The organism is Roseateles oligotrophus (assembly GCF_014204525.1).
GTDB classification, from domain to species: Bacteria; Pseudomonadota; Gammaproteobacteria; order Burkholderiales; family Burkholderiaceae_C; genus Paucibacter_A; species Paucibacter_A oligotrophus_A.
In genome coordinates, this window is the sequence record NZ_JACHLP010000001.1 from 1 (window position 1) to 112378 (window position 112378).

Genomic DNA, 112378 nt, shown 5'->3' on the forward strand with positions numbered 1-112378 from the left:
CCCATGGCGGTGATCAAGGGTGCCAGGCGCGGGGCATTGCGCAGCGGCCGGTAGGCGATCTTCTCGACCACGAAGTTCAACGTCACGCAGACCACGACGGCGCAGACCAGGGCGATCAGCATCAGCGCCCAGCCCGGCAGGCCCGAGTCGGCCAGGGCCGAGACCACGGTCCAACTCACCAAGGCCCCCACCATCAGGATCTCGCCATGCGCGAAATTGATCAGATTGATGATGCCGTACACCATCGTGTAGCCCAGCGCCACCAGGGCGTACATGCTGCCGAGCACCAGACCATTGATGATCTGTTGCAAAAAAGTTTCCATGGCCTGTCTTCCTAAAAAATATTTGCGGATGACTACGACGCCTCCAGCGAGCCGGAAGACGCGGGTCTGTGCCTGAACAGTCGCAAGCCACATGCCAAAAATCACGCTTTGCGGGTATTCACCGAGAGCTCCCCATGGGAGCGAAGGCGATGCGGCCCGGCGTGCGGGCCTGCGCGTGTGGAAATCGGCACCAGGCCGCCGCGGCGCGTGTGAAGTTCGGCACGAAGCGGCCCTGCCCCGGACAGGCTGGCTGCGCCAGGCCGGGCGGCGCAGCGGCGAAGCCTGGCGCGGCTCAGCCTGCTTGAGGCCACAGCGCGCGCAGCTTTGGGCACACTAGCGGCCTGTATGCATGCCAGCAACGCCAGCCCGCCCTCCTCCGCATCCTCCGATATGGCCGAATCATCACGTCTGCGTGAGCTGGGCTGGCGCGAGCGGGCGGTGCGTTACTGGAGCCAGCCCAGCATCCTGGCCAGCCTGACCCTGGTGCTGATGGCCCTGGGCCTGGCCCTGGGTCACCGCCTGAGCGAGCGCGCCGGCATGGAGCAATTGGCCGCCGTGGCGGCCGAGCGCCTGGAGCTTTACGCCGCCAGCCTGGAGGCGCAGTTGGCCCGCTACGACTACCTGCCCAGCCTGATCGCCATCGACCAGGACATGATGGCCGTGCTGAACGCCCCGCAGGACGCCGCCCTGCGCCAGCGCAGCAGCCGCAAGCTGGCCCGCATCAATGTGCGCGCCGGCCTGGGCCTGATCTTCATCATCGACGCCCAGAACCGGGTGGTGGCCTCCAGCGCGGACTATCCCGCCAAGAGCGGCGCCCCGGCGGACGCCTTGATGCAGCGCCTGGGGACGCATATCAGCTCGGGTGCCGGCCAGTTCTTTGCCGCCGACGCGAGCAATGGCAGCATCGACTACTTCCTGATCCAAAGCCTGCAGCGCGAGGGCCGCGATCTGGGCCGGGTGGTGGCCAAGCTGAATCTGGCGCCGCTGGAGGCCATCTGGGTGGACCAGGGCCTGCGCTCCCAGGGCGAACGCCTGCTGGTGGTAGACAGCCATGATGTGGTCATCATGTCCTCGGTGCCGGAATGGAAGTACCACCTGCTGGGTCACAGCAGGCCCGAGCTGCGCCAGGAGTTGCTGGCCAGCGGCCGCTACGCCGGCCCCATGCTGGCCGGACTGGGCATCGCCATCGAAGGCCTGGTGCGCAGCGAGACCAGCCTGGTGCAGGTGCAGGACCCGGTGGCCGAGGGCTCGGCCAAGCCGGGCGCGCGCCATCTGCTGCTGGCCCAGGAGCGCGCCGTCGTGCCCCTGGCCCTGCGCCTGGTGACGCTGTCGGACCCCAGCGAGGTCTGGCGCCATGCACGCTATGCCGCCTGGGGCGGCGCGGCGGTGGGCACCTCCATCGGCCTGGTGGCGCTCTATCTGGCCTTCAGGCGGCGGGCGGTGCAGCAGCTGTTCCGCGCCAGCGAGGCCTTGCAGCGCGCCCATGCCGAGCTGGAGCGCCAGGTCAGCGAACGCACGCATGAGCTGCGCGGCACCAACGAGGAACTCAAGCACCAGATCAGCCAGCGCCTGAAGGCCGAGGACGAGCTGATCCAGGCCGGCAAGCTGGCCGTGCTGGGCCAGATGTCGGCCGGCCTGGCGCACGAGATCAACCAGCCGCTGACGGCCATGCGCGCCCTCTCCCGCAACAGCCTGCTGCTGCTGGAGAAAGGCCGCGGCGCCACGGTGGCCGAGAATCTGCGCGCCATCGACGCGATGGTGGAGCGCATGGGCAGCATCACCCGCCAGCTCAAAAGCTTTGCCCGCAAGGCCGAGGCCGCGCAGGCACCGGTCTCGCTGCTGGCCGCCATCAAGGGCGCGCGCCTGCTGCTGGAGCACCGCATCCAGGCCGAGCAGATCCAGCTGCACATCGAGGTCGACGAGAGCCTGCGCGTGCTCTGCGATGGCAACCGCCTGGAGCAGGTGCTGGTCAATCTGCTGGGCAATGCCCTGGACGCCATGCAGGCCGGCAGCGCCAAGCAGCTGCGGCTCAGCACCGAGAGGACCGGCACGCGCCTGACCGTGCGCATCAGCGACAGCGGCGCCGGCATCCCAGCCGCCCTGCTGCCGCGCCTGTTCGAGCCCTTCTTCACCACCAAGCCGGCCGGCCAGGGCCTGGGCCTGGGCCTGGTGATTTCGTCGAAAATCGTGCACGAGTTCGGCGGCCATCTGCGCGCCCGCCCCAATCCGCCGCCCGCCACGGGCATGACGTTTGAATTTGATCTGGAAGCAATCCCCCGAGACCCCCATGTTTGAAGGCTATAAAGTCCTGTTTGTCGAAGACGATCCGCCCGTCCGTGCCAGCCTCACCCAGACCCTGGAGCTGGAGGGCCTGGACGTGATGGCCTGCGGCAGCGCCGAAGAGGCCCTGCCCCATATCCAGGCCGGCGCGCAAATCGTCGTCGCCACCGATGTGCGCCTGCCCGGCATGGACGGCCTGGCCCTGCTGGACCATGTGATCAAGACCGATGCCGAAATGCCCGTGGTGCTGGTGACGGCGCATGGCGATGTGGCCATGGCCGTGCAAGCCATGCGCAGCGGGGCCTACGACTTCCTGGAAAAACCCTTCGCGCCCGAGCGCTTTGTCGACACGCTGAAGCGCGCGCTGGACAAGCGGGTGCTGCAGGTGGCGGTGGACGAGTTGCGCGGCCAGCTGCAGCGGCGCAGCGGCATGGAGGCGGTGCTGCTGGGCAATTCGCCCACCATGCAGCAGCTGCGTGCCCAGGTGCTGAACCTGGCCGACACCTCGGCCGACGTGATGATTCTGGGCGAGACCGGCACCGGCAAGGAGCTGGTGGCGCGCTGCCTGCACGACCAGAGCGGCCGACGCGACCGCAACTTCGTCGCCATCAACTGCGGCGGCCTGCCCGAGGCCTTGTTCGAGAGCGAGCTGTTCGGCCACGAACCCGGCGCCTACACCTCGGCCGGCAAACGCCGCATCGGCAAGATCGAACATGCCAACGGCGGCACCCTGCTGCTGGACGAGATCGAGACCATGCCCATGAGCTTGCAGATCAAGCTGCTGCGGGTGCTGCAGGAGCGCAAGGTCGAGCGCCTGGGCTCGAACGACGAGCTGCCCATCAATGTGCGGGTGATCGCCGCCACCAAGGCCGATCTGCGGCAGTTGAGCGAGCAGGGCAAGTTCCGCAGCGACCTCTACTACCGCCTCAATGTGGCGACGCTGCAGCTGCCGCCGCTGAGCGAGCGGCGCGAGGACATCCCCCTGCTGTTCGAGCATTTTGTGGCCCAGGCCTGTGCCCGCTACGAGCGCCAGGCCCCCGAGCTTTCGGCGCAACGCCTGCGCGAATTGCTGGCCCACGACTGGCCCGGCAATGTGCGCGAGGTACGCAATGCGGCCGACCGTTTTGTGCTGGCCATCGACAGCAAGGAAGGCGCTTGCAGCGAGGAGGCCGACAAGCCCGCCGCGCCGGGCAGCAGCCTGGCCCAGCAGATGGATCAGGTGGAAAAAGCCTTGATCGAACAGGCGCTGCGCAAATGCCAGGGCCGCATCCCGGCGGCCATGGAGATGCTGGGTACGGCCAAGAAGACGCTGTACGACAAGCTCAACCGGCACGGCATCGAGCTGGACAAGTTCCGCTGAAGCGCGGCGTTTGCGTTCAGCGGTAATGTGCCGGATCGGGCGAATCCGTGGGCTTGGCAATGACTTTTTTGAAGGCCTCGCTCATCGCCAGCTGCAGATTGATGCCGCGCGGCGGGATGGGTGAGAGAAACCACTTCTTGTAGATGGCCTGGATCTCGCCGCGCTGGTAGAGGCCGGCGATGACACCGTCCACCAAGGCCTTGTAGACCGCATCATCCCGCGGCAGGCCGATGGCATAGGGCTCGACCGAATAGGCCTCGTCCGAGATCACGAACTCGGACGGGTTCGGCGCCGTCAGCAGCAGCATGCGCAGCAGCACATCGTCCATGGCGTAGGCGGCGGCGCGGTCGGTCTGCAGCAAGCGGAAGGCATCGCGGTCATCCAGGCCGACCAGGATGCGCAAGTCCAGCTTGTGGGCCTGATTCGCCAGGTGCAGGAACTGGATGCTGGTGGTGGCGATGGTGGAGGCCACCGCCTTGCCGCGCAGGTCTTCCAGCGTGCGCACCTCGGCCACGCGCTTGGACAGCAAACGGCTCTCGGCCACAAAAGTGGTCAGGGAGAAGGCCTGGGTCTTCTGCCGCTCGCTGGTATTGGTGGTGACGCCGCACTCCAGGTCCACCGAGCCATTGCCCACCAGCGGCATGCGGGTGGCCGAGCTGACGGGCAGGAGCTTGACCTCCAGCTCCGGCATGTCCAGGCGCTTCTTCAGCGCCGCGATCACCTGCTGGCACAGATCGATGGAATAGCCCTGCGGCCGCAGCTTGGCGTCGAGATAGGAAAACGGCGCCGAGGCGACCCGGAAGCCCAGCACGATCAGGCCGGTGTCGCGGATCTTGCGCAAGGTGGGCGAATCCTGCTCGGACGCGGAGTTGCTGGTCGCCGCCGACCCTGCATTGGCGCTGGCACTCGCCCCGGCCGAGCCGGTCGCCCAGCTGCTGCCGGCCCCCAAGCAGGCCGCCGACAAGATCAGCGCCAAGCGAGCAGCAGCGCAAGAGGGGCGTGTGAATAAAGGGCGAGGCAGCGGCAAGATGGGATCCAAGGGCGCGGGCAGCGCGACGCCGGCCATTGTCCTCATGCAACAGATCCCCACAAGCGGCCTAACCCCGCTTGCCAACACGGGGCGATCTGAGGCAGGCGCCGGGCTGGCGCGGCAGGCCTCAGACCTTTTGGCTGCGCAGCCGGTCCAGGTCTTCGACCGTGTCCACGTCCACCAGGATGCCGGGGTCGTCCAGCTCCACCGCCTGCGAGGGGTAGCGGGCCAGGATGCGGCGCGCACCCTCGTCGCCCTGCAGGTCCAGCAGCTCGGAATACAGCTCGGGGCTGAAGCCCACCGGGTGGCCCTGGCGGCCCTTGTACTGGGCGAACGCCGCCGGGTATTGCTCGATGGCCGCGGCCACCGCCAGGATGCTGCTGGGACGCAGCAAGGGCATATCGGCCGGCATGATGAGCCAGCCATCGGCATCGCCGCTGGCACTGACGCCGGCCGCGATGGAATAACCCATGCCCACCGGCGTGGGCCGGCCCTGGGCGTCGAAATCGGGGCGCACCACCACATCGGCACTGGCCACCCAGCGCTGCACCAGCGGCGCCAGCTTGGGCGTGGTCACCACCACCACGGGCAGGCCGCTGTCGATGGCATGGCGCAGGCTGCGCGAGAGCACGGTGTCCTGGCTGAGATCGGCGAAGTCGGCAGCGCCCTCGGGCTCCAGCCCGGCCATAGTCTCCGCCGGCTGCCCCAGCCTTTGCGCCAGTTTGTGGCCGGAGCCGTGAAATCGTATGCCGCGCCCTGCCGCCAGCACGACCACAGCAGGTCGCCTTTTAGTCATCAGCCTGAACTCACTTTTAGAAATCCCTCACTCTGGCCCGGTCTCTTGCCGGGCTAACTCTTGAGTCCACAGCATGCCGCCCAGGGCCTGGGCGCGGAACTGGGGCCAACACCTAAGGTGTTCTACGAGCCAGCAGGACATCCGCCCCGGGCTCTGCGGCAGGCCCTCGCAAACATCGCATACTTATGCCCATGAGCAAATTATCCGATCTGCGTAAAAGCTATGAGCAGGGCGAGCTGGACGAAAGCGTCGCCGCCGATCAACCCCTGAGCCAATTCAGGCAATGGCTGGACCAGGCCCTGGCTGCCGAGATTCCCGAGCCCAATGCCATGACCCTGGCCACGGTGAACGCACAAGGCCGGCCCTCGACCCGCATCGTGCTGATCAAGGGCTTTGACGAGCGCGGCATTGTCTGGTTCACCAATTACGACAGCCGCAAGGGCCAGGAGCTGGCCGGCAACCCGCACGCCGCCCTGCAGTTCCACTGGGTGGAGCTGGAGCGGGTGGTGCGCATCGAGGGCGTGGTGAGCCAGGTGGATGCCGCCGAATCTGACGCTTACTACCACTCCCGCCCGCTGGACTCCCGCCTGGGCGCCTGGGCCTCGCCGCAAAGCCAGGTGATCGCCTCGCGCGGCGTGCTGGTGGCCAATGCCGCCAAGGCCGCGCTACAGCATGGCCTGAGCCCGCAGCGGCCACCGCACTGGGGCGGCTTCCGTCTGCTGCCGCAGCGCTGGGAGTTCTGGCAGGGCCGCAAATCGCGCCTGCATGACCGCATCAGCTACCGCCAGGATGAGGCCGGCCACTGGCTCAAGGAGCGCTTGGCCCCCTGAGCCGCCCAGCGGGGGTCAGGTCTTGCCTGCCCCCGCTGATCGCTCAGAAGCGAACCTGCACCCCGGTGTGCAGCGAGCGCCCGGCCAAGGGGCTCAGGTCCCGGATGGTGGCCACCGAGGCAGCGCTGTACGCCAGCTTATTGGTCAGATTGTCCAGCTTCAGATACCACAGCGCGTCGCTACTACCCAGCATGAACTGGCGCGCCAGGCTCAGCTTGACGATGCCGTAGCCGGCGGTGGGCTTGTCCAGCACCGGCACGCGGTCCTGGCGCGCGGCCAGGCGCCATTCCAGCCGGCCCGACCAGGCACCCTGCTGAGCGTCCAGGCCGAAGGTGGCGCGCAAGGGCGCCAGGCGCGGCAAGGCCTCGCCGGTGGCGCGGTTCTCGCCGCGCACGCCGTCGAGCTGGGCCGAGAGATTCAACAAGGCGCCCGGCAGCCACTGCGCCGGCAAGGTCCAGCGCCCTTCCAGCTCAAAGCCCTTGAGCAAGGCCGGCACCGATTTGAAGGCGTAAACCGGCAGCGCCTCGGCGCCCGGCTCGGCATGCGTCTCGCCGGTGGCATCGAGGGCGATATAGCTGGAAAAACGGGTCTGGTAGACGTTCAGGCGCAGCAACTGACCGGCCGTCTTCCACTGCAGACCCAGGTCCAGGCCCCTGGCTTTCTCCAGGCCCAGATTGGCATCGCCACGCTCAAAAGCGCCGCTGGCCACATGCACGCCCTTGGCATGCAGCTCGTAGAACATGGGCGCCCGCTCGCTGCTATTGAGATTGAGGTTGAGGCTCAGGCCCGGGGCCACGCTGTTCAAGGCGTAGCTGCCGCTGAGCGAGAAGCTGCGCGGCTTGAATTCGCGCCGACTGGCGGCGCCGAACTTGGGCTCGGCCGCGTCGGCGGCATCGCCATCGCTGTCAACGCGCACCGCCTCGGCCCGCGCACCGGCCGACAGGCTCAAGGGGCCGGCCTCGTACTGTTCCAGCAGGAAGACGGCGCTGTTCTGCGTGCGTGAGCTGGGCACCAGGGCCTCTTCGCCCAGGGCCGAGAAGTCCGACTTCTCCCACTGCAAGCCGAGCACACCGCGCACCGGGCCGAAGGCGCGGTGCTCGGCCTCCAGGCGCAGATCATTGCCCCGGCTCTTGAACACCGTGCCGACCTCGCCCGTGCCCTCGATCTCCTTGTGCTCGTAATCGCTGCGGCTGAGCTGCCAGCCCAGACGCTGCAGCAAGGCGCTCTTGTCCTCGCCCGCACGCCACTCACCGGCAGCAGCCAGGCGCTGGCGCTGCATCTTGATCTTGATATCGGGCTCCACCGTCACGCCGTACTCGCTGCGGTAGTCGTCCAGCGAGAGGCCGGCAAAGCCATTGGCAAACACATAGGAGGCGCCGAGCGCGCCGCCATGGCTGTCCGAGGCCGAGTTGCGCACATGGCGGCTGCTGCCGTCCACGCTGCTGAAGCGCGGCGTAAGCTGGTCGCCGGCACGACGGCCCGACAGATCGGCATGCCAGGCCAGGCCGTCCCGGCCCTCGCCCGTACCGCCTTCCAGCAGCAGGGCGGCATTGCGCTCACCGGATGCGCCGCCCAGGCGCAGCTCGGCCGCACCGCCGAAGCTGCCCAAGGCCTTGCGCGGGATGCGGTTGTCCAGGGTGTTGACCACCCCGCCCACCGCATTGCCGCCGTAGAGCAAGGCGGCCGCGCCGCGCAAGACCTCGACCTTTTCCACCAGCAGCGGGTCCAGGGGTACGGCGTGGTCAAAGCTCAGGCTGGAGGCATCGACCGAGCTGCCGGAATTGCTCAGCATGCGCACCCGGTCGCCGTCCAGGCCGCGGATGGTGGGCCGATTGCTGTTCGGGCCGAAGTAACTGGCGCCCACACCGGGCAGACCGTCCAGGGTCTCGCCCAGGGTGGCGCCGCGGCGCAGGATCAAGGCATCACCCGACAGCACATCGGCCGGCTGGGCCAGGTCGGCGCTGCGCAAGGGATTGCCGGTGGTGATGACGCGCTCCAGCTTTGAGGTCCCGGCCGAAGTGGCCTCGGCCGGCAATACGGCCGGGCTGGCGGCGCTTTGCTGCGCCGCGCTGATCAAGGGCAAGGTGGCCAGGCTCAAGCAGAGCAGATGGGCGCCCAGGGCCAGGGGCCGGCGCGCGAAAAAAGTCGTTTGCATGGAAATCTCGTGCAGGCGCGCGACGGCTCCGGGCCGACAGCGCGACAAATGATGGGGAGGATGGAGCCGGGCACCGAGCCGCAACAAGCGCGCTCGGCCGAGGCCTCAGGTTCAAGCCATCAATCGAGAGGGGGGCGCACGCGCACCGCGCTTCCAGAACAGCTGCGCCGCCGCGCTGGAGGGCTGCAGGCCGGGGGCATCGCCCTGCGCCATTTGCAGCAGGCCGAGCGCGCAGCCGGCCGTGGGCAGCTGATGCTGGCCCAGTTGATCCAGCAGATGACAGGCGGCATCACCGGCCTGGTGGCCCCAGAAGCTGCCATCGGGCGAGGCCAGCGATGCGCTGCCGCCCTGGCCCAGGGCCAGCGTCGCGAGCGCCGGCTTGCTGTGCACCATGCGGTGCCATTGACCCAGGGCCTGCATGCTCAGCAAGCACAGCGCCAGCAGCAAAGCGAGCCAGAACCTGAGGTTCAAGCTTGAGCCTGTGGCTGAAGGCGGCGCGGCGCGATGCATGGCTTGGAAATTCAGGGCTTGTAGGCCAGGGCCTGGCCCTCGGCGAGGCGGTAGAACAGGCCGTAAGCGTCGTCACTCAAGACCGCCAGAACGCCCTCGACCAGCACCGGCTCCAGGCTGTAGCGCACCGGCTGCTTGCTGCGCACCTCGATCAAGCCCTCGGGTCCGGCCGGCACGCAGAAAGAACAGCTGGTGGGCACGGAAGACAAGAGGAAATGACGCTGCTTATCGCCCGGCTCCAGCGGCATCATGAAGCCCTGGACCCTGACGGTTTTTTTGTCCAGCGCCCGCACGGCGGCCGGGAAGATGGGGATCAGCCGGGTCTTGTCGGCCTTGGTCGTCACCGAGGACAGCAAGCTCCAGCTCAGCACGCCCTCCTGCTCCTGCAGCGGCTTGAACGGGCTGCGGGGGTCGTGATAACCAGGGCCCTGGCCCAGCACCGGCGCGGGCTGGGCCCAGGCCAGGCCGGGCCAACTACCCGCCAAGGCGCAGCTCAGCAGCAAGGCGCGCAGGGCTGGCAGGCAAATGGAGGGCAGGTGATTCATGCGCGCGGTTTCAAGTCAAAGGCTGCGTCGGGCCGCCATTGTGCCTGCTCTCCCTTAACGAAGCATCAACGCGGCGCCTGCAGCAACTCGGTCACATCAAGTCGATAGGCCCGCCAGGCCGGCCAAGCGGCCGCCAGCAAGGCCAGACCCAGGGCGAGGGGCAGGAGCAGCCACTCCCCGTCCGCCCACCACAGGCCGCTGACAGGCAGAGATTGCTGCGCCGCCAGCAACTGGCCCAGAGCCGCCGCCAGCCCATGACCCAGGGCCAGGCCCAGCGCAGCGGCCAAGCCGGCCAGGCTGATGGCCTCCAGGCTCAGCAAGGCCGCCACCCGCCAGGGTGGCGCCCCCAACATGCGCAGCATGGCCAGATCGCCCTGCCTTGCCCGCAGCGCATGCAACAAGGTCACGAATACCGAGAGCGCGGCCGAAAGCAGCATCAGCGCCGCAAAGCCCCGCAAGACCTCCTCACCCACCCCCACCATGCGCAGCAGGCGGGCCGTCTCCAGCGCCGGCGCGCTGGCCTGCAAACCCGGCTGGGCATTGACCCAGCGCGGCAGGCTGATGGCGGCCAGCGGACTGCGGTAGCTGAGCAGCAGCAAGGTGATTTCACGCGCCGGCTCGGCCGCAGGATCGCCGTGTTCGCCATGATCCTCATGCTCATCGTGCGGGTCCTCGGCCCCGGCCGGGTGATGCGACTCATGCGCGGCCCAGACGGAGCGCAGATCGGTCAGGACCAGGCGATCCAGCACGCCGCCACCGGCCTGCAAGATGCCCACCACCGTGTAGGGCTGGCCGGCATGGGCATCGCCCTGCCCGCCCAGGCCATGGCTGCTGGCGAAGTGGTCGCCCAGGCGCAAACCCAGCTCGCGTGCCACCTCGGCCCCCAGCACGGCCTGCATGGGCGCCTCCCACAAGCGACCCTGGGCCAAGGAGGCTCCACTCAAGTCCAGATATTGCGGTGTCGTGCCCACCAGGCGGTAGCCGCGCAGGCTGTCACCCAGAGACAGGGGCACGGCCCGCGCCACCAGCGGATGGGCACGCAAGCTCTCCAGCGCGGCCAAGGGAATATTGCCGGTGGGCACATCCAGATGGAACACGCCCGACAAGAGAATCTGCATCGGGCTGCCCTTGGCGCCCACCACCAGATCGATGCCCTGCAGATCGCGCTTGGCCCCGGCCTCGATCTGCTCGGACACCAGCATCACAAACGTGATCGCCCCCAGGCCCAGGCTCAGCAGCAGCAGATTCAGGGCCGCCGTCAGGGGCTGCGACCAGAGATAAGTCCAGGCCAGACGCCACAGCCTCATGCCGCACCCCCGGCCAGGTCCGGCAAGACGAGGCTGCGGGCCGACCATTGCGCGGCGATGCGGCCATCGTGGGTGGCGAGCAACAGGCTGGCGCCCTGCTCCGCCGCCGCTTCCTGCAGCAGGCGCAAGACCTGGGCGGTGTTGGCATCGTCCAGGCTGGCACTGGGTTCATCGGCCATGAGCAGGCGCGGCCGGCGCATCAAGGCCCGTGCCAGAGCGACCCGCTGGGCCTGGCCCACGCTGAGCTGATGGGGGTGGCGTCCAGCCATCTCGGCCAGGCCCAGCCGCTGCAGCAAGGCCTGGGCCCGCGGCAGATCGGCTGCCAGGCCCACGCTGAGAAAGGGCAGTTGCAGGCTCTGCATCACCGTCAAGGCCGGGCTGAGATGCAGGCGCTGCGGCACAAAGCCCAGAAACTCGCCCCGCCAGGCATCCCGCTGACGCTGGCTCAAGCCGCTCAAGGCGCGGCCCTGCACCCGGACCTCCCCGCTGGCCGGCGTCAGCAGGCCGGCCAGCAAGGCCAGCAGCGTGGATTTGCCGCTGCCGGAATTGCCGCGCAAGAGCAGATGCTGGCCGGCTGCCAGCTCGAAATCGGCGAAACGCAGGCTGCGCTGAGATCCGGGGTAATGATGGCTGAGGCCTTGCACCTGCAGCAGGGGGGGAGATCCGGTGTCACTCATCAGGCTTGGGCTGCGGGCTGCTTGAAAAACAAGGCGCAGAGCATAGCCGCCTCAATCGGTGGCCAGCTTGAGTTCCACCGCCGGTGTCCAGGCCTCGCCCTTGCCTGCGGCCTCGCTGTGGTGCAGCTTGGGGCTGGCCAGGAAGATGCGGCTGTTCGGCAGACCTTTGGCGATCAAGGCGTCGCGCACGGCCACGCCGCGGGCCAGGCTGAGGGCGCGCACGCCGGCCTCGTCCACCGGGTAGCTGGCCAGCAGCAGACCGCGCATCTCGGCCGCCGGCAAATCCTTGGCCAAGCCCAGCATATTGCGCGGCTTGCCCGGCAGCTTGGTGGCTTCGTACACCGCCTTCAGCAAGCGCGTGCGATCGGCCTCGCTGAGGCTGAGATCGGCCGCGGCCGCCTCGGCATCGGCGCTGGCCGTCTGGCGGCGCTGCAACTCCAAGCGGCGCTGCGCCAGCATGGCGCGCTTCAGCTGCGCTTGTTGGATGGCATCGCGCTCCTGCTCCAGATCGGCCGAACCGGTGATGGTCAGATTCAGGCCTGGCCTGTCCAGCAAGGCCTTGGCCACCTTGTCCAGGGCCTGGGGCGAGCTGGGCGTGGCGCTGCCGGGGGCAAAGGCGATGCGGCTGTGATCATCGCCACCGCCACCTCTCAACAGCGAAAACGGCGAGGTCAAGGCCTTGCCGATCAGGTTCAGCACCAGCTTCCAGACCACGGCCCCGACGCTGAACTGCGGGTCGTTGATGGAGCCGGACACCGGCAGATCCACATCGATCACGCCGTTGCGGTCCTTCATCAAGGCCACGGCCAGCAACACGGGCAGCTTGGTCGCGTCGGGGCTGGCCACGGCCTCGCCAAAGGTCAGCTGATTCAGGATCAGCTGGTTGCTGGCCTGCAAGGCGCCGCCGGCCTCGATCTTGTACTGCAGCTTGGTGGACAGCTTGCCGCGTTCGATCGCATAACCCGCGTATTTGGCGGCATAGGGCGAGAGCGGCGCCAGCTCGATATCGCTGGCACTGGCACGCACATCCAGCTGCAAGGGCGAGCCCAGGGGGTTGAGCTGGCCATCGATCTCCAGCAGCCCCGTCCCGGCCACCTTGCCGCGCAGTTGCAGGGGCGCCAAGCCAGCTTGGCCGCTCTTCACCGCACCCAAGCTGCCCTCCAGCTCGGACAGCTGGGCGCTGTAATTGGGGCGCACAAAGTGGTCGGTGAAATCCACCCTGCCCTTGCTGATGCGGGTCTGCTCGACGCTGATCTGCAGGGGCAGCGCTGCGGCGGCCGAAGCAGCGGCCGCCGGAGCCACCGCCTTGGCCTCTTTCTCGGCTCCCAGGCTGCTGAGGTTGAAGCGGCCCTGCTCATCGATCAGCAAGCGGGCGAAGAAGTCGCTCAAACGCAGTTCGGCAATCGCCAGCTGCGGCGTTTGACTGGGCTTCATCTCGAAGCGCAGGCCGTCGAGATTCAGGGCCTGCCAGTTCAGCAAGTCCTCGCCCAGCACCCGCTGGCCGTCCTGCAGCCGGGTTTGCTGCAAGCGCAGATCGGTCAGCAGCACATCGGCCTGGGCCTCGCCCAGCCAGTCGCTGCCCTGCTGTTTGCCCTTGAACTCGCCGCGCAAGCCCAGCTCGGCCCGCTGCAGAGAAAGGCCCAGGGCCGGATCCAGATAGGGGGCCAGCAGATGCAGGGGCAGGCGCTCGGCCCGCAGCTTGCCGCTGGCGCTCAGCGGCTGCAGCACCAGCCGGCCCCGCCAGTCAAAACTACCGGCCGGCACGGCAGCGGCGGCGATTTGGGTCTGCACGCGACGGCCGGCACGGCGCCCTTCCTGCTGCGCCGCCTGCACCCCGCCCAGGCGGAAACTCAGTTGCGCGGCGCTGCCGGCCGATGCGCCCGGCCAGGCCAAGGCGTCCAGGCGCAGGCGCAGCTGATCGGCCTTCAACGAAGCCACCCCGGCCGGCGCGGCCGCGTCCTGCAGGCGCAGCTGGCCGCCGTCGACCTTGAGCGCTTGCAGGTTCAGCTGCCAGTCGGCGGACGCGGGCTTTGCCTTGGGCCGGGCCTCGCCTTCGGGGGCCGACAGCTTCAGGACCGGCCGCCCTGAGGCCAGGGTGGCAGGGGACTTTTTCGCGCCCCCTGCGGCCGAGGCCGCTGGCAGCAGCGCCGCGAAATTCCAGTCGGCACCCTTGGCCCGGGCCAGCAGCAGATCGGGTTTGGCCAGGCTCAGCTCACCGGCCTTGATCGCCTGGCTGCCCAGGTCCAACTCGGCCTTGTCCAGCTTCAACTCGGCCAGCTTGAACAGCGCGTCGGCGGATTTGGCGCCTTGGGCAGAGACCGTCAGCTGCCCGACTTGCAGGTCTTGCAGGCCCAGGCTCAGGCGCGCCAGCGGGTCCTCGTCCAGGGGCTGGGCCAGCTTCAGACTGGCGCGGCCCGCGGCACTGGCCATGAATCTGAGCGGGGTCTGCGCCGCCCAATAGGGCTCAAACCACTGCAAGGGCAGTTGCTCCCAGGCCAGACCGGCCGTCAACTCGGCCGGGTCGATCTGGCCCTCGCCCTTGAGCTGGGCAGCGGCTTGCGCCTGCCCCGCCCCCCTGCCTGTTACGGGCCGCAGCTGCGCAGAAAAAGCCAGGCGGCTGGCCGTCTTCATCGGCCACTGGACGGCGCCTAACTCCAATTCCATTTGGCTCAGGTTCAAGGCCATATGCCCGGGCACGCCGGCATCGCGCCAGGCCAGCGTCGAGTCGCTCAGCTTGAACCGATCCAGGCTGAACCGCCAGGGCGAGGCCGCGCCCGCGCTCTTGCTTGGGGCAGGCTTGGCGGGCGCAGCGCCGGTCGGCAACCAGATATGGCCGGCCGCGTCACGGTCCAGCTGCAGGTCCAGACCCTGCCAGTGCAATTCACCCAGGGCGATGTGCTGCTGCAAGGGCTGCAGCTGTTTCAGGCCCAGGCTCAAGGACTGCCAGGCCAACCAGGGACTTTGGTCGGGTTTTTGCAAGGCGAAGTCGGCCAGTTTGATCTGCCCCGACACCGTCAGCTGCGGCTTTTGCTTGGCCGGCTGTTGAAACTGCAGGGCCAGCTCGGCCTGCACCTTGCCCTTGGCCAGGCGCAGGGGCAAGGCCGCGGGCAGATAGCCCAGATAGGGCGCCAGATCCAGCTCGTCCAGCTTGAAATTGAGCTTGGCTTCGGGCTGGGCGGCAAAGGGCAAGACCTCCCCCTGGCTGCCGAAATGCACCCCGTTCAGGGCGCCGGCCAGCGCCGGCTGCACCCAGACCTTGACATCGGCATTGGCGGTGGACAGAAATGGCAGGGCCAGGCGCAGCTGGCTCAGCTCATGGCGGCGCTGCATAGGCTGGTCGTCCAGCAAGATCTGCCCGTCTTGCAGCTCAATGTTGTAGAGCGCCAGCGCCAAGGGTTCGCTCTTGGCCTTTGCAGGCCTGGGCGCGCTGAATTTGGCGATCAAGTCATCGATGTCGTAATGCCCTTCGGCCGTACGCGTCAGGCGCAGCACCGGCTTTTGGAGGCTCAGGGCGTCCACCACGGGGCTGAAATGCCATAGCGAACTGAGGGACAAGTCCAGCTCCAGCCGCTCCAAGGTCAACAAAGGGTCGCGCTGATCGGGCAGGCCGGCCACCCGCACATCCTGCAGGCTGAGCCCCAGGCGCCAGGGCGCAAACTCGACCCGGCCTATGCTGAGTTCACGCCCCAGCGCCTCGCTGCCCGCCTTGGCTCCCAGGGATTGGACCAGCCGGGGCAGCACGAGGTAGCTGACAATCATCAGCAACAAAACACTGGCAACAACAAATAGCAGCCAGCGTTGCCAGGATTTCAAACGCGGGCGGGAGCTCGGGGATTCGGATTTGGACACGTTGGGCGCTTTGCGGAAAACCGGCTCGACCGGCCAGGACAGATGCCCTCATTTTCAATCGAATATGCGCAGAAAACGCCATGACCGCCCATGATTTGAAACCTTTTGTCCTGGCGCTCCTGCTGCCGCCCACACCCTTCTTGCTGCTCGCCCTGCTGGGCCTGGTTCTGCAGGGGCGGCAAGGCCCTTGGGGCCGAGGTCTGGTGCTGACCGGCCTGCTCGGCGTCTGGCTGAGTTGCAGCGACGCGGCCGGGCAAGCACTGGCCCGCCATGTCTTGCAACTGCCGCCCGGCCTGAGTGGGGCACAGCTGATGGCCTTGAAGAGCGAATCCCAGCAAAACCAGGACGTCGCCATTCTGGTGCTGGGGGCGGGAGCCCGCCGGATGGTGCCTGAATACCTCGGCCCCCGGCTGAAAACTCGCAGCCTGGAGCGGCTTCAATACGGGGTTTGGCTGTCCCGCCAGTTGCAGGCACCGCTGGGCTTTTCGGGTGGCATAGGCTGGAACGCCAGGCAAGGCGAGCTCAGCGAAGGCGAATTGGCCCAAGCAGCCGTTCAAAAAGAGTATCTAAGCCAGTTTCGCTGGCTTGAGAGCAAGTCCAGGGACACGGTGGAGAACGCCAGGCTGAGCCTGCCCCTGCTCAAGGCCGAGGGCATTCACAAGGTGCTGCTGGTCACCCACGATATGCATATGCCACGGGCTCTGCGGGCCTTTCAAGCCGAAAGCCAGGGCCAGCTCGAAATCATTGCCGCTCCGCTGGGCTTGGCCGCCGAAGGCGGGCAGACCGACTGGGAAGACTGGATTCCGAGCTGGGAGGGCCTGCAGCGCGTGCAGTACGCGGTGTACGAGGGCTTGGGGCTGCTGGCGGGTCGCTGAAGTGAAACCCCAAATGAGAAACCCCTCTCGACCCGAAGGTCCAGAGGGGCGGGTGGCTGACGCCACCGATGGGGCTCTCGGGCGATTTGCTCGAGGGCTCCTGGCGCGCAATGATTGCGCCAGAGGGTTTGCCTTGCACAGGCCTCCAAAATCTAGGTGAGGCCAACAGGCAATTCAAGGACGAATCAAGGCTTGTTCGAAAAAAGACGGTCAAACATCTGATCGGCCTTGCTCTGCACCTCGGGCCTCATCTCGATGGCGCGCCCCCATTCCCGTGTGGTTTCGCCCGGCCATTTGTTGGTGGCGTCCAGCCCCATCTTGCCGCCCAGGCCGCTGATGGGCGAGGCGAAGTCCAGGTAGTCGATCGGCGTGCTGTCCACCAGGGTGCAGTCGCGCACCGGGTCCATGCGGGTGGTGATGGCCCAGACCACCTCCTTCCAGTCCCGCACATCGATGTCCTCGTCCACCACGACGATGAACTTGGTGTACATGAACTGGCGCAGATAGCTCCACAGGCCGAACATCAGGCGCTTGCCATGGCCGGGGTAGGCCTTTTTGATGGAAATCACCGCCATGCGGTAGCTGCAGCCCTCGGGCGGCAGATAGAAGTCCACGATCTCGCTGAACTGCTTTTGCAGAATGGGCACAAACACCTCGTTCAGCGCCACGCCCAGAATCGCCGGCTCATCCGGCGGCTTGCCGGTGTAAGTGGAGTGGTAGATGGGCTCGGGCCGCTGGGTCAGGCGGCTGACCTCAAACACCGGGAACCAGTCCTGCTCGTTGTAATAGCCGGTGTGATCGCCGTAAGGGCCTTCCAGCGCGTGCAGATAGCCGCCTTTTTCCTTCAGCGGCACGCCGTCTTCGCTGACCCCGGTGAAGCCCGGCGCGGCCACCGGGATATGGCCCTCCAGCACGATCTCCGCGCTGGCCGGCACCTGCAGCATGCGGCCGCCCTCGCCCACGCCGCTGTCCACCAGCTCGGTGCGCGAGCCGCGCAAGAGGCCGGCGAACTGGTATTCGGACAGGCTGTCCGGCACCGGCGTCACCGCGCCCAGAATGGTGGCCGGGTCGGCGCCCAGGGCCACGGCGATGGGAAAGGGCTGGCCGGGATTGGCCAGGACAAAGTCCCGGAAGTCCAGCGCCCCACCCCGGTGGGCCAGCCAGCGCATGATCAGCTGCTTGCGGCCTATCAGCTGCTGGCGGTAAATGCCCAGGTTTTGCCGCAGCCGCGGCTGGGCCACGCTTTGCGGGCCGCGCGTCACCACCAGGCCCCAGGTCAGCAAGGGCGCCACATCACCGGGCCAGCAGGTCTGGATGGGCAGCTTCTTCAGATCGACCTCGCTGCCCTCCAACACCTCTTCCTGGCAGGCCGCCTTGCGGACCAGGCTGGGCTTCATATCCCACAAGGCCTTGGCCATGCTCAACAGGCGGCCGGCATCCTTCAGGCCCTTGGGCGGCTCGGGCTCCTTGAGGCTGGCCAGCACATGGCCGACATCGCGCAGCTCCTGCAAGCTGTCGGCCCCCATGCCCAGGGCGACGCGGCGCGGCGTGCCAAACAAATTGGTCAGCGCCGGGGTCTTGTAGCCCGTGGGCCGCTCGAACAACAGGGCCGGGCCTTCGGCACGCAGCACACGGTCGCTCAGGGCCGTCATCTCCAGCACGGGCGAGACCGGCTCGGCAATGCGCCGCAACTCCTGAATCTCCTCCAGGCGGCGGATAAAGTCACGCAAATCTCTGTACTTCATATCTTTTGGTAATATAAAAGCATTATCTAAAGCTTGACGAGTTATTTTTGCTCCCTAGAATTTCCGAAACTTTGGGAATCCAAGGGTTAACCCGTGCCTTCAGCGAAAGCGCTTGAAGGCAGCCCGCTGCCGATGAAGGTCGACCACTTGACGTCAAGGCTCTTGCCTCCTGGCGAGGGCGTTCAAGTGGATGGATCGGCCGATTATCACTGTCGCGCCTCGAAGGCCGGACCTCGGTCCAGCCCCGGACGCAGCAGAACGAAGGAGTCGCATGACAGCACGTCGTGATCTTTTATCCCTGGCTCGTGGCACTCGTGCCACCCTGTCCTTGTTCATCAAGGACATAGGCCAAGGCTTGTTGGTCGTCAGTCATAACAGTTTGGCCCTGGTAGGTCTGGCCGTCGTGGCCCTGGGCCTGGTGTTTGCCAGCCAGGCCGATCTGCGCAAGAACGTCGAAGAGCAAGCCCTGGGCTGGCTCAATGCCCGCGAGGAAGCGCGCGCCCAGGCCGACGGCAGCGCCCCGCTGTCGGCCGCCGAGCCCAGTGCCGTCGAGCGCGCCACCGCGGCCGACCCCAAGGATCTGCCGCGCCAGCAGGCGGCCGTGGCCATGTGGCTGTCACGCCGCTACAAGGTAGCGCCCGAGCCCATCAGCCGCCTGGTCCAGGAAGCCTGGGCGATCGGCCAGAAAGCGCAGGTCGAACCCACGCTGATCCTGGCCATCATGGCCGTGGAATCCAGCTTCAACCCCTTTGCGCAAAGCCCCGTGGGCGCGCAAGGCTTGATGCAGGTGATGACCAGCGTGCACAACGACAAATACGAGGCCTTTGGCGGCAATCTGGCCGCCTTTGATCCCATCACCAATTTGCGTGTCGGCGTGCAGGTGCTGCGGGAATGCATACAGCGCGCGGGCAGTGTCGAGGAAGGCCTGCGTTACTACGTCGGCGCGGCCAACCTGCCGGATGACGCAGGCTATGCCGCACGGGTCATGGAGATCCACGGCCAGATGAAGAGCGTGGCCACCGGCCGCCCCGTGCCGCCCAAGCCCATGCGCGACACCCCGCCCGTGCCCCTGGCCAGTGCCAGCCCCCTGGCAAGCGGCGACAGCCCGGTGCAGACCGAAAAGGTCGCCTTGGTTCAGTAAGAGCTGGTGCGACGAGGCCTCGGCTGAGGCTACACTGCACGCTTCGCGCGACTGGCGATAGAGGGTCGAGCGGCTTCTAGCCAAGCTACTCGACCCGAGGTGGTGGACCACCGGGAAGCGCGAACGATCCAGGAGCCAAATCCTGGCCCGCATCAAGCCGTTCGCCTGGGCAGTTCTGCAGCGTATTTCCGGGTTCAAGCCTGGGTTTGCGCTCGCCAGAGACTCCACTTCAACAGCACCGCCACCATCATGTTTGATCGCAGCACCTCTACTCTTGCCCAAGTTGACCCCGATCTGTGGGCCGCTGTTCAGAACGAGAACCAGCGTCAAGAAGACCATATCGAGCTGATCGCCTCCGAGAACTACACCTCGCCGGCCGTGATGCAGGCCCAAGGCAGCCAGCTCACCAATAAGTACGCCGAAGGCTACCCAGGCAAGCGCTACTACGGCGGCTGCGAATACGTGGACGTGGTCGAGCAACTGGCCATCGACCGTCTGAAGCAGCTCTACGGCGCCAACTTCGCCAATGTGCAGCCCAATTCGGGCTCGCAAGCCAATCAGGGCGTGTTCTTTGCTCTGCTGCAACCCGGCGACACCATCATGGGCATGAGCCTGGCCGAAGGCGGCCACCTGACCCATGGCATGGCGCTGAATATGAGCGGCAAGTGGTTCAACGTCATCTCCTACGGCCTGAATGCCAAGGAAGAGATCGACTACGAAGCCATGGAAGCCCTGGCGCGCGAGAAAAAGCCCAAGCTCATCATCGCCGGCGCCTCGGCCTATAGCCTGCGCATCGACTTCGAGCGCTTTGGCAAGATCGCCAAGGAAATCGGCGCCTACTTCATGGTGGACATGGCCCATTACGCCGGCCTGATCGCCGCCGGCGTCTACCCCAACCCGGTGCCCCATGCCGATGTGGTGACCTCCACCACCCACAAGAGCCTGCGCGGCCCGCGCGGCGGCATCATCCTGTGCAATGACGAAGCGATCGCCAAGAAGATCAACTCGGCCATCTTCCCCGGCATCCAGGGCGGCCCGCTGATGCACGTCATCGCCGGCAAGGCCGTGGCCTTCAAGGAAGCGCTGACGCCCGAGTTCAAGGCCTATCAGGCGCAAGTCGTCAAGAACGCCAAGGTGCTGGCCGACACCCTGATCGAGCGCGGCCTGCGCATCGTCTCGGGCGGCACCGAAAGCCATGTGATGCTGGTCGACCTGCGCCCCAAGAACCTGACCGGCAAGGAAGCCGAGGCCATCCTGGGCGCGGCCCACATGACCTGCAACAAGAACGGCATCCCCAACGACCCGCAAAAGCCCATGGTCACCAGCGGCATCCGCCTGGGCACACCGGCCATGACCACGCGTGGCTTCAAGGAAGAACAAGTGCGCCTGACCGCCCACCTGATCGCCGACGTGCTGGACAAGCCGCATGACGAAGCCAATCTCGAAGCCGTGCGCGCCAAGGTGGCCGCATTGACCCGCGATTTCCCCGTCTACCGCTAACCGTCAAAGGCCAGCCCGGCGATGCGTTGCCCCTTTTGCAGTCATACCGAAACCCAGGTCGCCGAGACACGTGAGTCGGATGAAGGCGATGTGGTGCGGCGGCGTCGCCGTTGCCTGGCCTGCGACAAACGCTTCACCACCTACGAGCGGGCTGAAATCGCCCTGCCCGTGGTGGTCAAAAAGGACGGTACCCGCGCCGACTTCGATGCCAAGAAGCTGCGCGCCTCCATGCAACTGGCCCTGCGCAAGCGGCCGGTGAGCATCGAACAGATCGACGCCGCCCTGGCCAAGATCGAAGAAACCCTGCTGACCAGCGGCGCCCGCGAGCTGCCCTCCACCCGCCTGGGTGAGTTGGTCATGCGCGAACTCAAGCGCATAGACAAAGTCGCCTATGTGCGCTTCGCCTCGGTCTACCGCAGCTTTGAAGACGTGGACGAATTCCACAAGCTGATCCGGGAAATTTAACCCCCCGGCTTCCCCCTCCTCCCCCATCGGAGGGAGCCCCTGCCCCCATCAGCAGGACAGAAGTCGCCGCATCGAACGCCTAGATTTTGCTCATCGCACCGAGCAAGTTCTACAGGAGTCCGAAATGCGCGCCATCAAGTTCAGCCAAAGGTCCAGCAAGCAGCACAGCCGAGGTCTGAGCCTGATCGAGCTGCTGACCTGCTTGTGCATCAGCGCCGTGCTGCTATCGCAAGCCGTCCCGTCCCTGGAGCGCATGAAGCAGCGGCAACGCCTGAACCTGCTGGCCCAGACCTTGATGCTGGACTTGAAGCAGGCCCGCCATGAGGCCTTGCTCAGCACCAACAGCGTCCATCTGGACTTTGACCAACAAAGCCAGGGCGCCTGCTACATCATCTACAGCGGTCCGGCCAAGCAATGCCAATGCGATGCCAGCGGAGCGCCCGTCTGCACCGGTGGCGCCAAGGCCATCAAATCCCAGTGGCTGCCCAGCCAGCAGAAGATAGGCCTGAAAACCAAGTCCAGCCACCTGAGTTTCAGCGCCAAGCAAGGCGCCGTCACACCCGCCGCCAGCATCGACCTCAGCACCCAGGACGGCGACAGCGTTCGGCAAATCATCAGCATTGCAGGCCGGGTACGCAGCTGCAGCCCCAACGCCAGCATGGGCCAGTACCCGACATGCTGACCCATATCCGCAAGAGTCACCCCGGCCAGCTCATGCGGACATGTCCAGACCAAGCGACAAATCAAGCTTCAAGCTTGGGGATGTCACGGGTTTGCTTAGCATGCGATCAGCGGTTGTTTTGGAGCGATGAGCGGCGCAAACTACTGACAGCCAATTCGCAGACGCCTTTCCATAATCCGGCCATGAAGCCTGCCTGCAGTCAGTCGCCAAATACACGGCCCAAGCAATGGCGGCCGGGCAAGGCAAGGGCTTGGCCCAAAACTCGCGGCTTCACCTTGATTGAGCTGATGTTCGTCCTGGTGATCGTGGGCATCTTGATGGCCGTGGCCCTGCCCAGCTATCAAAAGCAAGTGGCCAAGAGCCGGCGCTCGGACGCCATCAGCGCACTCAGCGCCATTGCCCAGGCACAGGAGCGCATGCGCAGTAATCGCAGCAACTACCTCAGCGTTCTGGACGACTTGAAGCTGGGCCTGAACAATGGCTTGTCGCCCGGCGGGCACTACCAGCTGAGCCTGAGCGGTGTCGGCGACCCGCCCAGCTACAGCTTCGGCTTTATTGCAAAGGCACAGGCCGTTTCCGGTAGCCCCCAGGCCCATGACAGCGATTGCGCCCAGATGTCGGTAGAAATGAGCGGGGGCAATCTGAAATACCAGGCGCAGGACAGCGCCGGCAACGACAGCAAATCCAAATGCTGGCCCAGCTGAACATCAGTCACCGTGACCCCCGGGGCCTGTCCCTGGTGGAACTGATGGTGGTCATCGCCGTGCTGGGCATTGTGCTGGCCGTGGCCATCCCGTCCTTCGGCGACATGCTTGCACGCAAGCGAGTTCAGCTGATTGCGGCCGAGTTGGTCAGCGATCTGGCCTTTGCTAGGTCCGAGTCGGGCCTGAAATCCTATGGCATCCACACCTACTTTCAGCAAAGCCCGGTGATGAGCTGCTATCTGATCGTTCAACGCACCGGCCCGATTGACCGCTGCGACTGCAGCCGCGAAGTGGGCAGCGCCTGTGCAGGCACCATCGGGCTGACCGAGATCAAAACCGCCCAGATCCCCAGCAGCACCGGCGTCACGATCAAGGTGCTAGCACCTCTGGCGATTTCCAGCGGCCTCACCGGGCTACAGTTTTCCCCGCTGCACATGGTCCCCTCGGCGCCCGAGCTGAAGGTCCTGGTTGCGAGCAGCCGAGGCAGCCAGCCCAAGCTGCAGATCGAACTCAATGGCATGGGACGGGTCAAGCTCTGCTGTCCGGACGGCAGCTTCACCGGAGTTCAGCCATGCGTCTGAAACACCCCCCGCGCGCCGGCGCCGCCCTCACCCAGCAAGGCCTGAGCCTGATCGAGATGATGGTGGGCATCACGGTCGGCATGATTGTGGTGGCGGGCGCCAGCCTGATGATGACCCAGCAACTGTCCGAACACCGCCGCTTGCTGCTGGAAACCCAGGTGCAGCAGGACTTGCGGGCGGCAGCGGACTTGATATTGCGCGAGTTGCGCCGGGCGGGGGCGATGCGGCAGTCGGCACAGTTTGTTTGGGCCGCCGGTTCACCGGCGCCCCTGCAAGAAAACGACTACGCCAAGCGCACCTCCGTCAGTCCAAATCAAAACCAGGTGAGCTACAGCTATTCCGTCGACAGCGCTGCCGCCGAAGACAATAAATCCAGTGACCAGGAACGCTTTGGCTTCCGTGTCGCCAACAAGGTCCTGCAATTTGAGTTCACCAACAACAACTGGCAGCCCCTGACCGACCCCGAAGTCTTGCTGGTCACCCAGTTCAGCGTCGTGCTCAAACCGCAAGTCCTGCCCCTGCCCGAACTTTGCGAGCGGCCCTGCGCCGGCCTGGCCAACTGCCCACCGCAGCTGACGATCAACTACTTTGAAATCACCCTCAGCGCCCAAGCCAAGCATGACCCGCAAGTTGTGCGCAGCTTGAAGGTCAACGACCGCATGCGCAACGAGCTCGTCACCGGGGTTTGCGCGCCATGAAGCCCGGCACGGCCCGGCAGCAGCAAGGTACGGCCACCCTGGTCGTGGTGATGGTGCTGTTTCTCATCATGGCCATGATGGCGGCCTATGGCAGCCGCAATCTGATCTTTGAACAAAAGATCGCCAGCAATTATTTTCGCGCCGGGGTTTCGCAGGAGGCGGCCGAGGCGGGCATTGAATGGGCGATCGCCCTGCTCAATGGCGTCAAGATAGACGCCACCTGCCAAGCGGATGCCGCCGGTGCCAACGGCTTTCGCGAACGCTATCTGACGATCCAGGCCGGCGACCGGACCGTGGTCGCACCCGTGACCTACAAGAAACAAGTCGCCGACTGCGTCCGCAATGAGGCTACCGGCTGGACTTGCCGCTGCCCGAATGGCGCCCTCCCCGCCCAGGCGGCCTTGAATGACGCACCAAACCTGCAACCCCGCTTCGCCCTGTCCTTCACCTCCGCCACACCCGGCCCGCTGCCCGCCACCATTCCTCGCCCCGGCGTCATTCGCCTGATTTCCACCGGCTGCTCCAGCAGCGGCAGCGCGGAATGTAACGAACAAGGCAATTTCGCCGTCCAAGCCTCTGTTGGAGTCAGCACGGCATCGGTAGACCTGGCCCTGCTCAGCGCCCTGAAAAATCCGCCCGCAGCGCCCCTGACGATCACCGGCGCGATGAATCTGGGCGGCGCGGGGCTGGGCCTGCACAGCAGCGCGCCGCGCAGCAATGGCCTCTTGCTCAGCTCGGCCCTGGGCAGCGGCCAGATCAGCGGCCTCGATGAAAACCGCCTGGAAAGCCTGCCCGGCACACCGGGCCGCCAGGCCCTGCTCCTCGACGACCCCAGTCTGAAAAACGCCGACGGCATGGCAAAAAAAGGCCCGGCCTTATTCGGCATGTATTTCGGCATGGGCATGGAGAGCTACCGCGATCAGGCGGCCCTGCGCCGCATCCTCTGCCCGGCCGGCGATTGCGGCCCGGCGTTGCAGCAAGCCTATGACGCCGGCGTGCGCATGGCCTGGATTGCCGGCCCGCTCACCATCAATAGCAATGTCAGCCTGGGCACGGACAGCCGCCCCATGCTGATCGTGGCCGATGGCGCCGTGCAGCTGAACGGCCCCATGCGCCTCACCGGCCTGCTGTTCGCCAACGGCAATCTTGACTGGGCCAATGGCAGCGCCATGCCGGCCCAACTCCGGGGCGCGATGCTGGTGGCCGGGGCGCTCAGTACCAGCGGAGTCATTGACCTTTGGTACGAGGGCGCGGTGATGGATGAACTGAGCAATCGAACGGGCAGCTTTATCCGCGTGCCCGGCAGTTGGTTTGACTCGCCATGAACAAGCGCCCTAACCCGCCCTCTCATCGACCGGCCCGGCAGCCGCGTGGCGTGGCCCTGCTCGAAGCCCTGCTCGCCTTGCTCATCATGGCCTTTGGCATGCTGGCCCTGGCAGGCCTGCAAAACAGCATGCGGCGCAGCGCCGACCTGGCCAAGCAAAGAGGGGAGGCCGTGCGCCTGGCCCAGCAGGAAATGGAGTGGCTGCGCAGCTTTTCGCTGGCAACGCCCCCTGTCAACGCAGACCCCAATGTCCTGGCCTTTGACGATATCCTCGCCAGAACCCTCAACACCGATGCCGGTAGCAACACCAACTTCACCGTCGTGCGCACGATCGACTCGCCGCTCGATCTGCTGGAGACGCAGAGAAAAGACATACGGGTCAGCGTGACTTGGACCGACCGCAGCGAGGGCGCGCAAATCGTCACGCTGGACAGCATTTTGTCGCGCAGCCCGCCCTCGCTAGGCGTCGCCCTGGGCCTGGCCCCGGACGCCACGCCGGTGCGCCGCCCCGGCGGCCGCGACGGCGCCATCCCCCTGAACGCCAAAGACCTGGGCGACAAGAGCAGCGTCTTCCGCCCCTCACCCAGCACCGCCACGGTCTGGGTCTTCAACAATCTGACGGGCGTGATCACCGGCGTCTGCAATCTGCCCAACACCCCGGTTGCCGACATCTCGCCCATCGATATCGAGGCCTGCCGGGACAACGCACTGGGCTTTTTGCTGAGTGGTTTTGTCCGCTTCTCGGCCGCCTCGCCCAGCGACCCCGGCAAGCCGGTGGGCACGGCCCTGCCCATGAATCTGGAACTGCTGCGCAGCGACGAACCCACGCTGCTGCCCAGCTACCAATGCTTCCACGACGCCCCCTACAGCCTGCCGAGCACCCAGACCTTTGTGGCCTATTACTGCATCGTCTACCCCAAGATCAGCACCAGCACGCTCTGGAGCGGCCGCCTCAACATCGTGGATATTCCCCTGAGCGGCCCCAGCGCCAAGACCATCTGCCGCTACAGCGCCGACTATGACGGCGACAACAAGATCGGCAATGCCGAACACCCCGCCGACTACGTCTCGGTCGGCGCCGCGCTGAGCCGCCAGAACTTCCTGGTCATCCCCAGCGGCGAGCAATGCCCCAGCGGCCATGCCGTCGACCCCAGCCAGGGCTGGTTCAGCAATACCGCCACCGAGCCCCACCAGACCGCAAGCCCCTGAAGTACCGGCGCGGCCCATCAAATCCAAACCGCCCGCCAAGCCTGAGACAATCGCCGCTTTTCCGGCACGAACCCGGACCATGAAAGCGCAAAGGATTGCAGCAGTGTTCAAAAACCTGATGGTTTACCGCATCGGCCCGAACTGGCAGGCCACCGTCCCGCAGATTGAAGAAGCCCTCGAGAAGACCGTCTTCGTCGAGTGCGGCGCCACCCAGGCCCAGTCCATGGGCTGGGCTCCGCCGCGCGACATCCCCCACGCCCCCCTGGTCGAAGACATCGGCGGCCACTGGCTGATGAAGCTCAAGCTGGAGCAGCGGGTGCTGCCCGGCTCGGTGGTCAAGCGTCGCGTCGATGAAATGGCCGCCCGGGTCGAGCTGGAGACCGGCCGCAAGCCCGGCAAAAAGCAGAGCAAGGAATTGAAGGAACAGGCCACGCTGGAGCTGCTGCCCATGGCCTTCACCAAGCAGTCCAGCATCAAGGTCTGGATCGCCCCGGCCCTGCAACTGCTGATGATTGACGCCAGCAGTGCCAGCCGCGCCGAAGAGGTGGTCACCCTGCTGATCAAGGAATTGCCCGGCCTGAATCTGCACCTGCTGCAAACCGCCGAGTCCCCCGCCGTCTGCATGACGGCCTGGCTGATGGACGGCGTGCCGCCCGCCGGCTTCAGCATAGACCGCGAGTGCGAACTCAAGAGCGGCGACGAGATGAAGTCCGTGGTGCGCTACGCCCGCCATGCCCTGGACATCGAGGAAGTGCGTCAGCATCTGGCCGGCGGCAAAGCCCCCACCCGCCTGGCCATGAGCTGGAAGGACCGCGTCTCCTTCATGCTCACCGACACCTTGCAGATCAAGAAGATCGCCTTCCTGGACCTGGCTTTCGAAGGCCGCGACTCGCCCGAAAAAGACGAAGCCTTCGACGCCGATGCCGCCCTGGCCACCGGCGAGCTGAGCAAGCTGATCCCCGAACTGCTGGAAGGCCTGGGCGGCGAGCACGACTTCCTGGCCGCCGGCGCCGCCCTGGCCGCCCTGCCCGTGCCTGGCGCCGCCGCCCTTGAACCCGTGGCCGCCGAAGCCGCCCCCTGGGACTGACGCGCATGACCGGCAAGCCCCTCTGGCCCGAACAGCATGCCGATGACCTCAGCGCCATGCAGCATGCCCTGGCCCTGGCCGAGCAGGCCATAGGCCTCAGCGAGCCCAACCCCAGGGTCGGCTGCGTCATCACCGACGCCCGGGGCCGGGTGCTGGGCAGTGGCCACACCCAGGCCGCCGGCCAGGCCCATGCCGAGGTGATGGCCTTGCGCGACGCCCAGGCCCGCGGCGCGGACCTGCGCGGCGCTACCGCCTACGTCACGCTGGAGCCCTGCGCCCACCACGGCCGCACACCGCCCTGCTGCGAGGCCCTGGTCGCCGCCGGCTTGGGCCGGGTGGTGGCCGCCCTGGTGGACCCCAACCCGCTGGTGGCGGGCCAGGGCATGGCCCGGCTCGCCGCCGCCGGCATCCAGACCGAGACCGGCCTGCTGGCCGAGGCCGCGCGCGAACTCAATATCGGCTTTTTCTCCCGCATGCAGCGCGGTCAGCCCTTTGTGCGCCTGAAGATCGCCGCCTCGCTGGACGGCCAGACCGCCTTGCGCAACGGCCAGAGCCAGTGGATCACCGCTAGCGCCGCGCGCAGCGACGGCCACGCCTGGCGCCGCCGCGCCGGCGCCGTGCTGACCGGCTACGGCACGCTGCGCGACGACGACCCGCGCCTGGATGTGCGCCTGCTGCCCACGGCCCGGCAACCCATGCGGGTGGTGATCGACTCGCGCCTGCAAACCCCGCCCCAGGCCAGGATTTTCGAGGCCGAGGGCCAGGTCCTGATCTACTGCGCCGTCGATCCCGACACGCAGCCCAACGCCGCCGCCCTGCAAGCCGCCGGCGCCGAACTCAGCCGCCTGCCCAATGCCCAGGGCAAGGTCGAGCTGGCGGACGTGCTCAAGGACCTGGGCCGGCGCGGCATCAACGAGCTGCACGTCGAAGCCGGCGCCAAGCTCAATGGCTCCCTGCTGCGCGAGGGCCTGGTGGACGAATTGCTGCTCTATCTGGCGCCCAAAATGCTGGGCGCCGGCTTGGGGCTGGCCGAGATCGGTGAATTCCAAAGCCTGGACCAGGCCCTGCAATGGCGCTGGCTTGAATGCTCGCCCATCGGCGCCGACCTGCGCCTACGAGCCAGGCGAGCAGCAAGCTCGGCCTGAGCCGCAAGCAAAAGCTGCTGGGATTGAGCACGGGGTCTAGGGTTTAAACCCAGAGCAGGCTCGCGCCCGCCTACAATCGCGGGATGCCCATCTCACCCGTACACGAGCTCGTTGCCGAGCTGGCCGCTGGCCGCATGGTTATCCTGGTTGACGAAGAGGACCGCGAAAACGAGGGCGACCTCGTCCTCGCGGCCGACCACGTCACCCCCGAGGCGATCAATTTCATGGCCAGGTTCGGCCGCGGCCTGATCTGCCTGACCCTCACCCGCGAACGCTGCGAGCGGCTCAATCTGCCGCCCATGGCCAGCCGCAACGGCACCAAGCATGCGACGGCCTTCACGGTCTCCATCGAGGCCGCCACCGGCGTCAGCACCGGCATCTCCGCCGCCGACCGCGCCCGCACCGTGCAGGCCGCCGTGGCCCGCGACGCCCAGGCCCGTGACCTGGTCCAGCCCGGCCACATCTTCCCCCTGCAAGCCCAGGACGGCGGCGTGCTGATGCGCGCCGGCCATACCGAAGCCGGCTGCGATCTGTCCAAGATGGCCGGCCTGACGCCCGCCGCCGTGATCTGCGAGATCATGAAGGACGACGGCACCATGGCCCGCCTGCCCGATCTGGTCGAATTCGCCAAGGAGCATGGCCTGAAGATCGGCACCATCGCCGACCTGATCGAACACCGCAGCCGCAACGAGACCTTGGTCCAACGCGTCGGCGAGCGCAAATTGCAGACCGCCCAGGGCGAGTTCGATTGCAGCGTCTTCCAGGACCGCACCGGTGCCACCCATCTGGCCCTGAGCCACGGTGCTTGGGAACCCAGCGACGAGGTGCTGGTGCGTGTGCACGAACCTCTTTCGGTACTGGACCTGCTGGACACGCAGGCCGGCGGCCATTCCTGGCCCCTGCCCGCCGCCCTGGCCGAGCTGAAGAAGAGCAGCGGCGGCGTCGCCGTCTTGCTCAACTGCGGCGACGACGCCGCCAGCCTGCTCGGCCGCCTGCTGCCCGAGCAAGCCAGCGAAGCCGCCCCGGCCAAGATCATGGACCTGCGCACCTACGGCGTCGGCGCCCAGATCCTGCGCGAGTTGGGCGTGCAGCGCATGCGCCTGCTGGGCAGCCCGCGCCGCATGCCCAGCATGACCGGCTACGGCCTGGAAGTCACCGGCTTTGTGGCCGCCGACGCGCAAGCCTGAACACCCCATCCCCCAAAAAGAAGAGAGCAAGCGAATATGCAAGGATCCGACAAAGGCATGGCCACGGCGGCCTCCCTCCAAGGTGAGGACCTGCGCATTGGCATCGTGCAAGCGCGCTTCAACCAGGCCATCACCCAGGCCCTGGCCGAGGCCTGCGTGGCCGAGTTGCGGGCCCTGGGCGTGAGCGAGAACCATATCCGCCACGTGACGGTGCCCGGCGCGCTGGAAGTGCCGGTGGCCCTGCAAGCCATGGCCGATAGCGAGGACTACGACGCCCTGGTCGCCCTGGGCTGCATCATCCGCGGCGAGACCTATCACTTCGAACTGGTCGCCAACGAAAGCGGCGCCGCCGTGACCCGCATCGCCCTGGATTTCCAGACCCCGATTGCCAACGCAATCCTGACGGTCGAAAACGAAGAACAAGCTTGGGCGCGAGCCGAAGAAAAAGGCCGCGACGCGGCCCGAGTAGCGGTCGAGATGGCCAATTTGATGGAAGAACTTCAGTGAGCACGAACGACAGCGCCACCAGCCCCACGCCTGCCCCGGCCAAGAAAACCGCGAGCAAACGCGCCCAGCCCAAATCGGCCCGCCGCCGCTCGCGCGAACTGGCCCTGCAAGGTCTCTACCAATGGCTGATCACCGGTGACGACGTCGCCACCATCGACGCCCATATGCGCGAGCAAGAGGACTTCGACAAGGCCGACCGCAGCCATTTCGACGCCTTGCTGAACGGCTGCATCCTCGAAGCCGCCGATCTGGACGCCGTGCTGGCCCGCCATGTGGATCGCAAGACTACCGAACTCTCACCCATCGAACATGGTGTGCTGATGATTGGCGCCTACGAACTCAAGCACTGTATCGACATCCCCTACAAGGTGGCGATCAACGAGGCGGTGGAGCTGGCCAAGTCCTTCGGCGGCACCGACGGCCACAAATACGTCAACGGCGTGCTGGACCGCTCGGCCACCGATCTGCGCCCTCGCGAGGTCGCGGCCGTGCCCAAGCGCAAGGTCTGAGACCGACCGTCCTAGCGATGAAACTGGCCGCCAGGCTCGACCAGATCGAGCCCTTTTACGTGATGGAATGTGCCAAGGCCGCCGCCGAGATCGCGCGCGGCCCGCTGTGCGACCCGGCCCAGGGCGGCCGGCGCATGATTTACCTGAACATCGGCGAGCCGGATTTTGGCGCAACGCCCATGGTGCAAGCCGCCGCACAGCGCTGCATCGAGGGCGGCCAGACCCAGTACACCCCGGCCCTGGGCCTGCCCGCCCTGCGGCAAGCCCTGTCTCACTGGTATTTGCAGCGCTACGGGCTGAACATCGCGCCCGAGCGCATCGCCATCACGGCCGGCGCCTCGGCCGGCCTGCAACTCGTCTGCCAGGCCTTGTTCGAGGCCGGCGACGAGGTGCTGATGCCCGACCCCTGCTACCCCTGCAACCGCCATTTCGTGGCCGCCACCGATGCCACGCCGGTCTTGCTGCCCACCGGGCCCGAGCAGCGCTTCCAGCCCAGCAGCGCGCAGATCCGCCAGGCCTGGAACGCGCACACACGCGGCGTGCTGCTGGCCTCGCCCAGCAACCCCACCGGCACCTCGATTGAACCGGCCGAGCTGCGCGCCATCGTGGCGGCGGTGCGCGAGCGCGGCGGCCTCACCATCGTCGACGAGATCTATCTGGGCCTCAGCTACGACCCACGCTTTGCGGCCTCGGCCTTAGAGCTGGGCGAGGATGTGGTCTCGGTCAACAGCTTCTCCAAATACTTCGGCATGACGGGCTGGCGCCTGGGCTGGCTGGTGCTGCCGCCGGCCCTGGTGGCGCCGATCGAAAAGCTGGCGCAGAACTTCTTCATCTGCCCCTCCAGCATCGCCCAGCATGCCGCCCTGGCCTGCTTCGAACCCGCAGCATTGGCGATTTACGAGCAGCGCCGCGAGGAGTTCCGCACCCGCCGCGACTTCATCGTGCCGGCCTTGCAAGCCCTGGGCCTGCGGGTACCGGTCCAGCCCGACGGCGCCTTCTACGTCTGGATCGATTGCAGCGAGTTCTGCGCCAATAGCTGGGACCTCGCCTTCGAGCTGATGCGTAGCGCCCAGATTGCACTGACCCCGGGCCGCGACTTTGGCCGCCAGGGCGTGGAGCGCTGGCTGCGCCTGTCCTTCGCCAGCAGCATGCTTGACCTGCAGGAAACCGTCGCCCGCCTGGCTCAGCTGCTGCCCCGCTACCGCCGCTCCCACGCCGCCCGTCCTTCATGAGTCTTCTGTTCCAGCATTCCCTGCGCATCTACTGGGAAGACACCGACGCCGGTGGCGTGGTCTTCTATGCCAACTACCTCAAGTTCTTCGAACGCGCCCGCACCGAGTGGCTGCGCGGCCTGGGCTTCGAGCAAGAAGCCATGCGGCATCGCGAGCGGGTGATGTTCATCGTCGGCAGCACGCAAATGAAGTATCTGCGCCCGGCCCGGCTGGACGACTGGCTGCGCATCACGGTCGAGGCGCGCGAGCTGGGCCGGGCCAGCATGGTCTTGTTCCAGCAGGCCTGGCGGGGCGAGACCCTGCTGGCCGAGGGCGAGATCCGCATCGGCTGCGTGCGCAGCAATGTGGACGACGACAGCCCTCGCACAAGCCCGGCCAGCGAGCCACTAGACTTCAAACCCTGCCGCATTCCCGCCTCCTTGATCGAGGCGATCGAGAACCAAAAGTCCTAGCAATGAACCAAGATCTCTCCATCGTCGCCCTGATCCTGCATGCCAGCCTGCCCGTGCAGCTGGTGATTGCCGCCCTGCTCTTCATGTCCCTGGCCAGCTGGAGCGTGATCTTCAGCAAGTTCACCGCCATCTCGCGCATCAACAGCGGCAACGAGGCCTTCGAGCAGGAGTTCTGGTCGGGCAAAAACCTCAACGATCTGTACAACGGCGTGGCCAACAAGACCGAGGGCGCACCGCTGGAGCGCATCTTCGCCTCCGGCATGCGTGAATTTTTGAAGTTACGTGAGCGGCGTGTCAGCGAGCCCACGGCCTTGCTGGACGGCGCCCGCCGCGCCATGCGCGCCAGCTTCCAGCGCGAGCTGGACGCGATGGAAAGCCATCTCTCCTTCCTCGCCTCGGTCGGCTCGGTCTCGCCCTATGTGGGTCTGTTCGGCACCATCTGGGGCATCATGCACGCCTTCGTCGGCCTGTCCAATCTGCAGCAGGTGACCCTGGCCACGGTGGCCCCCGGCATCGCCGAAGCCCTGGTGGCCACGGCCATCGGCCTGTTCGCCGCCATCCCCGCCGTGCTGGCCTACAACCGCTTCGCCCGCCAGATCGACCGCAGCGCCATCACGCTGGAGTCCTTCATCGAGGAGTTCAGCAACATCCTGCAGCGCAACGCCAGCCAGCCCGTGACCACGGCCGGCCAAAGCCGCTAAGCCATGGCTGCCATCAGCTCGCGCGGTTCGCGGCGCCGCCGCACCATCAATGAAATCAATATGGTGCCCTTCATCGACGTGATGTTGGTGCTGCTCATCATCTTCATGGTCAGCGCCCCGCTGATCACCACCGGCCTGGTCGACCTGCCCAGCGTGGGCCGCAGCAAGACCCAGCCCCAGCATGTGATCCACGTCATCGTCGGCGCCGACGAAAAGCTCAAGCTCAAGCTGGACAAGCAGGAGCCCGAGTCCCTGCAGATCAGCCGTTTGGCCGAGCGCGTCAAGGCGGCCCAAGCCGGTGATGCGACGACCCCAGTGGTGATCTCGGCCGACAAAAGCGTCAAGTACGAGGCCGTGGTCAAGGTGATGGACATTCTGCAGAGCGCCGGCATCCAGCGCGTCGGCCTGGCCGTGCGCAATGGCTCGGCGGAAAGCAGCGAGCACAAGCCCTGATCGTCATGACTGGCAGCCTGAGCCCCGCCCTGCCCTTCGACCCCCTGCGCCCGCCGGACAATCCCGGCATGGGCCGCGGCTTCGCCATTGCCGCCATCGCCCACGCCGCCCTGCTGGCCGCGCTGAGCGCCGGCGTGCACTGGCGCACGGAGACCCCACCCGCCTTCGAGGCCGAGCTGTGGTCGGCCCTGCCGCAGGCCGCCGCGCCCAAGGAGCAGTTGCCGCCCGAGCCTGAACCCGAACCCACGCCGCCCCCCAAGCCCGTGCAGGCGCCCCCGCCGCCCCCGCCCGCCGAAGACCTGCAGGCCGAGCGCGAGGCGGAGATCGCCATCGCCAAGGCCAAGGAGAAAAAGAAGCAGGAGCTGCTGGAAGCCAAGCGCGAGGCCGAACGCGAGGCCCAGCGCAAAAAGGACGAGCTGGCCAAAAAGGAAAAGGAACGCGAGAAGGCCGAGAAGAAGGCGGCGGAAGAAAAAGAAAAGCAGAAACAGGAAAAGCTGGACAAGCTCGAGAAGCAAAAGCAGGACAAGCTGGCCAAGGACGCCGCCGCCAAAAAAGACGCCGCCCGCGAGGCCAAGGCCGAGGCGCAGCGCCAGGAAAACCTGCGCCGCATCCAGGGCATGGCCGGCGCCAGCGGCGCCCCCAACGCCAGCGGCTCGGCCCTGCAGTCCTCCGGCCCCTCGGCCAATTACGCCGGCCGCATCAAGGCCCGCGTGCGCCCCAACATCATCTACCCCGACACCGGCAGCGCCAACCCGGTGGCCGAGGTCGAGGTGCGCACCGCGCCGGACGGCAATATCATCGCCCGCAAAATCCTCAAGGCCAGCGGCGACAACGAATGGGATAACGCCGTGCTGCGTGCCATCGACAAGACGGCCGTGCTGCCGCGTGATACCGACGGCCGCGTGCCCTCGGTGCTCATCATCAGCTTCAAACCGCGCGAGTAGGCCTGAGAGGGTGAGAACTTTTTACTGCGCGGCCGCCATGCGTCGTTGGGCGGTGCTCGGAATCCTCACGTACAGGAAGTACGTTCCGGCATCCGCAGCTCCGTCCGCCTAGCCTGGCAGCCGCTCGCTACAAAAGTTCACACCCTCTGACCTGACGCGAAAGATCAGCGCATCCACCGAGAAGCGCCCCGCCCCGAACAAGGCCACCGCCAGCAGCAAAACGCCCCAGAGCTGATGGCCAGCCAAGGCGGCCGGGGCGATTTCGCTGAGACTCGCCACCGCCACCAGATTGACCACGCTGAGGCCCAGGGCGGCAAAACGCCCGCCCAGACCCAGCACCAGCAAGACGGGCAGGGCCAGCTCCCCGGCCGTGCCCAGATACGCCGCCAGCTCGGGCGGCAAGAACGGCACCTGGTATTCATCCTCGAACAAGGCCAGGGTGCTGGACCAGTCGCGCAGCTTGCTCAGGCCCGAGAGGAAAAAAACCTGGGCCAGATAAAACCTGGCCAGCAGGAGCGCCAGTGATTGGGCCTGGGCCAAGACCCAGTTCAGCCAGACCGGGGCCGCGTGTGAACGCAGCGAAGAGCGGCCTGGATCGCAGAGCAGACGCAGCAGCACGGTGAAAGCATTGAGAGCGATATTCATGGCGATTCCTGTGCATTGATTTCAAGCGCAGCCCAAAGGCATTCCTCGCGCAGCCAGCGCTGCAAGACGACGCCAAAGTCGTAGTCGGGCTGCATGAGCAAGGCGCTTTGCAAGGCGGTGTCCAGATCCAAGCCGGCCAGCAAGGCCTGCAACAAAACAGCTTCAGCGGGGTCCGGAAAACGCGCCTGCACCGTCCAGGCTTGGCGCCAGACCAGCAGGGGCTGCGGCACCCAGCTCAGCATCCGGGCCGCGGCGATGAGGTCCTCATCGGCCGCCGCCCCGCCCCGCCACAGCAGCAAGGCGGCGGGCGAAATCTGCTGCAGGCTCAGGCCGGGCCGCATGCGCAGGCCCAGGCGCGCCGGCTCAAGCTGCGCCAGCAGATGCAGGGATGGGCCGTCCAAGACCCCATCGGCACAGCCTTCGGCCCGGTGGGCGGCCCAGCACAGCCGGGCCAGCTGGCAGGGCAAGGCCTCCATCTGCGGCTGCCGCGCCAGAAAGTCCGCCAAGTCCGCGCCCCACTCGGCCAAATCGCCGCGCTGCGGCGGGCTGGCCCGCCAGAAGGCCCAGGCCATGGCCGCGAACGAGGCCTCGCCCAGCCATGCATGCAGCGGGCCGTAGACGGCGGCCAGGGCGCGCGCCGCCAGGGCCTGGGCGTTGCTGCGGTAGGCCTGGAGCCCACGCTGCAAGCCAGCCGACCCCAGGCCGCACAGGCCAGGCACCGCGCCCCTGCCGCTAGCCAGCGCGGCCAGCAAGGCCGCCTGCCGAGCCTGCAGCTCGGCCCGTCCATCCAGCTCAAGCGGGCTCATAACAAACCTCCTCCATGCATTGCGCGGCCAGCCGCGCCTCGTCCAGCAGCAAGGCCAGCGGCGGCAGATGGCTGTCCCACTCGATCAAGCTCGGCAGCGGGCCGAAGCGCGTCAGCGCGTGGGCATAGAGCTGCCAGACCTCGGCGCAGACGCGGCTGCCATGGTCATCGATCACCAGGCCCTCCAGCTCGGCATGGCCGGCCAGATGGATCTCGGCCACGCTGTCGCGGCGCAGGCCGTCCATCCAGCGGCAGGCCTGGGCTTGAGCCTCGGCCTTGTCGGCGCCACGGTTGCGCGCATTGACGAAGAGATTGTTGACATCGAGCAGCAGGCCGCAGCCGCTGCGCTGGGCCAGGGCATTGAAGAACTCGGGCTCGCTCATCTCCTCGTCCCCGGCACTCTCGGCCCAGCCCAGATAGGCGCTGAGGTTTTCCACCAGCAAGGGCCGGCGCAGCCGCTCCTGCACCTGCTGCACATGGGTCACCATCAGGTCCAGGCTGGCGCGGCTGAAGGCGATGGGCAGCAGATCGCTGGCATGCTGAAAGCCGGCCCCACCGGGCTGGGGCACGCGGGCGAAGCTGGCGTGGTCGGAGACCCGGCAGGGCTGGATGCGCTCCACCAGCCGCGCCAGCTTGTCCAGATGCCAGGCGTCCAGGCCGCAGGCCGAACCCAGGGACAGGCCCACGCCATGCAGGCTGATCTCGTAATGCTCGCGCGCCTGGCTCAGCAGGGCCAGACCGGCGCCGCCCTCGGCAAAGAAGTTCTCGGAATGCACTTCCAGAAAACCCAGGGCCGGCCGCTGCTGCATCAGTTGCCGGTAATGCGGCTGGCGCCAGCCTATGCCCACCGGGCTTGCTGGAGTGCGCAGCATGTCAGGACTTCTTGGGCTTCGCAGCCGCCAGCGCGGCCTTGGCCTCGGCGGCGCTCAAGCCCTGCTGGCTCTTGCAGCTGCCCTTGGCCACGTACTGCCATTCATCCGGCGTCATCGCGGCCGTGGCCTGGCCGGCACAGGAGTGGCTGCCGCTCAGATTGGCGCAGTCGTTCTGGCCGGCCTTGCTGATGCCATAACATTTTTCCTTGGCGGCCTTGGCCTCGGCCGCCGTGGCGGGCGTCAACAAGCCCAGGGCCAGCACGGAGGCCAGGGCGGAAGAAACAATAGCGCTCGTTTTCATCGGGTAACTCCATCAAAAGCGGCACAAGCCGTGCCTGCTCTTGCGTCGGGGCAGGCGCCGCAGTCCTTACACTGCGCGCAGAGAAATCTCGAAAGCGAGCGCATGACCGAGACCGCCCAGGGGACGACCGGCCCCGCCATGGCCAAGCAGTTGGAACAGTTGCGGCCGCAGCTGCTCAAGTACGCCACCCTGCAGCTGCGCAACCCCGCCTGGGCGGAGGACGCGGTGTCCGAAACCCTGCTGGCCGCGCTGGAGCGACCGCAGAACTTTGCCGGCCAGTCCCAGCTGAAGACCTGGTTGATCGGCATCCTCAAGCACAAGCTGGTCGACCAGATCCGCCGCAATAGCAAGGAAATGTCGGCCACGGCCGAAGACGGTCAGAGCGTGGACGAGGAGCTCTTCCACCCCAACGGCCATTGGCGCGAGATGCCGCAGGACTGGGGCGACCCCGAGCACTGCCTGCGCCAGCTGGACTTCATGCGGGTGCTGGAGGCCTGCGTCGAACATCTGCCCGGCCAGCAGGGGCGCTTGTTCATGATGCGCGAGTGGCTGGAGCTGGACACCGAAGAAATCTGTAAGGCCCTGGGCATCAGCGCGACCAATCTCTGGGTCATGCTGCATCGGGCCCGGCTGCGCCTGCGCGAATGCCTGCAGCTCAACTGGTTCGGGGCACAGGCCTCGCACACCCAAGAACAAGGAGGAGTGCTGTGAAGCTCAGGCCCAATTGCCGCGAAGTGACCGAGATGGTCTTGCTGGCCCAGGAAAAGCCGCTGTCGCTGAGCGAGCGCCTGGCCGTGCGCCTGCATCTGCTGATCTGCAAGGCCTGCCCGCGTTTTCTCAAGCAGGTCGAACTGATGCGCCGGGCCAGCGAACGCTGGCGCCACTACAGTGAAGAGTGAAGCTGCGGGCTCTGTGCCCGCCAATTCGGCGCTTTGAACCGGTCTCCGCGCATTAGCATCGGTGGGGCGTAGAGCCAGGCCGTCGCTGAAGCGTCCGGCTCCAACCCTGTTTGGAGGAATGAATGCCCGATTTGTCTGCCCCGCTGAGCTGGCCCCACGGCGAAGCCCCTGCCGATGCCAACACAGCCCCGGGCAAGCTCAACTTCGTCTGGCCCATGCCGCCCTTCGCAGCCTACCCGCGCGCCAAGGCACAGAACGCACCCGAACCCTGCGAGGTGCTGGGCCTGAACGGCAGCCGCAACCCCGGCCACCTGATCCTGATGGCCGCGCACGAGCGCATCGCCCAGGTGCTGGTGCCGCCGGCCCGCAATGCCATGCCGCTGAAGTTCGGGCAGTTCCGCGCGCTCAAGCTGCTGCGCCCCATCGTCGCGGCACCACGCGAGAGCAATCAGGCCGACGATGTGCTCAAGCTGGACTCGCGCCCGCGCAGTGAATTCAAGCTCTTCTTTGTCGGCGGCGGCGAGCTCAGGGGCCGCACCATCGGCCATTGCCAGGACGAGCTGGGGCTTTTCCTCTTCCCGCCCATCAGCGATGCGGATGACTCGGTCTACCGCGTCTTCATCCCCCGCGAGGTGCTGGACCATTTCGAGATCGGCGAGCGCATCGGCGATGTGCTGGTGAAGGAAAACCTGGCCACCGCCGCCCAGATCAACGAGGCCGCCAGCGAGCAGCAAAGCCTGCGCTCGCGCCGCGTCGGCGACATCCTGGTGGCCGAGAGCATCGTCAGCGCCGAGCAGCTGATGCTGGCCATCGAGCAGCAGGCCCGCATGCCCATGGTGCGCATCGGCGAGGCCTTGCTGGCCCTGGAGCTGATCACCGAGGCCCAGTTGGAGCATGCGCTGGAGCTGCAGCGCGGCGACCGCTCCGTGCCCCTGGGCGAGCTGCTGGTGCGCCGCGGCATCGTCAGCCGCCAGGCCCTGCAATCGGCGCTGGCGCGCAAGATGGGCTACCCCATCGTCGATGTGGCCAGCTTTGCCATCGAGCCCGATGCGGTCAAGAAGATCCCCTATGCCGTGGCCAAGCGCCTGGACGTGCTGCCCCTGCTGCTGCGCGACGGCCGCCTGATCGTGGCCATGGAGGACCCGACCCGGCGCGAGGCCCTGGACGAGATCGAATTCATCGCCCAGCTCAAGGTCACGCCCACGCTGACCAAGGTCGGCACCTTGCTGAGCGCCATCCCGGCCACTTACGAGCGCTATGGCGGCGACGCCATCGCACGCAGCGAATTGCTCCCCGGCGCCCATCCCTCGCAGGATTTTTCCCTCGACAAGGCCGATCAGCTGATCGAAACCCTGGAGCGCGAGGTGCAGGACCGCGGCGGCCGCGACGACGAAGTGCCGCTGGAACAAAGCGACAACTCCCTGGTACGCCTGATCAACAGCATGATCATCGAGGCCAGCAGCCAGGGCGTGTCCGACATCCATATCGAGACCTATCCGGGCAAGGAAAAGCTCAAGATCCGCTTCCGCAAGGACGGCGTGCTCAAGCCCTATCTGGAGCTGCCCAACACCTACCGTAACGCCATGATCGCGCGCATCAAGATCATGTGCGAACTCGATATCTCCGAGCGCCGCAAGCCGCAGGACGGCAAGATCAACTTCGCCCGCTTCTCGCCCCAGCACAAGCTGGAGCTGCGGGTCGCCACCATCCCGACCAATAACGGCCTGGAAGACGTGGTGATGCGCTTGCTGGCCTCCTCCAAACCCATCCCGCTGGAAAAGCTGGGCCTGACCGCGCGCAATCTGAGCGAGCTGAAAAAGGCCGTCAGCCGCCCCTACGGCATGGTGCTCTGCGTGGGCCCCACCGGCTCGGGCAAGACCACCACCCTGCACTCGGCGATGAGCTATATCAACACGCCGGACCGCAAGATCTGGACCGCCGAGGACCCGGTGGAAATCACCCAGGCCGGCCTGCGCCAGGTACAGGTCAACCCCAAGATCGACTGGACCTTTGCCAAGGCCTTGCGCGCCTTTTTGCGCGCCGACCCGGACGTGATCATGGTGGGTGAAATCCGCGACGAGGAGACCGGCGAGATCGCCGTCGAAGCCTCGCTGACCGGCCACCTGGTGATGTCCACCCTGCACACCAATAGCGCGGCCGAGACCATCACCCGGCTCTTGGACATGGGCATGGACCCCTTCAACTTCGCCGACTCCCTGCTGGCCGTGCTGGCCCAGCGCCTGGTGCGACGGCTCTGCCCCAATTGCCGCAGCGCCAAGCCGATTGCCGAGGCCGATCTGCAGGAGTGGCTGGACGACTATCTGCACATCTACCCCGAGCACCAGGGCCCGGCGCGCCAAAGCGTGCTGGACGACTGGGTCAAGAGCTACGGCCACAAGGGCCAGCTCCTGCACTACCACAGCCCCGGCTGCGAGGCCTGCGACCACAGCGGCTACAAGGGCCGGGCCGGCCTGCACGAGCTGCTGGCCGTCTCCAAGGTCTTGCGCCGCCAGATCCAGACCGGCGCCCGCGCCGAGGAGCTGCTGCAGACCGCCCTGACCGAGGGCATGCAAACCCTGCGTCAAGACGGCATATTGAAAGTCCTGCAGGGCGTGACCACCATGGCCGAAGTCCGCGCCACCAGCAATGCATAAGCCACACGATGGATACTGAACCAAGCAGCAACAACGGCTCAAGCGACCCCGGCTCCGGCCCGCCACAAAAAATGCGCCTGGGCGATGTGCTGGTGCAGCAGCAGCTGATCTCGGAGGCCCAGCTGCTGCAGGCCCTGGATCTGCAGCGCAGCAGCGGCAAGAAGCTGGGCCGCTTGCTGATCGAGGCCGGCCTGATCACCGAGGAGGCGCTGGCCCATGTGCTGGCGCGCCAGCTGCGCATTCCCTTCGTCAATCTGAAGAGCTTTCCGCTGAAGAGCGATCTGGTGCGCCTGCTGTCCGAGACGCCGGCGCGGCGCTTTCGCGCCATCGTGCTGGAGGATCGCGGCGAGGCCTTGCTGGTGGCCATGGCCGACCCGCTGGACCTGTTCGCCTACGACGAGCTGAGCCGCCTGCTCAAGCGCCGCATCAACATGGCCGTGGTGGCCGAGAGCCAACTGCCCACGGCGTTTGACCGCCACTACCGCCGCAGCGAAGAGATCAGCGGCCTAGCCAAGGCGCTGGAAAAAGACATCGGCGACGCGGTGGACTTCGGCGCCCTGCAGGCCAGCGTGGGCCAGGAGGGCGCGCCGGTCGTGCGCCTGCTGCAAAGCGTGTTCGAGGACGCCACCCAGGCCGGCGCCTCCGACGTGCACATCGAGCCGCAGGAGGGCGAGCTGCTGATACGCACCCGCATCGACGGCGTGCTGCAGACCCAGACGCAGGCCGACAAGCGCATCGCCGCCGCCCTCTCGCAGCGCCTCAAGCTGATGGCGGGCCTGGACATTTCCGAGAAGCGCCTGCCGCAGGACGGCCGCTTCACGCTGCGCCTGCGCGAACGCACCATCGACGTGCGCCTGTCCACCCTGCCCGGCCAGTACGGCGAATCGGTGGTGATGCGCTTGCTGGGCCAGGGCACGGCCATACGCCGCCTGCACCAGATCGAAATGCCGGCGGACATGCTGGCGCGCTTTCGCGAAATCCTGTCCCAGCAGTCCGGCATGGTGCTGGTCACCGGCCCCACCGGCTCGGGCAAGACCACCACGCTCTACGCCGCGCTCAGCGAGATCGACGCCGAGCAGCACAAAATCATCACCGTCGAAGACCCGGTGGAATACCGCCTGCCCGGCCTGACCCAGGTGCAGGTGAACGAGAAGATCGAACTGGACTTCGCCCGCGTGCTGCGCGCCACGCTGCGGCAGGACCCGGACGTGATCCTGGTCGGCGAGATGCGCGACCCGCAGACGGTGGAGATCGGCCTGCGCGCCGCCATCACCGGCCATATGGTGCTGTCCACCCTGCACACCCGCGACGCCATGAGCACGCCCTTCCGCCTGCTGGACATGGGCGCCCCGCCCTTTATGGTGGCCACCTCGCTGCAGGCCGTGATCGCGCAACGCCTCTTGCGCGCCCTGTGCGAGAACTGCGCCGAACCCCACACGCCGACGCCGCAGGAAGCGGCCTGGCTGGGCGCCATCGCGGGCGCGGATGGCGCGGGCATCCGACCCAAACGCGGCGTCGGCTGCTCGGCCTGCAATGGCTCGGGCTATGCCGGCCGGCGCGGCATCTACGAGATGCTGGAAATGAATGCCGATATGGCCCTGGCCGTGCAAGCCAGCGACGCCGCCGGCTTTATGCAGGCCGCCCGCTTGGCCCTGAAGGGCAAGACCCTGGCCGACCGCGGCCTGGCCCTGGTCAAGGCCGGCAAGACCTCGCTGGCCGAGGCCATGCGCATCAGCATCGACACCGACGTCTAGCCATGCAAGCCTTTGCCTGGCGAGGACGCAATAACCGCGGCGAGTTGCTGGAGGGCGTGATCGACGCCGACAGCGCCGACGCCGTGGCCGCCCAGCTGATGGCCGGTGGCGTCGTGCCCACCGGTATTGAACTCGGCGGCAGCAGCCTGTCCGCCCCCAAGCAGGACTTCTGGCAAAGGCTGCAGGCCCGGCCGGTCGGCATGGAGGACTGCCTGGTGATGACGCGCCAGCTCTACACCTTGCAAAAAGCCGGCGTGCCGATTCTGCGCGCCCTGGCCGGCCTGGAGGCCTCGACCGCCCAGGCCGCCATGGTGGAGATGCTGCAAGACCTGCGCGCCAGCCTGGACCAAGGCCGCGAGCTGTCCACCGCCATGGCCCGCCACCCCAAGGTCTTCAGCCCCTTCTACATCGCCATGATCCGGGTCGGTGAGATGACGGGCCGGCTGACCGAGGTGCTGCTGCGCCTGTCCCAGCATCTGGAATTCGAGCTGGACATCCGTGCCCGCATCAAGCAGGCCTTGCGCTACCCCGCGATGGTGGTGGTGGCCATGATCATCGCCATCATCGTCATCAATATCTTTGTGCTGCCCACCTTTGCCACGGTGTTCGCCGGCTTCAAGGCCGAGCTGCCGCTGATGACGCGCATGCTGCTGGGTTTCTCGGCCTGGACCCTGCACTGGTGGCCCATGGTCTTGATAGGCGCGGCCGGCGGGGTCATGGCGGTGCGCGCCTGGCTGGCCACGCCGACGGGCCGCTACCGCTGGGACCGCCGCAAGCTGCGCCTGCCCATCGCCGGCGAGATCGTGCTCAAGGCCACGCTGGCGCGCTTCTCGCGCAGCTTTGCCCTGGCCTATAGCTCGGGCGTGCCCATCAGCCAGACCATGACCGTGGTGGCACAGACCGTGGACAACGCCTATATCGGCAACCGCATCGAGCAGATGCGGGACGGGGTGGAGCGCGGCGAGAGCATCTCGCGCTGCGCCGCCGCCGCCGGCGTGTTCACCCCCATCGTGCTGCAGATGATTGCCGTCGGCGAGGAGACCGGTGAGCTGGACGGTTTGATGATGGAGATCGCGCAGATGTATGAGCGCGAGACCGACTACAGCATCAAGGGCTTGTCGGCCTCCATCGAGCCGGTGCTGCTGCTCATCATCGGCGTGCTGGTGCTGATCCTGGCGCTGGGTGTCTTCCTGCCTTTGTGGAATCTGGGTCAGGCCGCCATGGGCCGCGGCGGTGGCTGAACAACACGGGCCGCGGCAAGACGGGACTATTTCACAAGGCCCGGGAGAAAGGCCTGGAAACACCCGCTTGTTCTCAAGTCGCCGGGCCAGGCCCCGATATACAGTTTGTGCGAATGGCCGATGAGTTGTGACGTCATGCCCCTTGTGCAAGCGCGTCACGGCCCCGTCCGAAATGTATTGAATCCCTCTCTCGCCTGAAAAAAAGGAACATCATGAAGAAGCAAGCCGGTTTTACCTTGATCGAACTGGTGATGGTGATCGTGATCCTGGGCATCCTGGCCGCCGTGGCCCTGCCCAAATTCGTCGATCTCAAGAGCGATGCCAAACAAGCCGCCGTCGCCGGCGTGGCCGGCGCGCTGAGCAGCGCCTCGGCGGTCAACTATGCGGCGCGCAAGGCCAAGGGCGCGACCAGCGCAACCACCGCCATCACCAATTGCGGCGACGTTAGCAAGGCCTTGCAAGGCGGCATGCCCGCCACCGTCGTGATCACCCCGGCCATTGCCGCCTCGGGCGTGCCTGCCGACACCTCGGTCGCCACCTGCACGGTGCAGGACTCCGTCGACAGCACCATCACGGCCAGCTACACGGCCATCGGCATCCTGTAATCGGCGGGCTCGCCCGGCCAGCCCCAAGCCCCTGTGTTCCTGCCTTCGCAAGACCGGACCAGGGGCTTTACGCTGATCGAACTGGTCATCGTCATGACGATGATTGGCGCCCTGGCCGTCTTCGCCCTGCCGCGCCTGGTCGACACCGAGATGTGGCGGCTGCGCGCCTTCAGCGACGATCTGCAAAGCCAGATGCAAGCCATGCTGCGCCTGTCCCTGGTACAGCGCCGGCCCATCATCGCCACCGTCAGCGGCAGCGGCGCCACCTTCGCTTACGTGGGCGGCGGCCCGGCGCTCGCCAGCGTCAGCTGCCCCGCCACGTCCAGCCCCTGCATTGCCGAATCGGGCAGCCGCAGCATCACCTTCAACAGCGGCAATAGCGGTTCCAGCCTGACCTCCACCGGCGCGGCCATGGCCGTCACCGTCAGCTCGGGCAACTACAGCCAGGGCTATGTGCTGGAAAACGAAACCGGCCTGTTCTACGCCACGCCATGAACGCCGTCTGCCCTCCACGCCGACAGCTAGGCCTGTCCCTGATCGAGCTGATCCTCTTCATCGTCGTCATCAGCGCGGCCCTGGCCGGCGTCTTGCGCGTCTTTCTGCAGGCCGGCAGCAGCAGCGCCGACCCGCAGATCCAGCGCCAGGCCCTGGCCATCGCCGAGTCCCTGATGGAAGAGGTGCAGCTGATGCCCTACTCCTTTTGCGACGGCGACGACGCCAATCTGGAGAGCGCCGACGACGCCTCGGGCTGCGCCAGCCAGGCCGAGGCCATGGGCCCCGAGGCCGGCGAGAACCGCTACAGCACGCCGCAGTTCGACAATGTCAACGACTACCACGGCTTCGCCATGACGGGCGGCATCCGCGACATCGGCAACACCCTGATCCCCGGCCTGGCGGGCTATAGCGCCACGGTGCAGGTCGTGGCCGCCGGCCTGGGCAGCATCAGCCAGGCCAGCGGCGATGCGCTGATGATTACCGTCAGCGTCAGCGGCCCCAACGGCAGCCAGGTCCAGCTCAGCGGCTGGCGTACCCGCTATGCGCCCAAAGCCGGTATCTGACTCCCCCTGCCGCAAGGGCCAGCAAGGCTTCACCCTGGTCGAGGCGGTGATCGTCATCGTGCTCACCGGCATTCTGGCGGCCATCGTCAGCGTCTTCATCGTCGGCCCGGTACAGGCCTATATCGCCAGCAGCGAGCGGGTCCGCCTGGCCGACAACGCCGACACGGCGCTGCGCCGCATGGGCCGCGATCTGGCTCGGGCCCTGCCCAATAGCGTGCGGGTGACGGCCAGCGGGCAAAGCCTGGAGCTCATCCCCACCACCGATGCGGCGCGTTACGCGACCCAGGGCAGCAATGCCCTGCAGTTCGGCGTCGTCGATGCCAGCTTTGACCTGGTCGGCCCGGGCCTGAATCTGGCCAGCGGCCAGCAACTGGTGTTCTACAACCTGGGCGTGGACGTGCCCGACGCCAACGCCTATGCCGATAACAGCAGCGCGGCGGCTCAGGCGGTGTCCAACCGGCGCGGTTTCAGCAATGGGCCGGGCCTGGCCAGCAGCATCAATCTCAATGCCCTGGGCCCCCTGCCGACCGGCTTGCTCGCGCCCCCTTACCGCGTCTACGCGGTGGGCAGCCCCATCAGCTACCGCTGCGACCCCATCAACAAGACCTTGCTGCGCTACCAGGGCTATGGCTTTCTGCTCACCCAGCCCGACCCGCCCAGCGGCGGCAGCAGCAATGTTTTGGCCAGGGGCGTGGCCGCCTGCAGCTTCAGCTACAACCCCGCCTCGGTGGCGGCAAGAGCCGCTCTGATTACCCTCAGATTGACTCTCGCCAGCAACGCCGACGGCACGGGCGAAACCATCACCCTCTACCATGCCCTGCATGTCGACAACCTGCCCTGAACGCTTTCAGGCAAGACCTGACCCCATACACCGGAGCCGCTCACCGCAGGCGGGCTTCACCCTGGTGTCCATGCTCTTTATCCTGGTCGTGCTGGCCGTGCTGGGCGCGGCCATGGCCAAGTTCAGCATGCGCCAGCAACTGGGCTCCAGCAGCGAACTGGCCGCGGCCAAGGCCATGCAGGCGGCGATCGCCGGCCTGGAGTGGGCCAGCTTCCAGCTGCTGCGCAACCCGCCGCCACCCGCCGCCGCACCCGCCTGCTTTGGCAAGACCAGTATTGCCCTGCCCGGCGGTCTGAGTGATTTCGTCGTCACCGTCAGCTGCAGCCTCAGCAGCAGCAGCGATGGCGGCGACAACTTCAACTTCTACCAAATCACCGCGACCGCCTGCAATGCGCCCAGCGCCGGCGCCTGCCCCAGCACGGCCCCGCTCAACCCCAGCTATGTGGAGCGCCAGCTGAGCCGGCGCCTGGTGCGATGAAATTATTCAAACCCTGCTCTCTCCCGGCCGGCCTGGCTTGGCTGGCCCTGCTCTTGCTGCTGGGCCTGCCCAGCCCGGCCGCCTGGGCCGCCGCCTACAGCTTTCCCGGCAATCTACCGGCCGGCTGCACGGCCGCCGGCGCCACCTATACCTGCGGCCCCCTGGTGCTGGCACAAGGCGATACGGTCAGCATAGGCTCGCCCAAGCCGGCCACGATCCGAATCAACGGCTCTCTGGACGTCGGCAACAACGTCATCTTCAACGGCGGCAGCAGCAGCGACCTCACACTCTTCGTCAGCGGCACGCTGAGCCTGGGCTACCAAAGCCTTTTGCGCGGCAAGGTCGAGGCCGCCAGCGTCCTGGCCTACGGCGCCGGCACGCTCACCGCGGGTTCGCTGAGCACCACCGGCAACGGCAGCATCCAGTTGCTGGACAGCTGCTCCTCGGAGCTCGTCAGCAGCGTTGGCGGCGCCATCAATGTGGGTGCGCGCTGCACCATCACCGGCAATCTGGTCAGCAATAGCGGCGCCATCACCGTCGGCTATATCGGCCAGGTCAAGGGCAGTATCAGCAGCGCGGGCGCCATCAATCTGGACCAGGCCGCCGTGATCACCGGCGATGTCAGCAGCTCGGCCAGCACCGTGGACCTGGGCTACCAGACCTCGGTCAGCGGAAACATCAGCGCCGCCGCACGCATCACCCTGGGCCAAGCCAGCCAGACGGGCGGCAATGTCAGCAGCAGCGGCGGCGGCGCCGTCAATCTCGGCTACCAAACCCAGGTAAACGGCAATATCAGCAGCAGCGGCACCATCACCGTGGGGCAGGCCGCCCTCATCGGCGGCAAGGTCACGGGCGGCAGCGGGGCCATCAGTTTCGACTTTGCCGCCAAGGTCAGCGGCGAGGTCAGCAGCAGCAGCGGCAGCATCAGCTTCGCCCAGTCCTCGATCGCCCAGGCCTGCGTGCGCTCCACCGGCTCGGCCAGCATCAGCCTGGGCTATCTGGCCAGCATCAACAGCGTCTGCTGCGGCAGCAGCTGCGGCAATAGCTGTGTCAGCAACAACACCGGCTCCGCCATGCCGCCGGCCTGCCTGCCCACGCCCATCGCCGAATACCGCTTCGACGAGTGCAGCTATAACGGCACATCGAGCGAGGTCAAGGACGCACGCGGCAGCTACCCCGCCACCGCCGTGCTGGGCGCCACCACCGCCGGCGCCAGCCCCGTCGTGGTGGACCGTTATGCCGATCTGAGTGCCTCCACCGGCCGGCGCTATATCTCGCCGAACAGCAGCATCCCGATCCCCACGAACTGGAGCATCAGCAGCTGGCTGCGCCTGCCCTTTTCCAGCGGCGGCAGCCGCTACCACGTGCTGGCCGCCGTCAGCGGCGGCGGCGACCTGCTCTATCTGGACGGCAATAACGGCTTTCTCTGGGGCAGTTACACCCCCGGCACTACCGTCAACGGCAGCTTCAAGTTCAACACCTTGAGCAATGGCTGGCACCATGTGGGCCTGGTCGGCACCGGCAACAAGACCTCGCTCTACATCGACGGTGTTTTCAAGGAGACCGTCAATCTGCAGGCCAAGGGCAATCTGGCCTTTGTCGGCGCCTCCTGGGATGCCGACCAAGGCACGCAGGAGGGCATCAACACGCAGATGGACGAGTTCCTGGTCTTCAACAGCGCCCTCGGCGCGGCCCAGATCAGCGCCATCTACAACAACCAGTTGGCGGGCAAGAACCACGACGGCAGCGCCCGCAACCCCAGTGCCTGCAACCCGGCCGTGGCCAGCTTTGTCGTGACGGCCACGGCGGCCGCCTCCACCTGCAGCCCCAAGAACTTCAGCGTCACGGCCAAGGACGCCTCGGGCAACACCCTCAGCAGCTATATCGGCAGCATCAATCTGGCCACCTCCACCAACCGCGGCGATTTCTCCGCCGGCAGCGGCCCCAGCCCCAGCGGCACCCTGCTGCCCGGCACGGCCAACACCGGGCGGGCCAGCTACACCTTCGCGGCGGGCGACGCCGGCGTCGTCAATCTGCGGCTCAGCCACGGCCTGGCCCAGGACCTCAGCATCAGCGTGCAGGACAGCGTGCTTGCCAGCGCCACCGGCAGCTCCGGCACCCTGCAGTTCCGCGACACCGCCTTTGTCTGGTCCGAGGATCTGGGCAACAAGATCGCCGGCAGCAATATCGCCGTGGCCGGCCGCAACCACGATCTGCAAGTAGCCTTGTGGAAGAAGGACAGCGTCACCGGCAACTGCGCCATCGCCACCGACTACAGCGGCAGCCGCAATCTCAAGCTCTGGCGCAGCGATAGCGCGGGCCCCTGGACGGCACCGGCCATCAGCTCGCCCGCGCTGACGATTCCCGCGGCCCGCCCGGCCAGCAACAATCTGCTCAACACCAGCTTCAGCAACGGCGTGGCCAGCCTGACGCTGACGACGAGCGATATCGGCAAATACGCGCTGAACCTGGATGACGACAGCCTGCTCTACGCCGCCACCACCATCAGCGGTGGCCTGGGGCCCTTGACCGTGCGCCCCTTTGCCCTGGTCGTCAACGGCCTGAGCCTGGGCGGGGTGAGCAATCCGGCCGGCAGCCTGGCAACGGACGCCAAGTTCGGCGTGGCCGGCGCCAGCTTCAGCGCCACCTTGGGCGCGTATCGCTGGAGCAGCACGGCCGATGCCGGCAATGACGGCCAGGTCGACAGCGGCGCCAGCCTGAGCCAGGTCACGGCCGGCGGCCTGGCACCCTCGTACAGCACGGCGATTACCTTGAGCCCGCTCAGCGGCAGCCAGACGCCCAGCATCGGCGTGCTGGGCAGCCTCAGCAATAGCGGTGGCAGCAATCCGGCCATCGGCGGCTTCAGCGGCGGCCAGGTCACGGTCAGCGACCTCAGGTACAGCGAGGTCGGCAGCTTTGCGCTCAATACCAGCGCCGTGGTGCAGAACTTCCTGGGCACGGCCGGCCTCAATCTGGATGCCAGCGTCTTCGCCGGCACGGCGCAGAACAATCGCATCGGCCGCTTCGTGCCGGCCGGTTTTGTGGCCAGCAATGCGGTGCTCACCCAGCGTCAGGCGGCCGCTTGCAGCCCGGCCTCCACCTTCAGCTATCTGGGCGAGGACTTCCGCATTGCCTTCACGCTGACGGCGCAGAACGCCCAGGGTGCGACCACACAGAACTACACCGATGTCTTCGCCAAGCAAGACCTGAGCGCCCTGAATCCGGCCGGGATCCAGGGCAGCACGCCCTTCAAGAGCGGCGGCCGCCTGCTCGCCAGCAGCACGGGCGGCTGGTCGCTGGGCCAGGCCAGCCCCGTCTTGACGGCGCGGGTCAGCCGCCTGAGCACGCCGGACGGCCCCTTCGCCAGCGCCAATTTCGGCATCGCGCCGGTCGATGCCGATGGCGTGGCCATGCGCAGCCTGGATCTGGACACTGACAGCCCCGCCAACGGCAATGATCGCAGCTCGCTCAAGACCGCCGCCGCCCCGACGCTTGCCCTGCCCGTGCCTCTGCGCTTCGGCCAGCTGCGCCTGCAAAACGCCATCGGCCCGGCCACCCGCGACCTCAATCTGCCGGTACAGGCCCAGTACTGGAACGGCACGAACTTCATAACTAACACCGATGACAGCTGTACTTCCATCGATTCCAAAGCCGTGAATTTCGGAAACTACCGGAAAACATTGGCGGTAGGAGACGGCAGCCTGATCTCAAAGACTTATCAACTCAAGCGCGGGGAAAGCAGCTTGACCCTGAGCCGGCCCGGCGGCGGACGCAGCGGCAGCCTGGATGTGGCGCTGAGCCTGAACAGCTTGAGCGACCAGAGCTGCCTGCAGACCTGGAGCCCCAGCCCCGCCGCCACGGCCAGCGCCTCGCTGGCGTATCTGCAGGGCGCCTGGTGTGGCGTGGGTACACCGAGTTATGTCAAAGATCCATCGGCGCGTGCCAGCTTCGGTTTGTTCCGGGGCTCCGACAACATGATTTATCAGCGCGAAAACTACTAAGAAAGCAATGCCCAGATGAAGTGGCCCTGGTTGAAAGGACGTGGCAGCAGGAACAAGCTGCGCCTGAGCTTGCGCTGCAACGGCCGGCAGATCGCCTATGTGCTGAGCGAGCCCGGCCTGAACCAGAACCTGCCCTGCCCGCTGCTGCGCTGGGGCGCCATCGCCCTGGACCCCGAGCTGGCCTTCGAGCCGGCCGTGGACCAGGCCTTGCAAGCCTTGAATCTGAACGCGGGGGAGGTCATCGGCCTGCTGGAGCCGGAGGAATACCAGATCCTCAAGGTCGACACGCCCAATGTGCCCAATGAGGAGCTGAAGGCCGCGGCCCGCTGGCAGATCAAGGAGCTGGTGGAAAAACATCTGGACGACCTGACCCTGGACGTGATGCATGTGGGCGGCGATGTGCCGCGGGTGCAGCGCCAACTCTTTGTGGTCGCCGCCCGCAGCACGGCGGTGGAGCTGCGCAGCAAGCATTGCGCCGCCGCCGGCCTGGCCCTGCAGGTGGTGGACACCTGGGAGACCGCGCTGCGCAATCTGCAAACCCTCAAGGCCCGCTCCGAGGGCCTGCAGGAGCGTGCCTGCGCCGCGCTGCTGATGATGGAAAACCATTGCCTGCTGACCATCAGCGCCGGCGGCGAACTCTTCTACACCCGCCGCCTCGACCATGACCCCCGCCTGGCGGCCCGCGCCACCGGGCAGCTGGTGGTCAAAGCCCAGCAGGAGGCTCCGCTGGGTTTCGAATACACCCCGGGCGCCGACTACCTGAGCCCGCAGGACGATAGCGAGGAGTCGGTGCTCATCATCGAGTTGCAGCGCTCCATCGATCTGTGGGAACGCAGCTGGCCCGAGCTGCCCCTGGCCCGGCTCTACCTGCTCTCTGCGGAGCATGGCGAGGCCGTGGCCGCCCTGATGCAGCGCGAGCTGGGCTTGCGCACCCTGGCCATGGGCCCGGCCCAGCTGTTCAGCGGCATCGATGAGGCCGAGCTCAGCGAACCCGCCCGCCTGCGTGAGCTGGAGGCCTGCCTGCCCTTGCTGGGCGCGGCCCTGCGCCAGGAATCGCGCGCCCTCTGAAGCCGAACCAGGACAGAACAAAAACACCCCAACCATGGTTCAGCAAGTCAATCTCCTCACCCCCATTCTGCTGACGCCCAAGCGCCTGCTCTCGGCCGCGACGATGCTGCAGGCCTTTGCCCTGTTGCTGGCCGCCACCCTGGCCCTGGGCCTGTGGTTGAGCCTGCAGGCCCAGGCCTCGCGCCAGGCCTTCAAGCAGACCCAGGAACGAGGCGCGGCCGAACTGCAAAGCCTCAGCCAGGCCCTGGCCAGCCTGCCCCCGCCGGTGGACCCCCAGCTGCTGGCTCAGCAGCTGAGCCAGCTGGAGCAGACCAACCAGGCCCAGGCCCGGCTGCTGAGCCTGCTCCGAGGCGGCCTGGCCGCCGAGGGCTGGCGCCATTCCGATCTGCTCAAATACCTGGCCCAGACCGTGCCACCCAGCGTCTGGCTGGCTTCGCTGCGCTGGCAAAGCGGCCATCTGGAGCTGCAGGGCGCCACCCTGGATCCGGTAGCTCTGCGCACCTGGCTGGAACGCCTGGCCGGCAAGCCCTTGCTGGCCGGCCTGGAACTGGGCACGGTGCGGGTCGAGAAATGGTCGGCCGAGGGCCCGCCCGCCAGCGATGGCAACGAGGCCGCACCGGGCCATACGCTGGCGCCGCCCGGCGCCTTGCAAAGCGCTGGCCTGCCCAAGCCCCGCGCCGGCCAGGCGGTCTGGTCCTTCAGGGTCGTCAGCGAACTGCCCCTGCCTCCCACGCCCACGGCGCTGCCGGGGAGAACGCCATGAGAGCCCTGAGCACCGCAGGCCTGCAGCAACGCTGGCAGCTGTTTGCCAAACGGGTGGACGCCCTGAGCCTGCGCGAGCGGGTGTTCACCTTTCTCTGCCTGGCCGCCCTGCTGATCGCCGCCTTTGACAGCCTGCTGATCGCGCCGCTGAAGCAGGAAGCCCAGCAACAGTCCAAGACCCTGCAAAAGCAGAACCAGGATCTCAAGGCCTTGCGCGATCAGTTCAAGCTCAGCGCCGGCCAGGGAGCGACGGCCGCCTCGGCGCCGCTGGCGGGCGATTTGGGCCCGCCCTTGCAGCAGCGCCTGATCCTGGCCCAGCAACAGCGCGCCCAGCTGCGCCAAGCCATCACGGCCGGTATGCAGGGCATGGACCAAAACCAGCCGAGCCTGCCCGAGCTGCTGGCCACCTTGCTCAAACAGCATCCCGGCCTCAGCCTGCTCAAGCTCGGCACGCTCAAGAGCGGCAGCCAGCCGCCCCAGTTCGGCCAGGCCGCGGCAGACAAGCCGGCCACGCCAGCCAGCGGCCCTGCCGGCAACAGCCCCGCACCCGGCCTGGAATGGCTGGGCCTGGAGTTGCAGCTCTCGGGCGACTATCTGGAACAGTTGCGCTACCTGAGCCAGCTTGAAAAAGCCCTGCCCCAGCTGCACTGGGGCGAAATGCGCCTGTGGTCGCAAGGCGATGGCAAGCCCGTGCTGCTGCAGCTGCAAATCTTTTTGCCCAAGGTGAAGCCATGAGGCGCCCGCTCCTGCCAACCCTGCCGGCCCTGCTAACTCTGTTCTTGCTCGGCGCCCTGCCGGTCCATGGCGAAGAACTGCGCGACCCCAGCAGCTGGCCCGCCGCCCTGCGCGGCCCGGCCGGCAGCACGGGCGAAGGCGAGGCCTCCGGCAACGCGGCAGAGCAGCAGATCAAGCAGATCGTGGTCCGCCATGGCAAACCCTTTGTCGTGGCCGGCGGCCGCGAATGGGGCGTCGGCGCCAAGCTGGGCACGGCCACCATCCTGCGCATCGAGGAACAAGCCGTCTGGCTGCGCGATGCCCAGGGCAGCCGCCGCGTGGCCCTCTACCCCGGCATCGAGAAGAAAGCCGCCAGCGATGCGGGCGGCGGCAAGCCCCGGCCCACGGCCGCCAAGGCCAAGAAATCAAAACCCGAAGTCAGCGCCCCACTCCAGGAGACACCATGAAGCCAAGGCGCCATCTGCAAGCCTCGACCCCACCCATGAATTCTTTTTTCATGCGCTCGCTGCCCAAGCCCCGCTGGGCGCTCCCGGCCGCCTCGCCGTTGCTGCTGCTGGCCCTGGCCGCCCTGCTCAGCGCCTGCGCCGACAAACCCCTGCAACTGGCCCAGCCGCGCCAGGAGTTGCGCCAGCAGCTGGAAGCCGCGCAGCAGGCGCAAGCCCAGCAGCGCTCGGCCGAGGCCGCGCGCGCGCAAGCCGCAGCGGCGGCGGCACCGGCGCCGGCTCAGTCCCCGCGCGAGGCGGCGCCGCCCGAACCGCGCTTTGACCTGATCGTCAACGGCGCGCCGGTGCGCGACGTGTTTCTGTCCCTGGTCACCGACACCCGCTACAGCATGATGGTGCACCCGGCCGTCAGCGGCAGCCTATCGGTCACGCTGAAGAGCGTGACGCTGCGCGAGGCGCTGGAGTCGCTGCGCGATGTCTACGGCTTCGACTTCAAGATCGATGGCCGCCGCATCACCGTCTTCCCGCCCACCATGCAGACCCGGGTCTTCACGGTCAACTATCTGCAGCAAACCCGCGTGGGCCGCAGCGAGCTGCGGGTCAGCTCGGGCGCCGGGCAAAGCACCAGCTCGGGCAGCGGCACGACGACGGGCAGCACCGGCAGCACCCCGGGCGCTAACGGCACACCTCAGCAGCGCGAAAGCACGCAGGTCTCCACCAGCAGCCTGAACGATTTCTGGGCCGACACCACGAGCGCCCTGCGCGCCCTGATCGGCACGGAAGGCGGCCGCGCCGTCATCGCCAGCCCGCAGGCCGGCACCGTGGCCGTGCGCGCCATGCCGGACGAGATGCGCCACGTCGAGGCCTTTCTGAAGTCCACCCGCCTGGCGGTGGAACGCCAGGTGATGCTGGAGGCCAAGATCGTCGAGGTGGAGTTGCGCGAAGGCTTCCAGAGCGGTATCGACTGGTCGGTACTGGGCAAGAACGGCGCCATCGGCCAGACCAGCGTCAACCCCTCCATCCCCAGCGGCGTCGGCACCGTCCTCAACCCCCTGGTCAGCAATAGCCAGGGCCTGCCGGTGCTGTCCACCGCCGCCCAGAGCCCGGCCTGGCCCGACCTGATCCCCATGGTCGCCTCCGGCAGCGGCGCCTTCGGCCTGGCGCTGACGCGCGGCGGCTTCCAGGGCCTGATCAGCTTTCTGGAAAGCCATGGCGACGCGCAAATCCTCTCCAGCCCGCGCGTGGCCACGCTGAACAACCAGAAGGCCGTGCTCAAGGTCGGCTCGGACGACTACTTCGTCACCGGCATCACCAGCGGCAACAACACCAACACCAGCAGCACGACGGGCAATACCACCAATAACGTCATCCCGACGCTGACGCTGACGCCCTTCTTCTCCGGCATCGCCCTGGACGTCACGCCCCAGATCGACGAAGAGAACATGATCACCCTGCACATCCATCCGGCCGTCACCGCGGTGACCGAGAAGATCAAGCAGATCGATCTGGGCACGCTGGGCAATTTCCGCCTGCCGCTGGCCTCCAACAGCATGAACGAGACCGACACGGTGGTGCGCATCCCCGACGGCAGCATCGTCGCCATCGGCGGCCTGATGCAGATGGAATCCAACCGCCGCGGCTCCGGCCTGCCGGGCGCCGACAGCAATGCGCTGACGGCCAATCTGTTCGGCAACCGCGCCAACTCGGGCCGCAAGCGCGAGCTGGTCGTGCTGATCAAGCCCAGCATCATCCGCAGCGCCGAGGACTGGGAGCAGCACAACCGCAGCGCGGCTCAAGCCATGTCAGACATGGACGACAAGGCCCGCCGTGTCATCACCATCAACGGCAGTGCGGCGCCGGCCGCAGCCGCCACCGCCAGCGGCGCCAAGCCCTGAACACTCAGCTTGGTGCAGTGTCTGACTTTTGAGAAAACTTATAACGGCTTGTTCTTGGACTGGGTGATGCTGGTTGCTTGCTGCAGCACCCCCTGCCAAGGCCCAGCCGGGAGTTCGCCCCGGCGGGCGCCCTACTTTTTTGCTTCGCCAAAAAAGTAGGCAAAAAAGGCGACCCGAAGCCTGGCCCCTGACGGGGTACGTTGCGGTGCTCAGCTTCGCTGGGCCGCGCCCAACTCACTGCGCTACGCTCCGTTCAAACAAGGGGCGCGAGTCAGTTCACGAAGTCGCTTCGCGACGCCCGCCAAAGCCAAGCACCGCAGCCCAGGCAACACGGGGAACTCGAAAACCACACGGCTCGCTGCGCGTCGCCTCGGTCAAATACAAACAACCGCTGCTTGCGCTTGTGCAGCAGCCCGTCAAGCCGATGCGCAGCGAGGCGTGACGGTATTCAAGTCCCGTTGAGCCTGGGTGAGGAACGGAAGCTTCGCTGGGCGTCGCGAAGCGACTTCGTTGACTGACTCGCGCCCCCTGTTTGAACGGAGCGTAGCGCAGTGAGTTGGGCGCGGCCCAGCGAAGCTGAGTACCGCAACGCACCCCGAAGGGGCCAGGCGTCGGGTCGCCTTCTTTTGCTTACTTTTCTTGGCGAAGCAAGAAAAGTAAGTCGCCTGCGGGGGCGAAATCCCCGCTGGGCCGTCGAACAACACAAAAGAGTAACGGCGCGACGCGCCGCCTCAACAGAACACCAACTCAGGCTGAGTTGCGTCACCGGGCCAAATTCAGCGGCCCGCCAGCGGGAAGAACAGCGCCTCGCCGCCTATCTTGTAGTCGGCAATGGCGCGCTGGCCGCGCGGCGAGACCAGCCAGTCGGCCAGGGCCTGCGCCTCTTTCTGCTTCACATGCGGATGCCTGGCCGGGTTCACCACGATCACCGCATAGGGGTTGTGGAGCCGGCCGTCGCCCTGCACCAGCAGGGCCAGCTCGCCACGGTTCTTGAAGGCGGCCCAGGTGCCGCGGTCGGCCAGCACATAGGCATTCAGCGCCGCGGCCATATTCAGGGCCGGGCCCATGCCGCAGCCGCATTCGCGGTAGCCCGCGGGCTTTTGCCTAGACAGATCCAGCTCGGCGGCCTGCCACAGGCGCAGCTCGGCCGCGTGGGTGCCGCTCTTGTCGCCGCGCGAGATAAAGGCCGCCGTGCCGGCGCCCAGCAGCTTCATCGCGCGCAAGGCATCGCTGCCGCGCAGGCCCAGCGGGTCGCTGGCCGGCCCCAGCAGCACAAAGTCGTTGAACATCACCGGCATGCGGCGCAGGCCAAAGCCCTCGGCCACAAATTTTTCCTCCGCCGCGGGGTCATGCACCAACAGCACATCGGCATCGCCGCGCCGCGCCAGCTCCAGGGCCTGGCCGGTGCCCAGGGCCAGGACCTTGACGGCGATGCCGGACTCCTGGGTGAAGCGCGGCAGCAGATGGGCGAACAGGCCCGACTGCTCGGTAGAGGTGGTCGAGGCCAGCACCAAGGCCTCGGCGGCGGCCGCAGGCATGGCCGGGCCCGCCAGACACAAGAGCATGGCGGCGGCAGAAAAAAGACGTCTCATAGCCATTCACCTTTCAAGAATTGATCCACCGCCCGCCCCTGGGGCTGCTGGAAGAAGGCCTGCACCGGCGCATCGGCCAGCACCCGGCCGGCCTCCAGATACAGCACCCGGCTGGCCAGGCGCTTGGCCTGGCCCAGATTGTGGGTGCTCATCACCCAAGTCATGCCCTCCTCGGCAAAGCTGGCGATCAGGCGCTCCACCTCGCGGCGGGCGCCCGGGTCCAGATGGGCCGTGGGTTCGTCCATGAAGAGCAGGTCCGGCCGCAAGGCCCAGGCGCGCGCCAGCGCCAGCCGTTGCCGCTGCCCACCGGACAGATGGCTGGCCAGCTGACCGGCCTGGTCCAGCAGGCCCACGCGGCGCAGGGCCGACTCCAGCATGGCCTCGTGCAGCCTCCAGGGCTGGCGCGCCAGCGCCAGGGCCAGACGCAGATTGCTGCGCACCGAGAGGTGCAGGAAAAACGGCTGCTGAAACACCATGGCCTGGCGCGGCGGGCGGCCGAGCTCGGGCAATACGTGCAGGACGCGGCCGGGCGCCGGCAGCAAGCCATGCATGAGGCGCAGCAAGCTGGTCTTGCCCGCGCCATTGCTGCCCAGCAAGGCCAGGCGTTCGCCGCGCCGCAGCGCCAGATCCAGCGGCGCCAGCACCTGCCGGCCGCCCAGCTCAAGCCGGCAGCCTCGCAGCTGCAGTAGCAAAGAGGAAGAGGAAGACATGGCCGTGGCTCGTAAGAAAAAAACGCCAAAATTCAACCACAGAGACACAGAGACACAGAGGAATGCAAGCTAAAAGTTCGATTCACCTCTGTGTCTCTGTGTCTCTGTGGTCGTATTTGAATTCCATAGTTCTCGGTGAACACCGGGCGCCGCCAGGGGCCTGGAATGCTCACAAGGCCAGCTCCAGCGGCTTGCCTGGGCGGGCAAAGACCTGTTGCAACCAGGCACTCAAGGCATTGAGCAGGCCGACCAGCAGCAAGAGCAGCAGACCCAGGGCGATGGCGCGGGGCAGATCGCCCTTGCTGGTTTCCAGGGCGATGCTGGTCGTCATCACGCGGGTAAAGCCTTCGATATTGCCGCCCACCACCATCACCGCCCCCACCTCGGCGATCGCACGGCCAAAGGCGCTGAGCAGGATCACCAGCAAGGCGCGGCGCAGATGCACCAGCATCAGCAGGGCCGCCAGCCAGGGGCTGGCGCCGAGCGAGCGCAACTGCTCGCCGCCCTCCTCCAGGCCCTCCACCAGGCGGGCACGCGCCAGCGCCGCCACCACGGGCAGCACCAGCATCGTCTGCGCCAGAATCATGGCCCAGGGCGTGAACAGCAAGCCCCAGCCACCCAGCGGCCCGGAGCGCGACAGCAGCAGATAGACGCCCAGGCCCACCAGCACCGAGGGCAGGGCCAGGGCGGTATTGAGCAGCAAGACCCAGGCCCGCCGCCGCCCCGGCGCCAGCGCCAGCCAGGCCGCCAGGGGCAGGCCCAGCAGGCTGGCCAGCAGGGCCGCCGTGCCGCTGACGCTCAGGCTCAGGGCCAGTACCTGCAGCAGGCCGGGGTCGGCGCCCCACAACAGGGCCAGGGCCTGATCAAACGGTGCCCACATCGGGATTCAGGCCTTGGCGGCCGCGGCTTGCGGCCTATTGAGCAGGCCCAGGGCCAGGGCCGTGCCCAGCAGCACGATGGCGCAACCCAGGGCCATCTGCAGGTTCAGCGCCTCGCCGAGGAAGAGATAACCCCAGAGTACGGCGAACACCGGGATCAGAAAGGTCACGGCAATGGTATTGGTCGGCCCGATGCGGCTCATCAGGCGAAAGAAGAGCAGATAGGCCAGGGCCGAGCAGAGCAGGCCCAGCAGGATCACCCCGCCCCAGGCCTGGGCGCTGGGCTGCACGGCCGGCCAGAACCACAAGGCCGGCAGCGCCAGCAGCAGCGCGGCGAAGACCTGGCTGCCGGTCGCCACCGTCAGGGGCTGGATGTGTACCGTGAACTTCTTGCTGAAATTGGCGGCCAGGCCGTAGCAAAAGGTCGCCGCCACACAGGCCAGCAAGGCCCAGCCGCTGCCGCCCGGCTTGAAGCTGGCCTTGTCCCAGGCCAGAAAGATCACGCCCGCAAAGCCCAGCAGCAGGCCGAAGCTGCGCAGCGGCGTCAGGCGCTGGTTCAGCCAGATCCAGGCGATGGCCGCCCCCCACAAGGGCGTGGTGGCGTTGAGGATGCTGGACAGGCCCGCCGTGATCGACAAGGCCGCATAGCTGAACAAGGCGAAAGGGATGGCGCTGTTGAGCAGGCCTATCACCATCAGCGGCCGCCACTCCCGGCGCAACTCGGCCAAGCCCTGGCGCATGGCCAGCAGGGGCAGCAAGGCCAGGCTGGCCACCGTCACCCGCAAGGCCGCCATGGCCATGGGGCCAAACTCATGGGCCCCCAGGCGCATGAATAAAAACGAGGCGCCCCAGATGGCGGCCAGGGAGACGAGTTCAAGCAGATCGATGGGTTTCATGCGGACAGGGCTCTTGGAATGAAGCCGAGCATACTGCCCGCCGCCTCAGTCTATTGGCGACCCGATTCTTGCCTTCGCCTGCGCCAGGCTGGCCGCGCGCCACAAGCTCAGCACCGCATAGCTGCGAAAAGGCCTGAAGGCCTCGGCCGCCGCCAGATAGGCCTTGGGGCTCAGGGGCTTGTCCAGGCCCAGGCTCAGCTGCTTGAGCAAGACCACATCGCTGGGCGGAAAAGCGTCCGGCCAGGACCAGCCCCGCATCAGCATGTAATGGGCCGTCCAAGGGCCGATGCCGGGGATGGCGCGCAGCTCGGCCATGGCCGCCTCGATGTGCGCGGCCTGTTCCGCCGCGGCCAGGCCGTCCAGGCTTTGCCTGGCATAGCGCAAATGGGGCCAGGCCCGGGCCAAGGCCAGCAGGCAGTCGGCGCGGCGGCGGATGATGCCCAGTTCGGCAATCTGCCCGGGCTGCAGGTCGGCGATGCGCTGCGGGCTGGGGAATAGGCGCAGGGGCCGCTCCAGCCCGGGCGGCAGTTCGCCCTCCAGCCGCGGCCCAAAGGCCTGGACAAAACGCCCGGCCAAGGTGCGAGCCGCCGCCACCGTGATCTGCTGGCCCAGCACGGCGCGTACGGCCAGCTCAAACCGGTCCACGCAACCAGGCAAGCGCAGACCAGGGAATGGAAGGGCCAGGCCGCCCAGGGCCTGGCTGATGCGCGAGGGCTCGGCCTGCAGGTCCAGCCAGCCGCTCAGCAAGCCCGAGAGCTGGGCTTGCTGGGACGCCAGGCTGGCCGAGCACAAAACCTCCAGCCTGGCCTGCCCGGGATCGAAGCGCACTTGCACCCAGCCCGGTGCCAGCGGCCCGGCCAGGCTGCGGCTGATCTGCAGGCGGGGCAGATCGACCGACTCGATGTCGGCGATGGCCCGGTCCGCCAGGAATTGCAGCATGGCCTCAACCTGGTAGGGCGGCCGGTACGCGAGGCGGAAGCCCCAGATGGCATCGGGCATGGGCTCACATTGCCTTGAACAGATGGACGTAGGCGCGGCTAACCGGCAGCTCGCGCGCATGCTGCTTGAAGCGCAGGAACAGGCGGCTGGCTTCGTCGCGCCGGGTGCCGGCCAGATGGTTCAGATTGATCAGGGTGGAGCGATGCACCTGCCAGAACTGCTGCGGGTCCAGCTGCCCGGCCAGCTCGACGATGGGCGTGCGGATCAGGTGCTCGGCCGTGGCCGTCTGCACCACCGTGTATTTGTCGTCGGCCTGGAAGTACAAGACCTCGTCGACCGGGATCTGGTGCATCAGCTCGCCCTGGGCCGCCCGCACATAACGCAGCGGCGCGGCGGCAGGCACGGTCGGCGACGCCTGCTGCAGCTGCTGCAAGGCCTGGGCGAGCTGGCCGTCCGGCGGCATGGGGCTCTGGGCCAGGGCCGCTTTGAGGCGCTCCAGGCTGCGGGCCAGGCGCTCGGCCTTGAGGGGTTTGAGCAGATAGTCGAGCGCCGCCTGCTCAAAGGCCTCGACGGCGTACTCGTCAAAAGCGGTGACGAAGACCACTCGGGTCGCGCCTTCGATGCCCTGCGCCACCTCCAGGCCCGAGAGGCCGGGCATCTGGATGTCCAAAAAGGCCAGATCGGGTTGCAGGGCGGCGATGCGCTCGGCCGCCTCGAGGCCGTTGCGGGCCAGGGCCAGGATGTTCAGCTCGGGCCATAGCTGCTGCAACTGCTGCTGCAGATGCAGGGCCAGATGGGGTTCGTCGTCGGCGATCAGTGCGGTCGGGGCGCTCATGGCTTGGCGGGGTTTGAGGTGAGAGGGCTTGGCAGGAGCAGGGGCAGGCGCAGCACGGCCCGCGTGCCCATCGGCAAGGCTTGCAAGGACAGCGAGGCCTGCTCCCCGTAACGGGTCTGCAGGCGTGAACGGATATTGGCCAGGGCGATGCCATTGCCCGCCCTGCCCTTGCGGCGCGCGCCGGCCTTGCCGGACTCCAGGCCCAGGCCGTCATCATCCACGCAGATCTCCAGGAACTCGCCCTGGGCATCGCGCAGGGCGCTGACCCGCAGCACGATCTCGCCGCCCTCGATCTTGGGCTCCAGGCCGTGATGGATGGCGTTTTCGATCAGGGGCTGCAGCAGCAGGGGCGGCAGCAGGGCGCCGCGCAGCTCGGGCGCCAGCGCCAGGCGGAAGCGCAGGCGCTCGGCCATGCGGATCTGCAACAGGGTCAGATAGCTCTGCGCCATGTCCAGCTCGGCGCCCAGGCTGGTGTCGGCCAGGCGCATCTGGCTCATGCTGGCGCGCAGATAGTCGGTGAAGGCCTCCAGCATCTGCTTGGCCTTGGCCGTGTCCAGGTCAATCAGGCTCTGCACATTGGCCAGGGTGTTGAAGAGGAAATGCGGCTCGATCTGGGCCTGCAGCAGGCGCAGCTGGGCGTCGGAGGCTTGCAGTTGCAAGGTTTGGTGATGGATGCGGAACTTCCAGAACACCCAGTTCAGCGCGGTGATCACGAGGCTGATCAGCAGGAAGTTCCGCAGATGCTCGGCATTGCTGACGAATTCCCACAAGGCGTTCGATGCCGTGATCCAGCCCAGCACCAGCAAGGCCACCGACATGCCCAGGGCCGAACCAAAGAGCGAGAACAAGGGAAAGAAGACCCAGGCCCAGCCACCCCGTCGGCGCAAGGCCAGGGCTTGCAAAATGCGTTCGGGGGCCAGCAGTTCGAAGCTGCGGAACAGGGCGTGGAAGGTCAGCGAGATGCAGCCGGCCACGATCAGGCTGCCCGCAAAAGTGCGATTCAACCAATGCCAATCGCCCAATCTTTGCTGCAGCAGCGCCGGAATGACGGTAAACACCAGGGCAAAGCCCAGCGCAATCGCAAAGTCAATCAGCAGCCTGGCCCAGGCCGGCTCCGGCCTGTGCTTTCGCAGCACAAAGAAATGCTTGAGCGCGTGGCTCATGGTGGTTCGAAAACTCATGCGGGCAAGTGTAGAGAGGCATGGCCCGCCGCCGCCGACCCGGCGCGACGAATCGACAGCCTCGCTGACGGATGGCAAGCCGCTCAACTGACAGCGCCGACTGCATACAATCCGGCCTCGTCGCGCGGGCGCCTGTGCTGCCACAGGGCCAATCCAAGGCGCATCCCACTCTGGAGAATTCATGCAAGTTCAAGCCTCGGCCTTCAAGGCCTATGACATCCGCGGCGTCGTGGGCACGGCCCTGACCGAGGAGTTGGCCGAACACCTGGGCCGCGCCTTCGGCACCGAAGCGCGCAAGCTGAAGGAAAAAGCCGTGGCCGTGGGCCGCGATGGCCGCCTGTCCGGCCCCGGCCTGGCCGCCGCCCTGATCCGTGGCCTGCAATCCACCGGTCTGGATGTGGTCGACCTGGGGGCCGTCACCACCCCCATGCTGTACTACGTGGCCGCCACCCGCGCCAAGCATGGCTGCAATAGCGGCATCATGGTCACCGGCAGCCACAACCCCAAGGACTACAACGGCTTCAAGATGGTGCTGAAGGGCGCCGCCGTGTTCGGCGAGCAGATCCAGGACCTGCGCCGCCGCATCGAGGCCGAGGACTATGCCTCAGGCACGGGCCGCAGCGCCGCTATGGACATCGTGCCCGAGTACATCCACCGCATCGTCAAGGATTGCAAGCTCAAGCGCCGCATGAAGGTGGTGGTGGACAGCGGCAACGGCATTCCCGGCGCCACCGCCCCCGCCATCCTGCGCGCCCTGGGCTGCGAGGTGATCGACATCTACTCCAAGGTCGATGGCGACTTCCCCAACCACCATCCCGACCCTTCGCGCCCCGAGAATCTGGAAGACCTGAAGCGCATCGTCCACGCCTGCGATGCCGAGCTGGGCCTGGCCTTCGACGGCGACGGCGACCGCCTCGGCGTGGTCACCAAGGACGGCCAGATGATCATGCCGGACCGGCAGATCATGCTGTTCGCCGCCGACATCCTCAAGCGCAAGCCGGGCGCGGAAATCATCTTCGACGTCAAGTGCAGCCAGCGCCTGGCGCCCTGGATCGTCCAGCACGGCGGCAAGCCCCTGATGTGGAAGACCGGCCACAGCTTCGCCAAGGCCAAGCTGCGCGAAACCGGCGCGCCCCTGGCCGGCGAGCTGTCGGGCCATATCTTCTTCAAAGAGCGTTGGTACGGCTTTGACGACGCCATGTACTCGGCCGCCCGCCTGCTGGAGATCCTCTCCCGCGACAGCGACCCGAGCGCCGTCCTGAACGCCCTGCCCACCAGCTTCAACACGCCCGAGATCAATGTGCCCTGCGCCGAGGGCGAGCAACACGCGGTGGTCGTCAAGCTGCTGGAAAGCGCCCAGTTCCCCGGCAGCAAAGAGGTCGTCACCATCGACGGCCTGCGGGTGGAGTACGAGGACGGCTTCGGCCTGATCCGCGCCTCCAACACCACGCCGGTGCTGGTCTTGCGCTTCGAGGGCCACACGCCCGCGGCGCTGGAGCGCATCCAGCACGATGTGCTGGGCCAGCTGAAGTTGGTCAAGCCCGACGCCACCTTCGCGGCCGGCCATTGAACCTGCTAACACGCAAGGAAAGCCTGGCCGAGCGCGCCAGCCGCTGGGCTTATAGCGGCCTGCTGAGCCTGCTCTCGCCGGCCTATCTGCTGCGCCTGTGGCGGCGCGGCCGGGCCGAGCCCCTATACCGAGAGCATCTGGCCGAGCGTTTTGGCGTCTATGGTCCGGGCTCGGTCAAACCGGGCGCGGTCTGGGTGCACGCGGTCTCGCTGGGCGAGACCCGGGCCGCCGCCGCCCTGATCGCCGCCCTGCGCGAGCAGGCACCGGGCCTGCGCCTGCTGCTGACCCACAGCACCGCCACCGGCCGCGAGGCGGGTGCGGCCCTGCTGCAGCCGGGCGATGCCCAGGTCTGGCTGCCCTATGACACGGCGGACGCGGTGCGGCGCTTCCTGGCCCATTGGCAGCCCGGCCTGGGCGTGCTGATGGAGACCGAAGTCTGGCCCAATCTCCAGCATTGCAGCGCCCGGCAAGGCCTGCCCCTGGTGCTGGCCAATGCCCGCCTGTCCGAGCGCAGCCTGCGCCGCGGCCTGCGGTTTTCGGCCCTGCTGCGGCCGGCCGCAGAAAAACTCAGCCTGGCCCTGGCCCAGACCGAAGACGATGCACGCCGCCTGCGCGCCGCCGGCGTGGCGGCGGTGCAGGTGGCCGGCAACCTCAAATTCGATATGGCGGTGGACCCGACCTTGCTGGCCCTGGGCCGGCAATGGCGCGGCCTGCTGCGCCGCCCGGTGCTGCTGCTGGCCGTCAGCCGCGAGGGCGAGGAGGCTGCGCTGCTGCAGCTGTGGTCCCAGCAAGTAGCCCGTCAGCCAGACGCACCCCTGCTGCTGATCGTGCCCCGCCATCCGCAGCGTTTTGACGAGATCGCCGGCCTGATCCAGGCCGCCGGCCTGAGCCTGGCCAGGCGCAGCGAATGGGCGGACCGGCTACCAGACGAGGCAGCCCTGCAAGCCCAGGTCTGGCTGGGCGACTCGATGCGCGAGATGGCGCTCTACTACGGCCTGGCCGATGTGGCCTTGCTGGGCGGCAGTTTCGCGCCCCTGGGTGGGCAGAACCTGATCGAGGCCGCCGCCTGCGCCTGCCCGGTGCTGATGGGCCCGCACACCTTCAATTTCGCCGAAGCCGCCGAGCTGGCCTTGCAAGCCGGTGCGGCCCAGCGCGTCGCCGATATGGCGCAAGGCCTGCAAGCGGGGCTGGCGCTCTGCCAGGCAGCCGCGCGCCAGCAAGCCATGGCCCAGGCCGCCCAGGCCTTCGCGGCCCGGCACCGCGGCGCGGCGGCCCGCATGGCTCAAGCCATTCTTCACCTGCAATCACAAACCTGAAAAAAAGGGCCCGCAACTGCGGGCCCTTTGCATTGAGACCATGCGGCCTCAACGAGTGAGGTTGATCAACGCACCACGGCCAGCTCGGCACGAGCGCCATTGCGGTAGGTAAACATGGTCAGTGCGCCGTTCTTGATATCGCCCTTGTTGTCAAAGGAGATGGTGCCAGTCACACCCTTATAGCCTTCGGTCTTGGCGAGCACAGGCAGGTACTTGGCCGGCTCCGCCGAGCCCGCCTTGACCATCGCGGCCACCATCACGTTCACCGAGTCATAGACATAAGGTGCGTAGATTTGGACATCCAGCTTGTACTGCTCTTTGAACTTGGCCTTGAAGGCGTCCATACCCTTCTTGGACTCACCTTCCACGCCGCCCGCCTCAGCGCAATAGACCTGGTCGTCGGCAATGGTGCCGGCCGCCAGCTTGGGCAGGTCGCCGGTGCAGATGCCGTCACCGCCAACAAACTTGGCCGCAATGCCTAAGGACTTCATTTGCCGCAGCATCGGGCCGGCCACCGCGTCCATGCCGCCGAAGAAGATCACATCGGGCTTCTTGGCCTTCAAGGAGGTCAGGATGGCGGAAAAGTCCGTGGCCTTGTCGTTGGTGAACTCGCGGCCAATGACCTTACCGCCCGCGCCCTTGACACCCTTTTCGAACTGGTCAGCCACACCCTGGCCATAAGCCGTGCGGTCATCGATGACGACGATGGACTTGCCCTTCAGCGTGGTGGCCGCGTACTTGCCCAGGGTACCGCCCAGATGCGAATCATTGGCCACCACGCGGAAGGCGGTCTTGTAGCCCTTGCGTGTGTAGTCCACATTGGTGGCAGATGGAGAAATCTGCGGAATGCCGGCGTCGAAATAAATCTTCGAGGCAGGGATGGTGGTGCCGGAGTTCAGGTGACCGATCACGCCATTGACCTTGGCGTCGGCCAGCTTCTGCGCGGCCGCCGTGCCTTGCTTGGGATCGCCAGCATCGTCCTCGGCCAACAGTTCGAACTTGGCCTTCTTGCCGCCGATCATCACGCCCTTGGCATTGAGTTCGGCAATCGCCATGCGAGCACCCAGCTCATTGTCCTTGCCCAGGTGGGCAATGGTGCCGCTGGTGGGGCCGACATGGCCGATCTTGACCACCAGGTCCTGAGCCATGGAGGCGCCGCCCAACAACAGGGCCACAGCACCGACAACAACATTCAATTTGACTTGCATGAATTACTCCGAAAAGGAAGAAGGAGAGCTTTGGAAGATCATCAGGCTGTTGAATTTTCAACCCGGCCACATTACCCCAAAACCCTCCCCCCCTGATATGGGGTAAGTCTGGAAAACCCAGCGGATGTCTCGCGCGTTGTCGCGTGCCGCCATCACTTGAAAAAAAAGCCCGCAGCGCCCGTGCAGATCAGTCATTGCCAATCTCCATGGGCCCTCGCGGGCCTTACCGTCCATTCAAGCGCAGTCGCAAATGCCTGGTGGGCGCTTTCTCAATTGGCCTCTCAATCGGCCCTGTCCGCCTGATCGGCCTGCTCCCGCAGACGCCTCAGCACGGCCGCCCTGACGCTGCCATGCAACTGAGCACGCAGGGTCAGCACGGCCTTCTCAAGCACCTGGTCCAGCACCTCGTCCAGGGCGTCGTCCACCGCCTGTTCGATCGCCCGCGCCAGGGCCAGCTCCTGCTCCGCCGGCAGGGCCGCCAATCTTGTGGGCAGGCCCTCGTCCTCGGGCTCCGGCGCACGGGTGTCGGCCAGCAAGTCCTCCACCGCGTCCGCCTCGGCCTTCCCGTCGGACTGCAGGCGCAGACTCAGGTCCGGCAGGTCCAGGGAGAGCTCGGGCAAGCGGGCCAGGAACTGCGCAGCTCCCGGCGCCAGCATGTCGCTAAGCGGCAGGACGGGCACCTCCGCCGAGCTTGGCTCTGCCGACAGATCAGAGAGATCCAGCAGATTGAGCTCGCCCGTGGCCTCATCCAGCGGCATCGGCGCGGGCTCAGGCTTCAGCCGCGAGAGCGCCGCCGGCCTGGGCTCGCGCCCCTCCAGCACCGACTCATCCACCACCTCGGTCAAGGTAGGCACCACCCGATGCGCAGCGCTCATTGGTGCACCCTTCGGCCTGCGGCCTGCCTGACCGTCAGAGCGGCCAGGCCTTCACTAGGCAGGCAGCGCCCGCAGGGGCGCTGCCTGTCCGAGTTCAGTCCCGCCAAGCGGGAGCGAGCTTGCTTGGGGCGGCCCGGCGCGGCGCTCATGCGCTCACCTTGTGATGCTGGACGCCATAGCCCAAGGCCTCGTACTGCTTGTAGCGCCGCCGCCCGGCCTGCATCTGCTCCGGGTCCTGCGACACCACCTCCAGCACGCGCTGGAACTGCTCAAAACCCGCGGGCATTTCGGGGCCCAGGTTCAGCAGCAGTTCGCGGTGCGGCAGGCTCTCGGCCTGTTCGGCCAGCAGAATCGGCGTGGCCGCCAGCTGCTTGGACTTGAGCCCGGCCGGACCGTCGGCCAGGCCTTCGACCCGCAGATGCGGCACGAACTCGGCCGCCTCAAAATCCCACAACCGGGTGTCCAGGCGGCGCAAGAGCGAGTCGGGGCCGCACACCCCCACACGGGAGCCGGAACGCTGCGCCTTGCGCAGCAGCCGGCACAGATACATCAGGCGCTCGGGCACGCCTGTGTAGAAGGTCACTTGAGTCATGCGGGGTCGCGCTCGGCCTGGATCGCTACGATCATCAACGTGCCTGAGACAGCACGAAGTGGGTCAGCAGGCCCACCGGACGACCGGTGCCGCCCTTGGCCGCGCCACCCTTCCAGGCCGTGCCGGCGATGTCCAGATGCGCCCAGCGGTATTTGCCGGCAAAGCGCTGCAGGAATTTGGCCGCGGTGATGGAGCCGCCTTCGCGGCCGCCCACATTGGCGACGTCGGCGAAGTTGCTCTTCAAGCCTTCCTCGTACTCCTCGTCCAGGGGCAGGCGCCAGCACGGATCCAGCGCGGTTTCGCCCGCGGCCGTCAGGGCCGCCGCCAGCTCGTCGTCGCTGGCATACATGCCGCTGCGCACGCCGCCCAGGGCGATCACGCAAGCACCGGTCAGCGTGGCCACATCGACCACCACCGCGGGCTTGAAGCGCTCGGCATAGGTCAGGGCGTCGCACAGGATCAGACGACCTTCGGCATCGGTGTTGAGGATCTCGATGGTCTGGCCCGACATCGAGGTCACCACATCGCCCGGCTTGACCGCGCGGCCATTGGGCATGTTCTCGCAGGCGGCGATGATGACGACCAGATTGAGCTTGGGTTTCAACTCGGCCACGGCACGCAGGGTGCCCAGCACGCTGGCAGCGCCGCCCATATCGAACTTCATCTCGTCCATGGCCGCGCCGGGCTTGAGCGAGATGCCGCCGGAATCAAAGGTAATGCCCTTGCCCACCAGCACCACCGGCGCCTGGGTCTTGGCCGCGCCTTCGTAGCGGGCAACGATGAAGCGCAAGGGCTCGTCCGAGCCCCGGGCCACGGCCAGGAAGGAGCCCATGCCCAGCTTCTCGACGGCCTTCTGGTCCAGCACCTCGACCTTGATGCCATGGCTCTTCACCAGGGCCTTGGTCTGCTCGGCCAGATAGCTAGGTGTGGCGTAGTTGCCGGGGCGATTGGCGCACTCGCGTGCCAGCTCGACGCCGGCCGCAATGGCTTGGCCGCGGGCCAGGCCCTTCTTGACCTCGGCCGCATCGTCCTTGTCGACCAGCAGAGTCAGCTTGACCAGCTTGGCCGCAGCGGGCGCGCTGGGCTTGGTGTGGCGGTAGACGTAGGCGGTGTCTTCGGCACCCAGCACGAATTGCTCGGCCAGGCTTTCGACGGTTTCTTCGGCGCCTTCAAAGCCGGCGAAAGCCACGGCCGCATGGGCGGCACCGCGGCCCTTGAGCTGGCCCAGGGCGGCTTGCAGGGCGGCGCGCGCGGCCTTCAAGCTGCTCTTGCCGGCGGCGGCCAGCACCAGGCGAGGCGCTTTGACGCCGGCCGCGCGCTGCAGCAGCAGGGTCTTGCCGGCCTTGAATTCAAAGTCGCCGAGCTTGATGGCATCCTTGACCAGGGCGCTCAGGGTTGCGTCCAGATTTGCGGGTAGCGCCTCGCCGCCCAGCACCACGATCAAAGCGTCGGCGGTGACGCCAGCCAATGCGTCCAGTGACGCGGTCTGTGTACGAAAGTCCATAATGTCGCCGAATAGATAAAGTGCCCGAATGTTATTCGATTCCACCGTACGCCGAGAGCTGGCGCGCAGCTTCGGCGTGACCCTCGTGGTCATCCTGACCATCGTCCTGACCATCATGCTGATCCAGACCCTGGGTCGGGCAGCCGGCGGCAATGTCGCGCCGCAAGACGTCATGCTGCTGATGGGCTATGCCTCGCTTTCCCATCTGCCCACCATGCTGTCGCTGTCGATGTTCATCGCCGTCGTCGCGACCCTGGGCCGCATGTACCGGGAGTCCGAGATGACCATCTGGTTCGCCAGCGGCATCGGCCTGTCCCGTTTTGTGAAGCCGGTCTTACGCGTTGCCTCGCCGGTGTTGCTGCTGGTGATCGTGCTCAATCTGCTGCTCTGGCCCTGGGGCAATCAGAACAGCGAGCAATTGCTGGAGCGCTATCAAAAGCGCAGCGATCTCTCGCGCGTGGCGCCGGGCCAGTTCCAGACCTCGCGCGACGGCTCCAGCGTCTTCTTCATCGACCGCGACAGCGAGGACGGCCGCACCGGCCGCAATGTCTTCATCCTGACCCAGAAGGACGAGCGCGAGGCGGTGACCACCTCGGCCAAGGGCCAGATCGTGTTGGAGGGCGATGACCGCTTCCTGCTGCTGGACCACGGCCAGCGCAATGAAAGCAATGCCAGAACCCAGGAGAAAACTCTGGCACGCTTTGAGGAATACAAGGTGCTGGCCGACAGCCAGGCGATGCGTGCAGCCGACAAGCTGCCGCCCAAGGCCACCAGCACCCTCGATTTGCTGAAGAAACCCAACCCCGCCAACAACGCCGAGCTGACCTGGCGCTTCGGCATGATTCTGAGCTGCTTCAATATGGTCTTGATGGGCATAGGCCTGTCGGCCACCAACCCGCGCCGCGCCAATAACTGGAATCTGATGTTTGCCCTGCTCTGCGCCGTGGTGTATTTCAATCTCACCAACCTCAGCCAGGCCTGGGTGGCCGGCTCCCGCGTCAGCATGCCGGTCGCCATGCTGGGCGTGCACGGCGGGGTCTTCCTGCTGGCCCTGGGCCTGATGTGGCTGCGCGACCAGGGCAATCGCCTCTGCCTGCCCTTCTTCAAGCGCGGTCCCAAGCCGGCGGTGGCGGCGGCATGAGGACCGTCCGCCGCCTGCTCTACCGCGACATCGTCGGCTCGGTGCTCTTCGTCAGCCTGGCTTTTCTCTCGCTGTTCTATTTCATCGACTTCGTCGACGAGCTGGAGCGCATGAGCCGCATCGGCGCTGGCGCGGCCCGCGCCGCCCTGCTCTCGCTGATGGTCTTGCCCGGCCATCTGTACGAGCTGCTGCCGATCGCGGTGCTGATCGGCAGCATCTTCTCGCTGGCCCGCATGGCCCAGTCCAGCGAGTTCACCATTCTGCGCACCGGCGGCCTGGGGCCGCGCCGTGCGCTCTCCCTGCTGGCCACCCTGGCCCTGGGCTTCGCGGTACTGACCTTTGCCGTCGGCGACTTCCTGGCGCCCTACTTCGACAAGCAGGCCGACATCATGCGCGCCCAGCTCAGCGGCGATGTCTCGGCCAGCAGCCGCGGCGCCTGGCTCAAGGAGCACCGGGTGGTGGCGGGCGAGGAACGCAATTTCTCCATCCATGTGGGGCAGGCCAGCGCCTCGGGCGCCTTGCAGGATGTGCGCATCTTCGAGTTCAACCCGCAAGGCGGTCTGATCGCCCGCATGGAGGCCAAGAAGGCCAAGGTCGACGGCCGCGGCCAGTGGCTGCTGGAAGATGTGTTGCGCACCGAATGGCTGCAGGCCAAGGGCGAGGCAGCCCTGGCCGCCCCGCCCGTGGTCAAGGAAGCGCAGCTGCCCAGCTGGCGCTGGGACAGCAGCCTGCATGCCGGCGTGGTCGCCGCGGCCCTGCTGCCCACCGTCTCCATGTCCACGCTGGAGCTTTACCGCTATACCGAGCACCTGTCGGCCCAGGAGCAATCGGCCCAGGCGCAGAACATCGCCTTCTGGCGCAAGGCCTTCTACCCCTTTGCCTGTTTTGTGATGGTGGCCCTGGCCCTGCCCTTCGCCTATCTGCACGGCCGCGCCGGCGGTATCAGCCTGAAGGTGTTTGGCGGCATCATGCTGGGCATCAGCTTTGTGCTGCTCAACAATGTGGCCGGCCATGTGGGTGTGCTGAAGGACTGGACCCCCTGGATCGTCGCCGCCTCGCCCAGCCTGGCCTATATGGCGCTCTCCCTGGCCGCTTTTGGCTGGCTGGTGCGTTACCGATAATTGCGAATATGGACGGACTTCTTCTTTTTGCCCACGGCGCACGCGACCCGGCCTGGGCCCCGCCCTTCGAGCAGGTGGCCGCGCGCATTGCCGCCGCCCGGCCCGGCCTGCCCTGGGCCCTGGCCTATCTGGAATTCATGCAGCCCGAGCTGGAGCCCGCCGCCCACGCGCTGGCGGCGCGCGGCTGCCGGCGCATCCACATCGTGCCCATGTTTCTGGGCGCGGGCGGCCATGTGCGCAAGGACATCCCGCCCCTGGTGGCCCGCCTGCAAGCCCATTACGGCGAGCGCGTCGAATGGATTCTGCATCCTCCGCTGGGCGACCAGGCCCCGGTGCAGCAGGCCATGGCCGCCGCCGCCCTCGCCTGCCTGGATGCCAAGAAAGCCGAGGAAGCACCATGAATCTGCACCAGTTCCGCTTCGTGCAGGAAGCGGCCCGCCGCAACCTCAATCTGACCGAGACGGCCAAGGCCTTGTTCACCTCGCAGCCCGGGGTCTCCAAGGCCATTCTGGAACTGGAGGAAGAGCTGGGCGTGGACATCTTCTCCCGCCACGGCAAGCGCCTGCGCCGCATCACCGAGCCGGGCCAGCAGGTGCTGGCCGCCATCGAGATCATCATGCGCGAGGTCAACAACCTCAAGCGCATCGGCGAAGAGTATTCCAAGCAGGACAGCGGCACCCTGTCCATCGCCACCACCCACACGCAGGCCCGCTATGTGCTGCCTGGCCCGGTGGCCCAGCTGCGCCGCCAACTGCCCCAGGTGCGGGTCAGCCTGCACCAGGGCAACCCCGAGCAGGTGGTGCGCTGGCTGCTGGACGACAGCGCCGATGTGGGCCTGGCCACCGAGTCCCTGGCCCAGATCGAGGAGCTGGTGACCCTGCCCTGCTATGAATGGCAGCATGTGCTGGTCGTGCCCAGCGGCCACCCGCTGGCCACGGTCGAGCGCATCAGCCTGGAGCAGCTGACGGCCGAGCCCATGATCACCTACCACCCCAGCTTCACCGGCCGCAGCCGCATCGACCGTGCTTTCGCGGCCCGCCAGCTGCATCCGAATATCGTGCTGGAGGCGATCGACTCCGATGTCATCAAGACCTATGTGCGCTTAGGCATGGGCTTAGGCATCGTCGCCGAGATGGCTGTGCGCGAAGACCCGGCCGGCGGCGATCTGGTGTCCCGCCCGCTGGGCCATTTGTTCGGCCAGAACGTCACCCGCATCGCCTTCAAGCGCGGCGCCTATCTGCGCAACTACGTCTACACCTTTGCCGAACTGCTGTCCGACCGCCTGAACCGCCATCTGCTGGAGCGGGCCATGAATGGCGACGCCAACGACTACAGCCTCTAACTTCAAATTCAGCGTGACACCGAATCTGCCCAGCCGCCTGCCCCATGTGGGCACCACCATCTTCAGCACCATGTCGGCGCTGGCGCAAAAACACGGGGCCGTCAATCTGGGCCAGGGCTTCCCCGACTTTGATTGCGACCCGGCCCTGATCGAGGCCGTACACGCCGCCATGCGCGAGGGCCACAACCAATACCCCTTGATGAGCGGCGTGCCGGCCCTGCGCGAGGCCGTGGCGGCCAAGCTGCAAACCCTGTACCGGGCCAGCTACCAGCCGGACAGCGAGATCACCATCACCGCCGGCGCCACCCAGGCCATCTTCACCGCCCTGCTGGCCAGCGTGCATGCGGGTGACGAGGTCATCATCCTGGAACCCTGCTACGACAGCTATGCGCCCAATATCGAGCTGGCTGGCGGCGTGGCCGTGCGGGTGCCGCTGACGGCCGGCACGTTCCGCCCCGATTTCGAGCGCATCGCCGCCGCCATCACGCCGCGCACCCGTGCCATCGTCATCAACACGCCGCACAACCCCTCGGCCACCGTCTGGACCGAGGCCGAGATGCTGCAGCTGGCGGCGCTGCTGCGGGACACACCGATTCTGCTGATCAGCGACGAGGTCTACGAACATATGGTGTTCGACGGCGCCCAGCATCACAGCGTGGCGCGCTACCCGGAGCTGGCGGCGCGCAGCTTCATCGTCTCCAGCTTCGGCAAGACCTATCACGTCACCGGCTGGAAGGTCGGTTATGTGGCCGCACCGGCCGCGCTGACGCGCGAGTTCCGCAAGGTCCACCAGTACAACGTCTTCACCGTCAACACACCCATGCAGCTGGGCCTGGCCCGCTATATGGCCGACGCCGCCCCCTATTTGCAGCTGCCCGATTTCTATCAGGCCAAGCGCGAGCGCTTCCGCGCGGGCCTGAGCCAGACCGGGCTCAAGCTCCTGCCCTGCGAAGGCACTTACTTCCAGTGCGCGGACATTGCCGAGGTCGAGCGCTTTGCCCGCAGCGGGCTGCGCGGCGACCTGGCCTTCTGCGAATGGCTGACGAGCGAGCTGGGCGTGGCCGCCATCCCCATGTCGGCCTTCAGCACCGGCCCCGCGCTCAAGGATGCGGCCCGCCAGACCGTGGTGCGCTTTTGCTTCGCCAAGAAGGAAGTGACCCTGGCTCAGGCCCTGAGCCAGTTGCAGGAGCTCTGAAGCCGGCGCCGGATCGGCCCCGCCTCAAACCTTGCGGATCAGCGGCGCTTCGTCCAGCAGGATGTCCACGCCGGCATCCTGGGCCGGCGGCTGAACCGGGGTCTGCCAGACCATGGTGGCCATCAGATTCATGCCGGCCTCGCCCTGCGCCGGCGCGTCCAGGGGCAGGAAGAGGTCGACCGACTCGTTGCGGACCTCTTGCTCGGAGAGATCGCGCGCCACGCTGTAGAGCAGCAGCAGATCCAGATAGGCGGGCAGCTCGAAGCCGATGGACTGCTCGTCTCCCTTGGCCAGCAAGCTCTGCACCGTGGCCATGCTGCCATGGCTATTGGGCCAACCCAGCTGCAGCATGCTCATCACCTCGGTATAGGCCTCGAGGTGCCGCCCCTGGCGCATGTCCTGGCCCCAGGTGGGCGGCAGGCCATGGAAGCGGCGCGCGAAGCGATCTGCGATCTCGTTGAAGCCCGTCCGATTGCCCTGGCGCTGATAGATCTCCATCAGATTCAGATAGGGCAAGGCACTGACGGTTTCGGTGTGGATATGGACCAGCAGCAGCTCCACCGCCGCCTCGGTCTGGCCCAGCACCAGGAAGAAGTCCACCTGCTGCTCCAGATCGATCAGCTCCTCCACACTGACATGGGCCGCATCGGCGGGCTTGTCGACTGCGGCAGAACGGGCGGGAGCCGGCAGGGGCAATTGGGGGCCCGGCCATTCCAGGCCCTTGTCCTCGCTCGCCTCCACCAGTTGGATGCTCACGGGCTCCAAGCCACCAAAACCGCTGGGCCTGGCTTGGCCGGGCTCGGCCTGCAGCGCAGCCACCACGCTCAGGCCACGCCCCAGCGAGTACATATCGTGCACCTGGCCTTCATCGCCCTGCGAGGGCGGGCGGCCGAGGGGCATTTCCGGCAAAGCCTCGGCCTCGAAAACATGCGGCAGAACGATGGTCTGCTCGTCGGGGAATCGCTGGGCAGCACTGCCGGACGCGCCAAGCGCCGGCGCCACAGGAGGCTTGACGCTCGGCGCGGGGGCTGCTGGCGCGCCCGCGGCCTCGGGCTCCGCCGCCTCAGCAGCGGCATTGGCGGTCTTGGACTCCTGCCACCAGGCCGCCTCATGCAGGCTGCGCTCGCGTTGCCGGCTCAGCCACAGATAGCCCGACAGGCCTGCCAGGCCCAGGGCCGCAGCGATCAAACCCAGGTTCAAGGCCGACCAGGGCTCGACCTCGCCGCTGCGGGCCAGCTCGCTGCGCAGGGCCTGGATGCGGGCCTCGGCCCCTTGCTTGTCGCGCCGCAGCTTGCCCAGGCCTTCTTCCAACTGCTGCAAGCGCTGCAAGGCTTCGGCATCGCTCAAGGCCTTGTCCGACGAGGCGGGCGAGGCCGACGCGGCCTGCGCCAGCACGGGGGGCAAGTCTTCTTCGGATGCATCCAGGCGCAAGCGAGGCATCGACGCCGGCTGGCTGCCGGTCTTGGGCGGCCGGGTCTCCTCCGCCTTGGGCTTTGGCCTGGACTTGGGTCGGACGGCTTCCACCTCGGCCCGGCCGGGTACGCCAACACCCGCTGGCAAGGGCGCGGGTTTGCCCGACGCCGCCACCGCCGGAGCCTGCGGCATATCGCCCAGCAAGTCTGCGGGCTGAGCGCCGGCGCTGGCCAGGGCGGCACGCATGGCCGGCGAATAATTTCGGGGGCTGGGGGCACGAACCTCATCGCCAGTGCCTTGGTTCTGCGCATTGGGCGGATCGATCAACGCGCTGTACTGGCGCACCAAGCGCGCCGGGCATCCGACGCTGAGGTTGATGCTGATGATGGGCTCATCGATGGCCACGGCGCTGCGCAAGCGCACACCCTGGACGGCGGCCTCGCTGGCGCCTTCCAGCTGAATACGCAGTTGGCCGGCGGCGATACGGCTTTCACCCGCCAGCACCTCGGCCTGCACGCAGTCGGCGCTGAGGGTCTCGCCGGGACTCAGGCGCAGGGGAAACAGCAGATTCAGGGGCTGGCCCAAGCCCGACTGCGCTTGCGGCCGGTCCACACCCAAGGCCAGGGCCTGGCCCCTCATCCCAAGCGAGCAAATGGCCAGCAACAAAACGCCGAGACAGGTGGGGCGAAAACGGTGTGGAGGCACTGCTTGATCTCGGTCCATGCCGGGGGCAACTGTTGTTTTCTGCACTCTAGCATGGTCACCCTGCGCACCAGACCCAGGCCGGGCAACTCCACTCGTTCACGGGACCTGCCCGTTGTAGACATGCTGACAGGCCCGCCAAGCACCGCTTGTTTTTTGGCTTAGCAGCCGACCCGCTTCCCCGCCAAGCCGGGCACATCACAGACACCAAGCAAGCCGTTAGTGCCCGCTTTGCACAGGGTATTTTCCCGCCACCACCCGGCGCGGCCAGCTCGTGGACAATAAGCCGCAACACGGCAGCCTCCTGCTGTCACGTCAGCGACTCAGCATGAATAGTACGGTTCTTACAATTTCCGAACGCAGCAATATCGAATCGGGGTCGTGGTTTTCCAAGCTGTCACCAACGCTACGCAGCGACATTCTTTCCCGCGCCTCGGTGCGTCGGCTGGGCGATGGCGCCTTGCTGTCCTGCCGCGGCGAGCCGGCCGAGGAATGGGTGGGCGTGGCCAAGGGTGCGGTGCGGGTCAGCTCGGTCTCACTGGCGGGCAAGCAGATTTCCCTGACCTATGTAGAGCCCGGCACCTGGTTTGGCGACATCTCCTTGTTCGACGGCCTGCCGCGCACCCACGACGCCAGCACGCATGGCGACACCACCTTGCTGGTGGTGCGCAAACCCGATTTCAAGCAATTGCTGCAGTCGCACAGCGAGCTGTACGAGGCCTTGCTGCGCCTGAACTGCCGGCGCCTGCGCCTGATGTTCGACGCGGTGGAAGACCTCAACACCCGGCCCCTGGCCTCCCGCCTGGCCAAGCAGATCCTGCTGCTGGCGCGCTCCTACGGCGTGCCGCAGGGCGAGGAGATACGCATCGGTCTGCAACTGGCGCAGGAGGATCTGGCCCAGTTGCTGGGCGCCTCGCGCCAACGCGTCAATCAAGAGCTCAAGGGCTTCGAGCGCGACGGCGCGGTCCGGGTGGAACCCACCCGCCTGGTCGTGCTCAGCAAGGAAAAGCTGATGGCCATCGCCGCCCGCTAGCGACAAGCGCCGCAAGGCCGCGCTTTGCTGCTTGGGCCGTGGGGGCCGTCCCCAATCAACGCAGCACCCTCATTTGAAGCGAGCCATGGACGCATTTACCGGCACCCGAGCCCCCAGCCAGACCCTGAACAACGAGGCGCTGAGTGCCTGGATGCAGGCCCATATCCCCGGCTTTGCCGGACCCTTGAGCGTGGAGCAGTTCAAGGGCGGCCAGTCCAATCCCAGCTACAAACTCATCACGCCGCAGCGCAGCTATGTGATGCGCAGCAAGCCGGCGCCGGTAGCCAAGCTTTTGCCCTCGGCCCATGCGATCGAACGCGAGTTCACCGTGATGCGCGCCCTGGCCGGCAGCGCGGTGCCGGTGCCCGCCATGCTGGGCCTGTGCGAGGACGAAGCGGTCATAGGCCGCGCCTTCTACCTGATGGAGTACATGCCCGGCCGCATCTTCTGGGACCAGGCCCTGCCCGGCATGCCGACCACGGAGCGTGGGGCGATCTACGCGGAGATGAACCGCGTCATCGCCGCTCTGCACAAGGTGGACTTCGCCGCCCTGGGCCTGAGCAGTTATGGCAAGCCCGGCAATTATTTCGAGCGCCAGATCGGCCGCTGGAGCAAGCAGTACCTGGCCTCGCTGACCCAGCCCATCGAGGCCATGGAAAGGCTGATCGAGTGGCTGCCCAAGCACATCCCGGCCTCGGCCAGCGATGAGAACGAGGTCGCCATCGTCCACGGCGACTTCCGCATCGACAATCTGGTCTTCCACCCCGAGGAGCCGCGCATCATCGCCGTGCTGGACTGGGAGCTCTCCACCCTGGGTCACCCGCTGGCCGACTTCAGCTACCACTGCATGTCCTGGCATATCCAGACCTCGGGCGTGGCCCGCGGCCTGGCCGGCCAAGACCTGGCGGCCCTGGGCATCCCCGACGAGCTGAGCTATGTGCGCAGCTATTGCGAACGCACCGGCCGCAGCGATGTGGCCGGGGTGATGACGGATTGGAATTTCTATCTGGCCTACAACCTGTTCCGCATCGCCGCCATCTTGCAAGGCATTGCCAAGCGGGTGGAGGACGGCACGGCGGCCAGCCAGCAAGCCCGCGAGGCGGGAGCCGGTGCCCGCCCGCTGGCCGAGCTGGCCTGGCAGTTTGCGCGCAAGGGCTGACAGCCCAGCCTGGAGAGCCGCGCGGGCTTAGCGCCGCGAGTTGTCCTCTTCGGGCTGCGAGCTCTGCCAGGCCACCGAGGTGGTGGTCGGCCAGGGGCCGCGATCCGACAACTTGCCATTGACACGCTGCGCCTCGCGGCAAGCCGTCTCCAGCAAACGCACCAGGGCCTGGATCTTGGGCAGCGAAGGCTCGACCATGGCCGTGCGCAGATAGACATTGCCACGCATGGTCATCAGCACAAAGGGATGGCCCGGAGGCAGCAAGTCCTGGCTCGATTGAGCCAGCAGTTCGCTCAACTCGCCTTCGATCCAGTCCGCCGTCAACTCCTTGTTGACGCCCAGGGCGCCAAAGCGCTGGCGCACCAGCTTGGAACTCATCTGGTTCAGCTTGGGAAACATCACCAGCCAGCGCATTTCCTCGGGCGTGTCGGTGTCGACCCGGGTCTTCAAGGTGTCGGTATAGGCCTCAAAGACGATGCGCTCCAGCACCTCCATCAGTTGGCGGCACAAGACCATCATCTGCAGATCGCTGTGCAGATGCAGCTCGCAGCGCATGCGCAACTCCGTGCCCTCGATATAAGCGCGCTGCGAAGCCCCCCACTCGATGCGCAAGCTGCCGGGCAAGGCCTTGGGCTGGTCGATCAAGAAACCACGCCCATCCTTGGCAAGGCGGAATTGAGCCTGGTGGCTTTCGGCCCAGTCATAAATAGGCCGCCAGCGTGCCGCATTGGCACGTGCCACCAGCCAGCGTTTGACTTGCTTTAAAAACATGAGCTAGGACAATGCATAGACATAGGGCCCGCGCCCCCGACCGAAGTTGAGATTTGGAGATTCCCCCATGATTGATCTTTACTCATGGCCCACACCCAATGGCCACAAAGTTCACATCATGTTGGAAGAATGCGGCCTGCCCTATCGGGTGATCCCCGTGGACATCGGCAGCGGCGCGCAATTCGAGGCCAAATTCATGGCGCTCAGCCCCAATAACAAGATCCCGGCCCTGGTCGACAGCGAGGGCCCGGACGGCCGTCCCATCGGCCTGTTCGAATCGGGCGCGATTCTGCTCTACCTGGCCGGCAAGAGCGGGCGCTTTCTGCCACAGGACGCGAGCGGAAAGTACGAGGTATTGCAATGGCTGATGTTCCAGGTGGGGGGCGTGGGGCCGATGCTGGGGCAGGCCCATCACTTCCGGGTCTATGCCAAGGAGAAGATGGACTACGCGATCCAGCGCTACAGCAGTGAAGCACAAAGGCTTTACGCGGTGATGAACAAACGCCTGGCCGCCAGCACCTATATCGGTGGCAAAGAATACAGCATCGCCGATATGGCGATCTTCCCCTGGCTGCGCTCCTGGAAGAACCAGGGCGTGGAGCTCGGCGACTATCTGCACCTGAAGGGTTGGTTCGACGAGATCGCCGCTCGCCCCGCGGTTCAGCGTGGCCTGGAGGTGCTGGCCGATCTGCGCAGGCCGCTGCTCGACGATAAAGCACGCGAGAACCTGTTCGGCGAAGCGCAGTACAAAAAGCACTGAGGCGACGACCGAGACGCAAGCACACGCCGGGCGAGGGAAAACAAGAGGGGGTTTGCAGCGCGACAGGAGGGGGCGCAGCGGGGCCGGAGATCCAGAACAGGAGTAGGCCAGAGTGGCCCGACCAGCAAGAATCGAACTTGCAACCGCCCGCTTAGAAGGCGGGTGCTCTATCCAGTTGAGCTATGGTCGGTTGGGGGCCTGAGCCGCTCGCGATCGAGCGGCCCGGGCCCTGCCCTTGCGGGGTCGTGATTGTGCCACGGCACAAGCCTGCCAAACCCGCAAAAGGTGCTCAGCTCAATATCACAGCATCACATTGATGATGGCATTGCCGATGCCCATCAGGGCGGCACCGGAGATCAGACCGGCGCAAATCGGCTCACAACCGTCCACCCAGATACGACGACCCTTGCTGCCAGGCGCCTTGTTACGGCGGCCCATGATCCAGAACAGCAGCGCACCCAGGAACATGGCCAGCACGGACTCGGGCGGCAGCACCACGCCCAGGCCGATGGACACCGAGGACAGAGGGAAGCGGCCCTTGGTCACGATGCGGGCCAACTCGATCAGCACGGCCGAGACGGCCGCGATGATCATGGCGGTGATGGCCGAGGCCGGCAGGCCGCTCAAGCCCTTGGCAATGATCTCGGCCACGCCCTTCCACTGCAGGGCGGCGGGGAAAGCAAACTGGTCGGTCACCATGCTGGCCGTGGAGCGCAAGCCGTTGGCGTCAGCCGGCAGGAACAGCAGGTAGAACAGCGGCACGCAAGCCATCACGCCGGCGAAGATACCGATCACATGGCCGACGGCCTGGTGGCGCGGCTTGCCACCCAGCATATAGCCGGGCTTGATGTCGGACAGCAGATTGGCGGCATTGCTGGCGATCTCCGAGGTCATGCCGGCAGGCAGCAGATTGCTGGCCGGGTTGCTGCGGTCAATCGCGCCCATGGTGAATTGGGTGATCTTGGACAGCGCGCCGGTGGGCGTCCAGGAAGTCAAGGCCATGGCATTGGTGCAGATCACCGTCAGCACAAAGATCAGTGGCAGCGAGGCCAAGGCCAAGAGCCAGGGCACACCAAAGAACAGATGCGTCACCCAGGCGCCCAACAAGCTGAAGATGGGCACGCCGATATAGGAGACCCACAGCGGCACCTCGATATGCGCCAGCAAATCCTTGCCCGGCGCCTCGGCCGCCGCCTTCTTCTTGCCCAGGGACTTGAAGGCGCTGGTGAACATTTCAGGCTTGGCCAGCAAGCCCATCAGCGCACCCACCACCATCATCGTGACGGCCCACCACAGCGACCATTGATTGACGATTTCCACGCGCGAAATCGGCACCAGGCTGCCGTTAGGCGCCACGCGCTGGGTGATGTCGCCGGCCTGAATCATCAGCGGCGCCAGCACAGCGAAGTTCAGGAAGGAGCCCAGCAAGCAACTGGTCGCCACGGCAATCCCCATCAGGCCGCCGACGCCCAGCATGGCCGCATCCAGCGTGAAACGCAGACCCAGGACGCGGAAATCGGTCCCCAGGATCTTGGGCAGCCACAGCTCGGCCTTGACCGCGGCCTGGTAGTAATAAGTGTCCAGGCGTTCATGCAGAACCCAGGGCTCCTTCATGCCCGCCCATTGGTCCATGCGCAGAATCTTGAACTGCAGCAGCTTCATCCAGCCATCGCTGACGATGGCTTGATAGGCCGCCGTGCCGCCGGCCACCCAGCCAAGCAGCCGGGCCTTGAACATGCCTTCGCCGGCATCGCCGTTGTAGAGCGAGTCCAGCACCACGCCGCTGGCACGACCTTCGGGGAAAGGCAGTTGCTCTTCGTTGATGAAGCGGCGCTTCATCGGGAAAGCCACCAGCACGCCCAGAATCGAGACCACGATGATCCAGATCATCATCTGCCACCAGGGGATGATGCGTTCGGTGATCAGCATATAAGCCGACAAGCTCGAGATCATGGGCATCACCGCATAACCCGCCGCCGTGGCGATGGACTGGGTGCAGTTGTTCTCGAGAATGGTGTAGTCATTTGCCAGGCCGGCGCTGCTCAAGACCTTGAACAAGGCAAAGGACAAGATGACCGAGGTCAGGCCGACACCGATGCCGATGCCGGTCTTGGCGCCGATATACAGGGCTGTTGCAGCCAGGATCCCGCCCAGCAAGAAGCCGGTCAGGCCCGAGCGCAGGCTCAGCTGGGCCATATCGCCGCGGAAAATGTTCTTGAACCACCACTCGTCTTTTTGCGCGCGCGTCCAGCTGCGGATCTGCTCGTCGGTCAGTTGTTGAATAGCCATGATCAGAGGTCTAGGTTTGAAGCCCTGCGTGAGGACTCAGAAATGGGGTCGGTAAACCCGAAGCCGCGAAGTGTCCCTGCTTCCCTGCATTCCGGTAAGCCGAGATAACCCAAAGATGTGGCGGCCTGAACCCAAAAAATTCGGAAGAACGCACACCCACCTTAAAGCGGACATGAAAAAACCCGCTGCAGGCTAGATGCTTGCAGCGGGCTATCCAATTTTGTGCTTACCAGCTCGAAAGGCGAGGCAGCAAAAGGTCTTGGTCGGGGCGGCGGGATTCGAACTCGCGACCCTCTGCTCCCAAAGCAGATGCGCTACCAGGCTGCGCTACGCCCCGACTAAGACCATGATTCTAGCCCGAATATTTCGGTCTCTTTTGAACTTTTTGCTGATTTTTTGAAATAGACGCAAATTTCATCGGCATGGGCCCGGGTCAAACAAGGAAAACCCGGCTCGCCAGCGAGGCCCTGCCTTTGTGTCAAAATCACCCAGCACCAACGTAAGCCCTTACCGGTGCCTAGCGACAAGACAGCGGCAAACCAGTCGGCCCGCCCCAAGGACAAGCAATGAGCAGCGAACTGATCAAACATATTTCCGACGCATCTTTTGACAACGATGTGATCAAAGCCGGCAAGCCCGTGCTGGTGGACTACTGGGCTGAGTGGTGCGGCCCTTGCAAGATGATCGCCCCCATCCTGGATGAAGTGTCCAAGGACTACGGCGACCGCCTGCAAATCGCCAAGATGAACGTCGACGAGAACCGCGAAGTTCCCGCCAAGTTCGGCATCCGCGGCATCCCCACCCTGATGTTGTTCAAGGACGGCCAGTTGGCCGCCACCAAGGTCGGCGCCTTGTCGAAAGCACAGTTGACGGCCTTCTTGGACGCCAATCTATAATCCCCCCATAATTGCATCTGCGAACCCGGGAACCCAAGCCTGGGATTCGCAGATTCCGCAGTTTGCCAACACGCCCAGCCCGGCTCCGATTCGACCTGGCGCGTGGACTCGGCACCCCAGCTCCCGCGTTTTTTGCCTTGCGTGTTTTGCCCGGCCCAGGCCTCGGGCAGCAAGCGGGTTTGCGGGTTGCCGAAGTATTTGTCACTGATTCTTGGCAGAATTTTTGACCCCCTACCGGGTGTTCACCCATGCATCTTTCCGAACTGAAAGCGCTACACGTCTCCGAGCTCATCAAGATGGGCGAGGCGCTTGAGATCGACAACGTCGCTCGCATGCGCAAGCAGGAGCTGATGTTTGCCATCATGAAAAAGCGCGCCAAAGCCGGCGAACAAGTGTTCGGCGACGGCGTGCTCGAAGTCCTGCCCGATGGCTTCGGCTTTCTACGCTCCATCGACGACAGCTATATGGCGTCGACCGATGACATCTATCTAAGCCCCAGCCAGATCCGCCGCTTCAATCTCCACACCGGCGACATGATCGAAGGCGAGGTGCGCGTGCCCAAGGATGGCGAGCGCTACTTTGCCCTGGTCAAGGTCGATCGCGTCAACCAGCTGACGCCCGAGGAGAGCAAGCACAAGATCATGTTCGAGAACTTGACGCCGCTGTTCCCGCGCGAACAGTTCAAGCTCGAACGCGATAACTTCAAGGGCGAAGAGAACGTCACCGGCCGCATCATCGACCTGATCGCCCCCATCGGCAAAGGCCAGCGCGCCCTGATCGTTGCCCAGCCCAAGACCGGCAAGACCGAGATGATGAAGAGCATCGCGCACGCGCTGGTCGCCAATCATCCCGAGTCGCATCTGATCGTGCTGCTGGTGGACGAGCGCCCCGAAGAAGTGACCGAGATGATTCGCACCGTGCGTGGCGAGGTCATCAGCTCCACCTTCGACGAGCCCGCCGCCCGCCATGTGCAGGTGGCCGAAATGGTGATCGAGCGCGCCAAGCGTCTGGTCGAGCTGAAGAAGGATGTGATCATCCTCTTGGACTCCATCACCCGCCTGGCCCGCGCCTACAACAACGTCCTGCCCTCGTCCGGCAAGGTCTTGACCGGCGGCGTGGACGCCAATGCCTTGCAGCGCCCCAAGCGCTTCTTCGGCGCGGCGCGCAAGGTCGAGGAAGGCGGCTCGCTGACCATCATCGGCACGGCCCTGATCGACACCGGCAGCCGCATGGACGAGGTGATTTACGAAGAGTTCAAGGGCACAGGCAACTGCGAAATCCATCTGGATCGCCGCATGGCCGAGAAGCGTGTCTACCCCTCGATCCTGATCAACAAGTCCGGCACCCGACGCGAAGAGCTGCTGCTCAAGCCCGAGATCCTGCAAAAGAGCTGGATTCTGCGCAAGCTGCTCTACAACATGGACGAGATCGAAGCGATGGAGTTCGTGCTGGACAAGATGAAGTCCACCAAGAACAACCTCGATTTCTTCGACATGATGCGTCGAGGCGGTTGATTCTTCAGGACTTCAGGGCAAGACCAAAGCTTGCCCTGCTGCCTGGGCCAGCCCAGGCAGCAAACTTCAGGCTATAATCCCCGTTTTCCTCCGCCAGATAAGTGCGTCACATGGTGTGGCGTGGCTATCGGCATGGCACCGCAGAGAGAGACCCCCATGAAAGACGGCATTCACCCCAATTACCGCGACGTTTGCTTCGTGGATCAATCCAACGGCTTCAAGTTCGTGACGCGCTCGACCATGGGCAGCAAAGAAAGCATCAAGCTGGAAGACGGTCGCGAAGTGCCCTTGATCAAGCTGGAAACCACCAGCGAATCGCACCCCTTCTACACCGGCCAGCAAAAGAGCATCGACAACCTCGGCGGCCGCGTCGAGAAGTTCCGCAACAAGTTTGCAGGCTTCGCCAAGAAGTAAGCAGCCCTCCCAGGCTGAATCAAAAAGGGCAGCTCCGGCTGCCTTTTTTTTCGCCTGGATTTTCCACTCGGGCCTGGCGGCTCGAACATGCTCCGCAGCCCTTGCGCCAAAGCGGCTTGGCCGCAGGATTTCTGCGGCATGATGGCGCCAGACTCAAACCCTTTGCCCCGACCTCCCCGCGTGAATCTACCTAGCCCTGCCATTGTTGCCATTCGCGGCGCCCAACGCATGCCACGACTGGCGCTGCTGTTTTTTTGCGCCGCCTACGTCCTACCCGGCCTGTTCGGGCGGGAACCCTGGCGTAATGCGGATCTGAGCTCTTTCGGCTTCATGGCCAGTGTGGCCCAAGGTCATGCGCCCTGGTGGCAGCCCAGCATCGCGGGCCTGCACGCTGAAGGCGGCCCCCTGCCCTACTGGATCGGCGCCATGGCCATCAAGGCCTTGCCCATGGTGGATGCTGCCTTCGCGGCCCGCCTGCCCTACGCCCTGATGCTGGTGCTGGTCTTGGTGCTGGTTTGGTACAGCTGCTTCCATCTGGCGCGCACCGAGGCCGCGCAACCGGTCGCCTTTGCCTTCGGCGGCGAAGCCCAATCGGTGGACTACGCACGCGCCCTGGCCGATGGCGCCCTGCTGGCCCTGATTGCCTCTTTGGGTCTGCTGCAACTGGGCCATGAGACCACGCCCGAACTCATGCAGCTGCTGGCCAGCGCCCTCTATCTCTACGGCCTGTCCGCAGCCCCCTTCCGCATCGCCAAAGCGCGCTGGGCGGTGATGATTTCCCTGCCGATGCTGGCCGCCAGCGACGCACCGGCCGTGGCCCTGGTCTATGCCTTGATCGGCGCCTATCAATGCCATCGTTCCCAGTACGCACAGGTGCGCGAGCTCAGCCTCTGGCTGCTGATCTCGGGCATGTTGGCCGCCATCAGTGCCTGGGAATTCAATGCCTGGGCCTGGCGGGTCGAAGTCGTGCCGGGCATGGACTTGCCGCTGGACTTCCTCAACCTGCTGGCCTGGTTCTGCTGGCCGGCCTGGCCGCTGGCGGCCTGGACGCTGTGGCGCTGGCGAGCCCATTGGCGGCGTCGCCACATCTTTGTGCCTTTGAGTACCGCCTTGATCGCGATGGCAACCAGCTTGTTGATGGCCGGCTCCGACCGCGCCTTGCTGCTCGGCCTGCCGGCGTTTGCCGTCCTGGCCGCCTTCGCCCTGCCCACCCTGAAGCGCAGCCTGGCCGCGGCGATGGATTGGTTCTCGGTCTTCTTCTTCAGCGCGGGCGCCCTGTTCTTCTGGGTCTATTACCTGTCCATGCAACTGAACTGGCCCGCCACGCCGGTCGCCAATCTGCGCCGCCTGGCGGAGGGCTTCGAGCCGCAGTTCAATGCCCTGGCGCTAACGCTCGCCCTGTGCGCCACGGCCGCCTGGCTGGCCCTGGTGCGCTGGCGTACCGCCCGGCACCAGCATGCCTTGTGGAAAAGCCTGGTCTTGCCCGCCGGTGGCGTGGCCTTGTGCTGGCTCTTGGCGATGACGATTCTGCTGCCTTTCGCCGACTATGTACGCGGCGACAAAGCCTTGGTCCAGCACATCAAAGAGGAGGTGCCGCTGAACAGCAACTGCCTGGCCGCGCCCCAGCTTTCGATGGCCACCCTGGCGGCGCTGGAGTTCCGCGGCGGCTGGCGTGTCGAGGCCAGGCAGGCGTTGAGTGAAACGGCCTGCGAATATGCCCTTCAGTCGGCCGCCGCACCGACACCCGCCGGCTGGACCTTGCTGACCCTGACGCAAAGGCCCATGGACCGCCAGGCAAGCTTCAAGATTCTGCGCAAGCAAAGCGGCAGCTGAACGCAATCGGCCAAATAAAAGGGCCGGATCCTGAACGGGATCCGGCCCTTTTTTTGTTTGCTTGCGAACGATTGAAATCAATTCACGGCCACGCCCTCACTGCCCGACCAGGCGGCCGCCTCCACACCCAAAGCAGGCTCACCGGCATGACGCACCCGGGCCGGAGGAAACTGCAGATTGAAGCGCGAGCCCTTGCCGGCCTCGCTTTGAATTGACAGCTCCCCTCCGTGACGCTGCACCACATGCTTGACGATGGACAGGCCCAGGCCTGTGCCCCCGGTTTCGCGAGAGCGACTGCCATCCACGCGATAAAAGCGCTCGGCCAGACGCGGCAAATGCTCGCGTGCGATGCCAAGGCCCGTATCCTGCACGCTCAGCTCGCCGGCACCACCCGGCAACTCACGCCAGACCACATCGATCTGGCCGCCGGCCGGCGTGTAGCGCACGGCATTGGTGACCAGATTGGCGGCCGCGCTAAGCAACTCCGACTCCACCCCGGCCAGCTCCACCTGGGTGGCCGGCTGCACCGTGATCTGATGCTTGCCCGCCGACAGCGCCACGGCGTCGGATTGAATCCGGGTCAACAAGGCGTCGAGCGAGACCCAGCGGTCCGCCGCCGGCCGAGGGCTGCCTTCCAACTGGGCCAGGGTCAGCAGATCGCTGACAAGGCCTTGCATGCGCTCGGTTTGCTGGCCCATCAAGGTCAGCACCCGGCGGCGCTCGGCCTCAGTCAGCGGCAAGGAACTCATGGTCTCGATAAAGCCCGACAGCACGGTCAAGGGCGTGCGGATCTCGTGCGAGACATTGGCCACGAAGTCGCGGCGCATGGCGTCGGCCCGCTCACGTTCGGTGATGTCCTGGCTCAGCACCAGGCGCATCCCCTCGCCATAACAGCGCACCACGACGGACAGTGTGCCTTGACCGCGCACATTGCTCAGCAGCAAAGGCGCCTCAAAATGACCGGCCTGCAAAAAGGCCACAAAGGTGGGCGAACGGACCAGATTGGTGATGCGCTGACGCAGATCCCGCTGCGGATCGAGCGAGAAATGATCGGCCGACACCCGGTTGCACCAGAGGATGTGATCCTGGCCGTCCAGCATCAGAACGCCATTGGGCGAGGCCTCGATGGCGGACAGGAACTGCTCCAGTTGCAGGCGCTCGCGAGCGATGATTTTCTCGCGCTCACGCACCGCCCGCTCCATGCGATAGGCCAGCTCGCCCCACAGGCCGGTATCCCGCGGCGCCAGCTCTTGCTGCGAACCCCGCAGCCAGATCAGCAGCCTGTGCCCGCGCACGGCATCGATCAAGACCAGCGCCCCCACCGCCGTCGCGGCACCCAGGGCCTCGGCCAGCAGGGGAATATCAAACAGCTTGCCAGCCCAGAGACCGACGAAGGCACCCATGGCCACCGCCAGGGCGGCCAAAACAAATCTCGGCAACAACCAACTCACCTGAACTCCCGGTTCTGGTTGATCAAGTAAAACAGGGGCTTGCCAGCCCCTGATCTCAAGCCTGCAAAGCGGCCGACAGCTGCGTCAGCCGGTAGCCTGCGCCCCGCACGGTCTCAATCATGCGCGCGCATTGGACGCGCTCCAAGGCCTCACGCAAACGCTTGACGTGGACATCGACGGTGCGCTCTTCGATGAACACATGGTCGCCCCAGACGCGGTCCAGCAGCTGCGAGCGGCTGTGCACACGCTCGGGATGGGTCATGAAGAAATGCAGCAGGCGGAACTCGGTCGGACCCAGCTTGACCTCCGCACCCTCGCGGCTGACGCGGCGGGTGCCGGGGTCCAGGCTCAGGCCGGAGATTTCCACCAGCGAGTCCAGGGCCTCGGGCGCCTTGCGGCGCAGCACCGCACGGATGCGGGCCAGCAGCTCATTGGTCGAGAAAGGCTTGGTCAGATAGTCATCCGCACCGGCGTCCAGACCCGAGACCTTGTCGGTCTCCTCGGCTCTGGCGGTCAGCATGATGATGGGCAGCTCCTTGGTGCGCACGGCAGAACGCCATTGACGCGCCAGGGCCAGGCCCGACTGGCCGGGCAACATCCAGTCCAGCACCACCAGATCGGGCAGCACCCGGTCCACCTCGTACTGGGCCTGGTCCGCGCTGGAGGCCAGGGTCACTTCAAAACCTGCGTGGCGCAGATTGATGGAAATCAGTTCGGCAATCGCCGACTCGTCTTCCACCACAAGAATTCGGCTCATGTTCTTCCCTCGTTGCTAGGATTGGCGAGGCGACTCAGCGAACCATGGTCTCGACGGCCTCGGGCGTGTTGTGACGCACGTCCGTACCCTTGACCACATAGATGATGACTTCGGCCAGATTTTTGGCATGGTCGCCCACCCGCTCGATCGCCTTGGCCACGAAGACCATATCGATGGCCGAGGAGATGGTGCGCGGGTCTTCCATCATGTAGGTGATCAGCTTGCGCAGCAGGCCATCGAATTCCTTGTCGATCTGGTCGTCCTGCTTCAGCACTTCGACGGCACGATCCACGTCCAGGCGAGCAAAAGCGTCCAGGGCCTTGCGCAGCAAGGCCGTGGCCAGCTCGGCTTCAAAAGCGAGATCGGACATGGGCAGGCGCAGGCGGCTGGAGACGCCGGAGTTGATCAAGCGCTGCACGGTGCGGGCCACACGGGCGGCCTCGTCGCCGACGCGCTCCAGGTTCGCAATCGTCTTGGAGATGGCGATCAGCAGACGCAGATCGCGGGCGGTCGGCTGGCGACGGGCGATGATGCTGGAGAGATCGCGGTCGATCTCGACCTCCATGGCATTGACCTGCTCTTCTTGCTTGAGCACGGCACCGGCGATATCGCTGCTGAACGAAGTCAGGGCCAGCACGGCCTGGGCTACCTGGGACTCGACCAGGCCGCCCATCTCCAGCACGCGGGTGGAGATGCCGCTCAGTTCTGCGTCGAATTGGGTGGAGAGATGCTTGTCACTCATGGTGATTTCCTGAATCAATCGTGGGGCCCGTCATTCCGAGCCTCAGTCCATATCAATCAATCGCCGCAAGAAGCCAGATGGGCCTGCTTGCAGCGGTCGGCAAAGGAGCAGATCAGCCGAAGCGGCCGGTGATGTAGTCCTCGGTGTCCTTGCGCTTGGGCTTCATGAAGAGCTCGGCCGTGGGACCGAACTCGATCAGGTCGCCCAGATACATATAGGCCGTGTAGTCCGAGCAGCGCGCGGCCTGCTGCATATTGTGGGTCACGATGGCCACGGTGTAGTCGCTCTTCAGCTCGTGGATCAGCTCCTCGATCTTGCCGGTGGAGATGGGGTCCAGGGCCGAGCAGGGCTCGTCCAGCAAGAGGATCTCGGGTTTGATGGCGATGCCGCGCGCGATGCACAAGCGTTGCTGCTGGCCGCCCGACAGGCCGGAGCCGCTCTGGTTCAGCTTGTCCTTGACCTCGTTCCACAGCGCCGACTTCTTCAGCGCCCATTCCACGCGCTCATCCATCTCCACCCGCGGCAGGGTCTCGAACAGACGCACGCCGAAGGCGATATTGTCGTAAATGGACATGGGGAAAGGCGTGGGCTTCTGGAACACCATGCCAATCTTGGCGCGGATCAGCGAGACGTCGTCCTTGGAGGTCAGGATATTGCTGCCGTCCAGCAAGATCTCGCCTTCGGCACGCTGCTCGGGATAGAGCTCGAACATGCGGTTCAGCGTGCGCAACAAGGTGGACTTGCCGCAGCCCGAGGGGCCGATGAAGGCGGTGACCTTCTTCTCCGGAATGTCCAGATTGATGTTCTTCAGTGCGAGGAAATTGCCGTAATAGAAGTTCAGATTACGGACCGAGAGCTTGGCCCGCTCGGTGACAGGCATATCGACTTTGGCGTCCATGATGTTGGTTTCCGCTCAGTGCTTGTTCTTGAAGAGGACGCGCGCCAGGATGTTCAGCAGCAGCACGCCCATGGTGATGATGAAGACGCCCGCCCAGGCCAGCTTTTGCCAGTTTTCGTAGGGGCTCATGGCGAACTTGAAGATGGTGACCGGCAGGCTGGCCATGGGCTGGCTCATGTCCGAGGTCCAGAACTGGTTGGACAGGGCCGTGAACAGCAGCGGCGCGGTTTCACCCGAGATGCGGGCCAGGGCCAACAGGATGCCGGTCAGCACGCCGGCGCGGGCCGCCTTCAGGGTGACCGACAAGATAACCTTCCACTTGGGCGTACCCAAGGCATAGGCGGCCTCGCGCAAGGCATTCGGAATCAGGCTCAGCATATTCTCGGTCTGGCGTATCACGACCGGGATGACGATCAGGGCCAGGGCCAGGACGCCGGCAAAACCCGAGAAGCTCTGCATGCGCGCCACCACCAGGCCATAGATGAACAGGCCCACGACGATGGAGGGGGCGGACAGCAGGATGTCGTTAATGAAACGCACCACGCCGCCCAGCCAACTCTTCTGGCCATACTCGGCCAGATAAATGCCGGCCAGGATGCCGATGGGCGTGCCCAATAGCGTGGCCAGGCCCACCATCATGACGGAGCCGAAGATGGCATTAGCCAGGCCGCCGGTCTCGGCCAGCGGGGGGGGCGTCATTTCGCTGAAGGTCGCGAAGCTCAGGCCGCCCACACCCAGGCGCACGGTCTCAAACAAGATCCAGAACAACCAGACCAGGCCAAAAGCCATGGAGGCCAGGGCCAGCACCAGGGCAATCGCGTTGACGCGTTTGCGCTTGCGGTGCATGGCCAGGCGGCTGGCGCTCATGCCGCTGGAATTGGCGGTAACGGGGGTAGTCATGTGCGCGTCCCTTCATTCTTCTTCAAGCGCGACAGCAGGATCTTGGAGCAGGCCAGCACCACAAAGGTGATGAAGAACAGCACCAGGCCCAGATAGATCAGCGAAGCCTGGTGCAGGCCCTCGCCCGCTTCGGCAAACTCATTGGCCAAGGCCGAGGTGATGCTATTGGCCGCCTCGAACACCGACAGGGAATTGAGCTGGTTCATATTGCCGATGACAAAGGTCACGGCCATGGTCTCGCCCAGAGCGCGGCCCAGGCCCAGCATGATGCCGCCCATCACACCGGTCTTGGTGTAGGGCAGGACCACCCGCCACATCACTTCCCAGGTGGTCGCACCCAGGCCGTAGGCGGACTCCTTCAACATGGCGGGGGTGACCTCGAACACATCACGCATCACCGCGGCGATGAAGGGGATGATCATGATGGCCAGGATGATGCCGGCCGACAGAATGCCGATGCCAACCGGTGGGCCGGAGACCAGGGTGCTCAAGAAGGGCACGCCGCTCAGCGCGGATTGCAGGGGCTGTTGCACATAGGTCGCCAGGATGGGGCCGAACACCAGCAGACCCCACATGCCGTAGACGATGGAAGGCACGGCCGCCAGCAATTCGACCGCCACGCCCAACGGGCGCTTGAGCCAGGTGGGCGAGAGTTCGGTCAGGAACAAGGCAATGCCAAAGCTGACCGGCACGGCGATCAGCAAGGCGATGAAGGAGGTCATCAAGGTGCCGTAAATCATCACCAGACCACCGAACTTCTCCTGCACCGGATCCCATTCGCTGGTCCACAGGAAACTCAGGCCGAATTCACGGATGGCCGGCAGCGCCCCGATCACCAAGGAAATGATGATGCCCACCAACAGGGCCAGGGTCAGCCAGGCAGCGCCATGGGCCAAAAAGGAGAAAAGGGTGTCCGCCCAGGGGGCCAGCACCCGCCGCTGCGGCGGCTGGCTCTGCGGCTGCGTCTTTTTCAAGACCTCAGCGCCGGACTCAAAATTGTTGGCTGGGAGTATTGCGGCCACGTGGCCTCCGCATGCTTGCGCGTTGATGAAAATTTCAGCGTCGATTGACCGGGCAAAAGACGCAGCAAAATCCGGGTAAACCTTGGGGAGCCTACCCGGACCTTGTGACCTGAGAGCTCAGGCAGGGCTTATTTGTAGCTGATGGCCTTGCCGGAAGCGTCCTTCAGATTGTCGGCCCATTGCTTGCGAACCAGATCCTTGACCGAGGCTGGCAGGGGCACGTAGTCCAGGTCATCGGCCGTCTTGTCGCCGGCATTGAAGGCCCAGTCGAAGAACTTCAGCGTGTTGGCGGCGACGGCGGGCTTGTCTTGCTGCTTGTGCACCAAGATGAAGGTCGCGCCGGTGATGGGCCAGCTGTCCTTGCCGGCTTGCTCGGTCAGGACCTGGTAGAAGCTCTTGGCCCATTCAGCACCTGCGGCAGCCGCCTTGAAAGCGGCATCGCTTGGCGCGACATAGGCGCCCGACTGATTGCGCAGCAGCACATGGGCCATCTTGTTTTGCTTGGCGTAGGCATACTCCACATAGCCGATGGAGTTAGGCAGACGCTGCACATAGGAAGAAACGCCCTCATTGCCCTTGCCGCCGGCGCCGGTCGGCCAGTTCACCGAGGTGCTTTCACCGACCTTGGACTTCCACTCGGCATTGACCTTGGACAGATAGTTGGTGAACAAGAAGCTGGTGCCCGAACCATCGGCACGGCGGACCACGGCAATCGCGGCGTCGGGCAGAGGCACACCGGGGTTCAAAGCCGTCAGGGCGGGGTCATTCCACTTGGCGATCTTGCCCAGATAGATATCGCCCAGCACAGCGCCGGTCATGCGCACCTGACCCGGGGCGATGCCCTTGATATTGATCACCGGCACCACACCGCCGATGACGGTGGGGAACTGGATCATGCCGTCCTTGGCCAGTTCCTCATCCTTCAGGGGTGCGTCAGAAGCACCAAAGTCCACGGTCTTGGCCTTGATCTGGCGGATGCCTGCACCCGAGCCCACCGATTGATAGTTGATGCGAGCACCGCTGGCCTTGTTATAGGCATCGGCCCACTTGGCGTAGATGGGGGCAGGGAAAGACGCACCGGCACCGGTCACGTCCTGAGCTTGCGCAAAAGAAAACACAGCCATGGAGGCGGCGAGGACGAATCCAGTACGGACTTGAGTGAATTTCATGAGCTACCTATCACTGACGGGGGTTGGCAATGGACTGCATCCTATGTCTCGAATATGACATCCACGTGACATAAATAGGCAGGCGGGCGGCATGGAAACGTCATATTACCGGCAAGCAATCCGTCACATTCGATTCATTGAATCGTCATATCGGCTGCCTAAGCTCTGGAGCACACCAATCCCGGAGCTCTTCAGCATGTTGATGAAAACAACTACTCTTCTTCGCCGTCATCTGGGCCTGCTCGGCGCCAGCGCTCTTGTTCTGGGCCTGGCGGCCTGCGCAAGCACGCCCGCTCCCCTGCCCTTGAATGAAAGCCTGGCCCGTCTGCCCGAGCTGAGCACCTTCAACCGCCTCGTCGAAAAGGCCGGCCTGCAAGACAGTCTGCGTGCCGCCGGCCCGCTGACCGTGTTCGCCCCCAGCGACGATGCCTTCAAGGCGGTTCCCGCCAAGACCCTGGAAGCCCTGAGCCAGGATCCTGCGCAACTCAAGGCCGTGCTGAGCTATCACATCCTGCCCTTCAAGCTGGACGCAGCAGAAATCCAAAATGGCCATCTGAAGACGCTCAACGGCGCCAATTTGTCGGCCGCCCGCGCCGGCACTTTTGTGACCATCGAAGAGGCCGTCGTTCAAACCGCCGACCTAAAGGCCAGCAACGGCGTCGCCCACATCGTGGACCGCGTGCTGCTGCCGCCCAAGAAGTAAGGCGATACCCGCGGTTCGGGAGACAGGGGCGAAAGATCCCCAGCAAAAAGGCCACTGCGGCAATCGCAGTGGCCTTTTTCATGCGGCCAACTCAGGTGGCCGGAACACTGGCCGCGGGCCTTGCAGCCCGCCTCTTCACGCGCCGGCGTTCACCGCACGCACCAGGCGTTCGGCGCAGTGCCGGGCCAGGTCCGCGTCACTGGCTTCCACCATCACGCGCAGCAAAGGCTCGGTCCCCGAGGCACGGATCAAGACCCGTCCCCGCGAACCCAGCTCCGCCGTCACCTCGGCCTGCTCACGCGCCAGGCCGGCATTGCTCTTCCAGTCCTGACCGGCTTGCAGACGCACATTGATCATGGTCTGTGGAAACAGCGTCACGGCGGCCAACTGCTCCGCCAGGGACTTGCCGGAGCGGCACACCGATTGCAGGATCAGCAAGGCGCTGACGATGCCGTCACCGGTGGTGTGCTTGTCCAGGGCCAGCAAATGGCCGGAGCCTTCACCACCCAGCTCCCAACCGCGGGCGCTGAGCTCTTCCAGCACATAACGGTCACCCACCTTGGCACGGACAAAATCCACATCCAGGGCCTTGATGGCCAGCTCCACCGCCATATTGGTCATCAAGGTGCCGACGGCACCGGGCACGCGCAGGCCCTGACCCAGGCGGTTGGCCACCATGATGTAGAGCAGCTCGTCGCCGTTGTAGAGGCGGCCTTGCGCGTCCACCAGTTGCAGGCGGTCGGCATCGCCGTCCAAGGCCACGCCGTAGTGGGCGCCATGGTCTTTGACCGCCTTGACCAGGGCGGCCGGCGAGGTCGCCCCAAATCCGGCGTTGATATTGAAGCCATCGGGATTGCAGCCGATGGAGATGACCTCGGCCCCCAGCTCATGGAAGACATCGGGCGCCACGTGGTAGCCCGCGCCATGAGCCGCATCCACAACGATCTTCAAGCCCTTCAGGGTCAGGTCTGAACCGAAGCTGTTCTTGCAGAACTCGATGTAACGGCCACGCGCATCGGCCAGGCGCTTGGCGCGGCCGAGATTGGCGGAATCGATCCAGGTCGGCGGTTCTTCCAACGCGGCCTCGACGGCCAGTTCCCAGGCATCGGGCAACTTTTCGCCCTTGGCCGAGAAGAACTTGATGCCATTGTCCGCAAAAGGATTGTGCGAGGCGCTGATCACCACCCCCAGATCCTGGCGCAGGGCGCGGGTCAGATAAGCCACGCCAGGCGTGGGCAGCGGGCCGGTCAACAAGACATCAACCCCGGCGGAAGCAAAACCTGCCTCCAGCGCGGACTCGATCATATAGCCGGAAATTCGCGTGTCCTTGCCGATCAGGACCGTGGGGCGCTCGCTTTGCTTGCGCAAGACCTGGCCCACGGCATGGCCCAGACGCAACATGAAATCGGGGGTGATGGGCGACTGGCCCACGGTGCCACGGATCCCATCGGTTCCAAAATACTTACGGCTCATCGAGCACATCCTCCTGATTGAATCTGAATCATTGTCCGTCAGTTTTGTGCGGCATTCGCCGGCGGTGCCAAGCCATGGTGACAAGCGGTAAACACCTTGAGCGCATCGACCGTGGCGGCCACATCGTGTACACGCAGAATCTTGGCTCCCCGCTCCGCAGCCAGCAATGCCGCCGCCACGCTGGGGATCAGGCGCTCGTCGACCGCCCGCCCCGTTGCATCGCCCAAAGCGCGTTTGCGCGACCAGCCTACCAACAAGGGGCGCCCGAGATCAAGTAACTCCGTCTGCCGACGCAGCAACTCAAAATTCTGCGGCGTCGTCTTGGCAAAACCATAGCCGGGATCCAGGACGATGCGCTGCGGGGAAATTCCAGCCGAACTCAAGGTGGCCAAGCTTTGGGCGAGAAAGCCGCGCACCTCCTGCACCACATCCTCGTAGTCGCTCAGGCCTTGCATGGTGGCCGAGTCACCTCGCATATGCATGGCGCACAGGCCGGCGCGCCCATGCTCAAGCAGCGCCTGCAGGGCGCCCGGCAGGCGGAAGGCTTGAATATCATTGATGATGTCCACGCCCAGGGCCAGAGAACGCCGCATGATCTCGGGCTTGAAGCTGTCCACGGAAACCACGACGCCCAGCTTCAGCGCCTCCTGCAGCACCGGCCCCAGGCGCGTCCACTCATCTTCAACGCCGAGTGCTTTGGCACCTGGCCGGCTGGACTCTCCACCAATGTCCAGAATATCGGCCCCCTCAAGCACCAAGCGCTCGCAATGTGCCAAGGCCGCCCTCGTCTCGGCGAATTGGCCGCCGTCCGAAAAAGAGTCCGGCGTGACATTGACGATGCCCATCACCCGGGGTCGGCTGAGGTCAAGCTGAAAGCGGGTGGTCTGCCAGAACATGGACAAGGTCTCTAAAAGCGGGAATCAAGAAGCGCCGCATTCTCGCAGGCCGAGATGAAGCCTGAAGGTCGGGCAGGGGCGAGCAGGTACAAAGCATGAAAAAAGGCCAACCCCAGAGGATTGGCCTTTTGCCTTGATGCGGCAGGCGCATCAGGAGTCATGCAAGCAAAGACGAAGAATCAAGCCGCGGCAGGTGCGCCATCGGCGCTGACAGCCGGAGGCGTGCCATCGGACTTGCCGCCGCTCGGCGTCGTCCAGTCCTTGGGAGGACGAGGCGGCTTGCCGGACATGATGTCGTCGATCTGGTCGGAGTCTATGGTCTCGTATTCCAGCAAGGCCTTGGCCATGCTGTGCATCTTGTCCTGGTTCTCCTCGATCAGGCGGCGGGCGATGCCGTACTGCTCGTCGATGATGCGGCGTATCACCGAATCCACCTTGCGCATGGTCTCCTCGGACATGCTGGTCGTCTTGGTGACCGAGCGGCCCAGGAAGACCTCGCCTTCGTTTTCCGAATAGACCATGGGGCCCAACTCATCCGTCATGCCATAACGCATCACCATATCGCGGGCGATGGACGTGGCGCGCTCGAAGTCGTTGGAAGCACCGGTGGTCATCTGGTTCATGAAGACCTCTTCCGCAATCCGACCACCGAACAGCACCGAGATGGTCGAGAGCATGCGCTCCTTGTCCAGGCTGTAACGGTCGGTCTCCGGCAGTTGCATGGTCACGCCCAGGGCCCGGCCACGGGGAATCACGGTGACCTTGTGAACCGGATCGGTCTTGGGCATCAGACGTGCCACCAGCGCATGGCCAGCCTCGTGGTAGGCGGTGTTCTTGCGTTCTTCCTCGGGCATGATCATGGACTTGCGCTCGGGGCCCATCATGATCTTGTCCTTGGCCTTTTCGAAGTCGGCCATCTCGACCACGCGGCCGCTGCGGCGCGCGGCGAAGAGCGCGGCCTCATTGACCAGATTGGCCAGATCGGCACCCGAAAAGCCCGGCGTACCGCGTGCCAGGATGTCGGCACGGATGTCCTGGCCCACCGGCACCTTGCGCATATGCACATTGAGGATTTGCTCGCGGCCACGCACATCGGGCAGGGTCACATAGACCTGGCGGTCGAAACGGCCGGGACGCAGCAGGGCCGGGTCCAGGATGTCCGGGCGGTTGGTGGCCGCCATCACGATCACGCCGAGATTGGTCTCGAAGCCGTCCATCTCGACCAGCATCTGGTTCAGGGTCTGCTCGCGTTCGTCGTTACCGCCACCCAGGCCAGCACCACGGTGACGGCCGACCGCGTCGATTTCGTCCACAAAGATGATGCAGGGCGCGCTCTTCTTGGCTTGCTCAAACATATCGCGGACCCGGGCCGCGCCCACGCCAACGAACATTTCAACGAAGTCGGAACCCGAGATCGAGAAGAAAGGCACTTTGGCCTCGCCCGCAATGGCCTTGGCCAGCAGGGTCTTGCCGGTACCCGGAGGGCCCACCAGCAACACGCCACGCGGGATGCGGCCGCCCAGCTTCTGGAATTTTTGCGGATCCTTCAGGAAGTCGACCAGCTCCTTGACCTCTTCCTTGGCCTCGTCACAACCGGCCACATCGGCGAAGGTGGTGGAGTTATTGGCCTCGTCCAGCATGCGGGCCTTGGACTTGCCGAAGCTGAAGGCACCGCCCTTGCCGCCGCCCTGCATCTGGCGCATGAAGTAAACCCAAACGCCGATCAAGAGCAGCATGGGGCCCCAGCTAACCAGCATATTGACCAGGAAGGACGGCTCCTCGCGCGGCTTGACGTCGAACTTGACGCCATTGGCACGCAGATCACCGATCAGGCCACGGTCCAGATAGGTGGCCGTGATGCGCAGCTTCTTGCCGTCACTGGTTTCCGCCAGGATGTCGGTCCCCGACCCACCCTCTTGCAGAACCACGGACTTGATGCGGTGCGCCTGAACTTCATCCAGAAATTCAGAATACCCAAGCTGATTGCCTTGGCTTGCACCTCGATCGAACTGCTTGAAGACCGTGAACAGCACCAAGGCGATCACGATCCAAACAGCTACCTTCGAGAACCATTGATTGTTCACCGCGATTCCTTCATTCAATTCGGCCCGATTGCACAGAAACAAGCTTTGCAGCCTTGTGCAGGCCATATGGGGTCGATTCTATTGCAGTCAAGAGCCGGGCCCGATTTTGATGGGGCGCTGTACGACTGAACTCCGGGCTTTTTCACAGCTCAGGGCTTTTGCTGCGGCGCCTTCAAGCCAATACCGATCAAAAAAGTCTCGGAGGAGCGATCCCGCGAGGCCTTGGGCTTGATGGGCTTGACCTTTTTAAAGGTTTTCTTGAAGAGCTCAACCAATTGCGTGTAGCCGCTGCCGTGGAAGACCTTGGTCACCAAAGCACCCTCGGGCTTCAGATGGCGCTGGGCAAAATCAATCGCCAGCTCGACCAAACCCGCAATGCGCGCGGCATCCGAGCTTTCGATCCCTGACAGATTGGGGGCCATATCGGAAACCACAAGGTCGACCGAGCGCCCACCTAGAGCCGCCTCCAGGGCCTTCAACACCGACTCTTCCTGGAAGTCGCCCTGCAAGAACTGCACACCCTCGATGGGCTCGCAAGGCAGGATGTCCAGCCCGATGATGGTGCCATTCAGCTGACCGACGGCGGCACCACCAGTCCCGACATCCTTGGGCGCGAAGCAACGCCGCAGGTATTGACTCCAGGCACCCGGCGAAGCGCCGAGATCGACCACCACCTGGCCGGGACGGATGAGCTTGAGCTCCTCGTCAATCTCCTTGAGCTTGTAGGCGGCGCGGGCGCGGTAGCCGTCCTTTTGCGCCATCTTGACGTAGGGATCGTTGATGTGATCATGCAACCACGTCTTATTAAGTTTCTTGCTTTTTGTCTTGATCTTCATGTTGCACGGATAATACGCGTATGCCTGCGATTCAACTGACCCCTGCCCAGCGCAAGGAAAAACGTTCCGAAGCCCATCACCTCGCCCCCGTGGTGATGATTGGCGCGGATGGACTCACCCCCGCCGTGGTGAAAGAAACCGATGCCGCCCTGAACGCCCATGGCCTGATCAAGGTGCGCGTGTTCTCGGATGACCGTGCCGGACGCGAAAGCATCTTTGCCTCGCTATGCGGCGAACTGGATGCCGCACCGATACAGCACATCGGCAAGCTGCTGGTGATCTGGCGCCCCATGCCCGAGAAGGAAGCGGCCGAGCGAGACGAGAACGCCAAAGGCGGCCCTCGCATCGTCAAGATCGTGAAATTCTCCAAGAGCGGCAATCATCGCCCCCAGATGAAGAAGCTGCGCGTGCTCGGCAATGAGCGTGTCGCCCAGGGCGGTGAAATCAAGCGCGCCAAGCGCCGCATCACCAGCGTGAAGAAGCAAGCTCAGGACTGATAGCTGTCGGCAGGCCTGATCAAGACCTGCCCTCCTTCAGCATTTGCCCAGGCGCCAGGCCAGGGCCATTACCAACAAACCCTTCAAAGCGAAAAACAGCAAGGAAATGCTGTGCAAAGCCATGAAGGACCAAGCGCCCTGCCCCGCTTTTGCCGCCGCCATCATGGGCTGCAAGGCGTAATAACCCGCCACGGTGCAAAACAAGGCGGCCGCGGGCAGCAACACTTCCGCCGTGACGGCCGACCCAGCACCCTCACGCGCCCGCCGCCGCTCCATCAAGATCAGCAACACCGCCGCGAACAGGCTCAGCATGGCCTCGCGCTGAAACAGCTGCGCCACCACCAAACCCGCCATCGGCCGCTCCAGCACCGCAAACGCACTGGGTGCAGCCACCAGGCCCACGCACAAAAGCAGGCCGGCCCAAAGGGCTGCCAACAAGGCCTGGCTGCGTTTGAGCAATATCACGGCAGCTCAGACGTAACGAACCTCGACCACCTCGTAACGCTTGATGCCACCGGGTGCCATCACCTCGGCCACATCACCGGCCTCCTTGCCTATCAGCGCGCGCGCGATGGGCGAGCTGATGGAGATCAGGCCCAGTTTCAGATCGGCCTCGTCGTCACCGACGATTTGATAAGTCACTTCGGCGCCCGTGGCCTCTTCTTCCAGGTCCACGGTGGTGCCGAAGACGATGCGACCGCCGGCATCCACGGAGGCCGGGTCGATGATCTGGGCCGCGGCCAGCTTGCCCTCGATCTCGAGGATGCGGCCTTCGATAAAGCCCTGCTTGTCCTTGGCCGCTTCGTACTCGGCGTTTTCCGACAGATCGCCCTGGGCACGCGCCTCGGCGATGGCGTGGATCACGGCATGCCGCTCAACGCTCTTGAGTCGATGCAGTTCTTCTTTGAGCTTTTCAGCACCGCGTGTGGTCAGAGGAATGGTGGCCATAGTAGTAAACCTTGAAAGACAAAATGAATCCGCCGCTGCGCCCCCAAAACGGGGCCGCGGCGGCGGAGTTCGTTGGGCCGAGTTTAGACCAGTTCTGCGTGCAGCTCTTGCAGGGATTGCACCAGCAGGCCGTTTTGATGCTTCATGCCCTCGACCGCGGCCTCGCAGCCGGCCATGGTCGTGTAGTAGGTCACCCGCGCGGCCAGGGCGGCCTGGCGGATATGGCGGCTGTCGGCAATCGCGGTGCGAGTCTCATCCACGGTGGTGAACACCAACTGGATCTCGCCGCCCTTGATCATGTCCACGATATGCGGCCGGCCGTCCTTGACCTTGTTGACCACTCGCACCGGCACGCCGGCCTCGGCCACGGCCGCCGCCGTGCCCTTGGTGGCGACGACGCCAAAGCCCAGGGCATGCAGATCCTTGGCCACGGCCACGGCACGCGCCTTGTCGGCATTTTTCACCGTGATCAAGACATTGCCCTGGCGCGGCAGGCGCGAGCCCGCGCCCAGCTGACTCTTCAACATGGCCTCACCAAAGCTGCGGGCCGCGCCCATCACCTCGCCGGTGGAGCGCATCTCCGGGCTCAGGATGGGGTCCACGCCGGGGAACTTGTTGAAGGGAAAGACGGCTTCCTTGACGCTGAAGTAAGGCGGCACGACCTCAACCGGCACGCGGCCCTGACGGTCCTTCTGATCCTTCAGCTTCTGGCCCGCCATGCAGCGTGCCGCAATCTTGGCCAGTTGCTGGCCGGTCGCCTTGGAGACGAAGGGCACGGTGCGCGAGGCACGCGGATTCACCTCCAGCACATAGACCGTGGCGCCGTCCAGGCCGCCCGTCACGTCGCCCTGGATGGCGAACTGCACATTCATCAAGCCCACCACCTTGAGGGCGCGCGCCATGGCCGCCGTCTGGCGGCGCAGCTCGTCCTGCAGGGCCACCGAGAGGGTGTAGGGCGGCAGCGAGCAGGCCGAGTCACCGGAGTGGATGCCGGCCGCCTCGATATGCTCCATGATGCCGCCTATCATCACATCCACGCCGTCGCTGATGCAGTCGGCATCGACCTCGACGGCGTCTTGCAGGAAGCGATCCAGCAACACCGGCGACTTGTCGGAGACGCGCACGGCTTCGCGCATATAACGCTCCAGATCCTTGTCACCATGGACGATTTCCATCGCCCGGCCGCCCAGCACATAGCTGGGGCGCACGACCAGGGGGTAGCCGATCTCGTTGGCCAGGGCCACGGCCTGCTCTTCGGTACGGGCGGTGCGGTTGGGCGGCTGCTTCAGACCCAGCGTGTGCAGCAATTGCTGGAAGCGCTCGCGGTCCTCGGCCATATCGATGCTGTCGGGCGTGGTGCCGATGATGGGCACGCCGTTGGCTTCCAGATCCAAGGCCAGCTTGAGCGGGGTCTGCCCGCCGTACTGCACGATCACGCCGACGGGCTTTTCCTTCTCGACGATCTCCAGCACGTCTTCCAGCGTCACCGGCTCGAAGTAGAGGCGATCCGAGGTGTCGTAATCGGTCGAAACGGTCTCGGGATTGCAGTTGACCATGATGGTCTCGTAACCGTCTTCGCGCATGGCCAAGGCGGCATGGACGCAGCAGTAGTCGAACTCGATGCCCTGGCCGATGCGGTTGGGGCCACCGCCCAGCACCATGATCTTCTTGTTGCTCGTCGGCTCGGCCTCGCACTCCTCCTCGTAGGTCGAGTACATGTATGCCGTCTCGGTCGAGAACTCGGCCGCGCAGGTATCCACCCGCTTGTAGACCGGGCGCACACCCAGGGCATGGCGGGCGCGGCGCACATCATGCTGATTGCTGTCCAGCAGCTTGCCCAGGCGCTTGTCGGAGAAACCCTTCTTTTTCAGCAAACGCAATTCATCGACTGACAGCGAGGCCAGCGTACGCCCCTTGAGCGATTGCTCGATCTTGATCAGCTGCTCGATCTGCACCAGGAACCAGGGGTCGATGGCCGTCTCTTCGAAGACTTCGTCCATGCTCATGCCGATGCGGAAGGCGTCGCCGACGAAGAGGATGCGCTCGGGGCCGGGCTCGCCGATCTCTTGCACGATTTCTTCGCGGTCCGTGCTGCGCTCGGACAGGCCATCGATGCCGGTCTCCAGGCCGCGCAAGGCCTTCTGGAAGCTCTCCTGGAAAGTGCGGCCCATGGCCATCACCTCGCCCACCGACTTCATCTGCGTGGTCAGACGCGAATCAGCCATGGGGAATTTTTCGAAGGCAAAGCGCGGGATCTTGGTGACCACGTAGTCAATGCTGGGCTCGAAGGACGCCGGGGTCACGCCGCCGGTGATGTCGTTGCGCAATTCGTCCAGGGTGTAGCCCACGGCCAGCTTGGCGGCGATCTTGGCGATGGGGAAGCCCGTGGCCTTGGAGGCCAGGGCCGAGGAACGCGAGACGCGCGGATTCATCTCGATCACGGTCATGCGGCCGTTTTTCGGGTTGATCGAGAACTGCACGTTCGAGCCGCCCGTGTCCACGCCGATCTCGCGCAGGATGGCGATGGAGGCATTGCGCAGCAGCTGGTATTCCTTGTCGCTCAGGGTCTGGGCCGGGGCCACGGTGATGGAGTCACCGGTGTGCACACCCATGGGGTCCAGGTTCTCGATGGAGCAGACGATGATGCAGTTGTCCTTGCTGTCACGCACGACCTCCATCTCGTACTCTTTCCAACCGATCAGCGACTCTTCGATCAGCAGCTCGTTGGTGGGCGAGAGGTCCAGGCCGCGCTTGCAGATTTCCTCGAATTCCTCGGGGTTATAGGCAATGCCGCCGCCGGTGCCGCCCAGCGTGAAACTGGGACGGATGACCATGGGGAAGCCGGTGCCGCCGATCTCGTCCTTGATGCGCTTTTGCACCGCCAACGCTTCTTCCATCGAGTGAGCGATGCCGGACTTGGCGGACTCCAGACCGATCTTGGTCATGGCATCCTTGAACTTGAGGCGGTCCTCGGCCTTCTCGATGGCCTTCTCGTTGGCGCCAATCATTTCGACGCCGTACTTGGCCAGCACGCCATGCTTGTGCAGGTCCAGGGCGCAGTTCAGCGCGGTCTGGCCGCCCATGGTGGGCAGCACGGCATCGGGCCGCTCCTTGGCAATGATCTTCTCGACCACCTGCCAGGTGATGGGCTCGATATAGGTCACGTCCGCCGTATCGGGGTCGGTCATGATGGTGGCAGGGTTGCTGTTCACCAGAATGACTTTGTAACCCTCTTCGCGCAAAGCCTTGCAGGCCTGGGCGCCGGAGTAGTCGAACTCGCAGGCCTGGCCAATGATGATGGGGCCGGCGCCGATGATGAGGATGCTCTTGATGTCTGTACGTTTTGCCATTTAGTTTTACTCCATCAAGCCTTCGCCATCAGTGCGATGAAACGATCAAACAAATACGAAATATCGTGCGGGCCGGGGCTGGCCTCGGGGTGACCCTGGAAGCAGAAGGCCGGCTTGTCGGTACGGGCCAAGCCTTGCAGCGTGCCGTCGAACAAGCTGATGTGGGTGGCGCGCAGATGGGCGGGCAGGCCCTCGGCCACCACCGCAAAACCGTGGTTTTGGCTGGTGATGGAGACGCGGCCGCTGTCCAGGTCCTTGACCGGGTGATTGGCACCGTGGTGGCCGAACTTCATCTTGAAGGTCTTGGCCCCCGAGGCCAGGGCCATGATTTGATGGCCCAGGCAGATGCCGAAAGTGGGGATACCAGCCTCGATCAGCTCGGCCGCGGCCTTGATGGCGTAGTCGCAGGGCTGCGGATCGCCGGGGCCATTGGACAGGAAGACGCCATCCGGCTCCAGATCGAACACGGCGGAAGCGGGCGTCTTGGCCGGCACCACGGTGATCTTGCAGCCGCGCGAAGCCAGCATGCGCAGGATATTGCTCTTGACTCCGAAGTCGTAGGCCACCACATGGAAGCGCGCCTGGGTCTGCTGGCCGTAGCCCTTGCCCAGGGTCCACTCGGTCTCGGTCCAGGCATGCGAGGCTTCAGTCGTGACGACCTGGGCCAGATCCAACCCGGCCATGCTGGGCGCGGCCTGGGCCTTGGCAATCGCCTCGGCGACCAGGGCGTCGGTGATGGCCACGCCCAGGGGCAAGGCCATGATGCAGCCGTTTTGCGCACCGCTCGTGCGCAGCACGCGGGTCAGGCGGCGGGTGTCGATATCGGCGATGGCGACGGTGCCTTCATCCACCAGATACTGCGCGAGGCTGCGCGTCTTGCGGAAGTTGGAATCGAGCAGAGGCAGCTCTTTGACAATCAAGCCAGCGGCATGGATCTTCGAAGCCTCGACATCCTCATCGTTGACGCCGTAGTTGCCGATATGCGGATACGTGAGGGTCACGATCTGCCGGCAGTAGCTCGGGTCAGTGAGAATTTCCTGGTAGCCGGTCATGGCGGTGTTGAACACCACCTCACCGACCGTGTGGCCGGCAGCTCCAATGGAGATGCCTTTGAAGACCGTGCCGTCTGCCAGGGCGAGAATCGCGAGAGGGGAATGGAGCAGATCGGGCAGCACGGGGAACTCCGTTATAGTGCGCGCGCCCAGCTCTACTCGGGCTCCAGCACGATTTCGGTGTCGAAATCCGCTGGATGCATTGAGTTCGGTGGTGAGACCGGATCTGAGGCCTGGACTCCTGCCTGAGCAAAAGCCCTCGCCCTCACCGGTGATGAAACTGTTACGAGTTTCGCTGGGGTAGCGGTAGGTTGCGGGTAAACCTGCTAAGTATACCCGACCAGGGTTATCACCAGGCGCTAGCAGGAAAAATTGACGGGCTTGTGTCAGCTCAGACGCCGCGTCAGGCCCGACTCAAGACGAAGACAGATACCCCAAAACCTCTGCCCGCCCCGCCAAACTCAAACCAGGGCCGCGATGCCCGCGCGTGCGATCTGCGCATCCTCCGTCGACTTGACGCCGCTGACGCCCACCGCACCCACGCAGAAGCCATTCACCACAATCGGCACGCCGCCTTCCAGCATGCCACTCAGGCCGGGCGCACTCAGGAAAGAAACCCGTCCCTGGTTGATGATGTCCTCATAGACCTTGGACTCGCGACGCCCCAGGGCCGCCGTATGCGCCTTGGCCGGGGCGATCTGGGCCGAGATAGCGGCCGCGCCGTCCAGGCGCTGCAGCCACAGCAGATGGCCGCCATCGTCGACGATGGCGATGCTCACGGCCCAGTGATGGGCCTGCGCCTCGGCCTCGGCGGCGGCGGCAATCGCTTTCACATCGTTCAGGCTGAGGTAGGGCTTTTGATTCATGGTGATGGCTTGAAAATTGAGGTTGAGGCCGCACTTTAGCTGGGGCAGGCATAGCTCGACCCATTCGCGCCGCGACCAAGGCCGCCAAACCGGCTACAGTCCGGAGCAGGCGCCGCCAAGCCCTGACCCATGGGTGGTCCGGCCCTGGCGCCTTGAAACCATTCCCGGAGGACTGTGATGAACGAAACCCTACAAACCCAATACGGCAGCGCCGGCGGTGGCCTGGCCATCGAACGCCAACGCGTGCTGCGCAATACCTACTGGCTGCTGGCCCTGTCCATGGTGCCCACGGTGCTGGGCGCCTGGGTGGGCGTGAGCACGGGCTTTATGGCCGCCATGGGCTCGGGCATGAGCATGCTGGTGTTCTTCGCCGGCGCCTTCGGCCTGATGTTCCTGGTCGAGAAGACCAAGAACAGCAGCGCCGGCGTGTTCTCCCTGCTGGCCTTCACCTTCTTCATGGGCCTGATGCTGTCCCGCCTGCTGGCCGGCATCCTGGGCTTCAAGAACGGCAGCAGCCTGATCATGATGGCTTTTGGCGGCACCGGCGCCATCTTCTTCGCCATGGCCTCGCTGGCCACCGTGATCAAGCGCGACCTCTCGTCCATGGGCAAGTTCCTGTTCGTCGGCGCCATCATCCTGCTGGTGGCGAGCCTGGTGAACATCTTCCTGCAGTCCTCGGCCCTGATGCTGACCATGCTGGTGCTGTCCATGGCCGTGTTCTCGGCCTTCATGCTCTACGACATCAAGCGCGTGATCGACGGCGGCGAGACCAATTACATCTCCGCCACCCTGGCCATCTATCTGGACATCTACAACGTGTTCCAGAGCCTGCTGTCCCTGCTGGGCATCTTCGGCGGCGAGCGCGACTGATAACGCTAATGCTCAAACAAAACGGGAGCCGCGGCTCCCGTTTTTCATGCCTTCTCAAACACCGCAATACTCTCCACATGCGAGGTATGCGGGAACATATTCACCGCGCTGGCCGCCGTACAGCGGTAACCGGCCAGATTGACCAGCAGGCCCGCATCACGCGCCAGCGTGGAGGGATTGCAGCTCACGTAGACGATGCGTTTGGGCGGCTGCCAGCCCGGCGCCAGGCTGGGATCCTGGGCAATGTCGGCCACGGCCTTGGCCAAAGCAAAAGCGCCATCGCGCGGCGGATCGACCAGCCACTTGTCCGCCACACCATCCGCAGCCAGCAAGGCCGGCGTCATCTCAAAAAGATTGCGAGCCTCGAACCGCGTCTTCTCGGCCAAGCCATTGCCGCGGGCGTTCTCGCGCGAACGCTGCACCAGCGTCTCGCTGCCCTCAATGCCAAGGACCTCCCGGGCCCTGGTCGCCAAAGGCAGGGTGAAATTGCCGAGGCCGCAGAACCAGTCGATCACCCGCTCGTCCGGCTGCACGTCCAGCAAGCGCAGGGCACGCCCCACCAGCACGGCATTGATATGCGGATTGACCTGGGTGAAGTCGGTGGGCTTGAAAGGCATCACCACCCCGAACTCGGGCAGGCTGTAAGACAGCTGGACGCCGCCTTCATCCAGCAGATGCACGGTATCCGGCCCCTTGGGCTGCAACCACCACTGCACATCATGTTCGGCAGCAAAAGCGCGCAGCTTGGCCCTGTCACCCTCAGGCAAGGGATTGAGATTGCGCAGCACCAGGGCAATGACGGCATCGCCCATGGCCAACTCGATTTGCGGCAGGCGGTCGCGCTCTTCCATGCTGGCGATCAAGGCGCGCAGAGGCATCAGCAAATCGCTGACTCGCTGCGGCACGACCCTACAGACCTGCATATCGGCCACATAGCGACTCTTGCGCTCGTGAAAACCGATCAGCACCTGCTCTTTTTTTAGCACATAGCGCACCGAGAAACGAGCCCGGTAGCGATAGCCCCAGGTCGGGCCCTCGATAGGGCGCAGCAGCGTTTCCGGCTTGACCTTGCCCAGATGCCAGAGATTGTCCTCCACCACCCGCTGCTTCACCGCCACCTGGGCCGAGGCATGCAGATGCTGCATCTTGCAGCCTCCGCAGGCACCACCATGCAGGCCGAAATGCGGGCAGCCAGGCGTGACGCGCTGCGAACTCTCCTTGCGCAAGGCCGTCAGCGTGCCCTGCTCCCAGTTGTTCTTTTTGCGACCGACGCTGACCTGCACCTCTTCACCGGGCAATGCACCCTCGATGAAAACGACCTTGCCATCCTCTTTATGGGCCACGCCCTGGGCATCCAGGTCCAGGGATTCGACCTTGAGCCATTCTGAATCTTGAATCATGGGCGCGATTATCCCAGCCTGGCGCAACAGGCCGGAACAACAGCCGGGCCGAGGCACTAAAAAATCGAGTCGCGATCGATGCCGTGGCGCATCATATTGCGCTTGAGCTTGGCCAAGGCCTCGATCTGGATCTGCCGAATACGCTCCCGCGTCAGCCTCAGGCGTTGCGCCAAAATGTCCAGGGTTTCGGGCTCCCGGTCAGCCAGGCCAAAACGCCCCGCCAGCACCTCGCGCTCGCGCTCGTTCAAGGCCGCCAAGCCGTGGGAAATCAAAGTCTCAAGCTCATGGCTCAAACGCAGACCCATGGGATCGACGGCCTGCTCGTCGGCCACCAAATCCAGCATGGATTCGCCGCCTTCGCCATTGCGATCCACCGGCGAATCGAGTGAACTGGGCAACTCGGCATAGGCCAGCAATTCGGCCACCTCGGAGACCGGCCGGCCCAGCGCAGCGGCAAGCTCATCCACCCTCACCTTGGCCTCGATCCCACGCTGGCTTTGCACCGCCTCCAGCGCCCGCCGTGCCTTGATGACCTGATTGAGTTCGCGCACGATGTGCACCGGCAGGCGCACCAGGCGCGCTTGATGCATCAAGGCGCTCTCAATGCTCTGGCGAATCCACCAACTGGAATAGGTCGAGAAACGGAAGCCCCGTTCGGGCTCGAATTTGCCGATGGCATGCATCAGGCCCAAATTGCCTTCTTCGATGAGATCACTCATCGGCAGGCCACGCCCCAAATAGTTCTTGGCGATGCTCACCACCAGGCGCAGATTGTGGCGAATCATGGCCTGCCGGGCCGGAAAATCGCCCGCCCGCGCCGCGACCGCCGTTTCGTACTCGGCCTGAGGGCTGAGCAAGGGGGTGCGCCGGATATCGCGCAGATAAGCCTGCAAGGCATTGCCTGGGTCGACCTCGGCTTCGGCGATGCTCTCGCCGGCGTTGGCGACACCGGCCGCCGACACAAAACCTGCCTGATTGCCCTGGCCCGCTTCGCCCTCCCTCGCCGACTCGCCCAGCAAGTCCTGCAGTGCAAGGCCAGCAGCGACCGGGTTCAGCCCCGCCAATTCTGGGAGAGGGCCTTCAGCATGTTTCATGACGAAGGCCCCCGGTCCGGCTCAGCCCTTCAACGAGCCGGCAGAAGCTTGGCCGGATCCATGAGCTTGGTCTGCCGGCGAATCTCGAAGTGAAGCTTGACTTGATCTGCATCGCTAGACCCCATCTCCGCTATCTTCTGACCCTTGCGAACCACCTGGTCTTCTTTGACCAGCAGGGCCTGGTTGTGCGCGTATGCGCTGATATAGCCTGCGTTGTGCTTGATGATGACCATATGGCCGTATCCGCGCAAGCCCGAACCAGCATACATGACCCGCCCATCCGCTGCGGCCAAGACCGGGTCGCCGGCCTTGCCACTGAAGTCGAGACCCTTGTTATTGCGAGCCTCATCGAAGCTGCCAATCAAGGCGCCGCTGGTCGGCCAGGCCCAGCTGATGTCGTCATCATCGGTACGCGCTGCCGCCGCACTCGCCGCGGTCGAACCTGAGGCTGCCGAGGCCGCTGCCGTGCTGCTCGCGGGCGCCGAGGCTGCGGGCGCCTTGCCATCCAGTGGACGGGACTCCACCTTGGCCGAGTTGATCGGGCGCGCGCTGACAGACGCCGCATCGACACCGGGCGGCACCACACGCAAGACCTGACCCACCTCGATCACATTGGGGTTGTCCAGGCCGTTCCACTTGACCAGATCACGCCAGCCCTGGCCGTTCTCCAGCGCCACGCGGATCAAGGTATCCCCCGGTTTGACAGTGTAATAGCCCGGCTTGCCAGCGTTCTCCGCACCGGGCAGAGGCTTGGCCTCGGCACTGCTTGAACTGGCCGTGCTGCCGGATGGTGGAGCGCCCGTTGGCTTGCTGGGTTTGACCGCCGTGCGGTCCTCAACCGGCGCATGGTTCAAGCTGGTACCGCAACCCGACAACAGGGCGACCAGTCCAGCGACAAGCAGTGCTGAGGAAAAGCGATTGGGTTTCTTTTGCATGCGTAGCTTTTGCTGACTTGTACGGAAATTCACGAGCGCCCGGGCTGGCCACCAGGCCTCGCCCAAAGAGCAGCGCACATCGCGCTGCCGGCCAGAGAAGGAAGCCCCGGGGCCTCGTCGATCTATAACACGCCCGATTTTAGAGGCACGAAATGCACGGCCTCATATTCGCTGCGAACATAGCGGCTGATGCCGACCTCGACCAGATGATCCACCAGCACCAGGATCTGCCCGCGCCCACCGGGCGCGACCATGGGCGCCACCAGGCGACCACCGGGCGCCAGCTGGGCCAGCCAGGCGGCCGGCAAATCCTCGCCGCCGGCGGCGGCAATGATGGACTCATAGGGCGCCGATCCAGCATGCCCCAGGCGACCATCGCCATGGATCAAACGGATCTGACTCAGCTGCAAGGACTGTAAATTGCTGAGCGCCTTGTCATGCAAAGGCTTGAGCCGCTCAATTGAAACCACTTGTTTCGCCAGGCGCGAGAGCACGGCCGCCTGATAACCGCAGCCGGTGCCGATTTCCAGCACCCGACCCAGATGGCCCTGCTGCTGCGCGGCCGCCCCGCCCATCAGCATGGCGATCATGCGCCCCACCACCGAGGGCTTGGAGATGGTCTGCCCGTGGCCAATCGGCAGGCTGGTGTCCTCGTAAGCCTGGATCGCCAGGGCACTGTCGACAAACTCATGCCGAGGCACCTCGGCCAAGGCCTGCAGGACACGCTCGTCCTGCAAACCCGTCTGCTTGAGCCGCTGCACCATGCGGTGGCGCACATGGATAGAGTCCAGCCCCAAACCGCTGGGGGCCATGCGACGGGCCGCATCCGCGGCCGCCTCGCGCAGATGCCGCTGCGGCATCAAGACCTCGCGCGTCGCCACGGTGGACTTGCCGGC

General features: G+C 65.5%; 105 protein-coding genes, 2 tRNA genes and 1 riboswitch. Of the genes, 57 read left to right on the plus strand and 50 right to left on the minus strand.

The window, feature by feature from the left end:
* The coding region (locus tag HNP55_RS00005; RefSeq protein ID WP_409993717.1) for an ABC transporter permease subunit at positions 1-323 on the minus strand (323 nt) is incomplete at its 3' end.
* A gap of 390 nt (positions 324-713) precedes the next feature.
* On the opposite strand from HNP55_RS00005, the gene HNP55_RS00010 reads away from it, so the two are divergent.
* Positions 714-2618, plus strand: coding sequence for an ATP-binding protein (locus HNP55_RS00010; RefSeq protein WP_184294696.1), 1905 nt, complete (start codon positions 714-716; stop codon positions 2616-2618).
* Positions 2611-3963 carry a sigma-54-dependent transcriptional regulator gene (locus HNP55_RS00015; RefSeq protein ID WP_184294699.1) on the plus strand — a complete coding sequence of 451 codons (1353 nt, stop codon included), beginning with the start codon at positions 2611-2613 and terminating at the stop codon, positions 3961-3963. Before HNP55_RS00010 ends, HNP55_RS00015 begins: the two co-directional genes overlap by 8 nt.
* Before the next feature lie 16 nt (positions 3964-3979).
* On the opposite strand, the gene HNP55_RS00020 is transcribed toward HNP55_RS00015, so the two are convergent.
* Together HNP55_RS00020 and HNP55_RS00025 are read right to left on the minus strand one after the other, a co-directional pair.
* Entirely contained in the window at positions 3980-4939 is a 960-nt protein-coding gene (locus HNP55_RS00020) for an amino acid ABC transporter substrate-binding protein (protein ID WP_246448077.1), read from the minus strand.
* Positions 4940-5120: 181 nt separating this feature from the next.
* Positions 5121-5789: an NTP transferase domain-containing protein gene (locus tag HNP55_RS00025; protein WP_184294702.1), complete on the minus strand. Its 669-nt coding sequence runs from the start codon at positions 5787-5789 to the stop codon at positions 5121-5123.
* Between the two features lie 191 nt (positions 5790-5980).
* Between HNP55_RS00025 and pdxH the strand changes: the two genes are divergently transcribed.
* Positions 5981-6619, plus strand: a complete 639-nt coding sequence (pdxH, locus tag HNP55_RS00030; protein WP_184294705.1) for a pyridoxamine 5'-phosphate oxidase — start codon at positions 5981-5983, stop codon at positions 6617-6619.
* A gap of 43 nt (positions 6620-6662) precedes the next feature.
* Here the strand turns inward: pdxH and HNP55_RS00035 are convergent, their stop codons facing one another.
* The 6 genes from HNP55_RS00035 to HNP55_RS00060 all read right to left on the minus strand — a co-directional run bounded on the left by HNP55_RS00035 (position 6663) and on the right by HNP55_RS00060 (position 15662).
* Entirely contained in the window at positions 6663-8774 is a 2112-nt protein-coding gene (locus HNP55_RS00035; protein ID WP_184294708.1) for a TonB-dependent receptor, read from the minus strand.
* Between the two features lie 111 nt (positions 8775-8885).
* The gene (locus tag HNP55_RS00040) at positions 8886-9245 is read right to left on the minus strand and encodes a hypothetical protein (RefSeq protein ID WP_184294711.1); all 360 of its coding nucleotides are present in this window, start codon (positions 9243-9245) and stop codon (positions 8886-8888) included.
* Between the two features lie 50 nt (positions 9246-9295).
* Positions 9296-9829: a DUF3299 domain-containing protein gene (locus tag HNP55_RS00045; protein ID WP_184294713.1), complete on the minus strand. Its 534-nt coding sequence runs from the start codon at positions 9827-9829 to the stop codon at positions 9296-9298.
* A gap of 65 nt (positions 9830-9894) precedes the next feature.
* Positions 9895-11136: an ABC transporter permease gene (locus tag HNP55_RS00050; protein WP_184294716.1), complete on the minus strand. Its 1242-nt coding sequence runs from the start codon at positions 11134-11136 to the stop codon at positions 9895-9897.
* Complete coding sequence (locus tag HNP55_RS00055) at positions 11133-11813, minus strand: ABC transporter ATP-binding protein (RefSeq protein WP_184294719.1); 681 nt, start codon at positions 11811-11813, stop codon at positions 11133-11135. The genes HNP55_RS00050 and HNP55_RS00055 overlap by 4 nt, the downstream gene beginning before the upstream one ends.
* A gap of 51 nt (positions 11814-11864) precedes the next feature.
* A complete protein-coding gene (locus HNP55_RS00060; RefSeq protein ID WP_348648632.1) occupies positions 11865-15662 on the minus strand; it encodes a DUF748 domain-containing protein in 3798 nt (1265 codons plus the stop codon).
* Positions 15663-15742: 80 nt separating this feature from the next.
* On the opposite strand from HNP55_RS00060, the gene HNP55_RS00065 reads away from it, so the two are divergent.
* Entirely contained in the window at positions 15743-16537 is a 795-nt protein-coding gene (locus tag HNP55_RS00065) for a YdcF family protein (protein ID WP_184294724.1), read from the plus strand.
* A 185-nt stretch (positions 16538-16722) separates the two neighbouring features.
* On the opposite strand, the gene HNP55_RS00070 is transcribed toward HNP55_RS00065, so the two are convergent.
* Entirely contained in the window at positions 16723-18282 is a 1560-nt protein-coding gene (locus tag HNP55_RS00070; protein WP_184294727.1) for a UbiD family decarboxylase domain-containing protein, read from the minus strand.
* A 271-nt stretch (positions 18283-18553) separates the two neighbouring features.
* Here HNP55_RS00070 and HNP55_RS00075 point away from each other — a divergent pair, with 271 nt between their 5' ends.
* From HNP55_RS00075 to tolA, 19 genes are all read left to right on the plus strand, one after another.
* Positions 18554-19423 carry a lytic transglycosylase domain-containing protein gene (locus HNP55_RS00075; RefSeq protein WP_184294730.1) on the plus strand — a complete coding sequence of 290 codons (870 nt, stop codon included), beginning with the start codon at positions 18554-18556 and terminating at the stop codon, positions 19421-19423.
* A gap of 37 nt (positions 19424-19460) precedes the next feature.
* A riboswitch (ZMP/ZTP riboswitch) is annotated at positions 19461-19601 on the plus strand.
* A gap of 71 nt (positions 19602-19672) precedes the next feature.
* Entirely contained in the window at positions 19673-20923 is a 1251-nt protein-coding gene (gene glyA, locus HNP55_RS00080) for a serine hydroxymethyltransferase (protein WP_184294733.1), read from the plus strand.
* Between the two features lie 21 nt (positions 20924-20944).
* Positions 20945-21388, plus strand: a complete 444-nt coding sequence (gene nrdR, locus HNP55_RS00085) for a transcriptional regulator NrdR (protein WP_184294735.1) — start codon at positions 20945-20947, stop codon at positions 21386-21388.
* 124 nt (positions 21389-21512) lie between these two features.
* Positions 21513-22070 (plus strand): GspH/FimT family pseudopilin, encoded by a 558-nt coding sequence (locus HNP55_RS00090; protein WP_184294738.1) that lies wholly within the window; start codon positions 21513-21515, stop codon positions 22068-22070.
* A 182-nt stretch (positions 22071-22252) separates the two neighbouring features.
* Positions 22253-22774: a type IV pilin protein gene (locus HNP55_RS24555; RefSeq protein WP_184294741.1), complete on the plus strand. Its 522-nt coding sequence runs from the start codon at positions 22253-22255 to the stop codon at positions 22772-22774.
* Positions 22759-23355: a Tfp pilus assembly protein FimT/FimU gene (locus HNP55_RS00100; RefSeq protein WP_184294744.1), complete on the plus strand. Its 597-nt coding sequence runs from the start codon at positions 22759-22761 to the stop codon at positions 23353-23355. Before HNP55_RS24555 ends, HNP55_RS00100 begins: the two co-directional genes overlap by 16 nt.
* Positions 23346-24053: a prepilin-type N-terminal cleavage/methylation domain-containing protein gene (locus HNP55_RS00105; protein ID WP_184294747.1), complete on the plus strand. Its 708-nt coding sequence runs from the start codon at positions 23346-23348 to the stop codon at positions 24051-24053. Before HNP55_RS00100 ends, HNP55_RS00105 begins: the two co-directional genes overlap by 10 nt.
* Positions 24050-25378: a PilX N-terminal domain-containing pilus assembly protein gene (locus HNP55_RS00110; protein WP_184294750.1), complete on the plus strand. Its 1329-nt coding sequence runs from the start codon at positions 24050-24052 to the stop codon at positions 25376-25378. The genes HNP55_RS00105 and HNP55_RS00110 overlap by 4 nt, the downstream gene beginning before the upstream one ends.
* Positions 25375-26586: a hypothetical protein gene (locus HNP55_RS00115; protein WP_184294752.1), complete on the plus strand. Its 1212-nt coding sequence runs from the start codon at positions 25375-25377 to the stop codon at positions 26584-26586. The genes HNP55_RS00110 and HNP55_RS00115 overlap by 4 nt, the downstream gene beginning before the upstream one ends.
* 103 nt (positions 26587-26689) lie before the next feature.
* Positions 26690-27673: a recombination-associated protein RdgC gene (locus tag HNP55_RS00120; RefSeq protein WP_184294755.1), complete on the plus strand. Its 984-nt coding sequence runs from the start codon at positions 26690-26692 to the stop codon at positions 27671-27673.
* Positions 27674-27678: 5 nt separating this feature from the next.
* Positions 27679-28818 carry a bifunctional diaminohydroxyphosphoribosylaminopyrimidine deaminase/5-amino-6-(5-phosphoribosylamino)uracil reductase RibD gene (ribD, locus tag HNP55_RS00125; RefSeq protein ID WP_184294758.1) on the plus strand — a complete coding sequence of 380 codons (1140 nt, stop codon included), beginning with the start codon at positions 27679-27681 and terminating at the stop codon, positions 28816-28818.
* 83 nt (positions 28819-28901) lie between these two features.
* Positions 28902-30005, plus strand: coding sequence for a bifunctional 3,4-dihydroxy-2-butanone-4-phosphate synthase/GTP cyclohydrolase II (gene ribBA, locus HNP55_RS00130; RefSeq protein WP_184294761.1), 1104 nt, complete (start codon positions 28902-28904; stop codon positions 30003-30005).
* A 36-nt stretch (positions 30006-30041) separates the two neighbouring features.
* The gene (gene ribH / locus HNP55_RS00135) at positions 30042-30512 is read left to right on the plus strand and encodes a 6,7-dimethyl-8-ribityllumazine synthase (protein WP_184294764.1); all 471 of its coding nucleotides are present in this window, start codon (positions 30042-30044) and stop codon (positions 30510-30512) included.
* Positions 30509-31021 carry a transcription antitermination factor NusB gene (nusB, locus tag HNP55_RS00140; protein ID WP_184294767.1) on the plus strand — a complete coding sequence of 171 codons (513 nt, stop codon included), beginning with the start codon at positions 30509-30511 and terminating at the stop codon, positions 31019-31021. Before ribH ends, nusB begins: the two co-directional genes overlap by 4 nt.
* 17 nt (positions 31022-31038) lie before the next feature.
* Positions 31039-32253 carry a pyridoxal phosphate-dependent aminotransferase gene (locus HNP55_RS00145; RefSeq protein ID WP_184294769.1) on the plus strand — a complete coding sequence of 405 codons (1215 nt, stop codon included), beginning with the start codon at positions 31039-31041 and terminating at the stop codon, positions 32251-32253.
* Positions 32250-32705, plus strand: a complete 456-nt coding sequence (gene ybgC / locus HNP55_RS00150) for a tol-pal system-associated acyl-CoA thioesterase (RefSeq protein ID WP_184294772.1) — start codon at positions 32250-32252, stop codon at positions 32703-32705. Before HNP55_RS00145 ends, ybgC begins: the two co-directional genes overlap by 4 nt.
* A 2-nt stretch (positions 32706-32707) precedes the next feature.
* Complete coding sequence (gene tolQ, locus HNP55_RS00155; RefSeq protein ID WP_184294775.1) at positions 32708-33406, plus strand: protein TolQ; 699 nt, start codon at positions 32708-32710, stop codon at positions 33404-33406.
* Between the two features lie 3 nt (positions 33407-33409).
* Entirely contained in the window at positions 33410-33859 is a 450-nt protein-coding gene (tolR, locus tag HNP55_RS00160) for a protein TolR (protein ID WP_184294778.1), read from the plus strand.
* Between the two features lie 5 nt (positions 33860-33864).
* Positions 33865-34803, plus strand: coding sequence for a cell envelope integrity protein TolA (gene tolA, locus HNP55_RS00165; protein ID WP_184294781.1), 939 nt, complete (start codon positions 33865-33867; stop codon positions 34801-34803).
* A gap of 108 nt (positions 34804-34911) precedes the next feature.
* Here the strand turns inward: tolA and HNP55_RS00170 are convergent, their stop codons facing one another.
* From HNP55_RS00170 to HNP55_RS00185, 4 genes are read right to left on the minus strand one after another with little or no spacing between them, the layout of a single operon-like run.
* Complete coding sequence (locus HNP55_RS00170; RefSeq protein ID WP_184294783.1) at positions 34912-35448, minus strand: DoxX family protein; 537 nt, start codon at positions 35446-35448, stop codon at positions 34912-34914.
* Complete coding sequence (locus HNP55_RS00175) at positions 35445-36254, minus strand: putative DNA-binding domain-containing protein (RefSeq protein WP_184294786.1); 810 nt, start codon at positions 36252-36254, stop codon at positions 35445-35447. Before HNP55_RS00175 ends, HNP55_RS00170 begins: the two co-directional genes overlap by 4 nt.
* Positions 36241-37125 carry a DUF692 domain-containing protein gene (locus tag HNP55_RS00180; RefSeq protein WP_184294788.1) on the minus strand — a complete coding sequence of 295 codons (885 nt, stop codon included), beginning with the start codon at positions 37123-37125 and terminating at the stop codon, positions 36241-36243. Before HNP55_RS00180 ends, HNP55_RS00175 begins: the two co-directional genes overlap by 14 nt.
* Before the next feature lies 1 nt (position 37126).
* On the minus strand, positions 37127-37426 hold the full coding sequence (locus tag HNP55_RS00185) for a DUF2282 domain-containing protein (protein ID WP_184294791.1): 300 nt from the start codon (positions 37424-37426) through the stop codon (positions 37127-37129).
* 102 nt (positions 37427-37528) lie between these two features.
* On the opposite strand from HNP55_RS00185, the gene HNP55_RS00190 reads away from it, so the two are divergent.
* The 16 genes from HNP55_RS00190 (at position 37529) to HNP55_RS00265 (ending at position 55860) form a co-directional block, all read left to right on the plus strand.
* Positions 37529-38137, plus strand: coding sequence for a sigma-70 family RNA polymerase sigma factor (locus HNP55_RS00190; RefSeq protein WP_246448081.1), 609 nt, complete (start codon positions 37529-37531; stop codon positions 38135-38137).
* Positions 38134-38325: a zf-HC2 domain-containing protein gene (locus HNP55_RS23970; RefSeq protein ID WP_348648633.1), complete on the plus strand. Its 192-nt coding sequence runs from the start codon at positions 38134-38136 to the stop codon at positions 38323-38325. The genes HNP55_RS00190 and HNP55_RS23970 overlap by 4 nt, the downstream gene beginning before the upstream one ends.
* Positions 38326-38447: 122 nt before the next feature.
* Positions 38448-40979 carry a GspE/PulE family protein gene (locus tag HNP55_RS00200; RefSeq protein WP_246448082.1) on the plus strand — a complete coding sequence of 844 codons (2532 nt, stop codon included), beginning with the start codon at positions 38448-38450 and terminating at the stop codon, positions 40977-40979.
* A gap of 8 nt (positions 40980-40987) precedes the next feature.
* Entirely contained in the window at positions 40988-42733 is a 1746-nt protein-coding gene (locus tag HNP55_RS00205) for a GspE/PulE family protein (RefSeq protein ID WP_184294797.1), read from the plus strand.
* Between the two features lie 2 nt (positions 42734-42735).
* Positions 42736-43974, plus strand: a complete 1239-nt coding sequence (locus HNP55_RS00210; RefSeq protein WP_184294799.1) for a type II secretion system F family protein — start codon at positions 42736-42738, stop codon at positions 43972-43974.
* Between the two features lie 212 nt (positions 43975-44186).
* Positions 44187-44579, plus strand: a complete 393-nt coding sequence (locus tag HNP55_RS24560) for a prepilin-type N-terminal cleavage/methylation domain-containing protein (RefSeq protein ID WP_184294802.1) — start codon at positions 44187-44189, stop codon at positions 44577-44579.
* 33 nt (positions 44580-44612) lie between these two features.
* A complete protein-coding gene (locus tag HNP55_RS00220) occupies positions 44613-45074 on the plus strand; it encodes a prepilin-type N-terminal cleavage/methylation domain-containing protein (RefSeq protein WP_184294805.1) in 462 nt (153 codons plus the stop codon).
* Positions 45071-45637, plus strand: coding sequence for a type II secretion system protein (locus HNP55_RS00225; RefSeq protein WP_184294808.1), 567 nt, complete (start codon positions 45071-45073; stop codon positions 45635-45637). Before HNP55_RS00220 ends, HNP55_RS00225 begins: the two co-directional genes overlap by 4 nt.
* Positions 45615-46478 carry a type II secretion system protein J gene (locus HNP55_RS00230; protein ID WP_184294811.1) on the plus strand — a complete coding sequence of 288 codons (864 nt, stop codon included), beginning with the start codon at positions 45615-45617 and terminating at the stop codon, positions 46476-46478. Before HNP55_RS00225 ends, HNP55_RS00230 begins: the two co-directional genes overlap by 23 nt.
* Positions 46459-46956, plus strand: a complete 498-nt coding sequence (locus HNP55_RS00235) for a Tfp pilus assembly protein FimT/FimU (protein ID WP_184294813.1) — start codon at positions 46459-46461, stop codon at positions 46954-46956. The genes HNP55_RS00230 and HNP55_RS00235 overlap by 20 nt, the downstream gene beginning before the upstream one ends.
* Positions 46953-50957 (plus strand): DUF6701 domain-containing protein, encoded by a 4005-nt coding sequence (locus HNP55_RS00240; RefSeq protein ID WP_184294816.1) that lies wholly within the window; start codon positions 46953-46955, stop codon positions 50955-50957. The genes HNP55_RS00235 and HNP55_RS00240 overlap by 4 nt, the downstream gene beginning before the upstream one ends.
* A gap of 15 nt (positions 50958-50972) precedes the next feature.
* On the plus strand, positions 50973-52025 hold the full coding sequence (locus tag HNP55_RS00245) for a hypothetical protein (protein WP_184294819.1): 1053 nt from the start codon (positions 50973-50975) through the stop codon (positions 52023-52025).
* 34 nt (positions 52026-52059) lie between these two features.
* Complete coding sequence (locus tag HNP55_RS00250; protein ID WP_184294822.1) at positions 52060-52788, plus strand: PilN domain-containing protein; 729 nt, start codon at positions 52060-52062, stop codon at positions 52786-52788.
* A complete protein-coding gene (locus tag HNP55_RS00255; protein ID WP_184294825.1) occupies positions 52785-53522 on the plus strand; it encodes a hypothetical protein in 738 nt (245 codons plus the stop codon). Before HNP55_RS00250 ends, HNP55_RS00255 begins: the two co-directional genes overlap by 4 nt.
* Positions 53519-53968 (plus strand): hypothetical protein, encoded by a 450-nt coding sequence (locus HNP55_RS00260; protein ID WP_184294829.1) that lies wholly within the window; start codon positions 53519-53521, stop codon positions 53966-53968. Before HNP55_RS00255 ends, HNP55_RS00260 begins: the two co-directional genes overlap by 4 nt.
* 35 nt (positions 53969-54003) lie before the next feature.
* The gene (locus HNP55_RS00265) at positions 54004-55860 is read left to right on the plus strand and encodes a secretin N-terminal domain-containing protein (RefSeq protein ID WP_221439412.1); all 1857 of its coding nucleotides are present in this window, start codon (positions 54004-54006) and stop codon (positions 55858-55860) included.
* 776 nt (positions 55861-56636) lie between these two features.
* On the opposite strand, the gene HNP55_RS00270 is transcribed toward HNP55_RS00265, so the two are convergent.
* The 7 genes from HNP55_RS00270 to HNP55_RS00300 form a co-directional block, all read right to left on the minus strand.
* Complete coding sequence (locus HNP55_RS00270; protein WP_221439413.1) at positions 56637-57458, minus strand: substrate-binding domain-containing protein; 822 nt, start codon at positions 57456-57458, stop codon at positions 56637-56639.
* Complete coding sequence (locus HNP55_RS00275) at positions 57449-58162, minus strand: ATP-binding cassette domain-containing protein (protein WP_184294838.1); 714 nt, start codon at positions 58160-58162, stop codon at positions 57449-57451. Before HNP55_RS00275 ends, HNP55_RS00270 begins: the two co-directional genes overlap by 10 nt.
* Positions 58163-58331: 169 nt before the next feature.
* A complete protein-coding gene (locus HNP55_RS00280) occupies positions 58332-59042 on the minus strand; it encodes an ABC transporter permease (protein ID WP_184294841.1) in 711 nt (236 codons plus the stop codon).
* 6 nt (positions 59043-59048) lie between these two features.
* Entirely contained in the window at positions 59049-59936 is an 888-nt protein-coding gene (locus tag HNP55_RS00285) for a DMT family transporter (RefSeq protein ID WP_184294844.1), read from the minus strand.
* A gap of 45 nt (positions 59937-59981) precedes the next feature.
* Positions 59982-60935 (minus strand): AlkA N-terminal domain-containing protein, encoded by a 954-nt coding sequence (locus tag HNP55_RS00290; protein WP_184294847.1) that lies wholly within the window; start codon positions 60933-60935, stop codon positions 59982-59984.
* 4 nt (positions 60936-60939) lie between these two features.
* Entirely contained in the window at positions 60940-61710 is a 771-nt protein-coding gene (locus tag HNP55_RS00295) for a LytR/AlgR family response regulator transcription factor (RefSeq protein ID WP_184294850.1), read from the minus strand.
* Positions 61707-62891 (minus strand): sensor histidine kinase, encoded by a 1185-nt coding sequence (locus tag HNP55_RS00300; RefSeq protein WP_184294853.1) that lies wholly within the window; start codon positions 62889-62891, stop codon positions 61707-61709. Before HNP55_RS00300 ends, HNP55_RS00295 begins: the two co-directional genes overlap by 4 nt.
* Positions 62892-63072: 181 nt before the next feature.
* Here HNP55_RS00300 and HNP55_RS00305 point away from each other — a divergent pair, with 181 nt between their 5' ends.
* Both HNP55_RS00305 and HNP55_RS00310 read left to right on the plus strand, forming a co-directional pair.
* The gene (locus HNP55_RS00305; RefSeq protein WP_184294857.1) at positions 63073-64461 is read left to right on the plus strand and encodes a phosphomannomutase/phosphoglucomutase; all 1389 of its coding nucleotides are present in this window, start codon (positions 63073-63075) and stop codon (positions 64459-64461) included.
* 2 nt (positions 64462-64463) lie between these two features.
* Positions 64464-65777 carry a 3-deoxy-D-manno-octulosonic acid transferase gene (locus HNP55_RS00310; RefSeq protein ID WP_409993724.1) on the plus strand — a complete coding sequence of 438 codons (1314 nt, stop codon included), beginning with the start codon at positions 64464-64466 and terminating at the stop codon, positions 65775-65777.
* 65 nt (positions 65778-65842) lie between these two features.
* Here HNP55_RS00310 and HNP55_RS00315 read toward each other — a convergent pair whose 3' ends face one another.
* The 4 genes from HNP55_RS00315 to HNP55_RS00330 all read right to left on the minus strand — a co-directional run bounded on the left by HNP55_RS00315 (position 65843) and on the right by HNP55_RS00330 (position 69956).
* Complete coding sequence (locus HNP55_RS00315; RefSeq protein WP_184294860.1) at positions 65843-66985, minus strand: branched-chain amino acid ABC transporter substrate-binding protein; 1143 nt, start codon at positions 66983-66985, stop codon at positions 65843-65845.
* A 281-nt stretch (positions 66986-67266) separates the two neighbouring features.
* Positions 67267-67860 carry a hypothetical protein gene (locus HNP55_RS24565; RefSeq protein ID WP_184294863.1) on the minus strand — a complete coding sequence of 198 codons (594 nt, stop codon included), beginning with the start codon at positions 67858-67860 and terminating at the stop codon, positions 67267-67269.
* A 145-nt stretch (positions 67861-68005) separates the two neighbouring features.
* Positions 68006-68452 carry a DNA polymerase III subunit chi gene (locus HNP55_RS00325; protein WP_184294866.1) on the minus strand — a complete coding sequence of 149 codons (447 nt, stop codon included), beginning with the start codon at positions 68450-68452 and terminating at the stop codon, positions 68006-68008.
* 34 nt (positions 68453-68486) lie between these two features.
* The gene (locus tag HNP55_RS00330; protein WP_184294868.1) at positions 68487-69956 is read right to left on the minus strand and encodes a leucyl aminopeptidase; all 1470 of its coding nucleotides are present in this window, start codon (positions 69954-69956) and stop codon (positions 68487-68489) included.
* Between the two features lie 28 nt (positions 69957-69984).
* On the opposite strand from HNP55_RS00330, the gene lptF reads away from it, so the two are divergent.
* Genes lptF through HNP55_RS00355 form a run of 5 tightly spaced genes read left to right on the plus strand, consistent with a single transcriptional unit; the run spans position 69985 to position 74755 of the window.
* On the plus strand, positions 69985-71097 hold the full coding sequence (gene lptF, locus HNP55_RS00335) for an LPS export ABC transporter permease LptF (RefSeq protein ID WP_184294871.1): 1113 nt from the start codon (positions 69985-69987) through the stop codon (positions 71095-71097).
* Positions 71094-72218, plus strand: coding sequence for an LPS export ABC transporter permease LptG (gene lptG / locus HNP55_RS00340; protein WP_184294874.1), 1125 nt, complete (start codon positions 71094-71096; stop codon positions 72216-72218). Before lptF ends, lptG begins: the two co-directional genes overlap by 4 nt.
* Before the next feature lie 8 nt (positions 72219-72226).
* Positions 72227-72619, plus strand: coding sequence for a sirohydrochlorin chelatase (locus HNP55_RS00345; RefSeq protein WP_184294877.1), 393 nt, complete (start codon positions 72227-72229; stop codon positions 72617-72619).
* Positions 72616-73560, plus strand: coding sequence for a CysB family HTH-type transcriptional regulator (locus tag HNP55_RS00350; protein ID WP_184294880.1), 945 nt, complete (start codon positions 72616-72618; stop codon positions 73558-73560). The genes HNP55_RS00345 and HNP55_RS00350 overlap by 4 nt, the downstream gene beginning before the upstream one ends.
* Complete coding sequence (locus HNP55_RS00355; RefSeq protein WP_184294883.1) at positions 73532-74755, plus strand: pyridoxal phosphate-dependent aminotransferase; 1224 nt, start codon at positions 73532-73534, stop codon at positions 74753-74755. Before HNP55_RS00350 ends, HNP55_RS00355 begins: the two co-directional genes overlap by 29 nt.
* A gap of 24 nt (positions 74756-74779) precedes the next feature.
* Here the strand turns inward: HNP55_RS00355 and HNP55_RS00360 are convergent, their stop codons facing one another.
* Positions 74780-76807 carry a hypothetical protein gene (locus tag HNP55_RS00360; RefSeq protein ID WP_184294887.1) on the minus strand — a complete coding sequence of 676 codons (2028 nt, stop codon included), beginning with the start codon at positions 76805-76807 and terminating at the stop codon, positions 74780-74782.
* A 391-nt stretch (positions 76808-77198) separates the two neighbouring features.
* On the opposite strand from HNP55_RS00360, the gene HNP55_RS00365 reads away from it, so the two are divergent.
* Together HNP55_RS00365 and HNP55_RS00370 are read left to right on the plus strand one after the other, a co-directional pair.
* Positions 77199-77903 (plus strand): Crp/Fnr family transcriptional regulator, encoded by a 705-nt coding sequence (locus HNP55_RS00365; RefSeq protein ID WP_184294890.1) that lies wholly within the window; start codon positions 77199-77201, stop codon positions 77901-77903.
* 85 nt (positions 77904-77988) lie between these two features.
* Entirely contained in the window at positions 77989-79062 is a 1074-nt protein-coding gene (locus HNP55_RS00370; protein WP_184294893.1) for a phosphotransferase, read from the plus strand.
* A gap of 27 nt (positions 79063-79089) precedes the next feature.
* On the opposite strand, the gene HNP55_RS00375 is transcribed toward HNP55_RS00370, so the two are convergent.
* Positions 79090-79833, minus strand: coding sequence for a hypothetical protein (locus HNP55_RS00375; protein ID WP_184294896.1), 744 nt, complete (start codon positions 79831-79833; stop codon positions 79090-79092).
* 67 nt (positions 79834-79900) lie between these two features.
* On the opposite strand from HNP55_RS00375, the gene HNP55_RS00380 reads away from it, so the two are divergent.
* Positions 79901-80593: a glutathione S-transferase N-terminal domain-containing protein gene (locus HNP55_RS00380; RefSeq protein ID WP_184294900.1), complete on the plus strand. Its 693-nt coding sequence runs from the start codon at positions 79901-79903 to the stop codon at positions 80591-80593.
* 113 nt (positions 80594-80706) lie between these two features.
* Here HNP55_RS00380 and HNP55_RS00385 read toward each other — a convergent pair.
* From HNP55_RS00385 to HNP55_RS00395, 3 genes are all read right to left on the minus strand, one after another.
* Positions 80707-80783: transfer RNA gene (locus tag HNP55_RS00385), tRNA-Arg, on the minus strand.
* 110 nt (positions 80784-80893) lie between these two features.
* A complete protein-coding gene (locus HNP55_RS00390) occupies positions 80894-82882 on the minus strand; it encodes an OPT family oligopeptide transporter (RefSeq protein ID WP_184294903.1) in 1989 nt (662 codons plus the stop codon).
* Positions 82883-83142: 260 nt separating this feature from the next.
* Positions 83143-83219 (minus strand) — tRNA-Pro (locus HNP55_RS00395).
* Positions 83220-83448: 229 nt separating this feature from the next.
* Here HNP55_RS00395 and trxA point away from each other — a divergent pair.
* The 4 genes from trxA to HNP55_RS00415 all read left to right on the plus strand — a co-directional run bounded on the left by trxA (position 83449) and on the right by HNP55_RS00415 (position 87539).
* Positions 83449-83778, plus strand: coding sequence for a thioredoxin TrxA (trxA, locus tag HNP55_RS00400; protein ID WP_184294906.1), 330 nt, complete (start codon positions 83449-83451; stop codon positions 83776-83778).
* 248 nt (positions 83779-84026) lie between these two features.
* Positions 84027-85292: a transcription termination factor Rho gene (rho, locus tag HNP55_RS00405; RefSeq protein WP_184294909.1), complete on the plus strand. Its 1266-nt coding sequence runs from the start codon at positions 84027-84029 to the stop codon at positions 85290-85292.
* 156 nt (positions 85293-85448) lie between these two features.
* The gene (locus HNP55_RS00410) at positions 85449-85706 is read left to right on the plus strand and encodes a type B 50S ribosomal protein L31 (RefSeq protein ID WP_184294913.1); all 258 of its coding nucleotides are present in this window, start codon (positions 85449-85451) and stop codon (positions 85704-85706) included.
* 228 nt (positions 85707-85934) lie between these two features.
* The gene (locus HNP55_RS00415; RefSeq protein WP_246448084.1) at positions 85935-87539 is read left to right on the plus strand and encodes a hypothetical protein; all 1605 of its coding nucleotides are present in this window, start codon (positions 85935-85937) and stop codon (positions 87537-87539) included.
* Positions 87540-87616: 77 nt separating this feature from the next.
* Here the strand turns inward: HNP55_RS00415 and phoR are convergent, their stop codons facing one another.
* The 7 genes from phoR to pstS form a co-directional block, all read right to left on the minus strand.
* A complete protein-coding gene (phoR, locus tag HNP55_RS00420) occupies positions 87617-88990 on the minus strand; it encodes a phosphate regulon sensor histidine kinase PhoR (RefSeq protein ID WP_184294919.1) in 1374 nt (457 codons plus the stop codon).
* A gap of 55 nt (positions 88991-89045) precedes the next feature.
* Positions 89046-89747, minus strand: coding sequence for a phosphate regulon transcriptional regulator PhoB (gene phoB, locus HNP55_RS00425; RefSeq protein WP_184294922.1), 702 nt, complete (start codon positions 89745-89747; stop codon positions 89046-89048).
* A 34-nt stretch (positions 89748-89781) separates the two neighbouring features.
* A complete protein-coding gene (gene phoU, locus HNP55_RS00430) occupies positions 89782-90489 on the minus strand; it encodes a phosphate signaling complex protein PhoU (protein ID WP_184294925.1) in 708 nt (235 codons plus the stop codon).
* A 112-nt stretch (positions 90490-90601) separates the two neighbouring features.
* On the minus strand, positions 90602-91387 hold the full coding sequence (gene pstB / locus HNP55_RS00435; RefSeq protein ID WP_184294928.1) for a phosphate ABC transporter ATP-binding protein PstB: 786 nt from the start codon (positions 91385-91387) through the stop codon (positions 90602-90604).
* A 15-nt stretch (positions 91388-91402) separates the two neighbouring features.
* Entirely contained in the window at positions 91403-92254 is an 852-nt protein-coding gene (pstA, locus tag HNP55_RS00440) for a phosphate ABC transporter permease PstA (protein WP_246448136.1), read from the minus strand.
* 29 nt (positions 92255-92283) lie between these two features.
* Positions 92284-93261 carry a phosphate ABC transporter permease PstC gene (gene pstC, locus HNP55_RS00445; protein ID WP_184294931.1) on the minus strand — a complete coding sequence of 326 codons (978 nt, stop codon included), beginning with the start codon at positions 93259-93261 and terminating at the stop codon, positions 92284-92286.
* A 176-nt stretch (positions 93262-93437) separates the two neighbouring features.
* Complete coding sequence (gene pstS, locus HNP55_RS00450) at positions 93438-94478, minus strand: phosphate ABC transporter substrate-binding protein PstS (RefSeq protein WP_184294933.1); 1041 nt, start codon at positions 94476-94478, stop codon at positions 93438-93440.
* 196 nt (positions 94479-94674) lie between these two features.
* Here pstS and HNP55_RS00455 point away from each other — a divergent pair, with 196 nt between their 5' ends.
* Positions 94675-95181 carry a fasciclin domain-containing protein gene (locus HNP55_RS00455; protein WP_246448085.1) on the plus strand — a complete coding sequence of 169 codons (507 nt, stop codon included), beginning with the start codon at positions 94675-94677 and terminating at the stop codon, positions 95179-95181.
* Between the two features lie 135 nt (positions 95182-95316).
* Here HNP55_RS00455 and glmM read toward each other — a convergent pair whose 3' ends face one another.
* The 3 genes from glmM to ftsH form a co-directional block, all read right to left on the minus strand.
* Positions 95317-96654 carry a phosphoglucosamine mutase gene (glmM, locus tag HNP55_RS00460; RefSeq protein ID WP_184294936.1) on the minus strand — a complete coding sequence of 446 codons (1338 nt, stop codon included), beginning with the start codon at positions 96652-96654 and terminating at the stop codon, positions 95317-95319.
* A gap of 38 nt (positions 96655-96692) precedes the next feature.
* Entirely contained in the window at positions 96693-97550 is an 858-nt protein-coding gene (folP, locus tag HNP55_RS00465) for a dihydropteroate synthase (RefSeq protein WP_184294938.1), read from the minus strand.
* 179 nt (positions 97551-97729) lie between these two features.
* A complete protein-coding gene (ftsH, locus tag HNP55_RS00470) occupies positions 97730-99595 on the minus strand; it encodes an ATP-dependent zinc metalloprotease FtsH (protein ID WP_348648655.1) in 1866 nt (621 codons plus the stop codon).
* Between ftsH and HNP55_RS24060 the strand changes: the two genes are divergently transcribed.
* Positions 99491-99763: a hypothetical protein gene (locus HNP55_RS24060; protein ID WP_246448188.1), complete on the plus strand. Its 273-nt coding sequence runs from the start codon at positions 99491-99493 to the stop codon at positions 99761-99763. The two genes, ftsH and HNP55_RS24060, sit on opposite strands and share 105 nt — an antisense overlap.
* A 20-nt stretch (positions 99764-99783) precedes the next feature.
* On the opposite strand, the gene HNP55_RS00475 is transcribed toward HNP55_RS24060, so the two are convergent.
* Complete coding sequence (locus HNP55_RS00475; protein ID WP_184294940.1) at positions 99784-100470, minus strand: RlmE family RNA methyltransferase; 687 nt, start codon at positions 100468-100470, stop codon at positions 99784-99786.
* Between the two features lie 20 nt (positions 100471-100490).
* On the opposite strand from HNP55_RS00475, the gene HNP55_RS00480 reads away from it, so the two are divergent.
* Positions 100491-100967 carry a YhbY family RNA-binding protein gene (locus HNP55_RS00480; RefSeq protein ID WP_184294942.1) on the plus strand — a complete coding sequence of 159 codons (477 nt, stop codon included), beginning with the start codon at positions 100491-100493 and terminating at the stop codon, positions 100965-100967.
* Between the two features lie 36 nt (positions 100968-101003).
* Here the strand turns inward: HNP55_RS00480 and HNP55_RS00485 are convergent, their stop codons facing one another.
* The 5 genes from HNP55_RS00485 to HNP55_RS00505 all read right to left on the minus strand — a co-directional run bounded on the left by HNP55_RS00485 (position 101004) and on the right by HNP55_RS00505 (position 107183).
* The gene (locus HNP55_RS00485) at positions 101004-101432 is read right to left on the minus strand and encodes a DUF4149 domain-containing protein (protein WP_348648634.1); all 429 of its coding nucleotides are present in this window, start codon (positions 101430-101432) and stop codon (positions 101004-101006) included.
* Between the two features lie 6 nt (positions 101433-101438).
* Positions 101439-101915 (minus strand): transcription elongation factor GreA, encoded by a 477-nt coding sequence (greA, locus tag HNP55_RS00490; RefSeq protein ID WP_184294944.1) that lies wholly within the window; start codon positions 101913-101915, stop codon positions 101439-101441.
* Positions 101916-101998: 83 nt separating this feature from the next.
* Positions 101999-105265, minus strand: coding sequence for a carbamoyl-phosphate synthase large subunit (gene carB / locus HNP55_RS00495; RefSeq protein WP_184294946.1), 3267 nt, complete (start codon positions 105263-105265; stop codon positions 101999-102001).
* A gap of 14 nt (positions 105266-105279) precedes the next feature.
* Complete coding sequence (gene carA, locus HNP55_RS00500) at positions 105280-106440, minus strand: glutamine-hydrolyzing carbamoyl-phosphate synthase small subunit (RefSeq protein ID WP_184294948.1); 1161 nt, start codon at positions 106438-106440, stop codon at positions 105280-105282.
* A 338-nt stretch (positions 106441-106778) separates the two neighbouring features.
* On the minus strand, positions 106779-107183 hold the full coding sequence (locus tag HNP55_RS00505; RefSeq protein WP_184294950.1) for a GlcG/HbpS family heme-binding protein: 405 nt from the start codon (positions 107181-107183) through the stop codon (positions 106779-106781).
* Positions 107184-107360: 177 nt separating this feature from the next.
* On the opposite strand from HNP55_RS00505, the gene HNP55_RS00510 reads away from it, so the two are divergent.
* Complete coding sequence (locus tag HNP55_RS00510) at positions 107361-108053, plus strand: Bax inhibitor-1/YccA family protein (RefSeq protein WP_184294951.1); 693 nt, start codon at positions 107361-107363, stop codon at positions 108051-108053.
* Between the two features lie 44 nt (positions 108054-108097).
* Here the strand turns inward: HNP55_RS00510 and rlmD are convergent, their stop codons facing one another.
* The 4 genes from rlmD to HNP55_RS00530 form a co-directional block, all read right to left on the minus strand.
* A complete protein-coding gene (gene rlmD / locus HNP55_RS00515; protein WP_184294953.1) occupies positions 108098-109453 on the minus strand; it encodes a 23S rRNA (uracil(1939)-C(5))-methyltransferase RlmD in 1356 nt (451 codons plus the stop codon).
* A gap of 56 nt (positions 109454-109509) precedes the next feature.
* The gene (rpoS, locus tag HNP55_RS00520) at positions 109510-110517 is read right to left on the minus strand and encodes an RNA polymerase sigma factor RpoS (protein WP_246448086.1); all 1008 of its coding nucleotides are present in this window, start codon (positions 110515-110517) and stop codon (positions 109510-109512) included.
* A gap of 59 nt (positions 110518-110576) precedes the next feature.
* Entirely contained in the window at positions 110577-111482 is a 906-nt protein-coding gene (locus HNP55_RS00525; protein ID WP_184296606.1) for a peptidoglycan DD-metalloendopeptidase family protein, read from the minus strand.
* A 122-nt stretch (positions 111483-111604) separates the two neighbouring features.
* Positions 111605-112342 carry a protein-L-isoaspartate(D-aspartate) O-methyltransferase gene (locus HNP55_RS00530; protein WP_184296607.1) on the minus strand — a complete coding sequence of 246 codons (738 nt, stop codon included), beginning with the start codon at positions 112340-112342 and terminating at the stop codon, positions 111605-111607.
* Positions 112343-112378: the final 36 nt, after the last annotated feature.

Excerpts from the sequence above, each read along its gene's own strand:
- HNP55_RS00115 (WP_184294752.1), top strand. The coding sequence starts at position 25,375 with ATGAACAAGCGCCCTAACCCGCCCTCTCATCGACCGGCCCGGCAGCCG.
- tolQ (WP_184294775.1), top strand. The coding sequence starts at position 32,708 with ATGAACCAAGATCTCTCCATCGTCGCCCTGATCCTGCATGCCAGCCTG.
- HNP55_RS00050 (WP_184294716.1), bottom strand. The coding sequence starts at position 11,136 with ATGAGGCTGTGGCGTCTGGCCTGGACTTATCTCTGGTCGCAGCCCCTG.
- HNP55_RS00045 (WP_184294713.1), bottom strand. The coding sequence starts at position 9,829 with ATGAATCACCTGCCCTCCATTTGCCTGCCAGCCCTGCGCGCCTTGCTG.
- HNP55_RS00345 (WP_184294877.1), top strand. The coding sequence starts at position 72,227 with ATGGACGGACTTCTTCTTTTTGCCCACGGCGCACGCGACCCGGCCTGG.
- HNP55_RS00370 (WP_184294893.1), top strand. The coding sequence starts at position 77,989 with ATGGACGCATTTACCGGCACCCGAGCCCCCAGCCAGACCCTGAACAAC.
- HNP55_RS00505 (WP_184294950.1), bottom strand. The coding sequence starts at position 107,183 with ATGAATCAAAAGCCCTACCTCAGCCTGAACGATGTGAAAGCGATTGCC.
- HNP55_RS00190 (WP_246448081.1), top strand. The coding sequence starts at position 37,529 with ATGACCGAGACCGCCCAGGGGACGACCGGCCCCGCCATGGCCAAGCAG.
- HNP55_RS00090 (WP_184294738.1), top strand. The coding sequence starts at position 21,513 with ATGCGCGCCATCAAGTTCAGCCAAAGGTCCAGCAAGCAGCACAGCCGA.
- HNP55_RS00225 (WP_184294808.1), top strand. The coding sequence starts at position 45,071 with ATGAACGCCGTCTGCCCTCCACGCCGACAGCTAGGCCTGTCCCTGATC.
- pstB (WP_184294928.1), bottom strand. The coding sequence starts at position 91,387 with ATGGACGCCAAAGTCGATATGCCTGTCACCGAGCGGGCCAAGCTCTCG.
- HNP55_RS00055 (WP_184294719.1), bottom strand. The coding sequence starts at position 11,813 with ATGAGTGACACCGGATCTCCCCCCCTGCTGCAGGTGCAAGGCCTCAGC.
- ribBA (WP_184294761.1), top strand. The coding sequence starts at position 28,902 with ATGCCCATCTCACCCGTACACGAGCTCGTTGCCGAGCTGGCCGCTGGC.
- lptG (WP_184294874.1), top strand. The coding sequence starts at position 71,094 with ATGAGGACCGTCCGCCGCCTGCTCTACCGCGACATCGTCGGCTCGGTG.
- HNP55_RS00510 (WP_184294951.1), top strand. The coding sequence starts at position 107,361 with ATGAACGAAACCCTACAAACCCAATACGGCAGCGCCGGCGGTGGCCTG.
- HNP55_RS00200 (WP_246448082.1), top strand. The coding sequence starts at position 38,448 with ATGCCCGATTTGTCTGCCCCGCTGAGCTGGCCCCACGGCGAAGCCCCT.
- lptF (WP_184294871.1), top strand. The coding sequence starts at position 69,985 with ATGTTATTCGATTCCACCGTACGCCGAGAGCTGGCGCGCAGCTTCGGC.
- HNP55_RS00530 (WP_184296607.1), bottom strand. The coding sequence starts at position 112,342 with ATGCCGCAGCGGCATCTGCGCGAGGCGGCCGCGGATGCGGCCCGTCGC.
- rho (WP_184294909.1), top strand. The coding sequence starts at position 84,027 with ATGCATCTTTCCGAACTGAAAGCGCTACACGTCTCCGAGCTCATCAAG.
- HNP55_RS00180 (WP_184294788.1), bottom strand. The coding sequence starts at position 37,125 with ATGCTGCGCACTCCAGCAAGCCCGGTGGGCATAGGCTGGCGCCAGCCG.
- HNP55_RS00075 (WP_184294730.1), top strand. The coding sequence starts at position 18,554 with ATGACAGCACGTCGTGATCTTTTATCCCTGGCTCGTGGCACTCGTGCC.
- greA (WP_184294944.1), bottom strand. The coding sequence starts at position 101,915 with ATGGCCACCATTCCTCTGACCACACGCGGTGCTGAAAAGCTCAAAGAA.
- HNP55_RS00230 (WP_184294811.1), top strand. The coding sequence starts at position 45,615 with ATGCGCCCAAAGCCGGTATCTGACTCCCCCTGCCGCAAGGGCCAGCAA.
- HNP55_RS00265 (WP_221439412.1), top strand. The coding sequence starts at position 54,004 with ATGAATTCTTTTTTCATGCGCTCGCTGCCCAAGCCCCGCTGGGCGCTC.
- HNP55_RS00035 (WP_184294708.1), bottom strand. The coding sequence starts at position 8,774 with ATGCAAACGACTTTTTTCGCGCGCCGGCCCCTGGCCCTGGGCGCCCAT.
- HNP55_RS00375 (WP_184294896.1), bottom strand. The coding sequence starts at position 79,833 with ATGTTTTTAAAGCAAGTCAAACGCTGGCTGGTGGCACGTGCCAATGCG.
- HNP55_RS00245 (WP_184294819.1), top strand. The coding sequence starts at position 50,973 with ATGAAGTGGCCCTGGTTGAAAGGACGTGGCAGCAGGAACAAGCTGCGC.
- HNP55_RS00260 (WP_184294829.1), top strand. The coding sequence starts at position 53,519 with ATGAGGCGCCCGCTCCTGCCAACCCTGCCGGCCCTGCTAACTCTGTTC.
- rlmD (WP_184294953.1), bottom strand. The coding sequence starts at position 109,453 with ATGATTCAAGATTCAGAATGGCTCAAGGTCGAATCCCTGGACCTGGAT.
- glyA (WP_184294733.1), top strand. The coding sequence starts at position 19,673 with ATGTTTGATCGCAGCACCTCTACTCTTGCCCAAGTTGACCCCGATCTG.
- HNP55_RS00070 (WP_184294727.1), bottom strand. The coding sequence starts at position 18,282 with ATGAAGTACAGAGATTTGCGTGACTTTATCCGCCGCCTGGAGGAGATT.
- HNP55_RS00100 (WP_184294744.1), top strand. The coding sequence starts at position 22,759 with ATGCTGGCCCAGCTGAACATCAGTCACCGTGACCCCCGGGGCCTGTCC.
- HNP55_RS00065 (WP_184294724.1), top strand. The coding sequence starts at position 15,743 with ATGACCGCCCATGATTTGAAACCTTTTGTCCTGGCGCTCCTGCTGCCG.
- HNP55_RS24565 (WP_184294863.1), bottom strand. The coding sequence starts at position 67,860 with ATGAGCGCTGCGCATCGGGTGGTGCCTACCTTGACCGAGGTGGTGGAT.
- HNP55_RS00355 (WP_184294883.1), top strand. The coding sequence starts at position 73,532 with ATGGCGACGCCAACGACTACAGCCTCTAACTTCAAATTCAGCGTGACA.
- HNP55_RS00250 (WP_184294822.1), top strand. The coding sequence starts at position 52,060 with ATGGTTCAGCAAGTCAATCTCCTCACCCCCATTCTGCTGACGCCCAAG.
- HNP55_RS00170 (WP_184294783.1), bottom strand. The coding sequence starts at position 35,448 with ATGAATATCGCTCTCAATGCTTTCACCGTGCTGCTGCGTCTGCTCTGC.
- glmM (WP_184294936.1), bottom strand. The coding sequence starts at position 96,654 with ATGAGCCGTAAGTATTTTGGAACCGATGGGATCCGTGGCACCGTGGGC.
- HNP55_RS00205 (WP_184294797.1), top strand. The coding sequence starts at position 40,988 with ATGGATACTGAACCAAGCAGCAACAACGGCTCAAGCGACCCCGGCTCC.
- pdxH (WP_184294705.1), top strand. The coding sequence starts at position 5,981 with ATGAGCAAATTATCCGATCTGCGTAAAAGCTATGAGCAGGGCGAGCTG.
- ribD (WP_184294758.1), top strand. The coding sequence starts at position 27,679 with ATGACCGGCAAGCCCCTCTGGCCCGAACAGCATGCCGATGACCTCAGC.
- phoB (WP_184294922.1), bottom strand. The coding sequence starts at position 89,747 with ATGAGCCGAATTCTTGTGGTGGAAGACGAGTCGGCGATTGCCGAACTG.
- HNP55_RS24555 (WP_184294741.1), top strand. The coding sequence starts at position 22,253 with ATGAAGCCTGCCTGCAGTCAGTCGCCAAATACACGGCCCAAGCAATGG.
- HNP55_RS00275 (WP_184294838.1), bottom strand. The coding sequence starts at position 58,162 with ATGTCTTCCTCTTCCTCTTTGCTACTGCAGCTGCGAGGCTGCCGGCTT.
- HNP55_RS00290 (WP_184294847.1), bottom strand. The coding sequence starts at position 60,935 with ATGCCCGATGCCATCTGGGGCTTCCGCCTCGCGTACCGGCCGCCCTAC.
- HNP55_RS00455 (WP_246448085.1), top strand. The coding sequence starts at position 94,675 with ATGTTGATGAAAACAACTACTCTTCTTCGCCGTCATCTGGGCCTGCTC.
- HNP55_RS00380 (WP_184294900.1), top strand. The coding sequence starts at position 79,901 with ATGATTGATCTTTACTCATGGCCCACACCCAATGGCCACAAAGTTCAC.
- nrdR (WP_184294735.1), top strand. The coding sequence starts at position 20,945 with ATGCGTTGCCCCTTTTGCAGTCATACCGAAACCCAGGTCGCCGAGACA.
- HNP55_RS00350 (WP_184294880.1), top strand. The coding sequence starts at position 72,616 with ATGAATCTGCACCAGTTCCGCTTCGTGCAGGAAGCGGCCCGCCGCAAC.
- ribH (WP_184294764.1), top strand. The coding sequence starts at position 30,042 with ATGCAAGGATCCGACAAAGGCATGGCCACGGCGGCCTCCCTCCAAGGT.
- HNP55_RS00105 (WP_184294747.1), top strand. The coding sequence starts at position 23,346 with ATGCGTCTGAAACACCCCCCGCGCGCCGGCGCCGCCCTCACCCAGCAA.
- trxA (WP_184294906.1), top strand. The coding sequence starts at position 83,449 with ATGAGCAGCGAACTGATCAAACATATTTCCGACGCATCTTTTGACAAC.
- ybgC (WP_184294772.1), top strand. The coding sequence starts at position 32,250 with ATGAGTCTTCTGTTCCAGCATTCCCTGCGCATCTACTGGGAAGACACC.
- HNP55_RS00365 (WP_184294890.1), top strand. The coding sequence starts at position 77,199 with ATGAATAGTACGGTTCTTACAATTTCCGAACGCAGCAATATCGAATCG.
- HNP55_RS00305 (WP_184294857.1), top strand. The coding sequence starts at position 63,073 with ATGCAAGTTCAAGCCTCGGCCTTCAAGGCCTATGACATCCGCGGCGTC.
- HNP55_RS00010 (WP_184294696.1), top strand. The coding sequence starts at position 714 with ATGGCCGAATCATCACGTCTGCGTGAGCTGGGCTGGCGCGAGCGGGCG.
- HNP55_RS00330 (WP_184294868.1), bottom strand. The coding sequence starts at position 69,956 with ATGGACTTTCGTACACAGACCGCGTCACTGGACGCATTGGCTGGCGTC.
- HNP55_RS00210 (WP_184294799.1), top strand. The coding sequence starts at position 42,736 with ATGCAAGCCTTTGCCTGGCGAGGACGCAATAACCGCGGCGAGTTGCTG.
- HNP55_RS00410 (WP_184294913.1), top strand. The coding sequence starts at position 85,449 with ATGAAAGACGGCATTCACCCCAATTACCGCGACGTTTGCTTCGTGGAT.
- HNP55_RS00475 (WP_184294940.1), bottom strand. The coding sequence starts at position 100,470 with ATGAAGATCAAGACAAAAAGCAAGAAACTTAATAAGACGTGGTTGCAT.
- HNP55_RS00315 (WP_184294860.1), bottom strand. The coding sequence starts at position 66,985 with ATGCAAGTCAAATTGAATGTTGTTGTCGGTGCTGTGGCCCTGTTGTTG.
- HNP55_RS00325 (WP_184294866.1), bottom strand. The coding sequence starts at position 68,452 with ATGACTCAAGTGACCTTCTACACAGGCGTGCCCGAGCGCCTGATGTAT.
- HNP55_RS00185 (WP_184294791.1), bottom strand. The coding sequence starts at position 37,426 with ATGAAAACGAGCGCTATTGTTTCTTCCGCCCTGGCCTCCGTGCTGGCC.
- HNP55_RS00285 (WP_184294844.1), bottom strand. The coding sequence starts at position 59,936 with ATGAAACCCATCGATCTGCTTGAACTCGTCTCCCTGGCCGCCATCTGG.
- HNP55_RS00235 (WP_184294813.1), top strand. The coding sequence starts at position 46,459 with ATGTCGACAACCTGCCCTGAACGCTTTCAGGCAAGACCTGACCCCATA.
- HNP55_RS00415 (WP_246448084.1), top strand. The coding sequence starts at position 85,935 with ATGCCACGACTGGCGCTGCTGTTTTTTTGCGCCGCCTACGTCCTACCC.
- HNP55_RS00025 (WP_184294702.1), bottom strand. The coding sequence starts at position 5,789 with ATGACTAAAAGGCGACCTGCTGTGGTCGTGCTGGCGGCAGGGCGCGGC.
- tolR (WP_184294778.1), top strand. The coding sequence starts at position 33,410 with ATGGCTGCCATCAGCTCGCGCGGTTCGCGGCGCCGCCGCACCATCAAT.
- phoU (WP_184294925.1), bottom strand. The coding sequence starts at position 90,489 with ATGAGTGACAAGCATCTCTCCACCCAATTCGACGCAGAACTGAGCGGC.
- HNP55_RS00300 (WP_184294853.1), bottom strand. The coding sequence starts at position 62,891 with ATGAGTTTTCGAACCACCATGAGCCACGCGCTCAAGCATTTCTTTGTG.
- HNP55_RS00525 (WP_184296606.1), bottom strand. The coding sequence starts at position 111,482 with ATGCAAAAGAAACCCAATCGCTTTTCCTCAGCACTGCTTGTCGCTGGA.
- HNP55_RS00280 (WP_184294841.1), bottom strand. The coding sequence starts at position 59,042 with ATGTGGGCACCGTTTGATCAGGCCCTGGCCCTGTTGTGGGGCGCCGAC.
- HNP55_RS00175 (WP_184294786.1), bottom strand. The coding sequence starts at position 36,254 with ATGAGCCCGCTTGAGCTGGATGGACGGGCCGAGCTGCAGGCTCGGCAG.
- tolA (WP_184294781.1), top strand. The coding sequence starts at position 33,865 with ATGACTGGCAGCCTGAGCCCCGCCCTGCCCTTCGACCCCCTGCGCCCG.
- HNP55_RS00015 (WP_184294699.1), top strand. The coding sequence starts at position 2,611 with ATGTTTGAAGGCTATAAAGTCCTGTTTGTCGAAGACGATCCGCCCGTC.
- carB (WP_184294946.1), bottom strand. The coding sequence starts at position 105,265 with ATGGCAAAACGTACAGACATCAAGAGCATCCTCATCATCGGCGCCGGC.
- pstA (WP_246448136.1), bottom strand. The coding sequence starts at position 92,254 with ATGAGCGCCAGCCGCCTGGCCATGCACCGCAAGCGCAAACGCGTCAAC.
- HNP55_RS00240 (WP_184294816.1), top strand. The coding sequence starts at position 46,953 with ATGAAATTATTCAAACCCTGCTCTCTCCCGGCCGGCCTGGCTTGGCTG.
- pstS (WP_184294933.1), bottom strand. The coding sequence starts at position 94,478 with ATGAAATTCACTCAAGTCCGTACTGGATTCGTCCTCGCCGCCTCCATG.
- HNP55_RS00390 (WP_184294903.1), bottom strand. The coding sequence starts at position 82,882 with ATGGCTATTCAACAACTGACCGACGAGCAGATCCGCAGCTGGACGCGC.
- HNP55_RS00110 (WP_184294750.1), top strand. The coding sequence starts at position 24,050 with ATGAAGCCCGGCACGGCCCGGCAGCAGCAAGGTACGGCCACCCTGGTC.
- HNP55_RS00295 (WP_184294850.1), bottom strand. The coding sequence starts at position 61,710 with ATGAGCGCCCCGACCGCACTGATCGCCGACGACGAACCCCATCTGGCC.
- HNP55_RS00480 (WP_184294942.1), top strand. The coding sequence starts at position 100,491 with ATGCCTGCGATTCAACTGACCCCTGCCCAGCGCAAGGAAAAACGTTCC.
- folP (WP_184294938.1), bottom strand. The coding sequence starts at position 97,550 with ATGTTCTGGCAGACCACCCGCTTTCAGCTTGACCTCAGCCGACCCCGG.
- HNP55_RS00145 (WP_184294769.1), top strand. The coding sequence starts at position 31,039 with ATGAAACTGGCCGCCAGGCTCGACCAGATCGAGCCCTTTTACGTGATG.
- HNP55_RS00360 (WP_184294887.1), bottom strand. The coding sequence starts at position 76,807 with ATGAGGGGCCAGGCCCTGGCCTTGGGTGTGGACCGGCCGCAAGCGCAG.
- HNP55_RS00255 (WP_184294825.1), top strand. The coding sequence starts at position 52,785 with ATGAGAGCCCTGAGCACCGCAGGCCTGCAGCAACGCTGGCAGCTGTTT.
- HNP55_RS24560 (WP_184294802.1), top strand. The coding sequence starts at position 44,187 with ATGAAGAAGCAAGCCGGTTTTACCTTGATCGAACTGGTGATGGTGATC.
- HNP55_RS00270 (WP_221439413.1), bottom strand. The coding sequence starts at position 57,458 with ATGGCTATGAGACGTCTTTTTTCTGCCGCCGCCATGCTCTTGTGTCTG.